Source organism: [Mycobacterium] fortunisiensis, assembly GCF_019050325.1.
In the GTDB taxonomy this organism is placed as follows: domain Bacteria; phylum Actinomycetota; class Actinomycetes; order Mycobacteriales; family Mycobacteriaceae; genus Mycobacterium; species Mycobacterium fortunisiensis.
On the sequence record NZ_VOMB01000016.1, the window covers coordinates 766,515 to 851,167 of the forward strand.

68 protein-coding genes and 1 pseudogene (1 of these 69 only partly in view) are annotated in these 84,653 nt (G+C 67.2%); 42 read left to right on the forward strand and 27 right to left on the reverse strand.

The window, feature by feature from the left end; translation table 11 throughout:
• Together FR943_RS13965 and FR943_RS13970 are read right to left on the reverse strand one after the other, a co-directional pair.
• Nucleotides 1–239 carry the 5' portion of a nitroreductase family deazaflavin-dependent oxidoreductase gene (locus FR943_RS13965; RefSeq protein WP_217158021.1) on the reverse strand. The gene continues 238 nt to the left of window position 1, outside the view, so 239 of the gene's 477 nt are visible here — the first part of the coding sequence; the start codon lies at nt 237–239; its stop codon lies beyond the left edge, outside the window.
• A 50-nt stretch (nt 240–289) separates the two neighbouring features.
• On the reverse strand, nt 290–1,081 hold the full coding sequence (locus FR943_RS13970; RefSeq protein ID WP_217158023.1) for a TVP38/TMEM64 family protein: 792 nt from the start codon (nt 1,079–1,081) through the stop codon (nt 290–292).
• A gap of 138 nt (nt 1,082–1,219) precedes the next feature.
• On the opposite strand from FR943_RS13970, the gene mutA reads away from it, so the two are divergent.
• The 11 genes from mutA to FR943_RS14025 all read left to right on the forward strand — a co-directional run bounded on the left by mutA (nt 1,220) and on the right by FR943_RS14025 (nt 22,775).
• On the forward strand, nt 1,220–3,100 hold the full coding sequence (gene mutA, locus FR943_RS13975; RefSeq protein ID WP_217158025.1) for a methylmalonyl-CoA mutase small subunit: 1,881 nt from the start codon (nt 1,220–1,222) through the stop codon (nt 3,098–3,100).
• A gap of 1 nt (nt 3,101) precedes the next feature.
• Nucleotides 3,102–5,354 carry a methylmalonyl-CoA mutase gene (gene scpA, locus FR943_RS13980; RefSeq protein WP_217158027.1) on the forward strand — a complete coding sequence of 751 codons (2,253 nt, stop codon included), beginning with the start codon at nt 3,102–3,104 and terminating at the stop codon, nt 5,352–5,354.
• Between the two features lie 82 nt (nt 5,355–5,436).
• Nucleotides 5,437–6,411 (forward strand): methylmalonyl Co-A mutase-associated GTPase MeaB, encoded by a 975-nt coding sequence (meaB, locus tag FR943_RS13985; RefSeq protein WP_217158028.1) that lies wholly within the window; start codon nt 5,437–5,439, stop codon nt 6,409–6,411.
• Between the two features lie 20 nt (nt 6,412–6,431).
• Nucleotides 6,432–6,773, forward strand: coding sequence for a DUF4333 domain-containing protein (locus FR943_RS13990; RefSeq protein ID WP_218045570.1), 342 nt, complete (start codon nt 6,432–6,434; stop codon nt 6,771–6,773).
• Nucleotides 6,774–6,847: 74 nt separating this feature from the next.
• Nucleotides 6,848–8,113, forward strand: coding sequence for an esterase/beta-lactamase LipL (gene lipL, locus FR943_RS13995; RefSeq protein WP_217158030.1), 1,266 nt, complete (start codon nt 6,848–6,850; stop codon nt 8,111–8,113).
• Between the two features lie 956 nt (nt 8,114–9,069).
• A complete protein-coding gene (pks2, locus tag FR943_RS14000; RefSeq protein ID WP_275957451.1) occupies nt 9,070–15,345 on the forward strand; it encodes a sulfolipid-1 biosynthesis phthioceranic/hydroxyphthioceranic acid synthase in 6,276 nt (2,091 codons plus the stop codon).
• A gap of 29 nt (nt 15,346–15,374) precedes the next feature.
• Entirely contained in the window at nt 15,375–16,826 is a 1,452-nt protein-coding gene (locus tag FR943_RS14005) for a condensation domain-containing protein (protein WP_217158031.1), read from the forward strand.
• A gap of 24 nt (nt 16,827–16,850) precedes the next feature.
• On the forward strand, nt 16,851–18,260 hold the full coding sequence (locus FR943_RS14010) for a hypothetical protein (protein WP_308170547.1): 1,410 nt from the start codon (nt 16,851–16,853) through the stop codon (nt 18,258–18,260).
• Between the two features lie 3 nt (nt 18,261–18,263).
• Nucleotides 18,264–19,637, forward strand: a complete 1,374-nt coding sequence (locus FR943_RS14015) for a wax ester/triacylglycerol synthase domain-containing protein (RefSeq protein WP_217158032.1) — start codon at nt 18,264–18,266, stop codon at nt 19,635–19,637.
• Between the two features lie 100 nt (nt 19,638–19,737).
• Nucleotides 19,738–21,489 carry an AMP-binding protein gene (locus FR943_RS14020; protein ID WP_217158034.1) on the forward strand — a complete coding sequence of 584 codons (1,752 nt, stop codon included), beginning with the start codon at nt 19,738–19,740 and terminating at the stop codon, nt 21,487–21,489.
• On the forward strand, nt 21,486–22,775 hold the full coding sequence (locus FR943_RS14025) for an Rv1490 family membrane protein (RefSeq protein WP_217158037.1): 1,290 nt from the start codon (nt 21,486–21,488) through the stop codon (nt 22,773–22,775). Before FR943_RS14020 ends, FR943_RS14025 begins: the two co-directional genes overlap by 4 nt.
• A 13-nt stretch (nt 22,776–22,788) precedes the next feature.
• Here FR943_RS14025 and FR943_RS14030 read toward each other — a convergent pair whose 3' ends face one another.
• Nucleotides 22,789–23,229: a hypothetical protein gene (locus FR943_RS14030; protein WP_217158039.1), complete on the reverse strand. Its 441-nt coding sequence runs from the start codon at nt 23,227–23,229 to the stop codon at nt 22,789–22,791.
• A gap of 50 nt (nt 23,230–23,279) precedes the next feature.
• Nucleotides 23,280–23,990, reverse strand: coding sequence for a GAP family protein (locus FR943_RS14035; RefSeq protein ID WP_217158040.1), 711 nt, complete (start codon nt 23,988–23,990; stop codon nt 23,280–23,282).
• Between the two features lie 106 nt (nt 23,991–24,096).
• Here FR943_RS14035 and FR943_RS14040 point away from each other — a divergent pair, with 106 nt between their 5' ends.
• Nucleotides 24,097–25,425 carry a hypothetical protein gene (locus tag FR943_RS14040; RefSeq protein WP_308170548.1) on the forward strand — a complete coding sequence of 443 codons (1,329 nt, stop codon included), beginning with the start codon at nt 24,097–24,099 and terminating at the stop codon, nt 25,423–25,425.
• A 20-nt stretch (nt 25,426–25,445) separates the two neighbouring features.
• Here FR943_RS14040 and FR943_RS14045 read toward each other — a convergent pair whose 3' ends face one another.
• The 3 genes from FR943_RS14045 to FR943_RS14055 all read right to left on the reverse strand — a co-directional run bounded on the left by FR943_RS14045 (nt 25,446) and on the right by FR943_RS14055 (nt 29,833).
• The gene (locus FR943_RS14045; protein ID WP_246584982.1) at nt 25,446–28,520 is read right to left on the reverse strand and encodes an MMPL/RND family transporter; all 3,075 of its coding nucleotides are present in this window, start codon (nt 28,518–28,520) and stop codon (nt 25,446–25,448) included.
• Between the two features lie 177 nt (nt 28,521–28,697).
• Nucleotides 28,698–29,435 carry a hypothetical protein gene (locus FR943_RS14050; RefSeq protein WP_217158042.1) on the reverse strand — a complete coding sequence of 246 codons (738 nt, stop codon included), beginning with the start codon at nt 29,433–29,435 and terminating at the stop codon, nt 28,698–28,700.
• 44 nt (nt 29,436–29,479) lie between these two features.
• The gene (locus FR943_RS14055) at nt 29,480–29,833 is read right to left on the reverse strand and encodes an XRE family transcriptional regulator (protein ID WP_217158043.1); all 354 of its coding nucleotides are present in this window, start codon (nt 29,831–29,833) and stop codon (nt 29,480–29,482) included.
• 27 nt (nt 29,834–29,860) lie between these two features.
• Between FR943_RS14055 and FR943_RS14060 the strand changes: the two genes are divergently transcribed.
• Together FR943_RS14060 and ileS are read left to right on the forward strand one after the other, a co-directional pair.
• Entirely contained in the window at nt 29,861–30,532 is a 672-nt protein-coding gene (locus tag FR943_RS14060; RefSeq protein ID WP_246584983.1) for a polyketide synthase, read from the forward strand.
• A gap of 274 nt (nt 30,533–30,806) precedes the next feature.
• A complete protein-coding gene (ileS, locus tag FR943_RS14065) occupies nt 30,807–33,986 on the forward strand; it encodes an isoleucine--tRNA ligase (RefSeq protein WP_217158045.1) in 3,180 nt (1,059 codons plus the stop codon).
• A 10-nt stretch (nt 33,987–33,996) separates the two neighbouring features.
• On the opposite strand, the gene FR943_RS14070 is transcribed toward ileS, so the two are convergent.
• Nucleotides 33,997–34,215, reverse strand: coding sequence for an RNA-binding S4 domain-containing protein (locus tag FR943_RS14070; RefSeq protein ID WP_217158047.1), 219 nt, complete (start codon nt 34,213–34,215; stop codon nt 33,997–33,999).
• A 33-nt stretch (nt 34,216–34,248) separates the two neighbouring features.
• Between FR943_RS14070 and FR943_RS14075 the strand changes: the two genes are divergently transcribed.
• Nucleotides 34,249–35,625, forward strand: coding sequence for a DNA polymerase IV (locus FR943_RS14075; RefSeq protein WP_217158049.1), 1,377 nt, complete (start codon nt 34,249–34,251; stop codon nt 35,623–35,625).
• On the opposite strand, the gene FR943_RS14080 is transcribed toward FR943_RS14075, so the two are convergent.
• The 3 genes from FR943_RS14080 to FR943_RS14090 all read right to left on the reverse strand — a co-directional run bounded on the left by FR943_RS14080 (nt 35,607) and on the right by FR943_RS14090 (nt 37,566).
• Nucleotides 35,607–36,068, reverse strand: a complete 462-nt coding sequence (locus FR943_RS14080; RefSeq protein ID WP_372448131.1) for a hypothetical protein — start codon at nt 36,066–36,068, stop codon at nt 35,607–35,609. The genes FR943_RS14075 and FR943_RS14080 overlap by 19 nt on opposite strands.
• Nucleotides 36,069–36,106: 38 nt before the next feature.
• On the reverse strand, nt 36,107–36,535 hold the full coding sequence (locus FR943_RS14085; protein ID WP_217158279.1) for a hypothetical protein: 429 nt from the start codon (nt 36,533–36,535) through the stop codon (nt 36,107–36,109).
• Between the two features lie 65 nt (nt 36,536–36,600).
• Complete coding sequence (locus FR943_RS14090) at nt 36,601–37,566, reverse strand: asparaginase (RefSeq protein ID WP_217158281.1); 966 nt, start codon at nt 37,564–37,566, stop codon at nt 36,601–36,603.
• A 161-nt stretch (nt 37,567–37,727) separates the two neighbouring features.
• Between FR943_RS14090 and lspA the strand changes: the two genes are divergently transcribed.
• The 5 genes from lspA (at nt 37,728) to dnaE (ending at nt 44,532) form a co-directional block, all read left to right on the forward strand.
• Complete coding sequence (lspA, locus tag FR943_RS14095) at nt 37,728–38,327, forward strand: signal peptidase II (protein ID WP_246585031.1); 600 nt, start codon at nt 37,728–37,730, stop codon at nt 38,325–38,327.
• Nucleotides 38,327–39,250 (forward strand): RluA family pseudouridine synthase, encoded by a 924-nt coding sequence (locus FR943_RS14100; protein ID WP_217158055.1) that lies wholly within the window; start codon nt 38,327–38,329, stop codon nt 39,248–39,250. Before lspA ends, FR943_RS14100 begins: the two co-directional genes overlap by 1 nt.
• 41 nt (nt 39,251–39,291) lie before the next feature.
• Nucleotides 39,292–40,191 carry an EamA family transporter RarD gene (rarD, locus tag FR943_RS14105; RefSeq protein ID WP_217158283.1) on the forward strand — a complete coding sequence of 300 codons (900 nt, stop codon included), beginning with the start codon at nt 39,292–39,294 and terminating at the stop codon, nt 40,189–40,191.
• 66 nt (nt 40,192–40,257) lie between these two features.
• A complete protein-coding gene (locus tag FR943_RS14110; RefSeq protein WP_217158057.1) occupies nt 40,258–40,962 on the forward strand; it encodes a TetR/AcrR family transcriptional regulator in 705 nt (234 codons plus the stop codon).
• Between the two features lie 12 nt (nt 40,963–40,974).
• Complete coding sequence (gene dnaE, locus FR943_RS14115) at nt 40,975–44,532, forward strand: DNA polymerase III subunit alpha (RefSeq protein ID WP_217158058.1); 3,558 nt, start codon at nt 40,975–40,977, stop codon at nt 44,530–44,532.
• 17 nt (nt 44,533–44,549) lie between these two features.
• On the opposite strand, the pseudogene FR943_RS14120 reads toward dnaE, so the two are convergent.
• Nucleotides 44,550–44,993: pseudogene (locus FR943_RS14120) on the reverse strand (PPOX class F420-dependent oxidoreductase); the annotation flags it as partial.
• A 66-nt stretch (nt 44,994–45,059) separates the two neighbouring features.
• On the opposite strand from FR943_RS14120, the gene FR943_RS14125 reads away from it, so the two are divergent.
• Entirely contained in the window at nt 45,060–45,455 is a 396-nt protein-coding gene (locus FR943_RS14125; protein WP_217158288.1) for a MerR family transcriptional regulator, read from the forward strand.
• On the opposite strand, the gene FR943_RS14130 is transcribed toward FR943_RS14125, so the two are convergent.
• Nucleotides 45,443–46,276, reverse strand: coding sequence for a class I SAM-dependent methyltransferase (locus tag FR943_RS14130; protein ID WP_217158059.1), 834 nt, complete (start codon nt 46,274–46,276; stop codon nt 45,443–45,445). The genes FR943_RS14125 and FR943_RS14130 overlap by 13 nt on opposite strands.
• 111 nt (nt 46,277–46,387) lie before the next feature.
• Here FR943_RS14130 and FR943_RS14135 point away from each other — a divergent pair, with 111 nt between their 5' ends.
• Nucleotides 46,388–46,789 carry an SRPBCC family protein gene (locus FR943_RS14135; RefSeq protein WP_217158060.1) on the forward strand — a complete coding sequence of 134 codons (402 nt, stop codon included), beginning with the start codon at nt 46,388–46,390 and terminating at the stop codon, nt 46,787–46,789.
• On the opposite strand, the gene FR943_RS14140 is transcribed toward FR943_RS14135, so the two are convergent.
• A complete protein-coding gene (locus FR943_RS14140; protein ID WP_217158061.1) occupies nt 46,786–47,016 on the reverse strand; it encodes a hypothetical protein in 231 nt (76 codons plus the stop codon). The genes FR943_RS14135 and FR943_RS14140 overlap by 4 nt on opposite strands.
• An 83-nt stretch (nt 47,017–47,099) precedes the next feature.
• Nucleotides 47,100–47,516, reverse strand: coding sequence for a lipoprotein LpqH (locus FR943_RS14145; RefSeq protein ID WP_218045573.1), 417 nt, complete (start codon nt 47,514–47,516; stop codon nt 47,100–47,102).
• A gap of 76 nt (nt 47,517–47,592) precedes the next feature.
• Here FR943_RS14145 and FR943_RS14150 point away from each other — a divergent pair, with 76 nt between their 5' ends.
• Nucleotides 47,593–48,030 carry a nitroreductase family deazaflavin-dependent oxidoreductase gene (locus tag FR943_RS14150; RefSeq protein WP_217158062.1) on the forward strand — a complete coding sequence of 146 codons (438 nt, stop codon included), beginning with the start codon at nt 47,593–47,595 and terminating at the stop codon, nt 48,028–48,030.
• 28 nt (nt 48,031–48,058) lie between these two features.
• Nucleotides 48,059–49,336: a threonine ammonia-lyase IlvA gene (gene ilvA, locus FR943_RS14155; RefSeq protein ID WP_217158063.1), complete on the forward strand. Its 1,278-nt coding sequence runs from the start codon at nt 48,059–48,061 to the stop codon at nt 49,334–49,336.
• 18 nt (nt 49,337–49,354) lie between these two features.
• Here ilvA and FR943_RS26765 read toward each other — a convergent pair whose 3' ends face one another.
• Genes FR943_RS26765 through sucT form a run of 5 tightly spaced genes read right to left on the reverse strand, consistent with a single transcriptional unit; the run spans nt 49,355 to nt 58,807 of the window.
• On the reverse strand, nt 49,355–50,416 hold the full coding sequence (locus FR943_RS26765; RefSeq protein ID WP_217158065.1) for an FAD-dependent monooxygenase: 1,062 nt from the start codon (nt 50,414–50,416) through the stop codon (nt 49,355–49,357).
• A gap of 51 nt (nt 50,417–50,467) precedes the next feature.
• The gene (gene treZ, locus FR943_RS14165) at nt 50,468–52,210 is read right to left on the reverse strand and encodes a malto-oligosyltrehalose trehalohydrolase (RefSeq protein ID WP_217158067.1); all 1,743 of its coding nucleotides are present in this window, start codon (nt 52,208–52,210) and stop codon (nt 50,468–50,470) included.
• A complete protein-coding gene (gene treY / locus FR943_RS14170) occupies nt 52,203–54,470 on the reverse strand; it encodes a malto-oligosyltrehalose synthase (RefSeq protein ID WP_217158068.1) in 2,268 nt (755 codons plus the stop codon). Before treY ends, treZ begins: the two co-directional genes overlap by 8 nt.
• 1 nt (nt 54,471) lies before the next feature.
• Nucleotides 54,472–56,640 (reverse strand): glycogen debranching protein GlgX, encoded by a 2,169-nt coding sequence (gene glgX / locus FR943_RS14175; protein ID WP_217158070.1) that lies wholly within the window; start codon nt 56,638–56,640, stop codon nt 54,472–54,474.
• 4 nt (nt 56,641–56,644) lie between these two features.
• Nucleotides 56,645–58,807, reverse strand: a complete 2,163-nt coding sequence (gene sucT / locus FR943_RS14180; protein ID WP_217158072.1) for an acetyltransferase SucT — start codon at nt 58,805–58,807, stop codon at nt 56,645–56,647.
• 91 nt (nt 58,808–58,898) lie between these two features.
• On the opposite strand from sucT, the gene FR943_RS14185 reads away from it, so the two are divergent.
• The 4 genes from FR943_RS14185 to FR943_RS14200 all read left to right on the forward strand — a co-directional run bounded on the left by FR943_RS14185 (nt 58,899) and on the right by FR943_RS14200 (nt 62,617).
• Nucleotides 58,899–60,206, forward strand: coding sequence for an adenosylmethionine--8-amino-7-oxononanoate transaminase (locus tag FR943_RS14185; RefSeq protein ID WP_217158073.1), 1,308 nt, complete (start codon nt 58,899–58,901; stop codon nt 60,204–60,206).
• 79 nt (nt 60,207–60,285) lie between these two features.
• Complete coding sequence (locus FR943_RS14190) at nt 60,286–61,434, forward strand: 8-amino-7-oxononanoate synthase (RefSeq protein ID WP_217158075.1); 1,149 nt, start codon at nt 60,286–60,288, stop codon at nt 61,432–61,434.
• On the forward strand, nt 61,431–62,108 hold the full coding sequence (gene bioD / locus FR943_RS14195; protein ID WP_217158077.1) for a dethiobiotin synthase: 678 nt from the start codon (nt 61,431–61,433) through the stop codon (nt 62,106–62,108). The genes FR943_RS14190 and bioD overlap by 4 nt, the downstream gene beginning before the upstream one ends.
• On the forward strand, nt 62,108–62,617 hold the full coding sequence (locus FR943_RS14200) for a 2'-5' RNA ligase family protein (RefSeq protein ID WP_217158079.1): 510 nt from the start codon (nt 62,108–62,110) through the stop codon (nt 62,615–62,617). The genes bioD and FR943_RS14200 overlap by 1 nt, the downstream gene beginning before the upstream one ends.
• Before the next feature lie 12 nt (nt 62,618–62,629).
• Here the strand turns inward: FR943_RS14200 and FR943_RS14205 are convergent, their stop codons facing one another.
• On the reverse strand, nt 62,630–63,247 hold the full coding sequence (locus FR943_RS14205; protein ID WP_217158081.1) for a TetR/AcrR family transcriptional regulator: 618 nt from the start codon (nt 63,245–63,247) through the stop codon (nt 62,630–62,632).
• 95 nt (nt 63,248–63,342) lie between these two features.
• On the opposite strand from FR943_RS14205, the gene bioB reads away from it, so the two are divergent.
• The 3 genes from bioB to FR943_RS14220 are packed head-to-tail and all read left to right on the forward strand — an operon-like array spanning nt 63,343 to nt 65,282.
• Nucleotides 63,343–64,350, forward strand: coding sequence for a biotin synthase BioB (gene bioB / locus FR943_RS14210; protein WP_076195473.1), 1,008 nt, complete (start codon nt 63,343–63,345; stop codon nt 64,348–64,350).
• 24 nt (nt 64,351–64,374) lie between these two features.
• Nucleotides 64,375–64,620, forward strand: a complete 246-nt coding sequence (gene bsaP, locus FR943_RS14215; RefSeq protein ID WP_217158083.1) for a biotin synthase auxiliary protein BsaP — start codon at nt 64,375–64,377, stop codon at nt 64,618–64,620.
• A complete protein-coding gene (locus FR943_RS14220; RefSeq protein WP_217158085.1) occupies nt 64,617–65,282 on the forward strand; it encodes a DUF2567 domain-containing protein in 666 nt (221 codons plus the stop codon). Before bsaP ends, FR943_RS14220 begins: the two co-directional genes overlap by 4 nt.
• Here the strand turns inward: FR943_RS14220 and FR943_RS14225 are convergent.
• Nucleotides 65,233–66,564, reverse strand: a complete 1,332-nt coding sequence (locus FR943_RS14225) for a lipase family protein (RefSeq protein WP_217158087.1) — start codon at nt 66,562–66,564, stop codon at nt 65,233–65,235. The genes FR943_RS14220 and FR943_RS14225 overlap by 50 nt on opposite strands.
• A gap of 43 nt (nt 66,565–66,607) precedes the next feature.
• Complete coding sequence (locus FR943_RS14230) at nt 66,608–67,273, reverse strand: NUDIX hydrolase (protein WP_308170557.1); 666 nt, start codon at nt 67,271–67,273, stop codon at nt 66,608–66,610.
• Between the two features lie 25 nt (nt 67,274–67,298).
• Between FR943_RS14230 and nadA the strand changes: the two genes are divergently transcribed.
• From nadA to nadC, 3 genes are read left to right on the forward strand one after another with little or no spacing between them, the layout of a single operon-like run.
• Nucleotides 67,299–68,390, forward strand: a complete 1,092-nt coding sequence (gene nadA / locus FR943_RS14235; protein WP_246584986.1) for a quinolinate synthase NadA — start codon at nt 67,299–67,301, stop codon at nt 68,388–68,390.
• Nucleotides 68,387–69,988: an L-aspartate oxidase gene (locus tag FR943_RS14240; RefSeq protein ID WP_217158093.1), complete on the forward strand. Its 1,602-nt coding sequence runs from the start codon at nt 68,387–68,389 to the stop codon at nt 69,986–69,988. Before nadA ends, FR943_RS14240 begins: the two co-directional genes overlap by 4 nt.
• A complete protein-coding gene (gene nadC / locus FR943_RS14245) occupies nt 69,988–70,845 on the forward strand; it encodes a carboxylating nicotinate-nucleotide diphosphorylase (protein WP_217158095.1) in 858 nt (285 codons plus the stop codon). The genes FR943_RS14240 and nadC overlap by 1 nt, the downstream gene beginning before the upstream one ends.
• 293 nt (nt 70,846–71,138) lie before the next feature.
• Here nadC and FR943_RS26770 read toward each other — a convergent pair whose 3' ends face one another.
• From FR943_RS26770 to FR943_RS14265, 4 genes are all read right to left on the reverse strand, one after another.
• Nucleotides 71,139–72,815, reverse strand: a complete 1,677-nt coding sequence (locus tag FR943_RS26770) for a S1 RNA-binding domain-containing protein (protein ID WP_217158097.1) — start codon at nt 72,813–72,815, stop codon at nt 71,139–71,141.
• A gap of 83 nt (nt 72,816–72,898) precedes the next feature.
• Entirely contained in the window at nt 72,899–76,381 is a 3,483-nt protein-coding gene (locus FR943_RS14255) for a serine/threonine-protein kinase (protein WP_217158099.1), read from the reverse strand.
• Between the two features lie 588 nt (nt 76,382–76,969).
• The gene (rhtB, locus tag FR943_RS14260) at nt 76,970–77,605 is read right to left on the reverse strand and encodes a homoserine/homoserine lactone efflux protein (RefSeq protein ID WP_217158100.1); all 636 of its coding nucleotides are present in this window, start codon (nt 77,603–77,605) and stop codon (nt 76,970–76,972) included.
• Nucleotides 77,606–77,626: 21 nt separating this feature from the next.
• The gene (locus FR943_RS14265; protein ID WP_217158292.1) at nt 77,627–78,037 is read right to left on the reverse strand and encodes a nitroreductase family deazaflavin-dependent oxidoreductase; all 411 of its coding nucleotides are present in this window, start codon (nt 78,035–78,037) and stop codon (nt 77,627–77,629) included.
• A 104-nt stretch (nt 78,038–78,141) separates the two neighbouring features.
• Between FR943_RS14265 and hisD the strand changes: the two genes are divergently transcribed.
• From hisD to hisI, 8 genes are read left to right on the forward strand one after another with little or no spacing between them, the layout of a single operon-like run.
• Nucleotides 78,142–79,470: a histidinol dehydrogenase gene (gene hisD / locus FR943_RS14270; RefSeq protein WP_218045574.1), complete on the forward strand. Its 1,329-nt coding sequence runs from the start codon at nt 78,142–78,144 to the stop codon at nt 79,468–79,470.
• Nucleotides 79,467–80,609 carry a histidinol-phosphate transaminase gene (locus FR943_RS14275; RefSeq protein ID WP_217158101.1) on the forward strand — a complete coding sequence of 381 codons (1,143 nt, stop codon included), beginning with the start codon at nt 79,467–79,469 and terminating at the stop codon, nt 80,607–80,609. Before hisD ends, FR943_RS14275 begins: the two co-directional genes overlap by 4 nt.
• Entirely contained in the window at nt 80,606–81,214 is a 609-nt protein-coding gene (hisB, locus tag FR943_RS14280) for an imidazoleglycerol-phosphate dehydratase HisB (protein ID WP_217158102.1), read from the forward strand. The genes FR943_RS14275 and hisB overlap by 4 nt, the downstream gene beginning before the upstream one ends.
• A complete protein-coding gene (gene hisH / locus FR943_RS14285; RefSeq protein WP_217158103.1) occupies nt 81,211–81,828 on the forward strand; it encodes an imidazole glycerol phosphate synthase subunit HisH in 618 nt (205 codons plus the stop codon). The genes hisB and hisH overlap by 4 nt, the downstream gene beginning before the upstream one ends.
• The gene (priA, locus tag FR943_RS14290; RefSeq protein WP_217158104.1) at nt 81,825–82,559 is read left to right on the forward strand and encodes a bifunctional 1-(5-phosphoribosyl)-5-((5-phosphoribosylamino)methylideneamino)imidazole-4-carboxamide isomerase/phosphoribosylanthranilate isomerase PriA; all 735 of its coding nucleotides are present in this window, start codon (nt 81,825–81,827) and stop codon (nt 82,557–82,559) included. Before hisH ends, priA begins: the two co-directional genes overlap by 4 nt.
• 4 nt (nt 82,560–82,563) lie before the next feature.
• Complete coding sequence (locus FR943_RS14295; protein ID WP_217158106.1) at nt 82,564–83,385, forward strand: inositol monophosphatase family protein; 822 nt, start codon at nt 82,564–82,566, stop codon at nt 83,383–83,385.
• Entirely contained in the window at nt 83,382–84,167 is a 786-nt protein-coding gene (hisF, locus tag FR943_RS14300; protein WP_217158108.1) for an imidazole glycerol phosphate synthase subunit HisF, read from the forward strand. The genes FR943_RS14295 and hisF overlap by 4 nt, the downstream gene beginning before the upstream one ends.
• Complete coding sequence (gene hisI / locus FR943_RS14305) at nt 84,164–84,508, forward strand: phosphoribosyl-AMP cyclohydrolase (RefSeq protein ID WP_217158110.1); 345 nt, start codon at nt 84,164–84,166, stop codon at nt 84,506–84,508. The genes hisF and hisI overlap by 4 nt, the downstream gene beginning before the upstream one ends.
• The last annotated feature ends 145 nt before the right edge of the window (nt 84,509–84,653 follow it).

The following is an 84,653-nucleotide window of genomic DNA, read 5'->3' on the forward strand; positions in this document are numbered from 1 at the left end:
CGGAACCATTGGGCCTTGGTCCCGAAACCGGATGCGATGACGATGGTGTCCGGATCCGGCCGACTCACCACTTCGAGCACGACGTAGCGGCGGGCCCCGGAGGTGCGACCGATGTGTTCCAGCATCATCACCCGGGAGCCGAGCAGCGCTCCGGCCCTGATCCGGTAGAGCCAGATCGGCGCCCGCACCAGGTGGCGGTTGCGCAGGAGGCGGGCACCGAAATCGGCCAGGACGCTCACAGGTGGTCTCCTCTCGGTTCGCTACCCGCGTCGGCGCGGGACGGTGGCGCTCACGGCTCGGTGAGCGTGGGTGAAATGTCGGCTGATGGCGGCGTGTCGACCGGCAGACGTGCACGTTCGCGGTGCTGGGGGGAGTGCTGCGGGGCGTGCTGGTCGCGGCGGTGCAGCCGCAGTTCGTAGCCCAGACCGGCCACGCCGAGCGCGGCGGTGCCCAACGACACCAGGAACAGTGCCGGGCTGATGTTCCCGGTCAACGCGTCGCCCAGGATCACCACGGCCGCGGTGCCGGGAAACAGTCCGAACAGCGTCGCGATCGAGTACGGGACGGCGCGTACCGCCGACGCCCCCGCCGCGTAGTTGAGCACCGAGAACGGTACCGCCGGGATCAGCCGCATGGACAACACCACCGGCCAGCCGCGTCGGCGCAGGCGGGCGTCGAGTGTGTCGATGCGTGGATGCGACACCAGCCGATTGAGCTGCCAACCGGCCGCGCGGATCAGGCACAGCGCCAGAACCGCACTGACCGCACTGGCCACCACCGCGATCGCCACGCCGAGGGCAGGTCCGAACAACAGGCCCGCGGCCAGGGTGAAGGCGGTGCGCGGAAACGGGAACACGGTCACCACGATGTGGGCGGCGAGGAAGGCCAGCGGGAACCACGCGCCCACCGATGTGGCCCAGTCCCGCAGCTGCATGGCAGTCGGCAGCGGCACCAGCACGGCGATTGCGACAAGAATCACAATGCCGGCCATCAGGCCGACGATGCGCCGCGGCGGCAGTTGGGAGGCCGTCGCAAGGACCGTGGCGCGCACCACGCGCAGGGTTCTGACGACGGGTTTCACGCTTTACAACAGTACGGGCCCCCGGCGCCGAACAGCGCCCGGCGCCGGCGTGAGTCCGCCGACCGGCGGTCAGCCCCGTGATGGCGATCATTTAGCCTGATGGGCGAGTGGGTAGGTCACACGCTGCGATAACAGGAGATGCGGGTGTCGTTACAGGGGACTAGTGCGGTTGAGTCCGACCGCCAGAAATGGCGGACGGCGGTCGCCGGTGTGCTGGCCAAGAGCAGTCGGCGGGAGGTGGCAGACCTGCCACCCGAGCCGGAGCGCCTGCTGGATTCGCAGACCTATGAGGGCTTCGCGATCCGGCCGCTGTACACCGCGCTGGACGCCCACCCCGAGCCGGCCCTGCCGGGGCAGTGGCCGTTCATCCGCGGCGGTGACGGCCTGCGCGACGTGAAGTCGGGATGGAAGGTCGTCGAGAGTTTCCCGGCTGTCGCGGGTACACCGGTGGGCACCGTCAACGGCGCCGTGCTGGTGGCCTTGACCGAGGGCGCCAGCGGGTTGGCCCTGCGGGTCGGCGGCGAGGGCGGCATCGCCCTGACCGAGTTGGACCGGCTGCTCGACGGCGTGTTCCTGGATCTGGTTCCGGTGATCTTCGAAGGTGTTGCGGACGCGGGTGCCGATCTGGCTGCCACCGCTGACGCGGTGCTGGCCCTGCTCGGTGACCTCGACGAGGAGCAGCGCTCGCGACTGTCGATCGATCTGGGCGCCGATCCCTTGACCGCGCCGCTGTCCGGGCAGGCCGAAACCGACGATGCCGATCTGGTGGCCGCAGTGGGCAAGCTCACCGGGTTCGCCGGTGGGGTCCGGGCCATCACGGTCGACGGCCCGGCGTTCCACAATCTCGGCGCCAGCGCCGCCTGGGAGCTCGCTGCGGCGACCGCCGCCGCGGTGGCGTACCTGCGCATCCTGAGCGAGGGTGGGGTGGCCACCCCGGATGCGTTGCGGCAGATCAGTTTCCGCTACGCCGCCGATGACGACCAGTTCATGACGATCGCCAAACTGCGGGCTGCCCGGCAGCTTTGGGCACGGGTGGCGGAGGTCCTCGGCGCCCCCACCTCCGGCGGTGCCGGAGCGGCCCGGGTGCACGCCGTGACCTCGCTGCCGATGATGACGCAGCGCGATCCGTGGGTGAACATGCTGCGCACCACGCTGGCCGCGTTCGCTGCCGGGGTCGGGGGAGCCGACACCGTGCAGGTACAACCGTTCGACGTGGCCGTTCCCGGCGGCCTGGACGGCACCTCGACGAGCTTCGCCCGCCGCATCGCCCGCAACACCCAACTGCTGCTGTTGGAGGAATCGCACATCGGCCAGGTGCTCGATCCGGCCGGCGGTTCGTGGTTCGTGGAGGATCTGACGGCGCAACTGGCCGATCAGGCCTGGGCGCACTTCCAGGACATCGAGGCGCGGGGCGGTTTCATCGCGGCCCGCGAGTACCTCACCGCCCAGATCGCCGAGGTGGCGGCACGACGCAGCGACGACATCGCCCACCGTCGCACCGCGATCACCGGTGTCAACGAATTCCCCAACCTTGACGAACAGCCGCTGCCGCAAGGGGATTCGGTCTCGTCGATCGCCCGGTATGCGGCCGGTTTCGAGGCGTTGCGCGACCGCTCGGATGTCTACCTGGCCGCCAACGGCTCGCGGCCGAAGGTGCTGCTGCTCCCGCTGGGGCCGCTGGCCGAGCACAACATCCGCACCACGTTCGCGTCGAACCTGTTGGCCTCGGGCGGGATCGAGGCGATCAATCCGGGAACCGTCGACGCCGCCGGGATTCCCGGTGCGGTGTCGGCGGCGGGATCGCCGTCGGTGGCCGTGCTGTGTGGCACCGACACCCGCTACGGCGCCGAGGCTTCGGACGCGGTGGTCGCCGCGCGTGCCGCCGGTATCGGCCAGGTGCTGCTGGCCGGACCGGAAAAGGCTGTGGCCGAATCTGATTCAAAACCTGACGGCTACCTGACGGCCAAGATCGATGCCGTCGAAGCCCTGTCGAACCTGCTCACCGGACTGGGGGCCTGAGATGACTGCCACAACAGGATCAGAGATCCGTAGTTTCGCCGACGTACCGCTGCGCGGGGGCGACGCGGGCGCTGCGGCCACCCCGGCCGCCGTCGAGCAACATGTCGCCGCCGCGGCGGCCGCCCACGGCTACAGCCCCGACCAGCTGACCTGGGCCACCCCCGAGGGCATTGACGTCAAGCCGGTGTACATCGCCGCCGACCGCGACGAGGTGGCCGCGGCCGGCTATCCGCTCGACAGTTTCCCGGGCGCACCGCCGTTCGTACGCGGGCCCTACCCGACCATGTACGTCAACCAGCCGTGGACCATCCGCCAGTACGCCGGGTTCTCCACCGCCGCCGAGTCCAACGCGTTCTACCGGCGCAACCTGGCGGCCGGCCAGAAGGGTCTGTCGGTCGCCTTCGACCTGGCCACCCACCGCGGCTACGACTCGGACCATCCGCGCGTGGCGGGCGACGTCGGAATGGCCGGTGTGGCCATCGATTCCATCCTCGACATGCGCCAGTTGTTCGACGGTATCGATCTGGGCAGCGTCTCGGTGTCGATGACCATGAACGGCGCGGTGTTGCCGATCCTCGCGCTCTATGTGGTTGCCGCCGAGGAACAGGGCGTGCCGCCGGAGAAGCTCGCCGGGACCATCCAGAACGACATCCTCAAAGAGTTCATGGTCCGCAACACCTACATCTATCCGCCGAAGCCGTCGATGCGGATCATCTCCGACATCTTCGGCTACACCAGCGCGAAGATGCCGAAGTTCAACTCGATCTCGATTTCGGGCTATCACATCCAGGAAGCTGGGGCGACAGCCGATCTGGAGCTCGCCTACACGCTGGCCGACGGCGTCGAGTACATCAAGGCCGGTCTGGACGCCGGGCTGGACATCGACAAGTTCGCACCGCGGCTGAGCTTCTTCTGGGGCATCGGGATGAACTTCTTCATGGAGGTGGCCAAGCTGCGCGCCGGCCGGCTGCTGTGGAGCGAGTTGGTGGCGCAGTTCGATCCCAAGAGCGAGAAATCACTGTCGCTGCGTACCCACTCGCAGACCTCGGGGTGGTCGTTGACCGCGCAGGACGTGTTCAACAACGTGGCCCGCACCTGCATCGAGGCGATGGCGGCCACCCAGGGCCACACCCAGTCGCTGCACACCAACGCCCTCGACGAGGCGCTGGCGCTGCCCACCGACTTCTCGGCCCGCATCGCCCGCAACACCCAGCTGCTGTTGCAGCAGGAGTCGGGCACCACCCGGCCCATCGACCCGTGGGGCGGCTCGTACTACGTCGAGTGGTTGACCCACCAGCTGGCCGAGAAGGCCCGGGCCCACATCAAGGAGGTCGCCGAACACGGCGGCATGGCCCAGGCGATCGGCGAGGGCATCCCGAAGCTGCGGATCGAGGAGGCCGCGGCGCGCACCCAGGCCCGGATCGACTCGGGTGCCCAGCCGCTGATCGGCGTCAACAAGTACCAGGTTGACGAGGACCAGGAGATCGAGGTCCTCAAGGTCGAGAACAGCCGGGTGCGCGCCGAGCAACTGGCCAAACTGCAGCAGTTGCGGGCCGAGCGCGACGAGGCCGCTACTCAGGCGGCACTGGCCGAGTTGACCCGTGCGGCAGGTGAATCCGGCGTCGCCGGCCCCGACGGGCTGGGCAACAACCTGCTCGCGCTGGCGATCAACGCGGCCCGCGCCAACGCCACCCTCGGCGAGATCTCCGACGCGCTGGAGAAGGTGTACGGGCGCCACCAGGCCGAGATCCGTACCATTGCCGGCGTCTACCGCGACGAGGTCGGAAAGGCCGGGAACGTGAGTACCGCAACGGAATTGGTCGAGAAGTTCGCCGAGGCCGACGGGCGTCGTCCCCGTATCCTGGTGGCCAAGATGGGCCAGGACGGCCATGACCGCGGCCAGAAGGTGATCGCCACCGCGTTCGCCGACATCGGTTTCGACGTCGACGTGGGCTCGCTGTTCTCCACGCCGGAGGAGGTGGCCCGCCAGGCTGCCGACAACGACGTGCATGTGGTCGGGGTGTCCTCGCTGGCGGCCGGGCACCTGACGTTGGTGCCCGCGCTGCGCGACGCGCTGGCCGAGGTGGGGCGGCCCGACATCATGATCGTGGTGGGCGGTGTCATCCCGCCGGGCGACTTCGACGAGCTGTACGAGGCCGGGGCCACCGCGATCTTCCCGCCGGGCACCGTGATCGCCGATGCGGCCATCGGCCTGCTGCAGAAGCTGGCGGGTCGGCTGGGTTACCAACTCTGATGCGCCGAAACGGCATTCCAGCAGGCGGTCACTCGCACTTCTCCTGCTGGAATGCGGTTTCGTCGGTGGATGTGATGCAACGATGACGACACCCGTTCCCGAGCTCGCGGACGGTATCCGTGCGGGAGACCGCGCCGCGCTGGCCCGGGCCATCACCCTGGTCGAGTCGACCCGCGCCGACCATCGCCGGCAGGCCCAGGAGCTGTTGCTGGAACTGGCGCCGGAGGCCGGTTCGGCCCTGCACGTCGGTATCACCGGGGTGCCCGGGGTCGGTAAGTCGACCACCATCGAAGCGCTGGGCATGCACCTGATCGAGGCCGGGCACCGGGTCGCGGTGCTGGCGGTGGATCCGTCCTCGACCCGTACCGGTGGGTCGATCCTGGGGGACAAGACTCGGATGGCGCGGTTGGCCGTGCATCCCGACGCCTACATCCGGCCGTCGCCCACCTCGGGCACCCTCGGTGGGGTGGCCAAGGCCACTCGGGAGACCATCGTGTTGCTCGAAGCGGCCGGATACGACGTGATCCTGGTCGAGACGGTCGGCGTCGGGCAGTCCGAGGTGGCGGTCTCGAACATGGTCGACACCTTCGTGTTTCTCACGCTGGCCCGGACCGGGGACCAGCTGCAGGGCATCAAGAAGGGTGTGCTGGAGCTGGCCGACGTGATCGTGGTCAACAAGGCCGACGGCGAGCACGCGATCGAGGCGAAGAAGGCGGCCCGGGAGTTGACCGGTGCGATCCGCCTCATCTACCCGCGTGAAACCCTGTGGCGGCCACCGGTTCTCACGATGAGCGCGATCGAAGGTACCGGCCTGTCCGAGCTGTGGGAGACGGTGCTCAAGCACCGCGACGTCCTCACCGAAGCCGGGGAGTTCGAAGCCCGCCGGCGGGCGCAGCAGGTGGATTGGACCTGGTCGATGGTCCGCGACGCGGTGCTGGACCGGGTGCTGTCGCACCCCGGTGTGCGCAGTATCCGCGATGAGGTGGAGCGTCGTGTGCGTGAGGGTGAACTGACGCCGACACTGGCTGCCCAGGAGATCCTGGCTGCCGCCGACTGACACGAAAGGCGTGTGCTGAGATGACGGGCGTGACCCTGAAACTGCGTGTGCTCGTGGCCGTTGCGGCCGTCGCCGGTGCCGCGCTGACCGGTTGCGGCGGCGGTGAAACGGCAACTCCGGCGCCCACCGTGGCCAAGACGAAGTTGCAAGCGCTGGCGAAAGAGAAGCTGGAAACCGCGGCCAAGCGCAAGGCGAAGTCTGTGACCTGCGACGACGGCATCGTCGGCGAGGTCGGGACGACGCAGCACTGTGTGCTGACAGCCAAGGATGGCACCAAGTACGGCGTCACCGCTACTGTTCGCGAGGTGAAGTCCGGCAACGTCAACATCGACTTCAAGGTGGATGACAAGCCGCTCGCCTGAGGAAATGTCGGTCTCTGGCTAACAGGTCGGTAACGGTTGAGTTATTTGCCGGGGCGCCAGGTAAATTCAATTGTGTGACCGATCACAATCGGGAGCGCGACGAGGCGCTTCCACACGGTGTCCAGGGTGCGGCGGACCGGAACTTCGCCAGTACGGTCCGCGGCTTCTCGAAGCTGTTCCCGGGCCGCAGGTACGGCGGAGGCGCGTTGGTGATCCTCCAGGACGGCGAGCCTGTGGTCGACGTATGGACGGGCTACGCAGATCGTGCAGGTACGCAGTACTGGACGGCCGATACCGGGGCGATGGTGTTCTCCGCGACCAAGGGCATGGCCTCGACGGTCATTCACCGTCTCGTTGACCGTGGCCTGATCGACTACGACCGTCCGGTGCGGGCGTACTGGCCTGAGTTCGCGGCCAATGGCAAATCTGCGGTCACGGTGCGGCAGGTGATGGCGCATGAGGCCGGGTTGTCTCAGCTCAACGGTGTCAGCAAAGCTGACCTGCTCGATCACCTGGCGATGGAGAGCCGTGTTGCGGCTGCACCGGTGAACTCGCTACTTTTTGGTAAGTCGGCGTACCATGCGCTGACCTACGGCTGGCTGCTGTCCGGATTGGCCCGTGCGGTGACCGGGCGCGGTATGCGCGAACTGTTTCGCAGCGAGCTCGCCGAGCCGCTGGGGACCGACGGCGTGCATCTGGGCCGGCCGCCGGCGGACGCCCCGACGCGGGCCGCGCAGATCCTGGTGCCGCAGCGGCGGTGGCCCAACCATGTCTTCGACTTCGTGGCGCCACGGGTTGCCGCGCTGAACTTCTCCGGTGCATTCGGCTCGATGTACTTCCCCGGGGTGATGTCCCTGGTTCAGGGGGAAACGCCGTTCCTGGACTCCGAGGCGCCTGCCGTCAACGGCGTTGCCACCGCTCGTGGCCTGGCCAGAATGTACGGTGCGATCGCCAATCGCGGCCGCTTGCAGGGCCAGGAGTATCTGTCGGAACGGACGGTGGCGGCTCTGCCCGGCCCACCCGGGCTACGACCGGACCGCAATCTGGGGGTGCCGCTCGGCTTCCATCTCGGGTATCACTCGGTTCCGTTCGGGGTGATGCCGGGGTTCGGCCACGTGGGTCTGGGTGGTTCGGTGGGCTGGGCGGACCCGGCCAGCGGGCTGGCCATCGGATTCGTGCACAACCGTCTGCTGACCCCCATGGTGTTGGACATGGCTGCCTTCGTCGGCCTGAACCGGCTGATTCGCAGCGATGTGGCGCGTGCTCTCGCGCGCGGATTCGAACCGGTTCCGGATCTCGGTGCGTCGCCCTACGAGGTGTCCAAGTCCGCTGCGGGGTAGATGCCGCGCCGATCAACGGAGCCGACCTGACGGGGCAGTCAGGTCGGCTCTTTTTCGGTTGCGGCGGCTTCGGCGGCGCCCGGTAAGCCCGGAACCTGCAGTGATATACATCACATGATGTCCCAGTAACGGGAATGTAGTCCCGAAGTCAAAGTGCTACTCCCGCCGTTAACAGTGGTCTGTTTGCTTGGGTAGACAGATTGTGCGTTCTGTCACGTAGCCACTCGGCAGGTGGGATAGGTCTCACTTCGGGGCCGGCGCCGGCGAGGGCCTTGCGCGGCGCGGGGCAGCGATTGCGAGTCATCGATCAATATTGACGATCGTGCTGGTCATGATCTTGCACTGTCAATCAACACCATTAGCTGATGGTGGCCTCCAGGTACACTTTCGTACCATTCTAGGCGCCCTCCAGCTGGAACGTGAATTAGGTTCAGGTGTGGAATCCACAGTTTGCGTGGCGACAGCCAGCTAACTTTTATAGGCACCGTTTCGAATAAACCGCGACGCGAATGTTGAACACCATTTTCAAACTGTGGACAACATGAGAAATGGTGGCGGAGGTATTCCTTTGATTAGCTTATTGGTTAGCGAGTTAATTATGTTGACGCTTGCCGAGGCCGTAGCTTTTCGGTGAAATGGCTTGGTACACAAGATAGTTCGTTGAAATGACCACAGCCGATCATCGGCGCTGTCCCCTCGCTGTCGAGAACGGCAGAGTCTGCCACTTTGCGCGGTGCGTTTGATTCAGCGAACGCGTGGTGATTTTTGCGAACACCTGTTTCCAACATCTGAGTTCGACTAGGCGTTACGCTACGGACCCGCGTTGGCAACGACTCGAACCGGAAGCGAGATTCGGTATCGTCCGTCGTTGGCGACGTAGCACACATTCTTTTGCGCAGTCTTAGTACGTTGATCGAACTTTGCTCGTCGATCAGATAGAGAGAGGTTGAGCCAACTTGGCCGAGATTCCAGTGACTCCGATTGCCGTGGTCGGCATGGCGTGCCGACTGCCCGGGGGCATCGACTCACCGGCCAAGTTGTGGGACGCACTCCTGCGCGGTGACGACCTGGTCACCGAGGTCCCGTTGGATCGATGGGACGCCGAGGAGTTCTACGATCCCGAACCCGGGGTGGCCGGCCGGTCGGTGTCGAAATGGGGCGGCTTCCTCGACGACGTCGGCGGGTTCGACGCGGATTTCTTCGGTATCGGTGAACGCGAGGCCATCGCGATCGATCCCCAGCAGCGCCTCCTGCTGGAGACGTCGTGGGAAGCCCTTGAGCATGGCGGAATCGATCCGACCACCCTCGCCGGATCGCTGACCGGAGTTTTCGTGGGCATGACCTACGCCGACTATCAGCTGGTGGCTGCCGACGCCCAGGTGCTCGACGGCCCCTACGGCTTCACCGGAAGCAACTTCAGCCTCGCCTCGGGTCGCATCGCGTACGCACTCGGGGTCAACGGACCGGCTTACACCGTGGATTCCGCCTGCTCGTCGGGATTGCTCGCGGTCCACAACGCCTGCCGCAGTCTCGCCGACGGTGAGAGCGATCTCGCGCTGGCCGGCGGGGTCAACATCGTGCTGGAGCCGCGCAAGATGGCCTCCGGCTCCGCGCAGGGCATGCTCTCGCCGACCGGTCGCTGCCACGCATTCGATGCGGCGGCAGACGGCTTCGTCTCGGGTGAAGCCTGCGCCATGGTGCTACTGAAGCGACTGCCCGATGCGCTGCGTGACGGGGACCGGGTGCTCGCGGTGATCCGCGGTACCGCGGCCAACCAGGACGGGCACACGGTCAACATCGCCACCCCGTCGCGGGACGCGCAGGTCGCCGTCTACCGAGCGGCGCTGGCCGCCGCGGCCGTCGACCCCGCCACCATCGGCATGATCGAGGCGCACGGAACCGGCACACCGGTGGGCGACCCGATCGAATACGCCGGTCTGGCCCGGGTGTACGGCGCCGACGGGCCCTGCGCGCTCGGCTCGGCGAAAACCAACTTCGGCCACAGCCAGTCCGCTTCCGGAGCGGTCAGCCTGATCAAGGCGGTGCTTGCCCTGCAGGAAGCCGTCGTCCCGCAGAGTCTGCACTTCGAGCGGCTGCCCGACCAGATGGCCGAGATCGACACCAATCTGTTCGTGCCGCAGGCCAATGTGCCCTGGCCCGAGGTGTCCGGGCAGCCTCGGCGGGCGGCAGTGTCCTCGTACGGGTTGTCCGGAACCAACGTGCACGCGATCGTCGAGCAGGCGCCGGCGCAGCCGTCGGGGCCCACCGTGGTCGACGGCGACGCCAGTGGGTCTCCGCTCGCCGATGGACCGAAGCTGTTTCCCATCTCGTCGACGTCGGTGGAGGCGCTGCGGCAGACGGCGGGACGCCTGGCCGACTGGGCGGTCGATTCGGACCTCCGCGACGCTGGACTCGGCGATCTGGGTTACACCTTGGCGCGGCGCCGCGGTCACCGCGATGTCCGGGCCTCGGTGCTCGCCGGCACCCCCGAAGAGCTCGTCAAGGCGCTCCGCGAGGTGGCCGACGGGGAAACGCCGTTCGAGCCCGCGGTGGGAGACGGCCGAGGTCCCGTGTGGGTGTTCTCCGGACACGGGTCGCAATGGGCCGGGATGGGGGCCCCGCTGCTGGCGGCCGAACCGGTGTTCGCGGCCACCGTGGCCGAGTTGGAGCCGCTGATCCTGGGTGAGTCCGGATTCTCGGTGACCGCGGCCATGTCGGATGCCGAAGTGGTGACCGGGATGGACCGGGTGCAGCCGACGGTTTTCGCGGTGCAGGTTGCACTCGCGGCCACGATGAAGTCCTACGGGGTGACCCCGGGGGCGGTGATCGGCCATTCGATGGGTGAGGTCGCCGCTGCCGTCGTTGCCGGCGCGTTGACGATCGAGGACGGCGTCAAGGTGATCTGCCGGCGTTCCCGGTTGATGGCGGGCATCGCCGGGTCCGGCGCCATGGCGTCGGTGGAACTCCCTGCGGCGCAGGTCCTCTCCGAACTCGCGGCGCAGGGAATCGGCGATGTCGTGCTGTCGGTGGTGGCCTCCCCGGAGTCGACGGTGGTCGGCGGAGCCAAGGAATCGATCCGAAACCTGGTGGCCACGTGGGAAAAACGAGGCCTGCTGGCCCGCGAGGTGGCGGTGGAGGTCGCCTCGCATTCTCCTGAGGTCGACCCGATCCTCGACGATCTGGCCGATGAGTTGGCCGATCTGAGCCCGACGGAGCCCACGGTTCCGTACTACTCGGCCACCCAGTACGACCCGCGCGAAGAACCCATGTGGGACGCCGATTACTGGGCCGACAATCTGCGCTACACCGTGCGGTTCGCCGCCGCGGTGCAGGCCGCATTGGAAGACGGCTACCGCGTGTTCGGTGAATTGGCACCGCACCCGCTGCTGACGCACGCGGTCGAGCAGACCGCCCGCAGCCTGGACATGTCCATGGCCGTGCTGGCCGGCATGCGCCGCGAACAGCCGATGCCGACAGGTCTGCGCGGATTTGTCGGTGACCTGCACAACGCCGGTGCGACCGTGGACTTCTCGGTGCTCTACCCGGACGGTCGGCTGGTTGAGGCGCCCCTGCCGGCGTGGACGCACCGCACCTTGCTTCTCGCGCGTGACGGCCAGGATCAACGCGGTCGCGGCGGCCACACCGTCGCGGTGCATCCGTTGCTCGGGGCGCACGTGCGACTTCCCGAAGATCAGGAACGTCACGTCTGGCAGGCCGACATCGGCACCGAGGCGCAGCCCTGGCTCGATGATCACCGGGTGCACGACGTGGCGGCCCTGCCCGGCGCTGCCTACTGTGAGATGGCATTGACCGTGGCCGCAAGCGTTTTCGGGGACGACGCCGAAGTGGGCGACCTCGCATTCCACGACCTGCTGTTGCTCGACGAGCACACCGAGGTGTCAACCGTCGCATCGGTTCTCACCGAGGGGGTTGCCGAGTTCGGGGTAGAAACCACCCACGAAGGCGAACGGGTGCGGCGTGCCTCCGCACAGCTGCGGGTCGGCGACGCGCAGCCGCCGCAGGGCCATGACGTCGCCGCCCTGCTGGCCGTCCATGCCGACCGGGTCGACGGTGCCGATCTGCGGGAATCGTTTGCGGCGCACGGTATTCAGTACGGGCCGGCATTTGCGGGCCTGGCTGCGGCCGCCACCGGAGCGGGAGCGTCGGTGTTCGCCGAGGTCGCACTGCCGCCGGCGCTTCGCTCCCAGCAGTCCGCCTACACCGTTCACCCCGCCCTTCTCGATGCCTGCTTCCAGGCGGTCGCAGTCCATCCCGTCATCCGGGACAACCCGGCCGGCACGCTGCTGCTGCCGTTGGGGGTGCGCCGGATTCGCGTGCACGCCGCGACCAGAGGGGCGCACTACTGCCTGGCGCAGGTCAACAAGCTCGGTGAGGTCCTGGTCGAAGCGGATCTGCAGATCCTCGACGAGCACGGCAGCGTCCTCGTCACGATCGAGGGGTTGCGGCTGGGATCGCAGGCCGGGGCCGCGCACCGTGACCACACCCTCAACAACCGTCTGCTGACCGTCAATTGGATCCAGCAGGGTCGGCCCGAGGCCGGTGAGACCGGCAGCCGGTCGGTGTTGGTGATCGAGCCGACGGAGCCGGGCAGTGAACTGTCCAACGAGCTGGTGTCGGTGTTGGATTCGCACGGCGTCACCGCCAACCGGATGATCTGGCCGGCCGGTGTCGACGACATCGCAGCCGAGGAGACCCTGGAAGCCCACCTGCAGAACGACAACATCGGTGCCGTGGTCGTGTTCGCGGGAGACGGGCCGGAATCCGGTGCGCTGTCGCAGAGCGCCGACGAGGTTCGCCGCCTGGTTCACATCGCTCGTCAGCTGCCCGAGGCTGCCGGTGCACCCCGGCTGTATCTCCTGACCCGGAACGCACAATCCGTGTGCGACGGGGACCCGGTCAACCTCGCCCAGGCCGGGTTGCGCGGCCTGATCCGGGTGATCGGTGTGGAGCATCCGCACCTGCACCCGACGATGATCGACGTCGACCGCGGTACGGCGGCGCAGTCGTTGGCCGCCCAGCTGCTGTCGGAATCCGAAGAGGACGAGACCGCGTGGCGTGAGGACGAGTTCTACGTGGCACGCCTCAACCTCAGCCCGTTGGGCGCCGACGACTTCCGGTCCACGGTGGTCGACCACCAGCATGACGGGGTGCGACTGCAGATCCGCACTCCCGGAGATCTGCAATCGCTGGGGCTGGCCGCCGTCGACCGAGCGGAGCCGGGGCCCGGTCAGATCGAGGTCGCGGTGCGGGCGTCGAATCTGAACTTCGCCGACGTTCTGGTGGCGCTGGGCCGGTACCCCAGCTTCGAGGGGCGGCTGCCGCAGCTCGGGGCCGACTACGCCGGTGAGGTCGTGGCGGTCGGGCCGGGGGTGACCGAGCATCAGGTGGGGGATCTGGTGGCCGGGATCTCCACCAACGGTGCCTGGGCCACCTACATCACCTGCGACGCGAACCTCGCGGTCGCCAAGCCGGCCACCCTGACCGCCGGTCAGGCCGCCGCAGTGCCCAGTGCGCACGCCACGGCCTGGTACAGCCTGCACAACCTGGCCCGGATCTCCTCGCGGGACAAGGTCCTGATCCACTCTGCCACCGGCGGTGTGGGCCAGGCCGCGATTGCGATCGCCCGCGCCGCCGGTGCCGAGATCTTCGCCACCGCTGGCAGCCCGCATCGGCGGGAACTGTTGCGCGGCATGGGTATCACGCACGTCTATGACTCCCGCAGCCTCGATTTCGCGGAGCAGATCCGTCGCGATACCGACGGCTACGGTGTCGACATCGTGCTGAACTCGCTGCCCGGTGCGGCCCAGCGGGCCGGGTTGGAGCTGCTGTCGTTCGGCGGACGCTTCGTCGAGATCGGCAAGCGTGACATCTATGGCGACACCCGGATGGGATTGTTCCCCTTCCGGCGCAACCTGTCTTTCTACGCGGTGGATCTGGCGTTGTTGACGCTTACCGATCCGAACACGGTGCGCGATCTGCTGACGACGATCTACCAGAACATCGCCGACGGTATTCTGCCCGCGCCGGAGACCACCCACTACCCGCTGGCCGACGGCGCCACGGCGATCCGCGTGATGGGTGCCGCGGAGCACACCGGGAAACTCGTCCTGGATGTGCCGCGCAGCGGCCAGGACCCAGCGGTGGTGCCCCCGGCTGAAGCCAAGGTGTTCCGCGGCGACGGCGCGTACATCGTCACCGGCGGTTCAGGTGGCCTCGGACTGTTTCTCGCCGAGAAGATGGCCGAATCGGGCTGCGGTCGCATCATTCTCAACGGCAGGTCGGCACCGGGACCGGCGGTGCAGTCGGCGCTGCGGCGGATCCGGGCGCTCGGTGTCGAGATCGAGGTGGAGCGCGGAGACATCGCCGACGCCGAGACGGCCCGTCGGTTGGTGACGGCGGCCACCGCCACCGGCCTGCCGGTGCGTGGTGTTCTGCACGCGGCGGCGGTGGTGGAGGACGCCACCCTGAACTCGATCACCGACGAACTCGTCGAGCGGGACTGGGCGCCAAAGGTTTACGGTGCGTGGAACCTGCACGAGGCGACGACAGGTCAGCCGCTGGACTGGTTCTGCTCGTTCTCCTCGGCTGCGGCCCTGGTCGGTTCGCCCGGGCAGGGAGCGTACGCGGCGGCCAACAGTTGGCTGGACGCGTTCGCGCACTGGCGCAAAGCCCAGGGCCTACCGGCCACCGCCATCGCGTGGGGCGCCTGGTCCGAGATCGGGCAGGGCCAGAACCTGGCGCAGGACGAGGCCATGGCGATTCGACCCGAGGACGGTGCCTATGCCTTCGACGCGCTGCTTCGGCACGATCGCACGCACACCGGTTACGCACCGGTGGCCGGGGCGCCCTGGCTGGCGTCGTTCGCCCAGAGTCGGCCGTTCGCCGAGGCGTTCCGCAACCTCGACAAGGGACGCGCGGGTGGCAGCCAGTTCCTTGCCGAACTGCGGGCATTGCCCACCGAGGAATGGTCGGCGCGGCTGCGCCGGCTGATCTCGGATGCGATCAGCCTGATCCTGCGGCGGGCAGTCGATCCCGACCGTCCGCTCTCGGAGTACGGGCTGGATTCACTCGGGAACCTCGAGCTGCGCACCCGGATCGAAACCGAGACGGGGATTCGGATCAGTCCGATGGGCATCACGACGATCCGGGCGCTGGCCGACAGCTTGACCGAAACGCTGGCCGCCGAAGTCGGCGCTGCGACACCTTCATAACGATCCGGCAGTAGAGAGCTAGGAGACACATGGTTGCTTTTGAAGCAATCCACGACTGGGTCGACGCCCCGGGCACGGTTATCTCGTGGGAACCCTCGGCGGCCACGCTTGCCAAGGTCGCCGCGGCTCCGGTCAGTGCGGTGCCGGTGAGCTACCAGCAGGCCCAGCATCTGCACGCCTATCGTGACCACGCCGCGCACGGGCGGTCGATGGCGCGGCTGAACATCCCGTCGTGGAACATCGCCGGGCAGTGCGATGTTCGTGCCATGACGCATGTGATCAACGCCTACCTGCGTCGTCACGATACGTTTCACAGTTGGTTCGAACCCGACGGTGCCGGAGGGTTCGTGCGCCGGACGCTGGCCAACGCCCGCGACATCAAGTTCGTCCCGAAGAACCTCGCGGAGATGGCCGCCGAACAATGGCGCGAGCACCTGCTCGGCACGCCGGATCCGTTGCAGTGGGACTGCTTTCGGTTCGGCATCATCCAGCGGTCGGACCACTTCACGTTCTACCTCAGCGTCGATCACGTCCACGCCGACGCGATGTTCATGGGCGCGTTGTTCGTCGAGATCCACATGATGTACGCGGCTTTGGTCGGTGGCGGCGCTCCCTTGCAGCTCCCGGAGGCGGGCAGCTATCACGACTACTGTGTCCGGCAGCAGGAGTACACCTCGGCGCTCACCGTCGATTCGCCCGAGGTTCAGGCCTGGATCGACTTCGCCAACGACAATGCCGGTACCTTGCCGAAGTTCCCGTTGCCGCTCGGTGAGCCGGCCGACTCCCGCGGCGGGGCCCTGCTGACGGTGCAATTGCTGGACGACGATCAGACCGACCGTTTCGAAGCGGCCTGTGCGGCCGCCGGAACGCGGTTCAGCGGGGGTGTGTTCGCCTGCGCCGCCATGGCCGACCACAAGATCACCGGCGCGGACATGTATCACGTCATCACGCCGACGACGACGCGGAGCACTCCGGCCGAGTACATGACCACCGGTTGGTTCACCGGGCTCGTGCCGATCAGTGTGCCGGTGGCGGGCTCGTCGTTCGGTGCCATCGCACGCGCCGCGCAAGCCTGCTTCGACTCCCGGATCAACCTGGCCCATGTGCCGTTCGAGCGCGTGCTGGAACTCGGCACCGAGGCCGGGGTGCACAAGCCGACGTCCGGCGTCCCCATGCTGTCGTATCTCGACGCCGGCTTGCCGCCGTTGTCTCCTGCGATCATCGCCGAGTGGAACCAGCTCAACGGCCGCGTTTTCTGCGACGCCGGCGATGCGCATCAGATCGGGATGTGGGTCAACCGGTTGGGCCGGGGAACCACCGTCACGGTGGCCTATCCGAACAACCCGGTCGCACGCGAGTCGGCGTTGCGCTACACCGAGGCGATGCAGGCCGAGTACCTCGACGTGGTGACCGGACGGGTGAGCGCCACCTCCAGAGGAGCGGTACCCGCGCTGGCGGTGCTGAGCTCGACGGTGGGTTGACCTGTGGCGGAGGGGGTTCGACCAGTGGCAGTGTTGCACGGTTCAGGGGGCGCGAATGTCCGCTCGGCGGTGCCGGATTCAGCGGTACGGGACAACCGGCTGAGCTATACCGACCAGGCGATGTTCTTGGCGTTGCGGGCGACCGGTGAGGAATCACTGGCCCAGCTGGTGTGGCTGTACGAACATCCCGTCGATCTCGATGCGGTCCGAAAGCTGCATCAGAACCTCGGCTTCGGCTTGTTCGGCCGGCGGATCGAAACCTCACCGCTGCCGTTCGGCCGGCATCGTTGGGTCGCTGCCACCGGCCCGGCCGCGCCGCTGGACATCGCGGCTACCGCGCGTCCGCGCACCGAACTGACGGATTGGGCCGACGAGCGCGCGGGCCTCCCGATCGATCCGGAGACCGGTCCCGGCTGGCGCTTGGGCGTGCTTCCGATGACGGACGGCTCCACGGCGATCAGTCTGGAGATATCCCACTGCCTTTCCGACGGCATGGGTGCGGTGCTCACGATCACCGATGCGATGAAGGGCATCCGGCGTGAGCTGGGGTATCCGGAGCCGCAGGCGCGCACCCGGTGGAATGCTTTGAAAACAGATGGCCGCGAAACGGTTCGGAGCCTGCCCGAGGTAGCCCGCACCGTGGCGAGAACGGTCCGGCTCGGATATCGACGCCGGCACGACATCGCTCGTTCGGCGCCGCCGCCCGCAGTGCCTTACACCGGCGATCCCGAGGCCGAGGTGCTGGTACCGGCGATCTCGGTGTTCGTCGGTCTGGCCGACTGGGACGCCCGGGCGCAGGCCCTGCAAGGGAATTCACATTCGCTGCTGGCCGCATTCGCAGCGCGACTCGGCGCCCGGTTGGGCCGTCAACGGGCCGACGACGGTGCGGTGAGCCTGCTGATCCCCATTGCCGACCGGGCCGAGGACGACACCCGGGCCAACGCGGTGACCCTGGACAGCATCGCCGTGAATCCGGTGCCCGTCACGAAAGACCTCACCGAGGCGCGGGCGGTCATCAGGGCGGGCTTCAAGAAGCGTCGGGACGAACCCGACGAATCACTGGAGTTGTTGCCGCTGATCCCGTTCGTTCCGAAGGTCGCCGTGCGGCGCGGTGCCGACGTGCTGTTCGGCTTTTCCGACCTTCCGGTGTCCTGCACCAATCTCGGTGACCTGGACCCGGTTCTGGGCCGGGCGGACGGCACCGATTGTGCGTACCTGATGCTGCGGGGTGTCAACGGGCGCATCCCGCGCAAACTGCTCGAACAGCGGCGCGGGTTGCTGACCGTGGCGTCAGGCCGAATCGGGGATCACATCTCGATCACCGTGGTGGGTTACGAGCCGGGCGCGGTCAACACCAAGCACAGCTTGCGCGAACACGCCGTACACGTGTTGGGAGAGTTCGGGTTGACCGACATCCGACAGGCCGGGTGCTGACCGATGGCCAAAGCGAATACCGGGACGGCACAAGACAATCGGCTGGTGTATCTCGACCAGGCGATGTTCGACGCGATGCGGGCGGGCAAGCGCGCGCAACTCATGCAGTGTCTGTGGATCTACGAACACCCCGTTGACTTCGACGCTCTGCAGCAGTTCCACCACGATCTGAACGGCACCTTCGCCGGTCGGCTGATCCAGCGTTCGCCGCTGCCGTTCGGCCGGCATCGGTGGGTCTCCGGTATCGGAACCGAGTGCGCGATGGACGTCGAATCGACGCCCAGGTCCCGCGCTGATCTCAGCGACTGGACCGACGAGCAGGCCGCCCGGCCGATCGACCCCGAACACGGACCGGGATGGCGCCTTGCCGTGCTCCCGATGACGGACGGTTCCACGGCGATCAGCCTGGTGGCGTCGCACTGTATGGCCGACGGCGTGGCCGGCATCGTCTCGGTGATCTGCGCGGCCAAGGGGGAATCCCTGAATTTCGGTTATCCGCCACCGCGTGCCAGGACCGTGCGTGCCCGGCTGCGCGCATCCCGCACGGACATTGCGGCGACCGCCCGTGATCTACCGGAGGTGTTCCGCACCGTCGGTGCGGCCACCAGGCTGATCCTCCGGCGTCGGCATGAACTTGCCCGTCCGGCAACCGCATCCGAGCCGGTCGCACAGGCCGGCAGCACGCGGGTGGTGACTGTGCCGGCGATATCGGTGTTCCTCGATGTGGAGCAGTGGGACGCGCGCGCGAAATCGCTCGGCGGAAATACCTATTCGCTGCTCGCCGGATTCGCCGCCCGGCTCGGTGACCGCATGGGACGGCGCGGCGGAGAGGATGGCTCGGTCAACCTCCTGCTGGCCCTGAGCGAGCGGAGCCTGGACGACACCCGCGCCAATGCGATGACCATCGGCAACGTCGGGGTGGATCCCACCCGGGTGACGTCCGATCTGTCCTCGGCACGGTCGGCCATCCGGACGGCCATCCAGACCCGCCGCGAGGGCCCGGATGAGTCGGCGATGTTCCTGCCGCTGATCCCGTTCGTTCCCCGGCGGGCGCTGACCCGGTTGTCGGACGCGTTCGTCGGCGCAGCCGGCCTACCGGTGTCCTGCTCGAATATGGGGGAGTTGGACCCAGCGTTCAGCCGGGTCGACGGCACCGACGCCGAGTACGTGGTGATGCGGGGGATCGATCAGAACGTCGTCGAGCACGAAATCGTCAGCGCCGGAGGTCATCTGGTTCTGGTCTCGGGACGGCTGGCCGGGAAGGTCTCGATCTCCATCGTCGGCTACCAGCCTGGGGCGGCAAATACCAAAGCCTGGCTGCGCGAGCTGACCACACAGGTATTGGATGAGTTCGACCTCACCGGGACGGTCGTCTGATGGCCCCGGGTTCAATCGCCGCGACACACCGTCGCGGTCTGGCTCTCACCAGGTCGGCAGGAGTGCGCCTGCATCCCGTCGAGCACGAAAGGTATGGCAAGTGATCGCATCTTCTCTGACCGCTGTGCTGCGCGAACGCGCAAGTGTGCAGCCGAACGAACCTGCGTTTACCTACATCGACTACGACCACAACTGGGACGGTGTCGAGGAGACGCTGAGCTGGTCGCAGATGTACCGTCGGGTGAAAAATCTGGCCGTCGCCTTGCGTGAGGTCGCAGCGGTAGGGGATCGGGCCCTCATCCTGGCTCCGCAGAGCCTGGAGTACATCGTGTCGTTCCTGGGGGCGATGGAAGCCGGCCTGATCGCGGTGCCGATGTCCACGCCGATGGCGGGGGCACACGATGAACGGGTCAACGCGGTGATGAACGATGCCGCACCGACAGTCATCCTCACCACGTCCGCGGTGGCCGCCGAGGTGGCGCCGTACGCACAGGCCGGTGCCGCCGGGGTGGTTCCCACCGTGATCGAGGTGGACCGGCTGGATCTCGACGCGCGCAGCAGTGGGCGGCTCAAACGGGAGACCCTGCCCGAAACCGCCTATTTGCAATACACGTCGGGTTCCACCCGCACGCCCGCGGGTGTGATGGTGTCGAATCGCAATCTCACCGCGAACTTCGAACAGATGATGGGCGGCTTCTACTCCGACTACGACCGGGTGCCGCCCGCTGACAGCACCGTGGTGTCGTGGCTGCCGTTCTATCACGACATGGGGCTGCTGCTGGGCGTGTGCGCTCCGATCCTCGGCGGTTGGCGGACCATCGTGATCAGTCCGCTGTCCTTCCTGGCGCGGCCGGCTCGGTGGATGCAGCTGCTGGGCAGTTACCCCCACGCGCTGACGGCCGCCCCCAACTTCGCCTTCGATCTGGCAGCGACCCGCACCAGCGACGACGATCTGGCCGGCTGCGATTTCGGCAATGTGCTGAGCATCATGAGCGGCGCCGAACGTGTGCACGACGTGACGGTGCGGCGTTTCGCAGAGCGCTTCGCCCGCTTCAACCTTCGCGCCCAGGTGATCCGGCCGTCGTACGGTCTGGCCGAGGCGACGCTGTACGTGGCCACGCGAACTCCGGGACAGCCTCCGCTGGTCGCGAACTTCGAACCGGAAAAGCTCTCGGCCGGGCATGCCGAGCGGTGCGGCAGTGGCACGCCGTTGATCAGTTACGGCACACCGGATTCGCCGTTGGTACGCATCGTGGACCCCGAGCAGTGCACGGAGTGCCCGGCCGGCATGATCGGTGAGATCTGGGTGCACGGCGAGAACGTCTCGGCCGGGTACTGGAACAAGCCGGAGGAGACCGAACAGACCTTTGGCGGACGTATCGTCGACGCACCGGCCGAGGTGCCGGCCCAACAGTGGCTGCGCACCGGCGATCTGGGCTTCATCTCCGAGGGTGAGCTGTTCATCATCGGCCGGATGAAGGACCTGCTGATCATCCGTGGCCGCAACCACTACCCGGACGACATCGAGGCAACGGTGCAGGTGATCACCCGCGGCCGGGTGGCTGCGGTCGCGGTACCCGACGACGCGACGGAAGCGCTGGTGGTGATCGCCGAGATCAAGAAGAAGGGTGAGGACGCCGACGCGGTCGCCGAGTACCTCCGCAATGTGAAAGGTGAAGTCGCTTCGGCGGTTTCAACGGCACACGGGGTGTCAGTGGCTGATGTCGTGTTGGTGTCGGCGGGCTCGATTCCCATCACCACCAGCGGCAAGACCAGGCGCTCGGCGTGTGTCGTGAAGTACCGCGACGGCAGCTTCACCCGCGTCGACGCCAAAGTGCCTGTCGGCCAGTGACCCGCTCGACGTCCCGGCCGGCGGTCCCACCTCCACTGCCGGCTCGGGTCGCCGGCCCGAACCTGAGCCGCCGGAGAACTGCCGTCTACCTCGGTATCACGCTGCTGGTCACGGCGTGGTCGCTGGCGATCGTCTACGTCGCAGTGTCGGTGGTTCCCATCGACCACTACCTGATCTCGTACTACGTCGTCGACTACCGGTTCGGCTTCACCCGCCGTGGCCTTGCCGGCGAGATTGTCGGAAATGTTTCCGATGCCGACTTTTTCGTCAACGCGTACGCCATCCGGTGGATTTCCACCGCGGTGTACCTGCTCGGTCTGGCCGCTCTCGGGTACAAGCTGCTCGCCAAACGACGCTCCGAGCGCCGGATCATGGTGGCGATACTGCTTGCCGTACTGCCGTTCGGCGTTCCGTACGCGGTGTACTCGGCGCGTCCGGACCTGTTCGGGGCGGTCGCGCTGATCGCGCTGTGTCTGGCCCTCACGATCGGCCCGCGGCCCCGGTCGGCGGTGTTGTGGTGTGCGCTGTTCGGAGCGGTCATCGCGGTGCTGGCGCTGGTGCACGAGGGCATTGCGCTTGAATTCGGGCTCGGTGCGATCTTGGCCGTCATGGTGCTGGCCCGGGGGCTGTCGGCGGCAGTGCACCGCCTCTGCGCGGTCTTGGCGATCGGCCCCGGCCTGATCGTGGTGCTCGCGGTGGCCGCGCTTGCCAATCACGATGTCAGCGACAGGGTGTGCGCGACCGTTCCACATCGGATGATCGAGACGCCGTTCTCATCGATCAAGTCGGCCCCGGAGCTGGTCGACTACCTCACCGGAGCGACGCCGCACATGTCGGACTATCACGACTGGGTGTGCGGGTGGTACCTGTCGACGTTCGATCACTCCATCAGCGACGGGATGCGGGAGGTTGCCGCGGTCGGATGGCCGGCACTGGTCGGTTCGTTGGTACTGGGCCTGGTCGGGATGGCCCTGACCCTGCGGGCGGTGAGCTATTTTTCCGGTGTCCCGCTGCGCAGCTTCGTCGGTGAGCTGAACGGCCGTTATGCTTTGCCGGCCTTCGGGGTGCTGCTGTCGCTGCCGCTGTTTCTCACCGGCGTCGACTGGACCCGCTGGCTTCTCGTCATCGCGTTCGACGTGGTGGTTGTCTACGTCCTGTACGCAGCTCGGCGCTCCGAAATCGACGAGACACCGTCGGCGCGCACCGTGCGCCGGTTCCCGCTCGTGGCAGCGGGATTCATGCTGATCCCGCTCGGCCTGGCGCCCGGCGGCGGTCCGACGAGATAGCCGGCCGGCCCGACTATCCGAAGGGCCACGGCGGAGGCGGCAAACCCGGCGGCGGTGGTGGCGGGGGCAATCCCGGCGGCGGTGGGGGAGGCGGCAGATCCTGTGGCGAGGGCAATTGCGGCCCAGGCAAACCGACGCCGGGAACAGCCGGCAGCGGAAGTCCCGGCGGTCCGACCGATACCGGGACACTCACCTGGGCGGGGGCCGGCCAGTCGGTCGGCACCGGGCCCGGCTCTGGAATCGGGCCAACCTGTGCCAGGAGTTGCTGCACCTCAGGGGTACACGTCGGGCACTGCAACAGCGGAGCCTCGTTCGCGGCCTCATGATTTTCGGTGTTGACGGGCAATTGCGGATCAATCGGATCGGCCGCGGCGACACCGCTCGCGATTCCGTACATGACGACGCCTACCGTGGCGACGCCGGCTGTACGCAGCAGCCGGTGCGAGAAACTCATCGAGTGCTCCCTCGATTGGAATGTCGTTCGATCATAGTCGTTTCGATTGCTCATAACCCGGCTACGCCGACGGTGACGAGTGCAGCGCCGGCGAGCGTGAGAATCAGTGCGACATCGCGGCGGGTACGGGCCAGGACCCAGGCCCGCATCGCTTCGAGTCGGGCCTGGGTCGCGGCCGGGGCCACCAGGAAACTGGCGATGGGAATGGCGACCACGGTGTTGGCGACGGCGACGAACGTGATGAGCAGACCGAGCTGGTCCAGTGGCGCGGCGCCGGATGTGCCGATGAGGATCAGCAGGGCCAGATAATCGATGGAGGGCAAGGCAATTGCCAGTCCCATCGCGCCGGAGAACCATGGGGAGCTGCCCCGGACCAGGCCTTTGACCCGGGAAGCCACGAACGTGAGGGTTCGCGATTGGCCCGGCGGTGGTGGCCCGCCGGTGGCCGTTATTGCGGCATCGGGTGTGCGGGCGAATCGGCCGAGCGGTAGCTTGCTCGCCAGAACGGCAGCGGCGAGGACCGCGAGGACGCCGAACACGACCTGAATTTTGGCGGTGCTGAACTCGGGTGCGCCCAGCACGCCCGGACGAACCACGAACAGCACGATCAATCCCGCCGTGACGCTCATCAGGAAGCTGCCGCACAGAAACGCCAGCAGTTGCAGCACCGGCCTCGGCCGGCCCAGTGCCAGGGTGATCAGACCGAGCCGCATCGGCTCGAAGTTCACCGCGATGGCAAGGCCGAGCACGGTGATCCACACATCACCGGACCTTACTCGAACCCCACTGGGGGGTGTCCGGCTCACAGACCGCGCCACCGAAGGCGCGGCAGGTACACGCGGACCGGTGACGATCTAACATGCCGAGGTGGACAACACCCTCACGTACATGGACCAGGGGTCATTCCTCGGGCTGCGGGCGCTCGGCCGGGCACCGATCATGCAGTTCACCTGGATCTACCCGGACGGGGTCGACATCGCCGGTTTGCGGCGATTCCACCGCAACCTCGGGCACGGGCTGCTGGGCCGCCGCATCGAGCGCTCACCGCTGCACTTTGGCAGGCATCGCTGGATTCGGTCCGAGGGTCCCGCCGACATCGCCGTCGCCGCAGCGGAGCGCCCCCGCGGCGAAGTCAGCGCGTGGGCTGACGAACGCATCGTCGTCCCGATCGATCCGGAACGGGGACCGGCCTGGCACCTGGGCGTCCTGCCGCTGACCGGAGGTGGCGACGCTGTCAGCCTGGTGGTGTCGCACTCCGTCGCCGATGCGCTGGGCCTGACCCTGGCGATCGCCGATGCCGCCGCGGGAATCCGCCGTGACCTGGGTTATCCCGAACCGGGGTCGACCCCCCGCAAGCGGGCCCTGTGGCGGGACTTGCGGCGCGCGGCCCGGGATCTCCCGGAGGCGGGCCGGGCGGTTCTCGCGACGGCCCGGGTGGCCCGCGCACAGAGCGAGGATCTGGCGGCCTCGGCCAAATCGGCCGCACCGGCGGTCAGGCTGGGCTCCCTCGACCCGATCATCCCGCCCACGGTCACCGCCTACGTCGATCTGGCCGACTGGGACAAGCGGGTGAACGACCTTGGTGGAACCAGCAATTCGCTGTTCGCCGGATACGCCGCCCGGTTGGGGATGCGGCTGGGCCGGGTCGATGCAGAGGGCCAGGCCATGCTGTCGTATCCGGTGAGCGACCGTACCGACGGGGATACCCGGGCCAACGCACTGAACACCGTGACTGCGATCGTGGATCCGGCGCCGGCCACCGCCGACCTGACCGAGATTCGGGCCGAACTCAAGCGGGTGCTCACCGAGTTGGGCAGTGCACCGGATGCCAACCTGGCGCCGTTGCCGTTGACTCCGTACGTGCCGAAGTTCCTGGTGCGTCGGCTGGAACGGATGGTCCTGAAAGTCGGCAGCCCGATCGGCTGTTCCAACCTCGGTGAGTTGCCCCCGGCGGCGAACCGACCGGACGGCACCGATGCCGATTTTCTGTCCTTCCGCATGGTCGAGCCCGGCGTCACCCCTGGCGTGCTGGAAAGCCTTGGGGGACTGCTCTATTTGGCGTCGGGCCGGGCCGGCAAACGGATATTCCTCACGGTGGCCGCATGGACGGCGGGCGGCGCCAATACCCGCACTGAGTTGGCCGAGGCGGTGCGGCGCACGCTAGGCGACTTCGAGTTGCCGGCCCTCATCGACTGAGGTTCGCGCTGGCCGGCGCGTCAATCTGCGGCAGTCGCCAACTCTTGGTCGGGTTCGGAATTCTCGACGGCCTTTTCGGGGCGTTTCGTCTCGGGCTGCCAGCGAGACGGCCACCAATTGAACCGGCCCACCAGGACGGCGATCGCCGGGACCGTCGTGGTGCGCACCAGGAAGGTGTCGAGCAGGATTCCCACCCCGATGATGAAACCGGCCTGCACCAGTGTGCTGATGCTGGCGAACAGCATGCCGAACATCGACGCGGTGAAGATCAGTCCCGCTGCGGTGATCACCCCGCCGGTGGCGCCGACGGTCCGAATCACCGCGGTGCGCAGGCCATGTGGTGATTCTTCGCGGATCCGCGAGATCAGTAGCAGGTTGTAGTCGGCACCGACCGCGACCAAGATGATGAATGTCAGGCCCGGCACACTCCAGTGCAACTCCTGACCCAGGCCTACCTGGAAGAGCAACACCCCGATGCCGAGTGCCGACAGGTACGAAATCACCACCGAGGCAATCAGATACAGCGGCGCCACCAGTGCCCGCAGCAGCACCACGAGAATCAGGAACACCACGGCCACCGTCACCAGGATGATAAATCTGATGTCCTCGTTGTAGTACTCGCGGGTGTCGCGAAGCGAGACCGAGTACCCGGTCATCGAAACCTTGGCGTCGGCGAGTGTGGTGTTGGGTTGTGCATGATGAGCGACATCCAGGATCGCGTCGATCTGATCCATCGCGTCGGTGCCGAACGGGTTGAGCTTGGTTTGGATCATGTACCGCACCGTGTGGCCGTCGGGTGAAAAGAACAGCGCCGCAGCTTTTTTGAAGTCATCAGTGGCCAGGAACTGGGGCGGTACGTAGAAGCCCGACATCGACGGTGTCCTGGCCTCGTTCTTCATCGCCAGCAGGAATGCCGACGCGTCGCCCAGGCCGCCGCCCATCTTCTTGGTTTCGTTGACCAGCAGGTTCACCCCCTCGGCCACCTGCCGGCTGGCATCGGCGAGCGTGTCGGCGTGCTGCTGCAGCGTCGCCATCTGCCGCCGCATGGCCGACGGATCGTCCATCCCGGCCGAACGTAGCGCTTTGGTGGCGGTGTCGAACGCCCCGCGGAGATTGTCGGTGGTTGCACCCAGAGTCTGGTTTCCCTCGGTGGCCTTCAATTGCCGGGCCAACTGGGCGATTCCGGCCAGGGTGCCATTGTCCCCGGCGTCCACCAGCCGTTGCAGCTGGCCGCGGGAGTCGCGGCAGGATGGGTCCGCATCGCAGATCGGGCTGGCATTCAGTGCGGTCAGGACCGGGCGGGCCCGCTGGACCGAGTCGGCCGCATCGTCGAGGGTCACGCCGATCGAGTCACCGAGCGACCGCATGGAGAGGACAAGTTTGGCGGCGCTGTCGAACTGGTTGAGCGCCTTCTCGCCGCCGAACTGTTTCTGCATCGAGGACAACGCGTCGATCAGGCCGCCGACGGTGACGGCCGCCTGCCCGAGTTGACCTCGGACCCCGCCGAGGACGTCGGCGATCTGGGTGGCGCCGCTGGCCAGCTTGTCCATATCGCCACCGCGCTCAGAGACCAGCGACGAGGCATCGTCGAGTTTGGAGCCGACCTCGCCGGCTTGAAACGACAGCCTGGCCTGCTCCAGCGATTCTCCGGTGGGGCGGGTGATACCGCGCACCGCCTCGATGTTGGGAAGCTGACTGATTCGCTGGGCCATCTGCTCGAGGTCGGCGAGTTCCTTCGGCCCGCGCAGATCGTGCGGGGATTCGACCAGCAGGTACTGCGGCAGGCTGGAATTCACCGGAAAATGCGCGGCGATCGCGTCGTACCCCTGGAGGCTTTCCACCGACCCGGGCAGTGCCTTGCGGTCGTCGTAGTTGTAGCTGGCCAGGCCCGCGCAGCTGGCGAGGATCACCAGCAGCACCAGGCTGATGACCAGGTTCCGCCGGGGGTTGCGCACGATCCGCACACCCGAGCGCCGCCACAGCGTGTTGGTGAGACTGCGACGCGGCGAGACCCACCCGCGGCGGCCGGCCAGGGTGAGCACGGCGGGCAGGAACGTCATGGCGGCCAGACAGCCGATGGCGATGGCGACCGCCAAGGCCACCCCGACCGACGAGAAGATGGTCAGCTTGGTGAAGACCATCCCCAGGAAGGTGACCGCCACAGTGGCCGCCGACGCGACGATCACCGGTCCGATCGAGTTCAACGCGTTCTTGACGGAGTCTTCGGAGCTGTGCCCGAGTCTCAGGAAGTCGTGATATCGACTGATCAGGAACACCGCGTAGTCGGTTCCGGTGCCGGCCAGCATCGCGGTGAGAAACACGATGGTCTGGCTCGAGATGGCAAGGCCGAGACTGCCCAGTCCGGCGACAACTCCTTGCGCGGTCGCCAGCGATACCCCGATGGTCAGCAGTGGCAAGACCATCGTGAGCGGGTTGCGGTAGATGATGATGAGAATCGTCAGGAGCATGCCCACGGTCGCGAGCTCGATGTGCACGCGGTCCTTCTCACCGACTTCGGCTATATCGGCCAGGGTGGCGGCCGGTCCGGTGACATGGGCGGTGATCCCGGAACCGTTGACGGCGTCCTTGACGATCCGGGAAACATTCGCCGTCGCGGTATAGGACTGCGGGGAACCCAACTCACCGGTCAGGCTGACCGGTAACAGCCACGCCTTCCCGTCCTGACTGGTCATCACCTGACGCAGCGGGGGTGTGCTGACAAAATCCTGCATGGTCACGACGCTCGCGGTGTCGGCACGCAAGGTGTCGACGAGGCGGTGGTAGACCGCCTCGTCGGCGTCGTCCAACCCGTTGTCGTCGCTGAGGACGACCAGCAGCATGTTGTCCGACCCGGATTCGTGAAACGCCTCCGACATCTGCCGCGCGGCAACCGACCCGGGTGCATCGGCCGGCAGCATCGCCGGCGGGGTCTTCTGGGAGAGTTCGGTCAGCGATGGGAACATCGAGGGCAACGCCGCGGCGAGGACGACCCAGAACCCGATCACCAGCCAGGGCCACCGAACGACGACACCGCCCAGCCGATGGAACGCGCCGCTCTCGGAGTTGTCCGCGGAGCCGTGCAGGCTGCGCAACAACTGTGCTGCCCTACTGATCCTGCATGTCCTTACCTATTCCGCAACCGAACACGCGGACAGCCGTTGTCTCGTGCCCGGCCCGAGGGGCCGATGGTGTCAGTGCGGCCAGTGTATGCGGTGCCGCGGCACGGGTGGGCAATCTCACCGTGCCTGCCCTCGGCGAGACGACCCCGCTGGTCAGTGTCGGCCCGCTCCGGTGAAGACCCGGGTCTTGATCCGCCAGGAATGCGCCGAGGCCAGGGCGAATATCGCACCGCAACCGCAGGCGAAAATCCATACTATGCGGCCGTTTTCGATGGGCTGCAGCGCCGGCACCAGCACCGTGACGGTCCGGATGCTGCACGCCACGAGCCCGCTCGCGGAGGCGAGTAGGTAGATGTTGGCGATCAGCCGGGACCGCGGGTCCCGGCGCAGCACCAACATGGCGCGGGCGCCGTAGGCCAACAGGTAGATCAAGGTGCCGCACAGGATGATCCAGTACACGCTCAGCCACAGGTCGGTGGGCACCTGGAAGAAGTCGGCCCGGTAGATCGTGGCGCCGTTTCCGTAGGAGAACGTCGCCAGCAGCAGCGGGATGCAGATGGTCGCGGGACGTTCCACGTGCTGCTTGAACGACCGCTGCATGGCGTTGTCGTCCTGCAGTCGCCCCATGGAGTGGTAGACCACGGCCGACGCCGCCACGATGTAGGCGTCGTGCCCGAGGTAGTCCTCGACGTTCCAGTTGCCGGTCAACCGGTGCAGGAACGGTCCCACGGTTTCCGAGGCCCACGGTGACATCAAGAACACGGCGACACCCTGCAGCGCGATGTTGAGGGTGGCCGCCACCTCCCATCGGCAGGACCAGGTGACCCTGCGGATCCACAGGCTCCACACGATGCAGCACAACGTGACGAGAATGAGTGTGGCAACGGACATTGGACTGCCTCGGGGTGATGCGGGTGAGAGAAGGACGCCGCCGCTTACAGCGGGGGAGCGTCGGATCGGGGGGTCAGCTGGGACAGTTTCCTGGTCTGGGTGCGGGTGGACGTCTCGGCGGCAGCCACCATCACCGGGGCTGATTCCATGTAGCGCCACACTTCCTGATGGCTCATCAGCCCGAACCGGATCTGCAGGTCGGGATAGCTCAGGTGGAAGCGGTCGGCGACCTGTCGCAACTCCTCGGCATTGGGGTAGTCGGCCTCTTTGATCCGCCGGTAGTAGGTGCTGCTCGACACGCCGAGGGCACTATAGATCGCCTTGGCGTCGACATCGCCATCGAGTAGGTAGTCGAGCAGGGCTTTCAGCTGCCTGCCGTTCTCGTCGGTTCGCGGCATCAGCACACCATAGACCTTTTCCCGGACTTGGTCAGCACCTACCGCGGTAAAACTAGCAATGGCATTATTGACAACGATGTCAGAGATTTGACGCATCTCTCCCAATTTTGGGACTCGGTGGTTAACGTTACAGATATGGCAGCTTCCGTCATCCCCGACGCATCGGGAACCGGTTCGTGGATCACCGACTACGGCACCGCCGGCCCCCCGCTCGTTTCAGATCTGGAGTCCGTGTGGAGTTCGTTGGACGACGTGCTGACCGCGGAGTTATGCGGGGCTCGAGCTGTGTTGGGCTGTACGGCTGAGGATTTGTTACTGGCTGCCCTCGGCCGCGCGGTGGCCCGCACGATCGGTGACGGCCTGCTGACCGTCGACCTCAGACAGGGGCGCGAACGCAAGACTTGTCGCCGGATCGAGGTGCCGTGCGTGTCGCAGCGCGGCCTGTCGGGGGCTGAACTGCTCGCGGTCGCGTACCCGGGTCCCGGTGATGCCGACCGGACGGCCGACATCACGTTCAGTTTTGGCAAAGAACCGGAGACCGATGTGTGCGGTCCGCCGTTGGCGGTGCGGATCTCCCGAGAAGGCGACAGCGCCCTGAAATTGCAATGGCGGTTCGACACCCGTGTGTTCGACCACTGCACCGTGGAAGAGCTGACCGAGCAGTTCCCGTTGTCGCTGATCGAGATCACCTGCGGGTAGGTGCGCCTCCTTGTCGATTTGCGGTGCTCATTAGACTTGGCTGCAGCAGCGCTGATCCGGCCATCACCGGGGAGCTTTCGGAAGAACGGCTGAACCGCCAAGTAGAACCGAACGGGTGGGCCCGTGATCGCCCGACAGTTGAGCGGCACCCGGAGTCCGGGTGCAAGCGGGGTGGTACCGCGGCGCTCGCGCACCGGCGCGTCGTCGTCCCCGTGTCCACACTGTGGCTTCCGAGACCGGCGGCCACGACCGTTGGCACAGGAGACGTAACGCCGTGACCGCCTATCCCAAGCCGGCCGCACCCAACTTCCCAGAGCGGGAACTTGAGGTGCTGGCCTACTGGGCTGCCGATGACACCTTCCCGGCCAGCATCGCCCGTCGCGAGGACGCTCCGGAGTACGTCTTCTACGACGGTCCGCCATTCGCCAACGGCCTGCCGCACTACGGCCACCTGCTGACCGGTTACGTCAAGGACATCGTGCCGCGCTATCGCACCATGCGTGGCTACAAGGTGGAACGCCGGTTCGGCTGGGACACCCACGGCCTGCCCGCCGAACTCGAGGTGCAGCGTCAGCTCGGCATCGCGGACAAAGCCCAGATCGAAGAGATGGGCATCGAGAAGTTCAACGCGGCCTGCCGCGCCTCGGTCCTGAAATACACCGATGAGTGGCGTGACTACGTCACCCGGCAGGCCCGCTGGGTGGATTTCGACAACGACTACAAGACGTTGGACCCGACTTTCATGGAGTCGGTGATCTGGGCGTTCAAGCAGCTGTGGGACAAGGGCCTCGCCTATGAGGGCAACCGGGTGCTGCCGTACTGCTGGAACGACGAGACCCCGTTGTCCAACCATGAGCTCCGGATGGACGACGACGTCTACCAGAGCCGCCAGGACCCGGCGGTGACGGTCGGCTTCACCGTGACCGACGGCCCGCTGAAGGGCGCGCACCTGTTGATCTGGACGACGACGCCGTGGACCTTGCCGTCCAACCAGGCCGTCGCCGTCAACCCCGACATCGACTACGTCCTGGTGCAGGGCGCCGACGGTCGGCGCTACGTGCTCGCTCAGGCCCGGCTCGCCGCCTATGCCCGCGAACTCGGGGAGGAGCCCGAGGTTCTCGGCAGCTACCTCGGACGGGATCTGCTCGGGACGCGGTACCTGCCGCCGTTCACCTACTTCGTTGATTCAGACGGGGCGCGCAATGCTTTCCAGGTGCTGGCAGCCGACTTCGTCAGCACCGAGGACGGCACCGGCATCGTGCACATGGCGCCGGCCTACGGCGAGGACGACAAGGCCACCGCCGACACCGCGGACATCGTCGCGGTCACCCCGGTGGACTCGAAGGGGCGCTTCGACTCGTCGGTGCCCGACTATCAAGGTCAGCATGTGTTCGAGGCCAACGCGCAGATCATCCGTGATCTGAAGAATCGTGCCGCGGGCGCAGCCGCCAACGGCGCGGTGCTGCTGCGGCACGAGACCTACGAGCACTCCTATCCGCACTGCTGGCGGTGCCGCAATCCGTTGATCTACCGCGCGGTGTCGTCGTGGTTCATCAAGGTGACCGACTTCCGTGACCGGATGGTCGAGCTCAACCAGCAGATCACCTGGTACCCCGAGCACGTCAAGGACGGGCAGTTCGGCAAGTGGCTCTCGAATGCCCGCGACTGGTCGGTGTCGCGAAACCGCTACTGGGGCAGCCCGATCCCGGTGTGGAAGTCCGATGATCCGGCCTACCCGCGGATCGACGTGTACGGCAGCCTCGACGAGCTTGAGCGTGATTTCGGGGTGCGGCCGACCGATCTGCACCGGCCGTTCATCGACGAACTGACCCGGCCCAACCCGGATGATCCGACCGGCAAGTCGACGATGCGCCGGATCGAGGACGTGTTCGACGTGTGGTTCGACTCCGGGTCGATGCCGTACGCGCAGGTGCACTATCCGTTCGAGAACCAGGAGTGGTTCGACGGCAAACAGACCGGTGCGGACGCCCATTTCCCGGGCGACTTCATCGTCGAGTACATCGGCCAGACCCGCGGCTGGTTCTACACCATGCACGTGCTGGCGACCGCGCTGTTCGACAAGCCGGCCTTCAAAACCTGTGTGGCTCACGGGATCGTGCTGGGCAACGACGGTGCGAAGATGAGCAAGTCGCTGCGCAACTATCCCGACGTCAGCGAGGTGTTCGACCGCGACGGGTCCGATGCCATGCGCTGGTTTCTGATGGCCTCGCCGATCCTGCGCGGCGGCAACCTGATCGTCACCGAGCAGGGCATCCGCGAAGGCGTGCGCCAGGTCCTGCTGCCGTTGTGGAATGCCTACAGCTTCTTGGCGCTGTATGCGCCCGAGAAGGGCACCTGGCGTACCGATTCGGACAACGTGCTGGACCGTTACATTCTGGCCAAGCTGGCTCGGCTGCGTGACGATCTCACCGTCTCGCTGGACACCTGTGACATCTCCGGAGCGTGCGACGAACTGCGGCAGTTCACCGAGGCGTTGACGAACTGGTATGTGCGCCGGTCACGTTCGCGATTCTGGGAGGAGGACGCGGACGCCATCGACACCCTGCACACCGTGCTGGAGGTGACCTGTCGTCTCGCCGCGCCGCTGTTGCCGCTGGCCACCGAGGTGATCTGGCGTGGTCTGACCGGTGAACGCTCGGTGCATCTGACCGATTGGCCCGAGGCCGATGTGCTGCCGAAGGACGCCGATCTGGTGGCGGCGATGGACCAGGTGCGCGAGGTGTGCTCGGTGGGCTCATCCCTGCGCAAGGCCAAGAAGCTGCGGGTACGCCTGCCGTTGCCGAAACTGACTGTGGCCTTGGACAAGTCGGTGGATCCGTCCTCCCTTGCCCCGTTCGCCGACCTGATCGCCGACGAACTCAACGTCAAGGCGGTCGAGTTGACCGACGACATCGACACCTACGGCAAGTTCGAGCTGGCCGTCAACGCCCGGGTGGCCGGCCCCCGGATCGGCAAGGACGTGCAGGCCGCGATCAAGGCTGTCAAGGCGGGGCAGGGCGTCGTCAATCCCGACGGCACCCTGACCGCTGGGCCGGTGGTGCTGCAGCCCGAGGAGTACACGTCGAAACTGGTTGCAGCGGAGCCACAGGAGACGGAGCGAAGCGGAGCTCGACCAACAGTTCAGTGGACCGCCGCCCTGCCCGATGGCGCGGGGCTCGTGGTCCTCGACGGCACGGTCACCGAGGAACTCGAAGCCGAGGGCTGGGCCAAGGACCGCATCCGCGAGCTTCAGGAACTGCGCAAGTCGACGGGCCTGGAGGTGTCCGACCGCATCTCGGTGCAGATGTCGGTTCCGGCTCAGTACGCGCCGTGGGCGAGCACCCACCGGGATCTGATCGCCGGTGAGATCCTGGCCACCAGTTTCGAATTCGGCGACGTGGTTGACGGGGCCGAGATCGGGGACGGGGTGCGGGTCGCGATCGCCAAGGCGTGAGCCGCCCGGATCAGCCGCCGGCCACCCGTGCCGCTTGGTCACCGAGCGCGACGGTGTCGCCCGGGTGTAGCTGGCGGCCGCGCCGGAACTCGACCTCGCCGTTGACGCTGACCAGGCCGTCGGCGATGACGGACTTGGCGTCGGCGCCACTGTCGATGAGCGAAGCCAGCTTGAGGAACTGCCCCAGGCGGATCGTGTCATCCCTGATCGGTACGTCAACCGGCTCCATGAACGTCAGGCTAGCGCCATAGCATCAGCAACTATGGACGGCGCCGGGGTGACGAGCGGTCGCTGGGTGCTGCACTTGGACATGGACGCGTTCTTCGCATCCGTCGAACAGCTGACCCGGCCCACCCTGAGAGGGCGGCCGGTGCTCGTCGGCGGTCTGGGCGGGCGTGGTGTGGTGGCCGGCGCCAGCTACGAGGCACGCCGCTATGGCGCCCGGTCGGCGATGCCGATGCACCAGGCCCGCAGACTCGTCGGCGCGCCCGCGGTGGTGCTGCCGCCCCGCGGCGCGGTCTACGGCGTGGCCAGCCGTCGTGCGTTGGACACCGTCCGCAGCGTCATCCCGGTCCTCGAGCAGTTGTCGTTCGATGAGGCGTTCGGTGAGCCGGCCGAGCTCGCCGGCGCCTCGGCAGCCGACGTCGAAATGTTCTGCCAGCAGTTGCGGGCCGAGGTGCGCAACCAGACCGGGCTGGTGGCCTCGGTGGGTGCGGGGTCGGGCAAGCAGATCGCCAAGATCGCCTCGGGCCTGGCCAAACCCGACGGGATCCGGGTGGTGCGTCGCGACGAGGAATCGGTGCTGCTCGACGGGTTACCGGTACGCAAGTTGTGGGGCATCGGGCCGGTCGCCGAGGAGAAGTTGCACCGGATCGGCATCGAGACGGTGGGCGCGTTGGCGGCCCTGTCCGAGGCGGAGGCCGCCAACGTGCTTGGCGGCGCGGTGGGCTTGGCCCTGCACCTGCTGGCCCGCGGAATCGACGACCGGCCGGTGGCCGAGCGGGCCGAGGCCAAACAGATCAGCGCCGAATCGACGTTTGCCGAGGATCTCACCACGCTGGGACAACTGCAGGACGCCATCGGCCCGATCGGCGAACATGCGCACCGGCGTCTGGAGAAGGATGGTCGCGGCGCGCGGACGGTGACGGTCAAGCTCAAAAAGTCCGATATGAGCACGTTGACCCGCTCGGCCACCCTGGCCTACGCCACCACCGAGGCGGCCACCCTGATCGGCACGGCCCGCAGGCTGTTGCTCGACCCGGTGGAGGTCGGGCCCATCCGCCTTGTCGGCGTTGGCTTTTCAGGTCTCTCCGACAGCCGGCAGGAATCGTTGTTCCCGGATCTGGAGCTACCCGACGAGATCTCCGATTCTCATCAGCAGCCTGCCGAGGCGGTCCCGGTGACGCCGACGGGATGGCGCATCGGCGACGATGTGGCGCACCCCGACCACGGCCATGGCTGGGTGCAGGGCGCCGGTCACGGGGTGATGACCGTGCGGTTCGAAACCCGAGCCAGCGGTCCGGGCCCGGCGCGGACGTTCCCCGAGCATGCGCCCGGGTTCAGCCGGGCCAACCCGGTCGACAGCCTGGACTGGGCCGAGTACCTCGACGGACTGGCGGACTACCAGAGCACGCCGTAGGTCGAGCTCAGGATGAAGCCGTGCTGGCCGTAGGTCTTGCACGTCACCGTGCCCTGACGTCCGACGCGGCAGCTGGCGCCCCAGTTCTCCAGCCGGTGGCCCTCGGGCAACACATCGACGTCGCGGGTGAACGACGCGGTGTCGGAATGCCGGTAGGCGGCGGATACGCCGCTGGTGACGAACGTCTGGTTGGTGCCGGCCGGGGCGTCGAGTGGTACCGCGTCGCAGCCCACCGGCCCGCCGTTGGGCCCGATCCCGCAGTGCCGGCCGTCCGGGGTCTGGAAGAACACACCGTAGAAGTCGGTCGGCGAGCTGTAGTGGCCCTGCGCAATCGGATAGGTGTCGATGTCGTCTGCGCCCGGTGGAGGCTCGGCCGCGGCAGTCGGGGCCGAGCCCAGTGCCATAAAGCCGACAGCGACGAGTGCCATGAGGTGATGGCGCATAGGTTCCATTGAACCGGCGCCGTCAACCCCGTGGTCTGCTACCAGAGCACGCCGGACGCGGCATCGAGCGAGAAGCCGTGCCGGCCCGACGTTTTGCAGATCAGTGTGCCCTCGTGGGTGACAGCGCAGGCGGCCTCCCAGTTCTCCAGCCGATAGCCCGCCGGCAGCACGTCGACGTCTCGGGTGAACAGCTTGCTCCCCGAATAACGGTAGGAAGCCGGTGCTCCGGCCTCGACGAAGGTCTGGTTCATGCCCTCGGGAGCATCCGCGGGCACCGCGTCGCAACCGACCGGACCGCGGTTGGGCAGGATTCCGCAGAACCGACCGTCCGGGGTCTGGAAGTACAGCCCGTAGAAACCGGTGGGCGAGGTGTAGTTGCCCTCGGCGATCGGGTAGCCGTTGATGTCCTCGATGCCGGGTGGTGGCGGCCACGGCCAAGCCTGCGCGGTCGGAAGCGGGCCGAACATCGTGAAGCCGACGGCAGCTGCCGCCGCAATGTGGAAACGCACGTTCGCTATTTAACCCCAGCCCGTCAAGCCCAGCGGCCGATGACCTCGGCAACGGGCCGCCCGGAGGCCAGCGCGGCCATCAGCAGTACGCGCGCTTGCGGGGGCCTTAGACGGGAACAGACCATCGCCCCGGCATCGACCAACTGCCGGCCGGGGCCGTACTGCGCGGTGACCGGGCCGTCGGGCACGCGGGTCGATACTGCGATGGACACTCCGTCCCGGCAATGCCGACGCACCGCGTCGATCATCGTCGTGCCGGCATTGCCCGAGCCCATCGCCTCGAGCACGACGCCGCGCGCGCCGGCCACAACACAGGCGTCCAGCGCGTCGGCCTCGCATCCCGGATAACCCGCGACGATGTCGACCCGCGGTGCCGTCGCCGCCGTGATGTCACCCAGATCAGCCCGCTCCTTGGCGATGTCGATACGGCACCGGCCTTCCGAGACTGTGCCGAGCTCGGTGCCGCTGAAGGCCTGCAGCTCGTACGTATGCCGCTTGCGCAGTCCCAGGGGCTGCCAAACGGTTCCGGCGAAGCTCACCACCACGCCGAGTCCGTGGGCGCGCGGGCTGGCCGCGACGGCGATCGCGTCGCGCAGGTTGCCCGGCCCGTCGCTGTCGGGCGAGTCCGCGCTGCGCTGCGCCCCGGTCAGCACCACCGGTACGGTGCCGCGGTAGGTCAGGTCCAACCACAGCGCGGTTTCCTCCATGCTGTCGGTGCCGTGGGTGAGGACAATGCCGTCGGCCTCGGCAGCCGCCGCATCGACAGCCCGCCCGATCGCGTCCCAGTCGGGCGGTGTCAGCAGCGCGCTGTCGACGGCCATCAGGTCGACGACCCCGACCTCAACACCGTCAACGGCCTCGACCCCGGCGGTCAGTTCGCCTCCGGAGCGGGTCGGATGCCTGACCCCGGCTTCGTCGGTACTGGTCGAGATCGTGCCGCCGGTGGTCATGACCACGATGCGCTTGGCGGGTGGCGCGGGCTGGGCCATGGTTTCCGTCACGGTCGAGATTGTCCCGCAATTGTTGCGCGACGACTGTTTGGGATGATGGGGGAGTGACTGATGAAACGTCAGGCCCGGTAGAGCCGGAAGCCGACGCCACCGGGGCGGCGAAACCGTCCGCTGCCACCGCTGCGCCGCCTCGGCGGCGGCTGCGCCTGCTGCTGACCGTCGCGGCCGTCGTGCTGCTGGTCGACGTGGTGACCAAGGTGCTTGCCGTGCGGCTCCTGACACCCGGTCAGCCGGTGTCGATCATCGGTGACACCGTGACCTGGACGCTGGTCCGCAACTCCGGTGCCGCGTTCTCGATGGCCACCGGCTACACCTGGGTGCTGACGCTCATCGCCACCGGCGTGGTGATCGGCATCGTTTGGATGGGGCGTCGGCTGGTCTCGCCGTGGTGGGCGCTGGGGCTCGGGATGATCCTGGGCGGCGCCACCGGAAACCTCATCGACCGCTTCTTCCGCGCACCCGGACCGCTGCGCGGGCACGTGGTGGACTTCTTCTCGGTCGGCTGGTGGCCGGTGTTCAACGTGGCCGATCCGGCCGTGGTCGGCGGCGCCATCCTGTTGGTGGCGTTGTCGTTGTTCGGCTTCGATTTCGACACTGTGGGACGGCGCCGGCCCGACAAGCCGCAGTCCGAACCGGCGGACACCCCGGAGCCGGCCACTGCCGCCGATCAGAAGCCCCCCGCCGACAAGTCGAGTTCGGTCGGCGGCCAGTCCGAGACATCCCAAGCCGAGACGTCGTAGTGACCACCAGGTCGATGCCGGTGCCGGAGGGCCTGGCGGGAATGCGGGTCGACGCCGGGCTGGCCCGGCTGCTCGGGCTGTCGCGTACGGCGGTGGCGACCATCGCCGAGGACGGCGGCGTGGACATCGACGGGGCGCCGGCCGCCAAATCCGACAAGCTCGTGGCCGGGGCCTGGCTGGAGGTTCGGCTGCCCGAGGCACCCGCACCGGTGGAGAACACCCCGGTGGATATCGAGGGCATGGACATCCTGTACGCCGACGACGACATCGTCGCGGTGGACAAACCGCCGGGTGTGGCGGCGCATGCCACGGTCGGCTGGCACGGCCCCACCGTGCTGGGCGGGTTGGCGGCGGCCGGATTCCGGATCAGCACGTCGGGTATCCACGAACGTCAGGGCATCGTGCACCGGCTCGACGTCGGCACTTCCGGCGTCATGGTGGTGGCCCGGTCCGAGCGCGCCTACACCGTTCTCAAGCGGGCGTTCAAGCAACGCACCGTGGACAAGCGCTACCACGCCCTGGTGCAGGGGCATCCGGACCCGTCGAGTGGCACCATCGACGCACCCATCGGGCGGCACCGGGGTCACGACTGGAAGTTCGCGGTGGTCGAGGGCGGCCGGCACAGCATCACCCACTACGACACCCTCGAGGCATTCCAGGCGGCCAGCCTGCTCGACATCGAGCTGGAGACCGGCCGGACCCACCAGATCCGCGTCCATTTCGCGGCACTGCACCACCCGTGCTGCGGTGATCTCACCTACGGCGCCGATCCCACCCTGGCGAAAAGGCTGGGGCTGGAACGTCAATGGCTGCATGCCCGGTCGCTGGCCTTCGCACATCCGGCCGACGGCCGGCGCGTCGAGATCACCAGCCCGTATCCGGCTGATCTGCAGGCCGCTCTCGACGTCCTGCGCCGCCACTAGCGGTGGTGGCGGAGCAGCGCGGGACCGCGGCGCGTTCCGGGGTGCTGTTCGGAGCGGGCGCCTACATCTGGTGGGGGCTGTGTCCCGGGTTCTTCTTGCTGTTGCTGCCCGCCGGTGCCCTGGAGGTGCTGGCCCACCGCATCGTCTGGAGCGCGGTGTTCCTGCTGCTCGTGCTGGCGGTGGCCCGACGACTGGGGGACCTGCGGCGGTTGCCGGTGCGGACGTGGCTGCAACTGCTGGTCGCCGCCGCCCTGATCTCGCTCAACTGGGGCACCTACATCTACGCCGTCACGACCGGACATGTCGTCGACGCCGCGCTCGGATATTTCGTCAATCCCTTGGTCAGCGTGCTGCTGGGGGTGTTGGTGTTCCGTGAGCGGATCACCCGGTGGCAGGCGGCGGCGTTGGTGCTCGCGCTCGTCGCGGTGGCGATCCTGACCGTCGAGGTCGGTACGCCGCCTTACATCGCGGTCGTGCTGGCGCTGTCCTTCGCGGTGTACGGCCTGGTCAAGACAGTGGTGCAGGCCGACCCGCGGGTGAGCGTGGCGGCAGAAACGCTGTTGGCGTTTCCTCTCGCCGCGGGCTACGTGATCGTGCTGGAGGTGGCAGGGCAGGGAAACTTCGTCAACCACGGGCCCTGGCATGCGGTGCTGTTGCTGCTGGCCGGCCCGGTCACCGCGGTACCGCTGTTGCTGTTTGCCGCTGCCGCGCAGCGTCTGCCGCTGGTGACGCTGGGCCTGCTGTTCTACCTCAACCCGGGGCTGCAGATGGCCTGGGGCGTGTTCATCGGTCATGAGCCGATGCCGCTGGGCCGGTGGATCGGGTTCGCACTGATCTGGGTGGCGCTGGTGATCATGACCCTCGCTGCACTCGGCAGGCGATCGGCCGGCCCGGCCCAGGCACTCGTCAGTTCGGAGCAGTCGGAATCCGCACCCCGATGAGTCGGTCAACAATATTTGCGGTCATGGTTTTTGACCTTGATATGGCAATGTCATATGGTTTGCTCGATGACCTCGGATAGCTTGCCGCGAGCTCGCCGTCGAGGGCCAGGACGCCCCGCCGGTTCGGATGCCGCGCGGACCCGCGAGCACATCATGCGCGCCGCGTTCGAGGTGATCAACGACTACGGCTACGCGGCCGCCACGTTCCAGGAGATCGCCAAGCGCGCCGGCCTGAGCCGTCCGACGCTGAACTACTACTTCGCGGGCCGCTCGGAGCTCTACGCGACGCTGCTCGAGCGGGCCCACGAGGTGGTCTCCGCGTGTATCGGTACGGCGAAACAACATGAGGGAACGCGGGTTCGATTGCACGCGTACATCGACGCGATGGTGGACACCTGGCAACGCGACAGCGCGGTCGTCGGCTTCCTGGTCAATGTCCGGCTGGAGGAGCAACGCCACCCCGACCTGCCGGCCGGCACCGTCGCGGCCACCCGGGAGTTCCTCGGCGACGTCGTCACCGAGGCGATCCGCCGAGGCGAACTGGCCGCTGACACCGATTCGGCGGTGCTGGTCGATCTGCTCTACTCGATGGTGTGGGGGCTGGGCTCCCATGCCGTTCGGCAGGGCTGCGAAGTCGACCTATCGGCCATTGCCAAGCAACTGCACATGGTGATCGATTATGGGTTGCTGGATGGTCCCGGCGCCGGGCTGTGCCCGGCCGGCAAAGACACGCGCGGCGACACGCGCGGTGGTGTCGGTGGGGCGCAATAGACTGGCAGCCCTATGAGCGGTTCATCTTCGGGGTCCTCGGGATCTTTTGTTCACCTGCACAACCACACCGAGTACTCGATGCTGGACGGTGCCGCGAAGATCACGCCGATGCTCGCCGAGGCGCAGCGCCTCGGTATGCCGGCGATCGGTATGACCGACCACGGCAACATGTTCGGCGCCAGCGAGTTCTACAACTCGGCGACCAAGGCCGGCATCAAACCGATCATCGGCATCGAGGCGTATATAGCTCCCGCTTCTCGATTTGATACCAAGCGGGTGCAGTGGGGTGATCCGAGCCAGAAGGGTGACGACGTCTCCGGTAGCGGTGCCTACACCCACATGACGATGGTCGCCGAGAACGCCACCGGTCTGCGCAACCTGTTCAAGCTCTCGTCGCTGGCGTCTTTCGAAGGGCAGCTCGGTAAGTGGTCGCGCATGGACGCCGAGATCATCGCCGAGCACGCCGAGGGCATCATCGCCACCACCGGCTGCCCGTCGGGTGAGGTACAGACCCGGCTGCGGCTCGGGCACCGGCAGGAAGCCCTGGAGGCGGCCGCCAAATGGCGGGAGATCTTCGGCCCGGAGAACTTCTTCCTCGAGCTGATGGACCACGGCCTCGACATCGAGCGCCGGGTTCGTGAGGGCCTGCTGGAGATCGGGCAGAAGCTCAACATCCCGCCGCTGGCCACCAACGACTGCCACTACGTGACGCGCGATGCCTCGCAGAATCACGAAGCGCTGCTGTGCATTCAGACCGGTAAGACGCTGTCGGACCCGAACCGGTTCAAGTTCGACGGCGACGGCTACTTCCTCAAGTCGGCCGAGGAGATGCGCGCGCTGTGGGACTCCCAGGTGCCCGGGGCGTGCGATTCGACGGTGCTGATCGGGGAGCGCGTCCAGTCCTACGCCGACGTCTGGACGCCGACCGACCGGATGCCGGTGTTCCCGGTGCCCGACGGGCACGACCAGGCCTCGTGGCTGACCCATGAGGTGCAGGCCGGGCTGGAGCGCCGGTTTCGCGGTGGGGCCGTTCCCGCCGAATACACCGAGCGGGCGGCCTACGAGATCAAGGTCATCTGTGAGAAGGGCTTTCCGTCCTACTTCCTGATCGTGGCCGACCTGATCAACTACGCCCGGTCGGTCGGGATCCGGGTGGGGCCGGGCCGTGGGTCGGCAGCCGGGTCGCTGGTGGCATACGCCTTGGGCATCACAAACATCGACCCGATTCCGCACGGGCTGCTGTTCGAACGCTTCCTCAACCCGGAACGTCCGTCCGCCCCCGATATCGACATCGACTTCGACGACCGTCGCCGCGGTGAGATGCTGCGGTATGCGGCCAACAAGTGGGGCAGCGACCGGGTGGCCCAGGTCATCACCTTCGGCACCATCAAAACGAAGGCCGCGCTGAAGGATTCGGCGCGTGTGCATTACGGCCAGCCGGGTTTCGCGATCGCCGACCGGATCACCAAGGCGCTGCCGCCGCCGATCATGGCCAAGGACATCCCGGTTTCGGGGATCACCGATCCCAACCACGAGCGGTACAAGGAAGCCGCCGAGGTGCGCACGCTGATCGAGACCGATCCCGACGTGCGCACCATCTACCAGACCGCGCTGGGCCTGGAGGGGCTGGTCCGCAACGCGGGCGTGCACGCCTGCGCGGTGATCATGAGCTCCGAGCCGCTCGTCGACGCGATCCCGCTGTGGAAGCGGCCGCAGGACGGCGCCATCATCACCGGCTGGGACTATCCGTCGTGTGAGGCCATCGGCCTGCTCAAGATGGACTTTCTGGGCCTGCGAAACCTGACGATCATCGGTGACTGCCTGGAGAACATCAAGGCCAACCGGGGGATCGACCTGGACCTGGAAACGCTGCCCTTCGACGATCCGGCCGCCTACGAGCTCCTCGGCCGCGGCGACACCCTGGGTGTGTTCCAGCTCGACGGCAGCGCGATGCGTGACCTGCTGCGCCGGATGCAACCCACCGGCTTCAACGACATCGTCGCGGTGCTCGCGCTGTACCGGCCGGGCCCGATGGGCATGAACGCCCACAACGATTACGCCGACCGCAAGAACGGGCGCCAGGCCATCAAGCCGATCCACCCCGAACTCGAAGAACCACTCAAGGACATCCTGGCCGAGACCTACGGCCTGATCGTCTACCAAGAGCAGATCATGTTCATCGCCCAGAAGGTCGCTTCCTACACCATGGGTAAGGCCGACGCGCTGCGTAAGGCCATGGGCAAGAAGAAGCTTGAGGTGCTCGAGGCCGAGTACAAGGGCTTCAAGGAAGGCATGACCGCCAACGGCTTCTCCGAGGCTGCGGTGAAGGCGTTGTGGGACACCATCCTTCCGTTCGCCGGGTACGCCTTCAACAAGTCGCACGCGGCCGGCTATGGCCTGGTCTCGTACTGGACGGCCTACCTCAAGGCGAACTACCCGGCCGAGTACATGGCCGGGCTGCTCACCTCGGTCGGTGACGACAAGGACAAGGCCGCGGTCTACCTTGCCGACTGCCGCCGGCTCGGCATCACCGTGCTGCCGCCCGACGTCAACGAGTCGGTGCAGAACTTCGCCTCGGTGGGCGACGACATCCGGTTCGGTCTGGGGGCGATCCGCAACGTCGGCGCCAACGTGGTCTCGTCGCTGATCAGTACGCGCACCGAGAAGGGCAAGTACACCGACTTCTCGGACTACCTCAACAAGATCGACATCGCGGCCTGCAACAAGAAGGTCACCGAATCCCTGATCAAGGCCGGTGCGTTCGATTCACTCGATCATCCCCGTAAAGGGCTGTTCCTGGTGCACACCGACGCCGTCGACTCGGTGCTGGGCACCAAGAAGGCCGAGGCGATGGGTCAGTTCGACCTGTTCGGCGGCGCCGACGACGGGGGCGGCACGGATGCGGTGTTCACCATCCGGGTGCCCGAGGAGGAGTGGGAGGACAAGCACAAGCTCGCCCTCGAGCGCGAGATGCTGGGCCTGTACGTGTCCGGTCATCCGCTCAACGGGGTGGCCCACCTGTTGGCCAATCAAGTCGACACGCAGATCCCGTCGATCCTCGACGGCGACGTCGCCAACGATGCGCAGGTGGTGGTCGGCGGCATCCTCGCCTCGGTCAACCGGCGGGTGAACAAGAACGGTTTGCCTTGGGCCTCAGCTCAATTGGAAGATCTCACCGGTGGCATCGAGGTGTTGTTCTTCCCGCAGACCTATTCGCTTTTCGGTGCCGATATCGCCGACGACATGGTGGTCCTGGTCAAGGCGAAAGTGGCTGCCCGCGACGACCGGATCTCGTTGATCGCCCACGAACTGGTGGTGCCCGATTTCAGCAGCGCCGCCGCTGACCGGCCGCTGGCGGTGAGCCTGCCCACCCGTCAGTGCACGATCGACAAGGTGAGCGCGCTCAAGCAGGTGCTGGCCAATCATCCCGGCACGTCCCAGGTGCATCTGCGGTTGATCAGCGGTGAACGCATCACCACGCTGGAGCTGGATCAGTCCCTGCGGGTGACCCCGTCGTCGGCGTTGATGGGCGATCTCAAGGCGCTGCTCGGCCCGGGTTGCCTCGGCTGAGAATCGTCCTGCCGAGCCAGGTCGATCCTGACGATCGCGGTGTCGGGCCATACGTTGCGGGTGCGGGCGCGCCGTAGCTTCTCCCACAGCGGGAGCTCGCGGTGCACGTTGGTGACACCGGGGATCTTCAGCAGCGGCACGATGTTCCACTGCCAGCCGTAGCGTCGGTGCAGGGCACGGTTGGCCCGTTCGGCGTCGTCATCGCCCAGGATGGTGGCCCGGCCGCTGCGCCAGACGGTGCCGGTGGCTCGCCCTTTGTGGTCACAGGCCACGAGATCGACGTCGGGGCGGGCGGTCAGCCTGCGGGTCTTCGGCCCGATCTTGGTGCGGAACAACACCGTTGGTCCGTCGAGAACGAACCAGATCGGGGTGTCGACGGCGGTACCGTCGGCACGAAAGCTGCGTAGCAGGGCGTACCGGGAGCGGGTCAGGGGATCGTGCACGGTGTCGGTGTGCGGCATGGTTCCAGTCAAGGACTTAGAGTTGACTCTAAGTCAAGCACCGGCCCGGGAGAGCAGGTGAGCACGATGTTGACCATCGGGGATGTCGCAGAGCGGTCTGGGATCGCTTCGACCGCGCTGCGCTACTACGAGCAGGTCGGGTTGATACCCGCGCCGCGGCGGGTGGGTGGCCAGCGCCGCTACGAGGAGACGGTGCTGACGCGGCTGGAGGTGATCAGGCTGTGCAAGACCGCGGGGTTCTCGTTGACCGAAATCGCGCTGCTGCTGGATGACTCGCCGGGACGGCCGGTGGCGCGCGAGTTGGCGCAGGCGAAACTGGCCGAGATCGACGCCCAGTTGGCCTCGTTGGCGCAGGCGCGGGCGATCATCGAGTGGGGCATGCGGTGTACGTGCCCGTCAATCGAGTTGTGCACCTGCGGAATTCATCAGGAGCTGCCGGCCGGCGTAGGTCAAAAGCGGTAGGCGAGAATCCGCGCCTTGCGCGCGGTTGTCCTGGTCAGGCCGCTCAATCGCGTGGCGATCCGCAGCCACGCGGGGAACCGGTCCACCTCCGGCTCGCGGGTGAGGCTGGCTTCCTCGACCAGGTGCAGTGCCGGATTCCAGGTTTCGGGGTGCTGGGCGTCCTTGAAACCGCGGTAGCCCCATTGGCTGCCGACGTCTTTGAACATCTTCTGCGGGAAGAGTTTGATGGCGGCGCGACTGATCCAGCCGATCCCGCCGTAGTCGTTGAATGTCAGCTCGCCGGTGGTGAAATGCGTGCTGACGCGCCGGAAGATGTCGATGACCACCGGTTCGCCGAGGAATGCGAACAACCCGTCGGCCCGCAGGATCGTGGGTCGGTCGGCGGGAATCGGATCGCACCAGCCGGGGTCGGCCAAGGAGGCGGCCACCACATGCGACTGCTCGTGCCCCGGCAGTACCTGGGGGCGCAAGGCACTGACGGCGGGCAGGTCGACGTGGTACCAGTCCACCGTCGCAGGCGGGGACACCCGGTACAACGCACTGTCGAGCCCGGCTCCCAGGTCGACCACGACGGCATCGGGGTGTGCGGTGACGAACGCGCGCACCCGGTCGTCGAGCATCTTGGCCCGCAACGCGGTCTGGCACACCACGCTGGTCTGTACCCCCAATCCCGGGAAGTCGTAGTCCAGTTGAGCGACCACGTCATCGGCCCAGGTGTCGCCCAGGATCGGATGTGCCCATCGGCTGTCGAGGGCCCGGGCGTACAAAGTGAGCAATGCGGTCTGTTCGACCGGGGTCAGCTGTGCCGTGGTCAGCGTCATGTCTGCGACGGTACGCCGGTGGCCGTGCTGAACGTCGACCCGAAAACGTTCATCTCCCTTACGGTTACGCATTTCGGTTGGCGACGTGCCAGGTCCCCTAGGCTGGCAGGCATGCAAAGCCGACATGTGAGTGTGTGGATCGAGGAGTCGCCGGCGGCGGTGTACGCCTATGCCGCGGACCCGGCGAATCTCGCCCACTGGGCGGCAGGTCTGGCCGGCGGCGGGTTACGCCGAACCGCGGCGGGCTGGATCGCCGATTCCCCGATGGGCGAGGTGATCGTCGAGTTCGCGCCCGACAATGAGCACGGTGTGCTCGATCACGTGGTGCGCCTGCCGTCGGGAGAGGCGGTGTACAACCCCATGCGGGTTGTCCCGGCCGGGGTCGAGGAGCCGCGCTGCGAGGTGGTGTTCACCGTGCGGCAGCGCGCCGGCATGTCCGACGAGCAGTTCGACGAAGATATCGCCGCGGTGGCGGCCGATCTGGACCGATTGCGGGCACTGATCGAGCGTTAGCGGTTCGCGGACGCCCGCGCGGCGAGGCCGATCCAGACGATCGCCGTGGCCGCGGCCCCTGACAGCACCGCCGGCGCGGCGCTTGTCGTCACAGCTCCGACGACGACCAGGGCCAGCAGGCCGGCAGCCAACGCAATCAGCTTGTAGGCAGGCCAGGGCACACCGGCCAGCCGCACCTCCCGGTCGGCCAGTGGTGCGGTGGTGGAGAAGTTCCCCGCGGCGGTCATGACTACAACGATAGCTCTCAACAAAGATTTCGGGCAACCGAAACATTAGATGAGTTGGATCTCTGAACCGATCCGGAACCCGCTCAGCAGTGAGCTTCCAATCGGTACTTGACCTCGGTCTTCCCGGTAGGGCGGTCAGCGAAGGACCCGTGCGCCGTCCCGCTCACCGTGAACGTCGTGCCGTGGATACTCGCCTCGGTTCCGGCCATCCGGTCACCGGCAGCGCTGCCGGTGAAGCCGTGCACATCGCTGATCCGGACGATTTCCGGGCTGATGGAGGCACCGGTACTCACTATCGCGGTGAAACCGGGCGTGTCCGGGAGCGTTTCCAGGGTCCACAACCAACTGCGCTGCGTGCACAGGATCGGGTAGCTGAGCGTGTCTTGTCCCTCCAGCGTGATGCGGGCGGTGTTCGTATCGGCCGGAACCCCGGTCGCTGCCGCGCACCCGGACACCGCGAAGACCGTGATGGCGCCGGCCACCTGCTGGATGTGCCGCATGGTGGCGGTGTTCCCCGATTTGGACCGGGTTAACCGTTTCTCCGTTGTCCGCGATGTGTCGTCTTAGCCTGATGACATGCCAATTGCCGGAGACTACGAACCGAGCACGTCGGACTGGGCGCGGCAGAATGCCGAGACGTACATGGCGTCTGGCGGCACGGACGGGACCGAACTCAACGGACGGCCGGTCATCTTGCTGACCACCATCGGCGCGAAAACCGGCAAGATCCGCAAAACCCCGCTCATGCGCGTCGAACACGATGGTGAATATGCGGTGGTGGCGTCACTGGGTGGCGCGCCCAAAAATCCGGTCTGGTACCACAACGTGAAAAAGAATCCGCACGTCGAACTGCAGGACGGCACCACCTCGGGCGACTACACGGCCCGCGAGGTGTTCGGGGAGGAAAAGGCGCTGTGGTGGGAGCGGGCCGTGGCCGCCTTCCCCGACTACGCCGACTACCAGACCAAGACGGATCGCCAGATTCCGGTGTTTGTCCTGACCCCGCTCAAGTGAAAACGCTGGCTGGTGGCACCATTGACCGGTGACTGCCGAACTGAGCCCCTACCCGTCGATGCCGCTTTCCGCGGCTGACATCGACGAGGCCGCTCAGCGAATTTCCAGGGTGGTCACGCGCAGCCCGCTGCAGTTCAGCGAACGGCTGTCGGAGGCAACCGGCGCGACCGTGTATCTCAAGCGCGAGGACCTGCAGGCGGTTCGGTCCTACAAGGTGCGGGGCGCGTTCAATCTGATGGCCCAGCTCTCGCCGGAGGAACTCGCCGCCGGCGTGGTGTGCTCGTCGGCGGGCAACCATGCGCAGGGCTTCGCGATGGCCTGTCGGTCGATGCGCACCCACGGTCGCGTGTACGTGCCGGCCAAGACCCCCAAACAGAAGCGCGACCGGATTCGGTACCACGGCCGCGAGTACATCGAGCTCATCGCCGTCGGGGCGACCTATGACCTGGCCGCTGCTGCCGCGCTGGAGGATGTGGCGCGTACCGGGGCCACTGTGGTGCCCCCGTACGACGACGTGCGCACGATGGCCGGTCAGGGCACCATCGCCGCTGAGATCCTCGATCAGCTCGAAGTGGAGCCGGATCTGGTGGTGGTTCCGGTGGGCGGGGGCGGCTGTATCGCCGGAATCACCACGTACCTGGCCGAGCGCGCGTCGGGAACCTCGGTGCTCGGGGTCGAACCGGCCGGGGCGGCGTCGATGATTGCGGCCCTGGCCGCCGGCGAGCCGGTCACCCTGCCGCATGTCGACCAATTCGTCGACGGCGCCGCTGTGGCCCGCGCCGGAACGTTGCCGTATGCCACGCTGGCCGCGGCCGGCGACATGGTCACCCTCACCACGGTCGACGAGGGCGCGGTCTGTACCGCGATGCTCGACCTGTACCAGAACGACGGGATCATCGCTGAGCCCGCCGGTGCGCTGTCGGTGGCCGCATTGCTGGAGACCGACATCGAACCCGGTTCCACCGTGGTGTGTCTGATCTCCGGTGGCAACAACGACGTCTCCCGCTACAACGAGGTGGTCGAGCGCTCCCTGGTGCATCTGGGCCTCAAGCACTACTTCCTGGTCGATTTCCCGCAGGAGCCCGGGGCGCTGCGCCGGTTCCTCGACGAGGTCCTGGGGCCGGGCGACGACATCACGCTGTTCGAGTACGTCAAGCGCAACAACCGCGAGACCGGTGAGGCGCTGTGCGGTGTCGAGCTCAGCGCGGCGACGGATCTGGAAGGGCTGCTGGCCCGCATGCACAGCTCCGACATCCATGTGGAACTGCTGGAACCGGGCTCACCGGCGTATCGCTACCTCACCTGAGCCGCGACACCTCGCTGCTCAGTCGGGTGGCGGTGTCCAGCGGCTCACCGAGCCGGCCGCGAGCCCGAACACCGGATCCGGGGTCAGCCGCAACACGAGATTGCGGCCCTTCTCCAGTGCGGCGAGACGCGGGGTGGCGAAGAGTGCTCCGGCTTTGGACATTCCGTACAGCGCAAGCATTCTGGGCAGCCGCCGGGACAACGCCGCGGGGCCGTGCCGAGCCAGTGTGACGGCATCTTCCATCCCGAGCGCAGCACCTTGGCCGAACGTGGGCTGCATGGTGTGGGCGGCGTCGCCGATCAGAACCACGTTGCCCCGCACGAGCCCCAGTGGCGGCCGGGCCTCGAAGATCGTCGGTGTGATCACCTGGTCTGGCTCCGCGGCGTCGATCAGGTCCGGCAGGGGATACGGCCAATCGCGGAACGACGCCAAGTCCACATCGGGCAGGCAGCTGCCGCCGTACACGTACGTGCGGCCGTCGGCGAGGGGGAGAACCCCGAATTGGGCTGTGCGGCCCCAGATGGTGCCGAACCCGGTCGGCAGTTCACGGTCCGCGATCCACGCCCACCCGGTGGCGCCGGTGGCGCGCAATGCGGGAGCGTGGGGCCATAAGGTCCGCCGTATGACGCCGTGTGGTCCGTCGGCTCCCACCACGAGATCGAACTTCTGTCGGCCGCTGCCGATCTGCAGTGTTCCGTCGGCGTGTGCGTCGAGTACCGGACTGCAGTAGTGCACGCACTCCGTCGGCAGCTGTTCGGTGAGTCGGCTCAGAAGCTGATGTCGCGGCACGGTTGCGTATTCGCGTCCGCCCGTGAGTCGCGCCAGGGTGCTGCGCACCAGAACTCGGCCGGCAGAATCCCGCACGGTGGCCGCAACGTTCGGCTGGGGCCGGCCGACCACACGGTCACGGACACCGAGCATCGTCAGGCATGTCAGTGCGTTCTGGGCCAGCGAGATTGCTCCACCTGCAGTGACCGGCCCGGCCGACTTTTCGAACACCGCGACGTCATGCCCGTTGTCGCGGAACGCGATCGCCGCAGCCAGACCGGCGAAACCGCCGCCGACAATCCCCACCCGCACGACAAAATACTACGTCACGTAGTAGTAAACGGTGGCGGTTTTCACCGGCCGTTACCCAGCGGCCCGCGGCTGGACAGTCCGCACGATCGCGAAAGAGTGTCCGGGCAATGTCGTGGTGGCCGCGCCGATGTCGGGGTCGTCCCAGGCGGTCACCAGTTCGCCGGTGACCGGAATCGACACCGCATCGGTACCCAGGTTGCAGGCGATGGCCAAAGCGCCACGTTGCAGCACGATCCAGCGTTGCCGTTCGTCGAATTCGATCGACAGGTGATCCAGCCATGGGTCGGCCAGATCGGGTTCGTCGCGCCGCAACGCGATCAGCTGGCGATAGGTGCGCAGTAGCCGACCGTGTTCAGCTGCGGTGGCTTCGGCCCATTTCAGTTTGGACCGCTCGAATGTCGCCGGATCCTGTGGGTCGGGTATCTCGTCGGCATCCCAACCGTGCTCGGCGAATTCGGCCTTGCGGCCCTCGGCCGTGGCGCGGGCCAGTTCCGGCTCGGGGTGCGAGCTGAAGAACTGGAAGGGTGAGGACGACCCCCATTCCTCGCCCATGAAAAGCATGGCGGTATACGGGGATCCGAGTGCCAGCGCCGCCTTGACGGCGAGCTGGCCGAAGGTGAGCCGCTGCGACGGCCGGTCGCCGACCGCGCGATTACCGACCTGGTCGTGGGTGAGGGTGTAGGCCAGCAGCCGGGTAGCCGGGATGGTGGCGGTGTCCAACGGGCGCCCGTGCCTGCGATGGCGGAACGACGAGTACGTTCCGGCATGGAAGTAGCCGTGCTTCAACGTCTGCGCCAATGTCTCCAGCGACCCGAAATCGGCGTAGTAGCCCTGGCGTTCACCCGATACCGCGGTATGGATGGCGTGGTGGATGTCGTCGTCCCATTGTGCGGTCAGGCCGTAGCCGCCCCGATCGCGCGGCGTGATCAGCCGCGGATCGTTCAGGTCGCTCTCGGCGATCAGCGATAAAGGTCTGCCGAGTTGCCCCGCGAGAGCGTCGGTTTCGGCGGCGAGCTCCTCGAGCAGATGGACCGCGGTGTTGTCCATCAACGCGTGCACCGCGTCCAGGCGCAGGCCGTCGACATGGAAATCGCGCATCCAGCGCAGCGCGCAGTCGATGATGTAGGCGCGCACCTCGTCGGAACCGGCGTCGGACAGATTGATCGAGGCACCCCAGGGGTTGTGGCCGGCGGACAGGTACGGGCCGAACCGCGGCAGGTAATTGCCCGACGGGCCAAGGTGATTGAACACCGCGTCGATCAGCACGCCGAGGCCCCGCGCGTGGCAGGCGTCGACGAAGCGGACGAGTCCGTCGGGACCGCCGTAGGGTTCGTGTACCGCATACCAGAGCACTCCGTCGTAGCCCCAGCCGTGCGTGCCGCCGAAGGCGTTGACCGGCATCACCTCGACGAAGTCCACACCGAGAGCGACCAGGTGATCCAGCTTGTCGATGGCAGCGTCGAATGTCCCGGCCGGCGTGAATGTTCCGATGTGCAGTTCGTAGATCACCCCGCCGCAGATCGAGCGGCCGGCCCAACCCGAGTCGGTCCAGGCCCCCGGAGCCGGTGTCCACAGCTGTGAACGCTCGTGCACGCCGTCGGGCTGACGCGGCGAGCGCGGGTCGGGCAACACCTTTGGGTCGTCGTCGAGGACAAAGCCGTAGCGCGCGTCGGCGCGGCAGGCGACCTCGGCGTGCCACCAGTCGTCGGAGCTGCGCGTCATCTCGTGCAGCTCGCCGTCCACGTCGACCTGCACACGGTCGGGGCTGGGCGCCCACACCGTGAACTCAGTCATCGGTTCGCTCCAGCAGGGCCACCGGCAGTTCGGCGAACACGTCGGCCGCGGCCACCGGACCGGCCCAGCGACGACCGCTGAGGCGATCGGTCCACCGGCCGTCGGGTAACGGCAACAGCGTGTCGCCCCAGCCGGATTCGGCCAGCCGGACCGTCCACCGGCTCACCGCGACCACGACATCCTCGCCGCGGGCGAAGGCCACCAGGTGTCGCCCGGCGCTCCCTGAGCCGAGCAACGGGGTGTAGCCGCCGGCCCGGAATGTCTCCGGGTACCGGCGGCGCAACGCCAATGCTGCGGCCGTCACCCTGAGCTTTGGATCGTCCCCGCGTTCCAGGGCCGCACGCAGCACCGGGTAATCGACCGGGCGTCGATTGTCCGGATCGACCAGGCTGTCCTCGGCTGACTCCGTCCCCTGGTAGACATCCGGAATGCCCGGAGCGGTCAGCTGCAGGAGCTTCTGGCCCAGGCTGTCGCTGCGGGCATGGCTGCTCAACCGGCCCACCAGTGCGGTCAGTTCTTGGGCGTTCGGCCCGTCGAGCACTCGATCCAGCCAGGCGTGCACGGCGTCTTCGAAGTCGGTTGACGGGTCGTGCCAACTGGTGTGGACGGCGGCCTCCCGGATCGCTTTCTCGGCGTACCCGTGCAGCCGGCCGCGCAGGTCGTCGGAGACCGTGCCGTCGCCCGGCCAGGCGCCGAAGATGTTCTGCCACAGGAACAATGCGGTGGCACGGTCGGGCGGTTCGGTCAGTGCCGTCCACCGTTCGACCGCGTCGGCCCAGATCTCGGGGACCTGGGACAGCACCCCGATCCGGGCGCGTACGTCTTCGCCGCGCTTGGTGTCGTGAGTGGACAGCGTGGTCATGGCCGTCGGCCAGACCCGTGCCCGCGTCGCGGTTCGCTGGTGGAATTCGGCCACGCTGACCCCGAACAAGTCGGGTGCGCCGCCGACCTCGTTGAGTGCGACCAGTCGCGCGTCGCGGTAGAACAGGCAGTCCTCGACGGCCTTCGCGGTGGCGGCTCCGCACAGTTGGTTGAATCGGGTGACCGCCTCGGTGCTGGTGGACAGGGCCACCGCCACCGTGGCCAGCGCATCGGTGAATTCCGGTGCACTGCTTGCTGTTTCCTGCAGTGCCATCGGCAGGACCGCGCCGAGTGCCGGGTAGTCGCCGCGGTACACGCCGATGCGGCTGATCAGTGCCGCCAGCGCGGCGGGCAGCTGCTGGGGGTACTGTCCGGTCGCGGCGGTGATGGTCCGGCTCAGCCGGCCCAGCTCGCTGGCCAGGGTGTCGGTGACGGCCGCGGCCTTCAGCGTGCGCTCGGCCTCGGGTTCGCGCGGCCCACTGAGTGCGCTGAGCGCGGTCTCGCCGGCCGGGTCGATGAACAGTCCGCCGACCTCGCGCAGCGCGTCGTACCCGGTGGTGCCGTCCACGGTCAGCGACGCATCCAAACTTTCGTCGGCGGCCAGGATCTTTTCCACCACGATCCAGGCGTCGGGGCCGGTGAGCTCGCGGAGCCGGCGCAGATAGCCCGCGGGGTCGGACAATCCATCCGGATGGTCGATCCGCAGGCCGTCCACCAGGCCCTCGTCGAACCAACGTTTGATCTCGGCGTGGCTGGCATCGAACACCGCCGGGTCCTCCTGGCGCAGCGCGGCCAGGGAGGTGATGGAGAAGAACCGTCGATAGCCACAGATCCCGTTGCGCCAGCCGGTCAGCCGGTAGTGCTGCCGATCGTGCACCTGGCTGCCGGAGCCGGTAGCGGTGCCCGGGGCGACGGGAAACACCAGATCGCCGAGCCGCAAGCGATCACCGTCGACCCTGAGATCGGCGACGTCGTCGTCAGAACCCAGGACTGGCAACACAATCCGGCCCTCGCCGAGTTCCCAGTCGATGTCGAAGTAGTCGGCATACGCCGAGGCCCGGCCGTACCGCAACACATCCCACCACCACGGGTTCTGCTCGGGGTGGGCGACGCCGACGTGATTGGGCACGATGTCGATGATCAAGCCGATGTCGCGGGCCCGCGCCGCTTCCGAGAGACGACGCAGACCGTCGGGGCCGCCGAGTGCCGCCGACACCGTGGTGGGATCGGTGACGTCGTAGCCGTGGGTAGAGCCGAGCGCCGCGGTCAGGATCGGCGACAGGTACAGATGCGAGGCACCGAGGCGGTCGAGGTAATCCAGCAGATCGATCGCGTCGTCGAATGTGCAGCAGTCCCCGCGCATCTGGAGCCGATACGTGGACAGGACCGGGCGCGTCATGTCAGGCCGTCTTGCGCAGGACGAGCAGTGAGCGGGCCGGTAAGGAGATCTTCTCGCCGGCGAACACGATGAGATCGGAATCACCGGTCGGACAGGCGGTGTCGAGGTCTCCGGTCCATTCGGTCGCGTAATCGCCGTTGGGGGTGACGAAATCCTGTTCATGGTCGTTGGCGTTGAAGCACAACAGGAAGGTGTCGTCGACGACGCGCTCACCGCGGGCGTTGGGCTCCGGGATGGCGTCACCGTTGAGGAAAACCGCCACGCACGTGCCCAGCCCCGTGCCCCAGTCCTCCGGGGTCATCTCGGTGCCGGCCGGGGTGAGCCAGGCGATGTCGCGGACCTGATCGCCGCTGCGAATCGGCTTGCCCTCGAAGAACCGGCGACGACGGAAAGCCGGGTGGCGCTGGCGGAATGCCACCACCCTGCGGGTGAATTCCAGGTGCTCGGCGTTGGTGTCCGCCAGCGACCAGTCCATCCAGGACAATTCGGAGTCTTGGCAGTACACGTTGTTGTTGCCCAGTTGGCTACGCCCGAACTCGTCGCCGTGCGCGATCATCGGGGTGCCCTGGGACAACATCAGTGTGCCCATGATGTTGCGCATCTGCTTGGCGCGCAGGGCCAGGATGTCCGGATCGTCGGTCGGTCCTTCCACACCGCAATTCCACGACCGGTTGTGACTCTCGCCGTCGCGGTTGTCCTCGCCGTTGGCCTGGTTGTGCTTCTCGTTGTAGGACACCAGGTCATTGAGGGTGAAGCCGTCGTGACAAGTGACGAAGTTGATGCTGGCGCTGGGGCGACGGCCGGTGGCCTCGTAGAGGTCTGACGACCCGGTCAGCCGGGACGCGAATTCACCGAGGGTGGCGGGTTCGCCGCGCCAGTAGTCACGCACCGTGTCGCGATACTTCCCGTTCCACTCGGTCCACAAACCCGGGAAGTTGCCCACCTGGTAGCCGCCCTCGCCGACATCCCACGGTTCGGCGATCAGTTTCACCTGGCTGATCACCGGGTCCTGCTGCACCAGATCGAAGAATGCCGAAAGTCGGTCCACGTCGTAGAACTCGCGGGCCAGGGTGGAGGCCAGGTCGAACCGGAAGCCGTCGACGTGCATGTCCAGCACCCAGTAGCGCAGCGAGTCCATGATGAGCTGCAGGGTGTGCGGGTGCCGGGCGTTGAGGCTGTTGCCGGTACCGGTGAAGTCCTTGTAGTACTCGGGCTCGCCGTCGACCAGCCGGTAGTAGGCGGCGTTGTCGATGCCGCGGAAATTGATGGTCGGACCCAGGTGGTTGCCTTCGGCGGTGTGGTTGTAGACCACGTCGAGGATCACTTCGATCCCCGCATCGTGGAAGGCCTTCACCATGGTCTTGAATTCCGCCACCGCGCCGCCGGCATGCCGGGTGGCCGCGTACTGGAAGTGCGGGGCGAAGAAGCCGACGGTGTTGTAACCCCAGTAGTTGCGCAGTCCCAGGTCCAGCAGCCGGTGGTCGTGCATGAACTGGTGTACCGGCATCAGCTCGATGGCGGTGACGTTCAACGACTGCAGATACTCGATGATCACCGGGTGGCTCAGCCCGGCGTAGGTGCCGCGGAGCTCGTCGGGGATCCCCGGGTGTGTCTGGGTCATGCCCTTGACGTGCGCCTCGTAGATCACGGTGTCGTGGTAGGGGGTTTTGGGGGAGCGGTCCGAGCCCCACTGGAAGAACGGGTTGATCACCACGCTGGTCATGGTGTGGCCGAGCGAATCGATGTGGGGTGGGGTGCCGGAACCTGGTGGATCGGCCGTCAAGTCGTAGGAGAACAGGGCCTGGCCGAAATCGAAATCACCGTGGAAGGACTTGCCGTAGGGATCGAGCAGTAGCTTGCTGGGATCGCACCGGTGGCCGGCCCCGGGATCCCAGGGTCCGTGTACCCGGTAGCCGTAGCGCTGCCCGGGCGTCACGGTCGGCAGATAGGCGTGCCAGACGTAACCGTCGACCTCCTCGAGGTTGATCCGGTGTTCGGTGCCGTCCTTGCCGATCAGACACAATTCGACGCGTTCGGCGACCTCGGAGAACAACGAGAAGTTGGTGCCCGCACCGTCATACGTGGCGCCGAGCGGGTAGGCCTCACCGGGCCACACCGTCGACATCGGGATCGGACCCGAGGATGACGGCAGGGGCGACGACGGCGGCATCGCCTCACCACCAACCGGTGGCCGCCGCCATTTGACGGCCCAACTCAGCCGTCATCGTGCGCATGTAGGTGGTCGAAAGGTGGTGGGAATCGTGATACAGCAACACATTTCCTTCCACCACGCGGCAATAGTCCTTGCGGCACACCGCATCGCTCATGTCGAGTGGCTTGAGCAGTGGGAACCTTCCGATGAAATCGAGCGTGGGATTGTGGTCGGACAGTACCTTGGACCGCTCGATGCCGCAGGAGATGGCATCGCCGCCGTTGGCCAGGCAGTCGTACGGGAAGTACGGCTTGCCGTTGCGGGTGAGCCATGGTGTGTCGCGCATGGCCAGCACCGGAATGTTGGCCTTGGAGAATGCTTCCCAGATACCGATGTAGGTCCCCGGCATCACATCGCCGGGTTTGATGTTCCACGGGCGGGTCGACGTGGTGAACACGAAATCGGGGCGATCGGCGATGAGGTGGGTCATCACCTTTTCGTTCCACTCATGGCACTTCGGATACGGCCGGTTGTCGCCCATCACCCGCGGCACTTCTTCGGTGGTCAGCGGGCAACCCATCTTGAGGTAGGTGACCACTTTGAAGTTGTGCAGCCGGCCGAGCAGGTCCAGGGCGGTGATCCAGTGCTCGGCGTGTGACCCGCCGGCCACCGCGATGGTGCGTGCCGCAGTCTTGTCGCCGTAGGTGCAGTTGATCACGTCGAGATTGCCGAAGTCGCTGATGCAGCCGTCGGTGGTGGAGGCCGGCAGATCGTCTTTGGCCTCGAGCACGGTGGGACGCATCGGCAGCTTGGGCACCCGGGCGTGGTTGATCAGGGCGCGCGCCCCCGGGTAATCGCGGGCCGACAATCCGGAGAGCTCTTTGCCGTTGGCTCGCTGCACGGTGACGTGCTCACGCCAGGTGAACGACGTGGCGGTCAGTGCGACGCCGAGCAGGCCGACGATCGAGCCCAGCACGATGGTGGGGCGGCGCAGCCGCTCGCGCAGCGGAGCCTGCGGTGCGGTGACACTGGCGGGCTTGATCTTCTGCTGGCGCAGCGGGTCCTCGATGTAGCGCGTGGTGAACCAGGCCAGCACGCCCGAGATCAAGAGCACGGTCGCGCCCTCGAGGAAGTTCACCTGGGCGTGGCCGGAGTAGGACAGCCAGAAGATCAGCAGTGGCCAGTGCCACAGGTACAGCGAGTAGGCCATCGAGCCCAGCGACACAAATGGTTTGGTGGCCAGCATCCGGTTGGGGGCGGGTAGCCGCTCGGTGTCGGGGTCGCGGTTGGCGGCGGTCAGGATGAAGATGATGGTGGCGCCGACCGGAACCAGGGTCCAGGGCCCGGGGAATTCTTTGACACCGTCGAGCAGCCAGCCGCAGGACAGGATCGCGGCCAGCGACACGGTGGCCAGGATGGTGCGCAGCCACATCGGCCAGCGCACCACGGGCACCAGCGCGCCGGCCAACGCGCCGACCAACAGTTCCCATCCCCGGGCGAAGCTGTTGTAGTACGCGGTGGCCTGGTCGACGTTGTGCGCGATGATCGCGTACACGAACGACGCGATCGTCAGGAGGCTGAGTAACGTGATGAACGCGGCCCGCAGGTGCCGGCCGAACATCCGGCGGCCCAGCAAGGCGAACCCGAACACCAGCGCCAAGAAGGCCACATAGAACTGGCCTTGGACCGACATCGACCAGATGTGCTGCAGCGGGCTGACGGCCTCACCGGCGCGAAGGTAGTCCGCCGCGGTATTGGCCAATTCCCAGTTCTGGTAGTACCCCAGGCTGGCGAGGCTTTGATCAGCAAACGCTTCCCAGCGTGTCTCGGGCTGCACCAGGATGGTCAGCACCGCAGCTCCGGCAAGCACGACGACCAGGGCGGGCAACAACCGCCGCAACAGTCGGACCACCTCGGGAATCGGGTGCAGCGGTGCGTCGGGGTTGAGCGCGAGACGCAGCATCTTGCCACCGAAGAAGAAGCCGGACAGCGCCAGGAAAACGTCGACACCACCGGAAACCCGGCCGAACCAGACGTGGAATATTGCCACGAGTGCGATCGCGATGCCGCGCAACCCGTCGAGATCGTGCCGGTAGAAACCGGAGGCCCGGGACCCCATGACGGCAGGTGAAACGGAACCGGATTCGGTGCCGGGCTCCGTCCGGGGTGCGTCAAGGGTATTCATGGTCGAGGCCAATTTACCTAACATCGCCGTGCCACTCACATTTCGGATGCGTGCGTCGCCGCCGGTGAGCAAACGGCTAGGCTGCCCGACTGTGGCTGAGCTGACACCGGCGCAGATCAGTGCCATCGACGCGGCCCACATCTGGCATCCGTACAGCGCCATGGGCGCCGACGCGCTTGCGCCGGTGGTGGCGGTCGGGGCCAAGGGCGCATGGCTGACTGTGATCGACCCGTCCGACGGGGCCGAGATCGAGGTTCTCGACGCGATGGCGTCGTGGTGGACGGCCGTGCACGGCCACGGACATCCGGTGCTCGACCGGACGATCAACGACCAACTCGCCACCATGAACCACGTCATGTTCGGCGGTCTCACCCACGAACCGGCCGCACGGCTGGCGCAGCTGCTGGTGGATCTCACACCCGCGGGCCTGGAAACCGTGTTCTTCAGCGATTCCGGGTCGGTGTCGGTGGAGGTGGCGGTGAAGATGGCGCTGCAGTATTGGCGCAGCGTGGGCCGTGGGTCGAAACATCGCCTGATGACTTGGCGGGGCGGCTATCACGGCGACACGTTCACGCCGATGAGCGTGTGCGATCCCGACGGTGGCATGCATGAGCTGTGGTCTGGAGAAAACTCGGTCTTGGTGCCCCAAATTTTCGCACCGCCGGTGCCTGCCGACTATCGACCGGCCTACAGCGAGGCCTTCGAGCAGCAGCTGGCCGAGCACGCCGACGAGCTCGCCGCGGTGATCGTCGAACCCGTGGTGCAGGGCGCCGGCGGCATGCGTTTCCACGACCCGCGCTATCTGTCGGATCTGCGCGCGATCTGCGATCGGCACGAGGTGTTGCTGATCTTCGACGAGATCGCCACCGGGTTCGGCCGCACCGGCACGTTGTTCGCCGCCGAGCAGGCCGGTGTCAGTCCGGACATCATGTGCGTGGGCAAGGCGTTGACGGGCGGCTACATCACCCTGGCCGCCACGCTGTGTACCCGCGCGATCGCCCGGACGATCAGCGCGGGGGAGCCGGGGGCCCTGATGCACGGGCCGACGTTCATGGCCAATGCGCTGGCTTGCGCGGTCGGGGTCGCCGCGGTGGAACTCCTGGTCGGCTCCGACTGGCGGGCCCGGGTGGCCGAGATCGAGGCAGGCCTGCGCCGTGGCCTGGAGCCGGCGCGCACACTGCCCGGCGTCGCCGACGTCCGGGTACTCGGTGCGATCGGCGTGATCGAGATGCGCGAGCCGGTCGACATGAAGGTGGCGACGGCGGCGGCGTTGCGGCACGGGGTCTGGCTGCGGCCGTTCGGGAAGCTGATCTACGCCATGCCGCCCTTCATCTGCACCCCGGCCGAGGTGGATCAGATCACCGCCGGGATGGTCGGCGTGGCCCGTGCACTAACCTGAACGGTGTTTAATGATCGGCACCGCCGACGTGTTCAACGGTCGGCACCGCCGACGTGTTCAAGGCACAGAGGAGCACCACGTGACGCGCACGGATCTATCCCCGCTGGCCTGGCTCGCCGACGTCGAGCAGCAGCGCCGGAACGCCGGGCTGCGTCGTGAGCTGCGCACCCGCCCCGCGGTGGCCACCGAGTTGGACCTGGCCTCCAACGACTACCTGGGGCTGTCACAGCACCCCGAGGTGCTCGACGGCGGTATCGAGGCGTTGCGCACCTGGGGCGCCGGCGCGGGCGGTTCTCGCCTGGTGACCGGAAACACCGAACTGCACGAAGGGTTCGAACAGGCGCTGGCGGCGTTCGTCGGCGCCGAGTCGGCGCTGGTCTTCTCCTCGGGTTACACCGCCAACCTCGGCGCCGTGGTCGCCCTTTCCGGGCCCGGTTCGCTGCTGGTCTCCGATGCCCTGACCCATGCCTCGCTGGTCGACGCCTGCCGGCTGTCGCGGGCCCGGGTGGCCGTCACGCCGCATCGTGACGTGGCCGCGGTGGAGGCCGCGCTGTCGGCGCGCACCGAACAGCGGGCAGTGGTGCTCACCGAGTCGGTGTTCAGCGCCGACGGGGTGCTCGCGCCGCTGCGTGAGCTGCACACCGTGTGCCGTCGGCACGGTGCGCTGTTGCTCGTCGACGAGGCGCACGGCCTCGGGGTGCGGGGCGTGGGCGGTCAGGGCCTGCTGTACGAGGCCGGGCTGGCCGGCGCGCCGGACGTCGTGATGACGACGACGCTGTCGAAGGCGCTGGGCAGCCAGGGTGGCGTGGTGCTCGGCCCGGCGGCGGTGCGTGCCCATCTGATCGACGCGGCCCGGCCGTTCATCTTCGACACCGGACTGGCGCCGGCGGCGGTCGGCGCGGCGTGGGCCGCGCTGCGGGTGCTGATCGCCGAACCGCAACGCGCGCAGGCGGTCTTGGGTCACGCCGCCGAGTTGGCCCGGATCTCGGGGGAGACCGCGACGCCGGACTCCGCGGTGGTCTCGGTGATCCTGGGCGAGCCCGAGGTTGCGGTGGCAGCTGCCGCGGCCTGCCTGGACCACGGTGTACGGGTGGGCTGCTTCCGGCCGCCGACGGTGCCCGCCGGCACGTCGCGACTGCGGTTGACCGCGCGAGCCTCACTGACCGGCGACGAGATGGACCTGGCCCGCCAGGTGCTGACCGAGGTGCTGTCCAAGGCCCGGTCGTGAGCATCCTGGTCGTCACCGGTACCGACACCGGTGTCGGCAAGACGGTGACGACCGCGGCGCTGGCGTGCGCGGCCCGGCTGGCCGGCCTGGCGGTGGCGGTGTGCAAGCCGGTGCAGACCGGAACCGTCGACGGCGACAACGACCTCGCCGAGGTGAGCCGGCTGTCCGGGGTGAACAACCTGCACGGTGGATGGCGTTACCCGGAGCCGCTGGCCCCGGTCGCCGCTGCCGATCGGGCCGGACTGCCGTTGCCGACCCGCGCCGAGCTGGTGGCCGCGGTGCGCGACGCCGAGGTTGCCGACGGGCTGACCCTCGTCGAGGGCGCCGGTGGCCTGCTTGTCGAGCTCGGGGCCGACGGTGCCACCCTGCGTGATCTCGCCGCCGATCTGGGTGCCGCCGTCCTGGTGGTGGTGTCGGCCGGGCTCGGAACCCTCAACCACACCGCGCTGACCTTGGAATCGCTTGCCGGGCAGGGAATTTCCTGCGCCGGGCTGGTGATCGGGGCCTGGCCGCAGAATCCCGACGTCGCCGCGGCGGGTAACCGCGACGCCCTGGCCAGGCTGGCACCGGTACGTGCCGTGCTGCCCGCCGGGATCGGCGCGACGAGCGCCGCGCGGTTCGAGGAGCTGTGTACCGACGCCTTCGACCAGGATTGGCTGACTAACCTGAGCTGATGGTGCACTCCGTCGAGCTCATCTTCGACCCGGAAACCGAAACGGTGGTCCGTGGGATCTGGGATGCACTGCGTGACAAGGACATTCCCAGCCAGGCGCCGGCCAGCCGGCCACATGCCACGCTGACCGTCGCCCAGCGCATCGACGCGGACGCCGACGCTGCGCTACGGGAGCTCACAGACCGGTTCCCTATTGAGTGCCGCCTGGGGGCGACGCTGATCTTCGGCCGTTCGGCCGGAGTGTTGGCGCGGCTGCTGGTGCCGACCGGCGAACTCCTCGACCTGCAGGCCGAGGCCTACCGCCGGTGCCTGCCGTTCCTCGTTCCGGCGCCGATGCCACACGCCGAACCCGGCCAGTGGACCCCGCACGTGACGCTGGCCCGACGGATCGCCCCCGCCAGACTGACCACCGCGGTACGGATCGCCGGCCGGCCGGCCGAGATAGCCGGACACGCCGTCGGACTGCGTCATTGGGACGGTGACAAACGCGTCGAGCACCTGATCGGCTGACGCGAAGCGGGATCAATCCCGGCTGCGCTGCGGCATGTCGCGGGCCGCGCCGAGGGTGCTGGCGCCACGCACGGCCAACCCGTCGACCAGCAGCTGCAGGCCGAAGGCGAACTGACGTGACGTGTCCCGGTTCAGCACCGACTGATCGTCGGTCAGCGCGCCGGCGGCGTCCCACTGCAGTCGCGACTGCTCGTCGGCGGTGAAACCGAGCACGTAGTACAGCACGGTGCGGGCGGCCAACTCGTCGTCCGGCGGGATCACGCCGGCGCGCTGGGCGGCCCCGGCGAGCTGCGCGACGATCTCGGTGGCGAGCTCGGACTGGCCGGCCGCGAAGCTGGACGAGACCAGTTCGGCGCCATCGGTGTGTGACAGCAGCGCGTCACGCAGCGCCACGCAGATCTGGTGGATCTGCCCTGGCCAGGCCGGCGCGGTGGGCTCGGTGCGCACGGGTTGCAGGATGCGGTCGGCGACGGCGCCGAGCAGTTCCTGCTTGTTGGCGAAGTGCCAGTACAACGCGCCCGGGCTGACGTTGAGCTCGCGGGCCAGGCGCCGCATCGTCAGGTCCGCGATGCCGTAGTTGTCGAGGATGGCGGTCGCCGCATCCACCACGTCGGGTTTGTGGAGTTGCATACCGTTACCCTAGCCTGAACGGTGTTCAATTGTCGGCTCGCCGACGTGTTCAATTGTCGGCCCGACCGGCCATATGATCCACAGGAGGACATTTCGTGACGCAGGCAGCCGTAGACGTACTGGGCGTAGCTCGCGAGCAGGTTCTGGAGCGTGGCGTCGGCCTCGACCAGGACCAGACGCTTCAGGTGCTGCAGCTGCCTGACGACAAGCTCGAGGAACTGCTGGCGCTGGCCCACGAGGTCCGGATGAAGTGGTGTGGTCCCGAGGTCGAGGTCGAGGGCATCATCAGCCTCAAGACCGGCGGCTGCCCGGAGGACTGCCACTTCTGCTCGCAGTCGGGTCTGTTCGCCTCGCCGGTGCGCAGTGCGTGGCTCGATGTCCCGAGCCTGGTCGAGGCCGCCAAGCAGACCGCCAAGACCGGTGCTACCGAGTTCTGCATCGTGGCCGCGGTGCGTGGCCCCGACGAGCGGCTGTTGGCCCAGGTGGCCGCCGGTATCGAGGCGATCCGCAACGAGGTCGACATCCAGATCGCGTGTTCGCTGGGCATGTTGACCCAGGAGCAGGTGGACCGCCTCAAGGACATGGGTGTGCACCGCTACAACCACAACCTGGAAACCGCGCAGTCGTTCTTCCCCAACGTCGTCACCACCCACTCGTGGGAAGAACGCTGGGGCACGCTGGAGATGGTGCGCGAGGCCGGCATGGAGGTCTGCTGCGGCGGCATCCTGGGCATGGGCGAGACGTTGGAGCAGCGTGCGGAGTTCGCCGCCAACCTGGCCGAGCTGAACCCGCACGAGGTGCCGCTGAACTTCCTCAACCCGCGCCCGGGTACACCGTTCGGCGATCTCGAGGTGCTGCCGGCCGCTGAGGCGCTCAAGGCGGTGGCCGCGTTCCGCCTGGCCCTGCCGCGCACCATGCTGCGGTTCGCCGGTGGTCGCGAGATCACCCTGGGTGACCTCGGCGCCAAGCAGGGCATCCTCGGCGGCATCAACGCCGTCATCGTCGGCAACTACCTGACCACGCTGGGCCGGCCGGCCGAGTCGGACCTGGAATTGCTCGACGATCTGCAGATGCCGATCAAGGCGCTGAACGCCAGCCTGTAGAACTGGGGTGTGGTGATCTCCGAGATGGCAGAAACGCCGGCGCTGCCCGCGCCTGTCGGCGCCGGCCGGTACAACGTCTACACCGGGGTCCAGGCTGACGCCGCGGACGGCGGCGTCGTTCCCACGGCGGCTCAGCTCGGTCTGGAGCCGCCCCGGTTCTGCGCCGAGTGCGGTCGTCGGATGATCGTTCAGGTGCGGCCCACCGGGTGGTGGGCCAAGTGTTCGCGGCATGGTCAGGTGGATTCGATCGACCTGGATGTGCGGCGATGAGCTCCTCGGCATCCACAAATGACGTTGGTGCACCGCGTATTTCCCGCGGCCGCGCGGCATTCATCGTCGTTGCCGGGCTGACCGTGGCCGGCGCTCTGCTCGGGGTGTTGTGGGCGTGGCTGGCGCCGCCGGTGCACGGCGTGGTGGCGTTGACCCGCAGTGGTGATCGGGTGCACGCCTATCTCGGCGGTGAGGCCGACCATTTCTTCACCTCGGCGTTCATGCTCGTGGGCCTGCTCGTCGTGCTGGCGGTCGTGGCCGCGGTGGCGGTGTGGCAGTGGTCGGCGCATCGCGGCCCGGTGCTGGCCGCGGCTCTGACAGCGGGTTGCGCGCTGGCCACAGCGGCGGCAGCGGGTGTCGGTGCGGTTCTGGCGCACTGGCGGTTCGGCTCGTTGGACATCGCGGGCGCCCCGGTCACCCCTGAGCATCGGGTGTATTACGTGGTGGAGGCCGCGTCGGTGTTCTTCGGTCACTCGTCGCTGCAGATCGCGGGGACGCTGTTGTTCCCGGCGGCGATGGCGGCGATGGTTTATGCCTTGATCGCGGTCTCGACGGTTCGTGACGATCTGGGTGGCTGGCCGCCTCAGGAGACGTGGTTGCCGACGCCGCCGCTCAGAGCGGACGTCGCCGGACCGTCCGGCCCAGAGCGACTTTCGCAGTAATTCCGGCCAGTCGCGCCATGCCCATGTAGGTGATGGGGTTGAGCAGCGCCGGCCATTTGGACCGCACGAGGTTGGCGGTCAGCGGGCGATCGGCGAAGCGGTCGGTCAGCCAGCGCAGCGCCATCGGCGCCGAGAACGGGTGCAGCAGCAGGTGCTCGCTGAACAGGTCGCGGTGATAGGTCACGTCGGCTCCGCCGGCCAGGTAGGTGTCGGCGAGGGCGTCGATGTCGTCCACCGAGATGATCTCGTCGTGCACGGCCTGCACGATGAGTACTGGCGGAACCGGTGCGGCGACACCGAGTTTGGTGTCGTGGAACACTTCGCTGACCTCGGGGCCGTCGAGGATCTGGTCCAGGGGCATGTCGACGAGGTCGCCCATGTCGGTGCGGAACATCCGCACGATCGCTTCCACCGTCGTCATCCGGTGCAGCCGGTCCAGGAGTTTGCGTCCCTCGACGGTGGCGTGCTCGGCGATGACCCGGTTGAGGTTGGGGTAGATGTCGGCCAGGGCGGCCACCACGAGTGCGGGCAGCCCCGAGAAGACGGTGCCGTTGAGCCGGCGGAAGGTGTTTCCGAGGTCGCCGACGGGTGAACCCAGGACCGCGCCGACGATGTTGAGTTCGGGCGCGTAGCTGTTGGCCATCTCGGCGGCCCAGGCGCTGGCCAGACCACCACCGGAGTATCCCCACAGCCCGATGCGGGTGGAGGTGGACAACGACAGTCGATCGGTGGACAGCGCGGCCCGCAGGCCGTCGAGCACCCGGTAGCCGGGTTCGTACGGCGCGCCCCACATGCCGTTGGTGCCTTCGTGGTCGGGGACCGACACCGCCCAGCCCTCGGCCAGGGCGGCCGAGATCAGCAGAAGTTCGAGCTGGGCCAGGGACCCGGTGGCTTTCGCGTGGTGACGCAGCGCGTAGGAGGGGAAGCAGCGACCGGAGATGGCGTCGATGGCGCACTGGTAGGAGACCACCGGACAGTCCGCCGCGGCGTCGGGCGGCACGATCACCGTGGTGACGGCGGCTTCGGGGATGCCGTTGCGGTCGGTGGAGCGGAACAGCAGTTGGGTGGCCTGCAGCCGCTGCGGGATCAACCCCAGAAACGCCAGTTCGACGTCGCGGCTGCGCAGCACGGTGCCGGGCTCGGCGTGCTGGAAACCCGCAGGTGGGACGTAGAACGCGTCGTCGCGGGGGAGTTCGGGACGGGCCGTACGGTCGAGCTCCTCGTGAGGTGTTCGACCGATCCATTCGGCTCTGGTGGCGGTGGCCGCACTGCCCAAGTCCATCCGGGCATTCTTACTTAAGGAGGCTCTAAGAATCCAGTTCGACTCACCCGGGCGGGCGCAATGCGGCGAATTCATCGGTGACGCGGTACCGGGACTCGGTGAAGCCGAACAGTGCGGCGGGACGCCCGCCGCTGCGCCCGGATCGGGCGGTGGTGCCGGTGCGGGTGATCACCTTGCGCCGTTCCAGTACCCGCTGCAGGTTGGTGGCGTCGACTTGGTGGCCCAACGCCGCGCTGTAGATGTCGCGCAGGGTTGAGATGGCGAATTCCTTTGGCGCCAAAGCGAACCCAATGTTGGTGTAGGACATCTTGGCCACCAGCCGGTTGCGGGCGTGTTCGACCATGGGGGCGTGGTCGAAGGCCATCGCGGGCAGGTCGTTGACCGGATGCCAGCGGGTGTCCGGCGGTAGGGCGGGTGTGGCGGGGGAGGGCACCAAGCCGAGGAAGGTCGATGCGATGGTGCGCACGCCCGGGACCCGTCGCGGGTCGGAGAACACGGCGAGCTGTTCGAGGTGGGCAAGCTCACGCAGGTCGACCTTGTCGGCGAGCTGGCGTCGCACCGAACTCGTCAGATCCTCGTCGTCCTCCAACTGGCCGCCCGGCAGCGACCATTTGCCCTGTTCGGGATCCAGGGCGCGTTGCCATAACAGCACGTTGAGGGTGGGTTCCCGGGTGTCGAGACCGCGAACCTGGAACACGGCGGCGAGCACTTCGTGCGCGGTGTTACCATGTGGCATGTTTTCGATTATAAGTCGAAAACCTGACCTAGTGGAGGAGGTCGGCGTGACCGCTCTCGATGACACCCTCGCGGGGGGCTTGGCAGATCAGATCGTCGATGGCCCCGGCGGTTACTCCGGCGTGGACGGTGACGCGAAGTGGGCGGCCGAGATCCGCCGTCTGCTCGATCTGCGCGGTGCGACGCTGCTGGCGCACAACTACCAGCTGCCGGCCATCCAGGACATCGCCGACCACGTGGGCGACTCCCTGGCGCTGTCCCGTATCGCCGCCGAGGTCCCCGAGGACACCATCGTGTTCGGCGGTGTGCACTTCATGGCCGAGACGGCCAAGATTCTCAGCCCGGACAAGACGGTGCTGATCCCGGATCAGCGCGCGGGCTGCTCACTGGCCGACTCGATCACCGCCGACGAGCTGCAGGCCTGGAAAGACGAGCACCCCGGCGCAGTCGTCGTCTCCTACGTCAACACCACCGCAGCGGTGAAGGCACTGACCGACATCTGCTGCACCTCGTCGAACGCCGTCGAGGTGGTGGCCTCCATCCCCGCCGACCGTGAGGTGCTGTTCTGCCCGGACCAGTTCCTGGGGGCCCACGTGCGCCGCGTCACCGGGCGCAAGAACCTGCACGTCTGGGCCGGGGAATGCCACGTGCACGCCGGCATCAACGGCGACGAGTTGGCCGACCAGGCCCGGTCGCACCCCGACGCCGAACTGTTCGTGCACCCCGAATGTGGTTGTGCCACCTCGGCGTTGTACCTGGCCGGTGAGGGTGCGGTGCCCGAGGAGCGGGTGAAGATCCTGTCCACCGGCGGCATGCTCGACGCCGCCCGCGAGACGCAGGCGCGGCAGGTGCTGGTCGCCACCGAGGTCGGCATGCTGCACCAGCTGCGCAGGGCCGCACCCGAAGTCGACTTCCTGGCCGTCAACGACCGGGCCTCGTGCACCTTCATGAAGATGATCACCCCGGCCGCGCTGCTGCGCTGCCTGATCGAGGGCGCCGACGAGGTGCACGTCGATCCCGAAACCGCCCGGTTGGGCCGTGCCAGCGTGCAGCGGATGATTGCGATTGGTCAGCCCGGCGGCGGCGAATGACCCCGACGGGCAGCGCCCGGGAGTCAGGTCGCTTCGCCTGCGGCGGTTCGACGCTGTGGCAACAGCGCGCTGACGTCGTCGTGGTCGGCACCGGGGTGGCCGGGCTGGTCGCGGCGCTGGCCGCGCATCGTCGTGGCCTTCGGGTGGTGGTGCTGAGCAAGGCGCGCGAGACGGCGACGTTCCACGCCCAGGGCGGAATTGCCGTGGTGCTGCCGGATTCCGAGGATTCCGTCGAGGCGCACGTCGCCGACACGATCGCCGCCGGCGGTGGGTTGTGCGATCCGGCGGTGGTCCGCTCGATCGTGGCCGACGGCTACGATGCGGTGGCCGATCTGGTGGCCGACGGCGCCCAGTTCGACGAGGCCACCCCCGGCCGTTGGGCGCTGACCCGCGAGGGCGGTCACACCCGGCGCCGCATCATTCACGCCGGGGGCGATGCCACCGGTGCCGAGGTTCAGCGTGCCCTCGATGGTGCGGCCGCCGGCCTGGACATCCGGCGCAACCACGTGGCGTTGGAGATCCTGCGCGACGACACCGCGGTCACCGGCGTCCTCGTCCTCAACGAGGACGGGGCCGGCATCGTGCATGCGCCGTCGGTGATCCTGGCCACCGGCGGTCTCGGCCACGTCTACGCGGCCACCACCAACCCTGGTGGCTCGACCGGCGACGGCATCGCGCTGGCGCTGTGGGCGGGTGTGCCGGTTCGCGACATCGAGTTCGTCCAGTTCCATCCCACGATGCTGTATGCCGCGGGCAGCGGTGGGCGTCGCCCGCTGATCACCGAGGCGCTCCGCGGTGAAGGCGCCGTTCTTGTTGATGCACACGGTGATCCGGTCACCGACGGAGTCCATCCGATGGGTGACCTGGCCCCACGCGATGTGGTGGCCGCAGCCATCGATGCCCGGTTGAGTGCAACCGGTGACCCGTGCGTCTATCTCGACGCCCGTGGCATCGCTCAATTCAGCACCCGGTTTCCCACGGTGGCGGCCGCCTGCGCCGAGGCCGGTGTGGACCCGACTCGTCAGCCCATCCCGGTGGTTCCGGGAGCGCACTACAGCTGCGGCGGTGTGGCCACCGATGTGCATGGTCGTACGGAGCTGTCGGGCCTCTTCGCCGCGGGCGAGGTGGCCCGCACCGGGATGCACGGCGCCAATCGGTTGGCGTCCAACAGCCTGCTGGAGGGACTGGTGGTCGGTGGCCGGGCCGGCCGGGCCGCGGCCGAGCACGCGAGCGCGGCGGGTTCGGTGCGGGCGCACGCGTCGGCCGATCGTCGGCACGACTCCCTTGATCGAGACACCTTGCAGCGAGCCATGTCCGAACACGCCTCGGTGGTCCGCGACGCCGACGGTCTGCGCCGGCTCGACGACGTCCTGGCCGACGCTTCCGCGATCGAGCCGACCAGCCGCCGCCGGTTCGAAGACGCCGCTCTCACCGCGACGGCCCGTGCGATCGCCGTCGCCGCCCTGGCCCGCACCGAAAGCCGTGGCTGTCACCATCGTGGCGACCATCCCGAAACCGATCCCGCCCAGGAGTTTTCCGTGACGATTCGCGCCGTAGCCGGCCGTCCCGCCCTCGACACCGCAACGGCGGTGTGCTGATGGCACTTTCGGATACCGAGCTGGCCGAGGCCCGGGCCACGATCGCCCGTGGACTTGAAGAGGACCTGCGCTACGGCCCGGACGTGACGACCATCGCCACCGTCGGCGCCGATGCGATGACCACGGCAGCGGTGGTGAACCGCGAACCAGGTGTGGTCGCGGGCGTGGATGTCGCGCTGCTGGTTCTCGATGAGGTCCTCGGCGCCGACGGTTACCGGGTGATCGATCGGGTCGAGGACGGCTCCCGGCTTGACGCCAGGTCGACGATCCTGACTGTCGAGGCACCGACCCGGGGTCTGCTCACCGCCGAGCGCACCATGCTGAACCTGATGTGTCACCTGTCGGGGATCGCCACGGCAACCGCCGCCTGGGTCGACGCGGTGGCGGGCACCCATGCCAAGATCCGCGACACCCGCAAGACCCTGCCCGGATTACGCGCCCTGCAGAAGTACGCGGTGCGCGTCGGCGGCGGCGTCAACCACCGGATGGGACTGGGCGATGCGGCGCTGATCAAGGACAACCACGTGGCTGCGGCCGGTTCGGTGCTGGCGGCGCTCAAGGCGGTGCGGGCCGAGGCGCCGGACTTGCCGTGCGAGGTCGAGGTGGATTCTCTCGAGCAGCTCGACGAAGTGCTTTCGGCTGATGTGGAACTGGTGCTGCTCGACAATTTCCCGGTCTGGCAGACCCAGATCGCGGTTCAGCGCCGGGACGCCCGCTCACCCAAGACCCTGCTGGAATCCTCGGGGGGCCTGTCGCTGGACAGCGCCGCCGAATACGCCGGCACCGGGGTGGACTACCTCGCGATCGGGGCACTCACCCATTCGGTGCGGGTGCTCGACATCGGCCTGGACACTTAGGCAGTCGCGCCGCGTAATTCGCGTGGACTGAGTCATCGTCGCCATTAATCTGGCTGGATTCGACGGCGGATTCGATGTTGTTTGGTGCATCAAAGAAGGTTGGTAGAACAGATTCGTCGCGGTCGACGTTAACGATGGCGCGGATGTCATCGAGGTTTACATGCCCGCGAAGCGCCCGAGAACAAGCACCACGCGGTGCTCAGCACGGCGTCCAGCTTCTTCCAACTAGGCCTACTGATCTCGTTACCGGACTACGTGGCTCGCAAGTGGCCCGCCATGCCATCCGCGGCGAGTCACCGTGCCAGCGGGTTCAATGCCAGCGAGATCTGCCCCTTGTCGGCGTCGACGCTGACGACGATCACGTTGACCGATTGGCCTACTTTCACGATCTCGGAGGGATGGCCGACTTTGCGTTTGGCCAGTCGGCTTTTGTGGATCAGACCGTCGGCGTTGCCCAGGGCGACGAATGCGCCATATTCTTCGAGCCTTTTCACGGTTCCAGTCAGTGTTTGTCCGACAGTGTATTCCGCGACCTTTTCCCCGCGGGGCGTGGAGTTGCGGGGTCGGCGGTTGCGGCTTTTGCCTGCTGGCGCCGGCCCTGTCTTTTTGTTGGGGGTCTTCTTGCCGGTGCCGGTGCTCGGCGATGTGGTGGCGAGGGCGGTGTCGGCGACCAGGTGCCGGTACTTGTGTGGGAGTGTCCCGATGACGTCGAGGGCGTGCCCGCAGCAGTCGGTCATCAGCCGGTCGTATTCGTCGTCGGCGAGTACCTGGTCGCGTACGAGGGTGCCTTCCTCCTGCCGGTATTCCCGGTCGCGGCTGCCCGCGAACGATAGCCAGTTGAAGCTGGTCTTGATGTAGTAGCTGTCGCTGATGATGACTTTGGCGTGTGTGTCGTCGAGCCGGACGATGGCCAGGCGCTGTGACCGGTTGGCGGCTTGATGTAGCGAGTTCAACGCGTCTTTGTGGGATTTTGAGTTGTCGCCGTACCCCCAGAAGATGGTGACGTCGGTGGTGCGGGCGAGTTGTTCGATCCGTTTGATGAAGGTGTGGTCGACGATCCAACGGTTGATCCATGGGCTGATGATCATGAGGCGTTTTTTGGAGTTGGTGATCGCGTCGAGCAGCCATTTGGGGTGCTCGTGCACGGGCAGCCAGCGGATCGCGGCGCGGTCGAGAACGTCAGCGTTGCTGGTGTTTCCGTCGCCGTCGAGGGCGGTTTGTAGGGCGATCACTTCGTCTCTGCCGAGCCGGCCGATGGTGGGGTCGGCGATGACTTCGGGCACTGATCCGGCAGGTTCTGAGGTGATGCCGAGGCGTCCCACTGCATCTATGTCGTCGAGAACGGTCAGGTGCGGGGCGCTCCATTGACCGTCGACTTCGACACCGATGCGCACGGTGTCGGAGTCAATGTCCTTATATATGAGGACGATCGCGTCGTAGTAGAAGTTTGGGCGTTCGGTGACTGCGCTGACGCCCAGGATGCGGTACTCGGCGCGGCGGCGCCCCTGGAGTGCCTCTGTCAGGTGCGCGGCGGTGATGTCGGCGCGTTGCACCGGCAAGGTATGGGCGGGTGGCAGCAGAATCAGTCTGGGGTCTTTGCGTGCCGCTGAGGCGCGGCGTAGGGACCGGTTCGGCCAGTTCGTGGCCTGACCGGTGAGCCGGTCATAGGGCACCGTGATTGTCTCTTGCCTGGGCCGGCGCAGCTGTGCATCGCGGGCAGCGTCCAGTCCCGCTGGTAGCAGCTCCAGTCGGCGCCCGCCGCCGGCGATGGCTTGGTAGTCGACGTATTCGGCGGATTGCAGTTCGGCGATCGTTCGGCCGATGTCGCCTGTGTCGAGCCCGAGGAACAGGGTCAAGTCCTCCATCGTGGTGATGCCGTTGAGGATCGCGGTCAGCGCATATTTGTGGGTTGCCGGTAGGTCTTCGACGGCCTCGACGAGCACAGCGACGGTGAGCAGCGAGGCGGGCACTGCGGCGGGCTCGGCAGCCAACAGCATGTGCCCGGGCAGCATGTGGGCGTACTTGCGGGCGGCGTCGGCCAGGACATCGGAGCTCACAGCTGTTCGATCCTTCCGGCGTCACGAGAGGTGATGTGGTGCACGACTTTCTTCAGCGGCCCGTCCAGGCTTGCCGCGAAGTCGCTGTCGCCGACGATCCACAATATTTCGCGGGCACGGGAGAGCGCGACGTTGGTGCGTCCCTCGACCCGATGGTCGAGGAATCCCAGGTCGCCATGCAGGTTGGATCGAGTGACCGAGAAGATCACCACGTCGGCTTCGCGGCCCTGCACGGCGTCGATCGTCTTGACCTGCACGTCGATATCGGCCAAGGTCAGGGGTCGAAGTGCGCGTTCAATTTCGCTGCACTGATTGGTGTATCCGCTCAGGATCAGCACTTCAAGCGGGCCGCCCTTGCGGCGCCGGTAGCGGCCGGCCGCGACATCGGTGTTGAGCCGTCCGACCAGTTTGGCGATGTGTTCTGCTTCGAATTTGTTTGACACTGAACGTTTTCTGCCGCGCTGGGCCTCTTCGTTGCGGTCTTCGTGGCCGCTGGTGCTGTACCAGACCAGCCGGTCGTCTTCGGGCACGGTGGCTGGCTCCAGCGACGCGAACGGTTCGCTGACCAGCTCCCCGTCGTAGAAGCAGTGCGAGATCAGATCCCCGATCGGTGTGGCCATGCGGTGCTGGGTGACCAGTCGGGTGCAGCATGGCTCCGGGGTTTCGGCCAACAGCACATCGAACAGTGACATCGACACGAATTTCTTGTCCAGATCGAACGTTTCGACCAGATCCGGGTGTTTGAGTACATCCTCGCGCATGGGGGGAAGCTGTTTGGGATCGCCGACCAGCACCCACCGTTTAGCGCGGGTCATGGGCACCAACAGTTCAGGGGCGGTTGCCCGCGAGGCCTCGTCGACGATGCACAGGTCGAACTGCATGTCCTGAATGTGCGGGTTTGATAAGAATCCCAGGCACGTTCCCGCGACCACCGATTGGGTGGGCAAGAAGATCGGCTCGGCGGCGGCGGGACTTCGGAGGCTGCCCAGCCAATCGCCTTGCGCGGAAATCAATTCCCGGAGCGCAGGGTCGGTGCTGGAACTGAGCAAATCAGTGACGAGCGTGGTGAGCCGGGTTTCGTCAGGCGTCGCGGGCAGCTCGATTCCAAGTTCGACCGCACCTGCAGACACGGTGGCCAGCACCACATCAGCTTGCTGGGCGGCCAGCTCGTAGTCGGCGACCAGCCCGGCATGCTCGACCGACAGATCGTCCTCGTCACCATCCTGATCTGCCGCGCTGTCCTCAACGTTCTGGGTGCAAACGGCTTTTCGGCGCATACACGCCAATGCTTCCTCTGCGTTCAACGCCAGCCGCAGCCGCGCGGCGGGCACACCCCGCCGGCCGGCCAAGGTGGTCATCCCGTCGCGGGCCCGCGCCCCGATCGCTGTCACCCAGTCGTTGAGTTTGTTGGTCAGCAGTAGGTGTGCGGCGTCGGGGTCGACACGGTCTTCTCGGCTCGACAACCGGACCACCGACTGCACACCCGAATCGTGCAGGCGCGTCACAGCGTTGTCGATCGCGACATGCATTTGACTGACCAGCAGCACCTTGTCGTGGGGGCGGGCCCGCAGATACTGGTTGATCAGCTCGCAGATGAATGACGTCTTGCCGGTCCCGGGCGGCCCTTCCACCAGGAAAACATCACCAGCGCCGAGGGCGTTGGATACCGCAATCTGCTTGTCGTGGTCCAGATCTGGCGTGACCGGTTCAAATGCCACGGGCACCGGGGGCAGGGCCAGTGCCGGCTCCAGCACAAGTTCGCGCAGCTGTGGGCGCGCGGCGCTGCCTTCACGAAGGTCGGCGAGTGCCTCCTTCTGGCGGCGCAACACCACCCGTGATGCGCTGCGATCAACCACCAGCACTCCGGTGGCCGGCAAGTCGACGCCGGCGGTCGTGCGCACCGTCAAGTCCTTATCGTTGACGTCGACGATGGTGACCAGGATCGGCTTGCGATTCTTGTTGACGCCCTTGACGTCGGCTGCGCCCGTCGGCCGCACGAGGCGTTCCTGGTCGAGAACACCATCGGGGATGGTGCTGGTCGCACGCAGCGTGAATTCCGTGCCGGTACTTGATATCCGGCTAAAGGCGATCGATCCTTCCAGCCGCTCTTCGAGCTGCTCTTTGGCGTCGATGAGGATCGACCAGTCGCGGATACGGGTCTGTTTGAACCACTCGCTGGTGCGGTCCTCGGCGTCCTGCACCGCCTTCTTGATGAGAGTGTTGAGCGCATGCGCGGCGAGCGCCGCACGCTGCGGATTGGTCGCCGGCGCCACACTCCAGCTGAAGTCCTGCCGATCCAGAGGCACCGCGTTCTTGTCGCTGCGCCAACGATCAAGGTCCTCGAAGTCCATCACCTCGGCACGCACGCATAGCAGTTTGGCGTCGGTGACGAACTTCATCATCAGCTGCACCTGGTCGCCGACGAGCCGGAACCTCTCGGTGCTCAGAACGACGCGCCCATCGGCCAGGGTTTCCAGGCGCGGCAACACATGAGTGACCGGCCCCAACCGTTGCGCCAGCACCTTCTCCGCTGACAGCCCGCCGCCCGCGCCTTGCAGCGCCGCCTGGGCATCCGCTGTCAGCTCGAAAGAAAGTTCATACCTGGTGTGCCACTTTTGTTTCCGCTTATCTTGAATTGCTTGCAGTTCGAGGTGAAACACTTGCCCATCGGCGGGCCGTTCGCGTGCCTCCGGGTGCAGTGCCCGCTCAAGCAGTTCCTTCACGTCCTTGGGAACATCCGCAGCGCCCAGGGCGCGGGCGATATCGGGGTAGTCCCGCAGCCGCTGGGTGGTGACGCATTGCAGCACCGTGGCGGCCAGCCCGTACACATCGAAGCGGGTGGAGCCCCGTGAGGCGTTATCGGGCGGTGCCCACGGCACGGTGGCCCCGCCGAGCACGGTGGCATCCCCGGTGGCGGCCACCCGCGACTTGATCTTGCTGAGTGCGAAGTCGGCCAGCAGCGGCTTGTCGTCGCTGGTCCACAGCACGTTCGATGGCCGGATGTCGCGGTGCAGCACCGACAGCGAATGTGCATGTGCCAGCGCGGAAGCCAGTGGCAGCGCAATCATGTCGGCCACATCGTCCCAGCCGGGCGCCTCGGCGGTGTGGCGGGCATGCCAGTCGTTGAGGGTCTGCGGAATCCACGGCAGCGTCAGGTAATACACCCCGAGTTTCTCATCAACGCCGCAGTCGGATAGGGAGGCAATGTTGGGATGGCTGAGCTTGTGCAGCGCAGCGGTTTCGCGTTCAAAGTAGAGCCGGTACACGTCGCCGGTCCCGTAGGGCAAGGCCTTGAGCGCGATATGCGGACCGCCGTGCAGGTCGGCGACCTGAAAAACCTCGCCTTGTCCGCCGACCCGCCGGGTGTTGGCGATCTCGGCGTACCGATCCGCGACAACACGCACCACAGCCGCCCCCTTCGTTGGAGAAATTCGCAACAGAGCATACGTGCCGGTAGGGACACTGCCAGCAAGCTTCATCCGAGGACACGCTCGGGTATTCCGAGGCACTGAGCTCACCTGTCGCAGACCCGTCCGTCTTGACGGTTCGCGATGTCGTGACGCCGAAATGCCCAGCAGCGCGTTGCCGGCAGGCTGGTCGAAGAGGTAGTCAGATGGCATGAGTGGCGGACCGATCAGACTTGTTCAAAGTGGGAGGGCGGAGCGGGAATCTGAAGCTCCGAAAAGCGAGTAGCGACGGTCTCTACATACCTCCTCAGGCCTGGTATCGCATCAAGGCTCACACCAGAACAATCCGACGCGCGGGAGCCGAACCACGCGTTGGGTGGTTCCGGCGGTTGTAGCTCGAAGCCTGACGACAACGGAATGAGCACTTCATTCGGGTGCTCGCTGCTCGCGGATTTGACGTGCACCGATTCGATGAGCGTGGGATTTATGCAGCTTTAACTCGGGCCCAGGCTGAGCCATCATCATGGCCTTGTCCTCGCCGAGTTCGGGTGCAATTCCCTCGATGCCAAAGACACCCGTCGCATACAAGGCTAGGTTGTGGCGTTTATTTATTGCTCCTACGCCGTGGAGAGATAGAGCCCCGGACGTTTGACCGGGTTGCTAGGCGGTAGCGCCGCGGCGGACCAGCGAGAGCACCACCGCGGCGGTGGCGAACAGCCCGGAGAACACCCGGCCGAGCACGGTCTGCTGACGCGGCGTCCGCAACCAGGTGAGCAGGCGGGCCGCCAGCCCGGTGTAGAGACTCATCACGACCACGTCGACGGCGACCATCGTCGCGCCGATCGCCAGGTATTGCGGCAGCAACGGCGCCGTCGGCACCACGAACTGCGGCAGCACTGCGACCAGGAACACCAAGCCCTTCGGGTTGGTCGTGTTGACCAGGAATCCGCGCATCACCAGGGCCAGCCGGCCCCGCTCGCCCGTACCGCCCATCCGGTCGCGTAGATCCTGCGAGGCGCTACGCCATTGCTGGATCGCCAGCCAGATCAGATATGCCACGCCGATCCACTTGACGATGTGGAAGGCCAGCATCGACTTCGCGACCACGGCTCCCAGACCGACGGCCACCAACACCAGCTGCGCAAGCAGCCCGAGCTGCAGTCCGAGCACGCTCCATGAACCGCGGCGCACGCCATGGGTCAGGCCGGTCGCCATCGATTGGATCGCCCCGGCTCCGGGAGACAGACTGATGATGATCGACGCGCCGAGAAACGCGAGCCAGATCTGCCAGGTCATATGTGCAGTCTGGTGATCGTGTCACACGATATCGGCGACGAACACACCCATCCGGCGGGCCGCATTCCGGGGAATCCGGGGGAGGGTCGGATCGTCGGTGCCCGCCGGCAGGACGCGCGGGTTGGTGATCTTGATGTCATCGCGGAACAGGTGCACGTCGGCTCCTCCCGCCGCGAGGACGTTCTTCACCCAGTTGGTCTTGCCGTGCAGGAGAGTCACCGCGAACACATTGCCCTTGCGGTAGCTGGTGACGATCGTCTCGTACGGCGTGCCCGAGGTACGGCCCCGATGCTTGATCACGGTGAAGCCGGGCAGGCGCTTGGACAGCGGCTTGACCAGCGGGTTCATCAACTTGATCTGCAGACGTTCCAACCATGGCGGCACCAGCATGGGCACGCCGGGAGCGTGGTTCGGGTGATCTTTCGCGGAAATGTCGGACTCCGATCGCCGGGATGTGACCACCCTACGACGGGCGGCGCCATGCGGGCGCGGCGTCGGATTTTTATCAACTGGACTGATCAGGGACAATTGAACCGATGGCCGAGTTTCAGATGTCCCGTATCGACCTGCGCAACCGCGTCCTGAACGCCGCGCAGTTGCGCGCTGCGCTGCCCCGCGGCGGGGTCGACGTGGATGCCGTGGTGCCCAAGGTCCGTCCGATCGTGGAGGCCGTCGCCGAGCGCGGCGCCGCGGCCGCCCTGGATTACGGCCATTCCTTCGACGGCATCCGCCCGGACGCGGTCCGGGTGCCCGCGGCCCGGCTGGCTGCCGCTCTGGCCGACCTCGCCCCCGACGTCCGCGCCGCCCTGCAGGTCGCGATCGACCGGGCTCGCGCGGTGCACGCCGATCAGCGCCGTACCGACACCACCACGACGCTGGCGCCCGGGGCCACCGTCACCGAGCGTTGGGTGCCGGTCGAGCGGGTCGGGCTGTACGTGCCCGGCGGCAACGCCGTCTACCCGTCGAGCGTCGTGATGAACGTGGTGCCGGCCCAGACCGCCGGTGTTGACTCGCTGGTGATCGCCAGCCCGCCGCAGGCTGAGTTTGACGGCCTGCCCCACCCGACCATCCTGGCCGCCGCGGCGTTGCTCGGCGTCGACGAGGTGTGGGCCGTCGGTGGTGCGCAGGCGGTGGCGCTGCTGGCCTATGGCGGCACCGACACCGATGGGGCCGAGCTCGCCCCGGTCGACATGATCACCGGCCCCGGCAACATCTACGTCACTGCCGCCAAGCGGATCTGCCGTTCGCAGGTCGGTATCGACGCCGAGGCCGGCCCGACCGAGATCGCGATCCTGGCCGATAACACCGCCGATCCGGTACACGTCGCGGCCGATTTGATCAGCCAAGCCGAACACGACGAGATGGCGGCCAGCGTGCTGGTGACCGACAGCGAGGCGTTGGCGGCGGCCACCGATCGTGAGCTGACCCGCCAGTTGGAGACCACGGTGCACGTCGACCGGGTCCGGGCCGCACTCTCGGGCAAGCAGTCCGCGATCGTGCTCGTCGATGACATCGATGCCGGGGTTCGGGTGGTGAACGCCTATGCCGCCGAACACCTGGAGATCCAGACCGAGGACGCCCCCGCCGTCGCGGCGCGCATCCGTTCGGCAGGTGCGATTTTCGTGGGGGCCTTTTCGCCCGTCAGCTTGGGTGACTACTGCGCCGGGTCCAACCATGTGCTGCCTACGGCGGGCTGTGCCCGGCATTCCAGCGGGCTGTCCGTGCAGACGTTCCTGCGTGGCATCCACGTCGTCGAGTACGACGAGGCCGCGCTCAAAGATGTGTCCGGACACGTGATCACGCTGTCGAAGGCCGAGAATCTGCCGGCGCACGGCGAGGCGGTCCGACGGAGGTTTGAAAGGTGAGCGCACAGGACGTGACGCTGGCCGACCTGCCGCTGCGGGAGAACCTGCGGGGTAAGTCACCGTACGGCGCACCGCAATTGGTGGTGCCGGTGCGGCTGAACACCAACGAGAACCCACACCCGCCGACCCAGGCCCTGATCGACGACGTCGCGGCCTCGGTTCGCGAGGCCGCTGCCGAGCTGCACCGCTATCCCGACCGGGACGCGGTCGCGTTGCGCACCGATCTGGCCGCTTATCTCACCGCGGCCACCGGGGTGCCGCTGACCGTCGACAACCTGTGGGCGGCAAACGGTTCCAATGAAATCCTGCAGCAGCTGTTGCAGGCGTTCGGCGGCCCGGGCCGCACCGCGATCGGGTTCGTGCCCTCGTATTCGATGCATCCGATCATCGCCGACGGCACCCAGACCGAATGGCTGCAGGCCGCCCGGGCAGACGATTTCGGGCTCGACGTGGATGTCGCCGTGGCGGCCATCCGGGAACGCACCCCCGATGTGGTGTTCGTGGCAAGCCCCAACAACCCGTCGGGCCAGAGCATTCCGCTCGATGACCTGCGCCGGGTGCTGGACGCCATGACCGGCGGCATCCTGATCGTGGACGAGGCGTACGGCGAATTCTCGTCGCAGCCGAGCGCGGTCGCGCTGCTCGACGACTACCCGACCAAACTCATCGTCAGCCGGACCATGAGCAAGGCGTTCGCCTTCGCCGGTGGTCGGTTGGGGTATCTGGCCGCCGCGCCCGCGGTGATCGATGCGCTGCTGCTGGTGCGCCTGCCCTATCACCTGTCGGTACTGACCCAGGCCGCCGCCCGCGCCGCGCTGCGCCATGCCGACGACACGCTGGGCAGCGTCGCCACCCTGGCCGCCGAACGTGACCGGGTGAGCGCCGAATTGGGCCGCCTCGGCTACCGCGTGATCCCCAGCGACGCGAACTTCGTGTTGTTCGGTGAGTTCGCCGACGCACCGGCCAGCTGGCAGCGCTACCTGGACCGGGGCGTCCTGATCCGCGATGTCGGGATTCCCGGTTACCTGCGCACCACGATCGGTCTGGGCGAGGAAAACGACGCGTTCCTGGCCGCCAGCGCCGATCTGGCCGCGACCGAACTTCAGCCATCCGCCAACAGCCCGGTAGGAGCATCGTGAGCCGACGCGCGAAAGTTGAACGCAAGACCAGGGAATCCGACATCACCGTCGAGATCGACCTCGACGGCACCGGTGTGGTCGACATCGACACCGGGGTGCCGTTCTTCGACCACATGCTGACCTCGCTGGGCACCCACGCCAGCTTCGATCTCACCGTGCACGCCAAGGGTGACATCGAGATCGAGGGCCACCACACCGTCGAGGACACCGCGATCGTGCTGGGTCAGGCGCTCGGCCAGGCCCTCGGCGACAAGAAGGGCATCCGCCGCTTCGGTGACGCGTTCATCCCGATGGACGAGACGCTGGCGCACGCCGCCGTCGACGTGTCGGGCCGGCCCTATTTCGTGCACACCGGCGAACCGGAATTCATGGTGGAGTTCACGATTCAGGGTTCCAGCGCGCCGTACCACACCGTGATCAACCGGCATGTGTTCGAATCGCTGGCGTTCAACGCCCGCATCGCGCTGCACGTGCGCACGCTGTACGGTCGCGACCCGCACCACATCACCGAGGCGCAGTACAAGGCCGTGGCCCGGGCGCTGCGCCAGGCCGTCGAGTACGACGCCCGGGTGACCGGCGTTCCGTCGACCAAGGGCACTCTGTGACAACAAAAGTCGTCGTCCTGGACTACGGATCGGGCAATCTGCGCTCGGCGCAGCGCGCACTGGAACGCACGGGTGCCGAGGTCGAGGTGACCGCTGATCCCGGCGCTGCCGCGGCGGCCGACGGTCTCGTGGTTCCCGGTGTCGGCGCATTCGAGGCGTGCATGACCGGGCTGCGGGCCATCGGCGGCGAGAAGATCATCGCCGACCGCTTGCAGCACGGTCGTCCGGTGCTCGGCGTCTGCGTGGGCATGCAGATCCTGTTTTCCCGCGGCGTCGAGTTCGGCGTGGAATCCACCGGCTGTGGGCAGTGGCCCGGTTCGGTGACCCGGTTGGAGGCGCCCGTCATCCCGCACATGGGCTGGAATGTCGTCGACGCACCGGCCGGCAGCCGGCTGTTCAAGGGGCTCGACGCGGCCACCCGCTTCTATTTCGTGCACTCGTACGCCGCTCAGGAGTGGTCCGGTAACCCGGATGCACTGGTCACCTGGGCAACGCATCATGTGCCGTTCATCGCCGCCGTCGAAGACGGTGCGTTGTCGGCTACGCAATTTCATCCGGAGAAGAGCGGCGATGCCGGTGCCACGCTGCTCGCGAATTGGGTTGAGGGACTGTGAGTTTGATTCTTTTGCCGGCCGTCGATGTGGTCGAGGGCAAAGCGGTGCGCCTGGTGCAGGGCAAGGCCGGCAGCGAGACCGATTACGGCTCGGCGCTGGAGGCGGCGCAGACTTGGCAGCGGGACGGCGCCGAGTGGGTCCACCTGGTCGATCTGGACGCCGCCTTCGGTCGCGGTTCCAACCGCGAACTGCTGGCCGAGGTGGTCGGCAAGCTCGATGTGAAAGTCGAACTGTCCGGCGGTATTCGTGACGACGACTCGTTGAAGGCTGCCATGGACACCGGGTGCGCCCGGGTCAACATCGGCACCGCGGCGCTGGAGAGCCCGGAGTGGTGCCGCCGCGCCATCGACGAGTACGGCGACCGGGTGGCGGTCGGGCTGGATGTGCAGTTCGACGACGGTAGTTGGCGGTTGCGTGGCCGCGGTTGGGAAACCGACGGCGGCGATCTGTGGGAGGTGCTGGATCGCCTTGACCGCGAAGGGTGTTCGCGCTACGTCGTCACCGACGTCACCAAGGACGGCACCCTCACCGGCCCCAACCTGGATCTGCTGGCGACGGTCGCCGACCGCACCGACGCCCCGGTGATCGCCTCAGGCGGGGTGTCCAGCCTCGATGATCTGCGTGCGATTGCCACCCTGACCGGTCGTGGCGTCGAGGGCGCGATCGTGGGGAAGGCGCTGTACGCCCAGCGGTTCACTCTTCCCGAGGCCTTGGCCGCGGTCAGCGGATAAGCGCATGGGCGACCTGGACCCGTCAAAGCTGGCCGCACTGGTGGCCGCGGCCACCGAGATCCTCGACGCCGCATCGGTGCCGTTCATCGCCGGGCACCGGGCCGATTCCGCGGTCGCCAAGCAAGGCAACGATTTCGCCACCGAGGTCGATCTCGCGATCGAACGACAGGTGGTGCGGGCACTGACCGAGGCCACCGGAATCGGGGTCCACGGCGAGGAATTCGGCGGTGAGCCGATCGACTCACCGCTGGTGTGGGTGCTCGATCCGATCGACGGCACCTTCAATTACGCGGCCGGGTCACCGATGGCGGCCATCCTGCTGGGGCTGCTGGCCGACGGTGAGCCGGTGGCCGGGCTGACCTGGCTGCCGTTCACCGGGCAGCGGTATTCGGCGCTACTCGGGGGTCCGGTCTATGACAACGGGGTGGCACTGCCGACCCTGGGGTCGCCGACATTGACGGACTCGATCGTCGGCATCCAGACCTTCAACATCGCTTCGCGGGGCCGATTCCCGGGTCGGTATCGCGTTGAGGTGCTGTCCAACCTCAGCCGGATTTGTTCGCGGGTGCGGATGCACGGGGCCACCGGGGTCGATCTGGCCTACGTGGCGGCCGGGGTGTTGGGCGGGGCGATCAGTTTCGGGCACCACATCTGGGATCACGCCGCCGGGGTGGCGCTGGTGCGCGCGGCCGGGGGCATCGTGACCGACCTGGCCGGCGATCCGTGGACGGCCGAGTCGAAGTCGGCGCTGGCCGCCGCCCCCGGCGTACATGAACGCATGCTGGAAATCGTGAAATCCGCTGGCAATCCGGAGGACTACCTGTGAGCACCATCAGTGATGTCGCGACGAGGGTGATCCCGTGCCTCGACGTCGACGCCGGCCGGGTGGTCAAGGGCGTCAACTTCGAGAACCTGCGGGACGCAGGCGATCCCGTCGAACTCGCCGCGGCCTACGACGCCGAGGGCGCCGACGAGTTGACCTTCCTCGATGTGACCGCGTCCTCGTCGGGCCGGGCCACCATGCTCGAGGTGGTCAAGCGCACCGCCGAGCAGGTGTTCATCCCGCTGACCGTCGGTGGTGGTGTGCGTTCGGTCGAGGACGTCGACGTGCTGCTGCGCGCCGGCGCCGACAAGGTGTCGGTCAACACCGCCGCGATCGCCCGGCCCGAACTGCTGGCCGAGATGGCCCGCCAGTTCGGTTCGCAGTGCATCGTGCTGTCGGTCGATGCCCGCACGGTCCCGGCCGGTGATCAGCCCACCCCGTCGGGCTGGGAGGTGACCACCCACGGTGGCCGCCGCGGCACCGGGATCGACGCGATCGAATGGGCCGCGCGCGGCGCCGAACTCGGGGTCGGTGAGATCCTGCTCAACTCGATGGACCGCGACGGCACCAAGGAGGGCTTCGACCTGCCGATGCTGCGTGCGGTGCGCGCGGCCGTCGGCGTGCCGGTGATCGCCAGCGGCGGCGCCGGAGCGGTGGCTGATTTCGCGCCCGCCGTGCAGGCCGGGGCCGACGCGGTGCTGGCCGCCAGCGTGTTCCACTTCCGGGAGCTGACCATCGGCGAGGTGAAGGCGGCGATGGCGGCTGAAGGGATCACTGTCCGATGAGTCTCGATCCGGCCATCGCGGCGCGACTGAAACGCAACGAGGCCGGCCTTTTCACTGCCGTGGCACAGGAGCGGGGGACCGGCCAGGTGCTGATGGTCGCCTGGATGGACGACGACGCGCTGGCCCGCACCCTGGAAACCCGTGAGGCCACCTATTTTTCGCGGTCCCGCGGCGAACAGTGGGTCAAAGGCCTCACGTCGGGGCACACCCAGTACGTGCACTCGGTGCGGCTGGACTGCGACGGGGACACGGTGCTGCTGGAGGTCGATCAGATCGGCGCGGCCTGCCACACCGGCGCGCACACCTGCTTCGACGCGGACGTGCTGCTGTCCGACGGCTGACGGGGTGGTCAAGCCGAGTTTCAGTTGATGAAAACCCTTGCCGAGGCATCACCCCGGGTGGATAATCGAAAGTATGTACTGCTTATCTGCTTAAGTGGACCTATGCTGGTCAGCATGGGTGCTGCAGATGGCCGACCAGTCGGCG

Excerpts from the sequence above, each read along its gene's own strand:
- mutA (WP_217158025.1), top strand. The coding sequence starts at position 1,220 with ATGCGGGTGTCGTTACAGGGGACTAGTGCGGTTGAGTCCGACCGCCAG.
- scpA (WP_217158027.1), top strand. The coding sequence starts at position 3,102 with ATGACTGCCACAACAGGATCAGAGATCCGTAGTTTCGCCGACGTACCG.
- meaB (WP_217158028.1), top strand. The coding sequence starts at position 5,437 with ATGACGACACCCGTTCCCGAGCTCGCGGACGGTATCCGTGCGGGAGAC.
- FR943_RS13990 (WP_218045570.1), top strand. The coding sequence starts at position 6,432 with ATGACGGGCGTGACCCTGAAACTGCGTGTGCTCGTGGCCGTTGCGGCC.
- FR943_RS14005 (WP_217158031.1), top strand. The coding sequence starts at position 15,375 with ATGGTTGCTTTTGAAGCAATCCACGACTGGGTCGACGCCCCGGGCACG.
- FR943_RS14015 (WP_217158032.1), top strand. The coding sequence starts at position 18,264 with ATGGCCAAAGCGAATACCGGGACGGCACAAGACAATCGGCTGGTGTAT.
- FR943_RS14030 (WP_217158039.1), bottom strand. The coding sequence starts at position 23,229 with ATGAGTTTCTCGCACCGGCTGCTGCGTACAGCCGGCGTCGCCACGGTA.
- FR943_RS14050 (WP_217158042.1), bottom strand. The coding sequence starts at position 29,435 with ATGTCCGTTGCCACACTCATTCTCGTCACGTTGTGCTGCATCGTGTGG.
- FR943_RS14055 (WP_217158043.1), bottom strand. The coding sequence starts at position 29,833 with ATGCCGCGAACCGACGAGAACGGCAGGCAGCTGAAAGCCCTGCTCGAC.
- FR943_RS14070 (WP_217158047.1), bottom strand. The coding sequence starts at position 34,215 with ATGGAGCCGGTTGACGTACCGATCAGGGATGACACGATCCGCCTGGGG.
- FR943_RS14075 (WP_217158049.1), top strand. The coding sequence starts at position 34,249 with ATGGACGGCGCCGGGGTGACGAGCGGTCGCTGGGTGCTGCACTTGGAC.
- FR943_RS14080 (WP_372448131.1), bottom strand. The coding sequence starts at position 36,068 with ATGCGCCATCACCTCATGGCACTCGTCGCTGTCGGCTTTATGGCACTG.
- FR943_RS14085 (WP_217158279.1), bottom strand. The coding sequence starts at position 36,535 with ATGTTCGGCCCGCTTCCGACCGCGCAGGCTTGGCCGTGGCCGCCACCA.
- FR943_RS14090 (WP_217158281.1), bottom strand. The coding sequence starts at position 37,566 with ATGGCCCAGCCCGCGCCACCCGCCAAGCGCATCGTGGTCATGACCACC.
- FR943_RS14110 (WP_217158057.1), top strand. The coding sequence starts at position 40,258 with ATGACCTCGGATAGCTTGCCGCGAGCTCGCCGTCGAGGGCCAGGACGC.
- dnaE (WP_217158058.1), top strand. The coding sequence starts at position 40,975 with ATGAGCGGTTCATCTTCGGGGTCCTCGGGATCTTTTGTTCACCTGCAC.
- FR943_RS14125 (WP_217158288.1), top strand. The coding sequence starts at position 45,060 with ATGTTGACCATCGGGGATGTCGCAGAGCGGTCTGGGATCGCTTCGACC.
- FR943_RS14130 (WP_217158059.1), bottom strand. The coding sequence starts at position 46,276 with ATGACGCTGACCACGGCACAGCTGACCCCGGTCGAACAGACCGCATTG.
- FR943_RS14135 (WP_217158060.1), top strand. The coding sequence starts at position 46,388 with ATGCAAAGCCGACATGTGAGTGTGTGGATCGAGGAGTCGCCGGCGGCG.
- FR943_RS14140 (WP_217158061.1), bottom strand. The coding sequence starts at position 47,016 with ATGACCGCCGCGGGGAACTTCTCCACCACCGCACCACTGGCCGACCGG.
- FR943_RS14145 (WP_218045573.1), bottom strand. The coding sequence starts at position 47,516 with ATGCGGCACATCCAGCAGGTGGCCGGCGCCATCACGGTCTTCGCGGTG.
- FR943_RS14150 (WP_217158062.1), top strand. The coding sequence starts at position 47,593 with ATGCCAATTGCCGGAGACTACGAACCGAGCACGTCGGACTGGGCGCGG.
- treZ (WP_217158067.1), bottom strand. The coding sequence starts at position 52,210 with ATGACTGAGTTCACGGTGTGGGCGCCCAGCCCCGACCGTGTGCAGGTC.
- treY (WP_217158068.1), bottom strand. The coding sequence starts at position 54,470 with ATGACGCGCCCGGTCCTGTCCACGTATCGGCTCCAGATGCGCGGGGAC.
- glgX (WP_217158070.1), bottom strand. The coding sequence starts at position 56,640 with ATGCCGCCGTCGTCGCCCCTGCCGTCATCCTCGGGTCCGATCCCGATG.
- sucT (WP_217158072.1), bottom strand. The coding sequence starts at position 58,807 with ATGAATACCCTTGACGCACCCCGGACGGAGCCCGGCACCGAATCCGGT.
- FR943_RS14200 (WP_217158079.1), top strand. The coding sequence starts at position 62,108 with ATGGTGCACTCCGTCGAGCTCATCTTCGACCCGGAAACCGAAACGGTG.
- FR943_RS14205 (WP_217158081.1), bottom strand. The coding sequence starts at position 63,247 with ATGCAACTCCACAAACCCGACGTGGTGGATGCGGCGACCGCCATCCTC.
- bsaP (WP_217158083.1), top strand. The coding sequence starts at position 64,375 with ATGGCAGAAACGCCGGCGCTGCCCGCGCCTGTCGGCGCCGGCCGGTAC.
- FR943_RS14220 (WP_217158085.1), top strand. The coding sequence starts at position 64,617 with ATGAGCTCCTCGGCATCCACAAATGACGTTGGTGCACCGCGTATTTCC.
- FR943_RS14225 (WP_217158087.1), bottom strand. The coding sequence starts at position 66,564 with ATGGACTTGGGCAGTGCGGCCACCGCCACCAGAGCCGAATGGATCGGT.
- nadA (WP_246584986.1), top strand. The coding sequence starts at position 67,299 with ATGTTTTCGATTATAAGTCGAAAACCTGACCTAGTGGAGGAGGTCGGC.
- FR943_RS14240 (WP_217158093.1), top strand. The coding sequence starts at position 68,387 with ATGACCCCGACGGGCAGCGCCCGGGAGTCAGGTCGCTTCGCCTGCGGC.
- nadC (WP_217158095.1), top strand. The coding sequence starts at position 69,988 with ATGGCACTTTCGGATACCGAGCTGGCCGAGGCCCGGGCCACGATCGCC.
- FR943_RS14255 (WP_217158099.1), bottom strand. The coding sequence starts at position 76,381 with ATGAAGCTTGCTGGCAGTGTCCCTACCGGCACGTATGCTCTGTTGCGA.
- rhtB (WP_217158100.1), bottom strand. The coding sequence starts at position 77,605 with ATGACCTGGCAGATCTGGCTCGCGTTTCTCGGCGCGTCGATCATCATC.
- hisD (WP_218045574.1), top strand. The coding sequence starts at position 78,142 with ATGGCCGAGTTTCAGATGTCCCGTATCGACCTGCGCAACCGCGTCCTG.
- FR943_RS14295 (WP_217158106.1), top strand. The coding sequence starts at position 82,564 with ATGGGCGACCTGGACCCGTCAAAGCTGGCCGCACTGGTGGCCGCGGCC.
- hisI (WP_217158110.1), top strand. The coding sequence starts at position 84,164 with ATGAGTCTCGATCCGGCCATCGCGGCGCGACTGAAACGCAACGAGGCC.